This window comes from Curtobacterium sp. MCBA15_013, from assembly GCF_001865095.1.
Classification (GTDB): Bacteria; Actinomycetota; Actinomycetes; order Actinomycetales; family Microbacteriaceae; genus Curtobacterium.
In genome coordinates, this window is record NZ_MJGQ01000004.1 from 172,487 (window position 1) to 286,675 (window position 114,189).

Genomic DNA, 114,189 nt, shown 5'->3' on the forward strand with positions numbered 1-114,189 from the left:
CCGCGCCTCCCGTCCGTCTGCGGTCACGACCACCGCGTCAGGCGGGTGTGCCGGCCCGCTCGCCCTCTCCGGTCCACGACCGGGTGCCGCCGTCGTGCACGGCGAGTCGGGTCCGGTGGCCGGCCGCCGTGCCGCGTGCCCGCGCGATCGCGTCTGCGGCGGACACGAGCGTGAGGTGCGACAGCGCCTGCGGGGTGTTCCCGATGTGGTGGCCGGTCGCGACGTCGATCTCCTCGGAGAGCATGCCGACGTCGTTCGCGTACCCGACGAGCACGTCCATCAGCCGCTCGGCGTCCTCGACGCGCCCGGACGCGGCGTACTGCTCGACGAGCCAGAAGGAGCACGCGAGGAACGGGTGCTCGCTGCCGGAGAGCCCGTCGAAGCCGGACGAGGTGCGGTACCGGAGCACGAGGCCGTCGTCGCCGGTCCGGAGGTCCTGCTCGATCGCGGCGACGGTCCCGGTCATCCGCGGGTCACCGGGCTTCACGTAGCCGATCTGCGGCAGGACGAGCAGGCTCGCGTCGACCTCGTCGGTGTCGTAGTGCTGGCGGTAGCTGCCGCGCTCGGCGTTCCACCCGTGCTCCTCGATCTCGGCGCGCACCTCGGCGCGGAGGGTCCGCCAGCGGTCGACCGGGCCCTCGAGGCCGAACTCCTCGACGGCTGCGACGCCGCGGTCGAACGCGGCCCAGATCATCGCGCGCGAGTGCGTGAAGTGCCGACGGGGCCCGCGCATCTCCCAGATGCCGTTGTCGGGCTCCTGCCAGTGCTCCTCGACGTACCCGAGCAGGGCGCGCTGGAGTGCCCACGAGTCGGCGTTCTCCTCGACGCCGAGCTCGCGGGCGTCGTGGAGCGCGGCGAGGACCTCGCCGAAGACGTCCCCCTGGTACTGCGTGTAGGCGCCGTTGCCGATCCGGACCGGCGTGGAGCCCGCGTACCCGGGCAGGTTCGGCAGTTCGCGTTCGGGGAGCTCGCGCTCCCCGGCGATGCCGTACATGATCTGCACGTCGGCGGGGTCGCCGGCGATCGCGCGGAGGAGCCAGCCGCGCCAGTGCATCGCCTCGTCGCGGTACCCGTGCGCGATGAGGGACGCGAGGGCGAGCGAGGCGTCGCGGAGCCAGACGTAGCGGTAGTCCCAGTTGCGTTCGCCGCCGGGGTCCTCCGGCAGGCTGGTCGTCGCGGCCGCCACGACACCGCCGGTCTCGGCGTGGGTCATCGCACGGAGCAGGAGGAGCGACCGGCGGGCCGCCTCGGCGTACCGGCCCTCGGTCCGGGCGGTGGCCATCCAGTCCCGCCACCAGCGCACGGTGCGGTGCAGGGCCTCGTCGACGTCGAGGGGCTCCGGCGGCTCGCGGTGCGACGGGTACCAGGTGAGGACGGTGTCGAGCACGTCGCCGTCGTGCACGGTGGTGGTGGCGGTGTGCCGGTGGTCGTCGGCGCGGAAGCGGACGCCGCGGACGATCACGGACCCGGGTCCCGCCGTGGCCAGCAGTGCGGGGTCCTCGTCGCCGCCGATCTGCCGGACCCAGGGGAGTGCGAGGGCGTAGTCGAACCGGATGCGCAGCGTCTGTCGGAGCTCCACGCTGCCGCGGAGCCCCCGCACCCGCCGGACGATCGTCGCCCGGTGCGCACCGATCGGCATGAACTCGGTGACCTCGACCACGCCGGTGCTCGTCGTCCACACGGTCGCGAGCACGAGCGTGTCGTGGTCGTACCGGCGGGTGGCGGTCGCGTCCGGGTCCGTGGGGCGGAGGGTCCAGTGCCCGTGGTCCTCGGTGCCGAGGATCGAGGCGAAGGTCGACGGGCTGTCGAAGCGGGGCAGGCACGCCCAGTCGACGGTGCCGTCGCGCCCGACGAGCGCGGCGGTGTAGGTGTCGCCGATCAGCGCGTGGTCCTCGATGCGGTTGGTCGGTGTGTCAGCCGGGCTCATGGGCCGATCCAACCACCACCGACTCGGGAGGCCGGGGTGGTTGCTGAGGGATGGCTCAGGCCGGATCGTCCGGGTCGGCGCGGGTGATGCCGACCCGTGCCAGCTCGGACCACATGCCGGCGCCGTCCGGGGCGTAGACCCAGGGCGCCGAGGACTCGCGCGAGCGTTCCTGGGCGCGGGACCGCCCACCGGCGAGGACGGCCTCGCTCGTGGAGAGCTGGCGGATGGCGACGCCCGCGACGTTCTCGGGGTGCGCCCGGGCGAACTCGCCGTAGAGCGACTCGTCGTGCTGCCCGTCGTCGCCGACGAGGAGCCACTGCACGTGCGGGAAGTCCTGGGCGAGTCGTTCGAGGTTCTGCTGCTTGTGGAGTTGGCCGCTGCGGAAGAACCGGTCGTGCGTGGGACCCCAGTCGGTGAGCAGCAGGGTGCCGGAGGGGTAGAGGTTCCGGCTGAGGAAGCGCTGCAGCGTCGGCGCGACGTTCCAGGCGCCGGTGGAGAGGTAGACCGTCGGGGCACCGGGGTGCTGCGCGAGGACGCGTTCGTACAGCACCGACATGCCCGGGACGGGCCGGCGCCCGTGCTCCGTGAGCACGAAGGAGTTCCAGGCCGCGAGCATCGGGCGGGGGAGCGAGGTCACCATGACGGTGTCGTCGATGTCCGACAGCAGCCCGAAGCGCGTGTCCGGGTGCACGATGAAGACGTCGGCCTCGACGTCGCGCATGCCCCCGGCGGACAGCTTGATGGTGCGCCAGCCCGGCTCGAGGTCGATCGGCACGATGGTGTCGACCACGCCGCCGCGGTCGGACTGCACCACGTGCGAGGTCCCGCCGGCGGTGATCGTGACCTCGGCGTCGTCGACCGCGACGCTCGTGAAGCTCCGCCAGCCGCGCACACCGTAGAAGGAGGCGTCGGATGCGAGACCCCGACGCGTGAGGAGGACCCGGCAGAGGACGCGGACCCACCCGGGTGCGCCGTAGCCGGTGTACGGGATGACGGTCGGCACCAGCCCCCGGCGGCGCGCCCGGTGCTCGCGGAACTCCTGGACGGCGTCCTCGATGCGGGCCGCCCGGTGGAGGATCGGCTCGGCCAACGACGGCTCGTGGGGCGTCGGGTCGGGCATCGCCCCATCATTCCACGTCCGACCTGGCACACGTACGACCTCACACGTGTACTGGGAGAGTCGCAGCGATATTCCAGCCGGTCTCTGCGACAGTTGTGACCGTCACACCCACATGAGTCGCGCTGTCGGCGCAAGAGGAGAACACGTGCTCGTCACCGAGGTATCGAACGCACTGCCGGGGGGATCATCACTGCTCAGGAACGAGCCGGTCCAAGCCCGCAGTTCGGCGCGCCTCGCCGGCCTCCTCGACGCCGCGGCCGCGGTGATCGACGAGATCGGGTTCGAGCGCCTGACCACCGCGATGGTGGCCGAGCGGGCGGGGGCGTCCATCGGCACCGTCTACCGCTACTTCCCGGACCGCATCGCCGTGGTCGAGGCACTCGCGATCCGGAGCACCCAGCGCCTGGCCGAGCGGTTCATCACCGCCCTCGACACCAGCGAGGCGACGACCTGGCAGGCCGCCTGCGACGCGCTCATCGACGTCACCGCCGAGATGTACCGCACCGAGCCGGGGTTCCGGGCGATCCGCTTCGGCGACGCGGCGGACACCGGCACGGGCGACGCCGAGGACCGGATGGCGGCACTGGGGAGCGCCGTCGCCCACATCATGCACGAGCGGTTCGGCGTGCCGACGGGGGAGCGCATCGAGCGGACCTGGGTGGTCCTCGCCGAGTCGTCGCACGCCGTCCTCGCGCGGGCGCACCGTGACCCGGCGAACCCCGAGACCGCACTGATCGAGGAGTACCGGGCGATGAGTCGCGGGCACCTCGAAGCGGTGATCGCGGCCTCCTGACACGCCGAGCGGCAATCCGACGACGCCCGTCCTCCGAACAGGAGAGACGGGCGTCGTCGCGTCCGGACACTGCGCACGTGCTGTCCGGGACGCGACACACGCCGTCACGGCTGAACGGGTGTCACACCCGACGGGTACTCTCACTCGGAGTCGGGCTACCTCCGAACAGAAGGGCACCCATGATCGAGTTCCGCTCGGTGCGCAAGACCTACCCGGACGGCACCAACGCGGTCGACGACTTCAGCCTCGTCATCCCCTCGAGGACCACGACGGTCTTCGTCGGGTCGAGCGGCTGCGGCAAGACCACGCTGCTCCGGATGATCAACCGCATGGTCGACCCCAGCGCAGGTGCCGTCGAGATCGACGGGGAGGACGTCGCGGGCGTCGACCCGGTCAAGCTCCGTCGCAGCATCGGCTACGTGATGCAGAACGCCGGGCTGCTGCCGCACCGCAAGGTCGTCGACAACATCGCCACGGTGCCGCTGCTGACGGGGGTCCCGAAGGCCGACGCGCGCCAGCGTGCCCTCGAACTCATGGACACGGTCGGGCTCGACCGTGCCTTCGCGAACCGGTACCCCTCGCAGCTCTCCGGCGGACAGCAGCAGCGCGTCGGCGTCGCCCGCGGACTCGCGGTCGACCCGAACATCCTGCTCATGGACGAGCCCTTCGGTGCCGTCGACCCGCTCGTGCGGAACGACCTGCAGGACGAGCTCATCAGGCTGCAGCGCGAGCTCGGCAAGACCGTGGTGTTCGTCACGCACGACATCGACGAGGCCTTCAAGCTCGGCGACCAGGTCGTCATCCTCAAGAAGGGCGGCGAGATCGCCCAGCTCGGCACCCCCGCCGAGATCCTCGCCGAGCCCGCCGACGACTTCGTCGCGAACTTCATCGGCGCCGGTCGCGGCCGCCGTGCGCTCCGCGTCGAGCAGACGCCGACGGGGCCGATCGTCGTCGACGGTGAAGGACGTGCCGCCGGTGTGCTCACCGGTCCGGTGCAGGTCGTGGACGCGGCCGAGGCAGTGCCCCAGGAGCAGCGGGGCGACGCGTGAACTGGGTCCTCGGCAACACGGACACGATCAGCGACAACCTGATCGCGCACGTCTGGCTGGCGATCCCGCCGATCGTCATCAGCTTCCTGCTGTCCGTCCCGATCGGACTGCTCGTCTCGCGCCTGCGGAAGCGCAACGGCGTGGCCCGGGGGACAGCCTCGACGATCGTCGTCGTCGCGAGCCTCTTCTACACGATCCCGGCGCTGCCCCTCTTCCTGGTGCTGCCCGCGATCATCGGCACGAGCACCCTCGACCCGGTGAACGTCGTGATCGCGATGACCATCTTCGGCGTGGCCCTGATGGCCCGGTCCGCCGCCGACGCCATCGACGCGGTCGACCAGGACGTCGTGGGGGCGTCCGAGGCGCTCGGGTACTCGCCCGCACAGCGGTTCTTCAAGGTGGAGCTGCCGCTCGCCGGTCCGGTCCTCCTCGCGGGCATCCGGGTGGTGTCGGTGTCCACGATCAGCCTCATCACGGTCGGTGCGCTCATCGGCGTGCCGAACCTCGGGTTCCTGCTCACCGACGGCCTCAAGCGCGGCATCAGCGCCGAGATCCTCACCGGCATCGTCCTGACCATCGTGCTCGCGCTCGTGTTCGACGCGCTGCTCGTGGCCGCGGGTCGGCTCGCGATGCCGTGGACACGGGGGAGCGGCCGCAACGCCCGTGCCGTCCGACGCCGCGCCGCTGACGACGTCCGAGCGAACGAGGTCTCCGCGTGAACCTCTTCGCCCAGGGCATCGCCTGGATCTTCGACCCGGCGAACAACGTCGGGTCCGACGCCGTCGGAATCCGACTCTGGGAGCACGTGTGGATCACGTTGCTCACGGTCGCCATCGCCGTCGCGATCGCCGTGCCGGTCGGCCTGCTGATCGGGCACACCGGCAAGGGACGCTCGATCGCAGTGGGCGTCTCCGGCGGCATCCGTGCGCTGCCGACCCTCGGCGTGCTGACGCTGCTCGCACTCTCGATCGGCCTCGGACTCGGGGCCCCGCTCATCGCACTCGTCATCCTCGCGATCCCGTCGGTGCTCGCCGGCGCGTACTCCGGCGTCGAGGCGATCGACCGCGTCGTGATCGACGCCGCCAAGGCGCAGGGCATGACCGGGTGGCAGATCCTCGGCAAGGTCGAGATCCCGCTCGCCCTGCCGCTCATCGTCGGCGGCATCCGTGCCGCCGTGCTGCAGGTCGTCGCCACCGCGACCCTCGTCGGCTACATCAACGCCGGCGGACTCGGCGGCTACGCCTTCTCCGGCATCGCCAACTCGGACTACGCGGAGGTGCTCGGCGGTTCCCTCCTGGTGATCGCCCTCGCCATCGCGTTCGAGATCGTCTTCGCCGCGCTGCAGCGGCTCGCCGTCCCCGCGGGTGTCTCCGCCGGGTCGGCGCGTCTGTCGCGTCGGAGCACCCGCAGCTCAGCACCACGAGCATCAACCCCTGTGGAAGGAACCCACCCGTGATCACAGCAACGACCCGGCGTCTCGCCGCGACGATCGCCGTCGCGTCCGCGGCCGCCATCGCCCTCGCGGGCTGCTCGTCGAGCGACCCGCTCTCCTCCGGCTCCGGCGGTGGGGACTCCAAGACCATCGTCGTCGGCTCGCAGGCGTACCCGTCGAACGAGATCATCGCCGAGCTCTACGCGCAGGAGCTCGAGCACGAGGGCTTCACCGTCACCAAGAAGCTCAACATCGGTCAGCGCAAGGCGTACTGGCCCGAGGTCGCGAAGGGGAGCATCAACGTCTTCCCGGAGTACAACGGCAACCTGCTCAACTACCTCCTGCAGGAGGACGGCAAGTCCACCACGACCGAGACGACGACGGACGGCATCAACACCGCACTGAAGTCGGCACTGCCGTCGGACGTCAAGGCGCTGCCGTCGGCCGACGCCTCGGACGCCGACACCTACACGGTGACCCAGGCGACGGCGGACAAGTACGGCTTGAAGTCGATCGCCGACCTCTCGAAGATCGGCGGGACGATCTCGATCGCCGCCAACCCGGAGTTCGCCACCGCCGCCTACGGTCCGAAGGGCCTCAAGGAGAAGTACGGCATCACCGGCGAGGTCAACCAGCAGAACGACTCCGGTGGCCCGCTCACGATCAAGGCGATCCAGGACGGTGACTCGCAGGTCGCGGACATCTACTCCGCCAGCGCCTCGATCAAGACCGAGAAGCTCGTCACGCTCGAGGACCCGGAGCACCTCGTGCCGGCGAACAACGTGACCCCGATCGTGTCGAAGGACCTCGACTCGAAGGCCGCGGACGCCATCGAGAAGGTGAACAAGCTCCTCACGACCGACGCGCTCATCGAGCTCAACCGTCAGAACTCGGTGGACCAGAAGTCGGCGGCCTCGGTCGCCAAGGCGTTCCTGCAGGACAACGACCTGCTGTAGCACTCAGTCAGCACAAAACGACAGGTGTCGGGCAACTGCCCGGCACCTGTCGTCGTTCCGAGATCTGGTACCCGCACCGTTGTTCCGCGCGGTTGTGCCGTGCAATCCCGCTGCACATCCGTGCACTGAGGGTTCTACAACTTGTCGAACCATGTGGCCGCGAGGTAACGTGTTCGTGTCCCAACGGTTGTGACAGCAGAAGTTCCCCTCCACAGGAAGCAACTGACGTGCACCAACAGCGCGCGGCGAACCGGCTCGGAAACGCCGCATGAACGACATCCTCGATCCGCTCCTCCTGTCGCGGTGGCAGTTCGGTCTGACGACGATCTACCACTTCCTCTTCGTCCCGTTGACGATCGGCATGGCCGTCGTCGTGGCCGTGTTCCAGACGGCCTGGTACCGGACGGGGCGCGCGCACTACCTCCAGCTGACCCGGTTCTTCGGGCGCATCTTCCTCATCAACTTCGCGATGGGCGTCGTGACGGGGATCGTGCAGGAGTTCCAGTTCGGCATGAACTGGTCGAACTACTCCCGGTTCGTCGGTGACGTGTTCGGCGCCCCGCTCGCGCTCGAGGGCATCCTCGCGTTCTTCTTCGAGGCGGCGTTCATCGGCATCTGGATCTTCGGGTGGGACCGCCTGCCGAAGGGCCTGCACCTCGCGAGCATCTGGTGCGTCAGCGCCGGCACGATCATGTCGGCGTACTTCATCATCGCCGCGAACGCGTTCATGCAGCACCCGGTCGGCTTCTCCATGAACGAGGCCAAGGGGCGTGCGGAGCTCACGGACATCTGGGCCGTGCTCGGCAACAAGGTCGCGCTGGCCGCCTTCCCGCACACTCTGTTCGCGTGCTTCATGGTCGCCGCCGCGGTGATCATCTCTGTCGCCGCGTACCACCTGGCGCGCAACCAGAACCTCGAGACGATGATGCCGGCGCTGAAGTTCGGCATGTGGACGATGCTGGCCGCGGGGGCGCTCACGGTGCTCACCGGCGACCAGCTCGGCCTCACGATGGTCGACACCCAGCCGATGAAGATGGCCGCTGCCGAGGCGCTGTACAACACCGCCACCGGCAAGGACGCCTCGTTCTCGATCTTCACGCTCGGCACCCCGGACGGCGTGCACGAGCTGTTCTCGATCCGTGTGCCGTACCTGCTCTCGTTCCTGTCGACGCACACCTTCAACGGCACGGTCGAGGGCATCAACGACCTCCAGGCGCAGTACTCGCAGGTCTACGGCCCCGGCGACTACAAGCCGATCATCTGGGTGACCTACTGGTCGTTCCGCTGGATGATCGCGCTCGGTGTCGGCGCGGTGCTGGTCTCGCTCGTCGGGCTCTGGCTGACCCGCAAGGGCCGGTTCCCGACCCAGCGGTGGGTCTGGCGCATCGCCACCTGGACCGTCCCGCTGCCGATGGCCGCGATGATCGTCGGCTGGATCTTCACCGAGATGGGCCGCCAGCCGTGGCTCGTGTTCGGGTTGCTCAAGACGAGTGACGGCGTCTCGCCGAACGTCACCGGGGTCGAGGTCCTCATCTCGCTCATCGTCTTCACGCTCATCTACGGCTCCCTGGCGGTGGTCGAGTTCCGGCTCATCAAGAAGGTCGCGCAAGAGGGCCCCGCCGCCCCGGCGGAGGTCGACGAGGAGACCGGCGAGGTCAAGCACGAAGTGACGGTCTACTGATGGATCTCCCCGTTCTCTGGTTCGCGATCGTCGGCGTCTTCTTCGTCGGCTACTTCGTCCTCGACGGCTTCGACTTCGGTGTCGGCATGTCCCTGCCGTTCCTCGGCAAGGACGACACCGACCGTCGGGTCCTGATCAACACGATCGGCCCGGTGTGGGACCTCAACGAGACCTGGGTCATCGTCGCGGGCGCCTGCCTGTTCGCGGCGTTCCCCGAGTGGTACGCCACGATGTTCTCCGGGTTCTACCTGGCGCTCCTGCTCATCCTCGCGGCGCTCATCGCCCGCGGCGTCTCGTTCGAGTACCGGCACCAGAACAAGCACCTCGAGTGGAAGCGCCGGTTCGACCTCATGATCATCGTCGGCAGCGCGGTGCCGTCGTTCCTCTGGGGCGTCGCGTTCGGCAACGTGGTCCGGGGCATCCCGATGGACGCCGGCCACAACTACACCGGCACGGTGTTCGACCTGCTCAACCCCTTCGCGCTGCTCACCGGCGTGGCGACGCTGCTGGTGTTCTTCACGCACGGCGTCGTCTTCGTCGCGCTGAAGACCGAGGGTGAGATCCGTGCGCGTGCGAAGCGCCTCGCGACCCGGGCGGGCGTGCTGACGATCGTCGTCGGCGCAGCGTTCCTGGTCTGGATGGCCTTCGTGCGGTCCACCCCGACGTCGATCGTCCTGTCGGTCGTCGCCGCGCTCGCCCTGGTCCTCGCGGTGCTCTGCAACGCCTGGGGCAAGGAGGGCCGGGCGTTCACGCTCATGGCGGTCACCATCGCCGCGATCGTCCTGGCGATGTTCACGGCGATCTTCCCGGACGTCATGCCCGCGACGAACGACCCGGCGAACAGCCTGAACGTCTACAACGCCTCGAGCGGCTCGTACACGCTCACGGTGATGAGCTGGGTGGCATTGATCTTCGTGCCCCTCGTGTTCGCCTACCAGGCGTGGACCTACTGGATCTTCCGCAAGCGCGTGTCCCGGGCCCACGTGACCCAGGCCGCGCACTAGGCGGCGACGGTGAAGCCGCTCGACCCGCGCCTGCTGCGGCTGTCGCGGACGGCCCGTGGCTTCATCGTCGCGGCCGCCGGCACCGGTGTCCTCCGCACGCTCGCGACCATCGCGATCGCGTGGGGGATCGCCGCGGCGGTGACCCTCGGCGTGGACGCCGTCCGTGACGGCAGCGTCCCGGACGCGTTCACCCCGGCGCTCGCGCTCCTCGGCGCGGCGTTCGTCGTCCGGGCCGTGGCCGCCTGGGCCACCGACGACCTCGCCGCACGTGCGGCGGCGAAGGTGAAGAGCGAGCTGCGCGCGACCGTCCTGGCCCGGGCGGCCGAGCGCGGACCGTCGTGGCTCGCCGAGCGCTCGAGTGCGGCCTTCGCGACCACGCTCGGCCCCGGGCTGGACGCCCTCGACACCTACTTCGGCCGGTACCTGCCGCAGCTGGCCCTCACCGCGATCGCCACGCCGATGCTCGTCGTCGCGATCGGGCTCGGCGACCTGACCAGCGGCCTGATCGTGCTCTGCGCCCTGCCGGTGATCCCGGTGTTCATGATCCTCATCGGCCTCGCGACGCAGGCGCTCCAGCGGAAGCAGTCGGACGCGCTCGCGAAGCTCGGCGGTGCCTTCACCGAGGCGGTCGAGGGGCTGGCGACGCTCAAGGTCTTCGGCCGTGCGCGGCGCCAGGTCCGACGCATCGGCACCGTCACCGACGAGTACCGCCGTGGCACCGTCGGGGTCCTGCGGCTGTCGTTCGTGAGCGGGTTCGCGCTCGAGCTCGCCGCGAGCCTGTCCGTCGCGCTCGTCGCGGTGTCGATCGGCATCCGACTCGTCGACGGCTCGCTCGGGCTCGGCGCCGCGATGTTCGTGCTCGTCCTCGCTCCGGAGGCCTTCGCCCCGATCCGCCAGGTCGGCGCCGACTTCCACGCGGCACAGGACGGCGTCGAGGCCTCGACCGCCGTGCTCGATGTCCTCGACGACACCACGGCGCCCGCGGCACGTCCCGGAGCCGTCCCCGCCGCCGACCACCTGGTGCTGGACCGACTCACCGTGCGCCGTCCCGACGTCGTGATCGGTCCGCTCGACCTCCGCGCCGGACCGGGCACGGTCGTCGTCCTGGCCGGCCCGAGCGGCTCCGGCAAGTCCAGTCTCATCGCCGCGGTCCGCGGTGCCCTGCCCCACGACGGCACGGTGACCGTGCCGGGCCCCGACGGCAGCACGGTCGCCGAGCGCACGACCTGGGCCGACCAGCGCCCACGACTCGTCCGCGGCACGATCGCCGAGAACGTCGCGCTCAGCGCGACCCCCGACGAGCCAGCGGTCCGCACCGCCCTGGGCGAGGCGGGGCTGGGACTCGACCCGCGCCTCCAGGTCGGTTCCGGCGGCAGCGGCCTGTCCGGCGGCCAGGCGCAGCGCGTCGCGGTGGCGCGCGCCCTGTACCGCGCAAGGCGGACGGGGACGCAGCTCGTGCTGCTCGACGAGCCGACTTCCGCGCTGGACGCCGACGCCGAGGCGCACGTCGTCCGCACGCTCCGCCGCCTCGCCGACGACGGGGCCGTCGTCGTGGTCGCGAGCCACCGGCCCGCGGTCGTCGCGACGGCGGACGTCCGCGTCGACGTGCGGCCGGACGGCGCGGTCGCGGTCACCCGTGTCGACGGGCGACCTGGTGGCGCGGTCGCGGTCACCAGCACGGACGGGGTGCGGGCATGACCCGGGAGGCGCGAGGGGCCCACGACGCCGGTTCCGGTCCGACGCGCCAGCGGCGGGGCGGCCGTGCCGGCGGGGACGCCTCCGTCCTGCGGCTCGCGATGCCGCACGGGGCCGGTTGGGCCAAGGCGGTCACGGCCGGTGCGCTCAGTGCGGTCTGCGCCGTGGCGCTCCTCGCCGCGAGCGGGTACCTCATCACGCGTGCGGCCGAGCACCCGCCGATCCTCTACCTGACGCTCGTGATGGTGGGTGTCCGCGCGTTCGCGCTCGGCCGTGCGGCGCTCCGGTACGTGGACCGCCTCGCCGGACACGACGCCTCGTTCCGGCAGCTCGCGGTCGTGCGCACCGAGATGTACCGCCGACTGTCGTCGATCGCTCCGGCGGGACTCGGCTCCACCGGTCGCGGCGACCTCCTCACGCGGCTCGTCACCGACACCGACCGGCTGCAGGACCTGCCCATCCGCGTCGTCGGTCCGCTCGTGTCCGCCGGCGTGGCCGCGCTGCTCTCCGTCGTCGCGGTCGCGTTCGTGTCGGTGCCAGCGGCGCTCGTGCTGCTCGTCGCCCTCGCCGTGGCCGCGCTGCTCGGGTCGGTCGTCACCCTCTCGATCGCACGGCGCTCCGACGAGCAGACGGCCGCGGAACGCGGGCACGTCGCCGACCTCGTGCTCGACACGGTGCGGACGCTCGACGTCTTCGCCGCATACGGCACGCTCGACGAACGGCTCGACCACATCGCCCGGCTCGACGCCCGGGTGACCGCGGCCGTGCGGCGCCGGGGGACGATCGAGTCACTCGTCGGGGCCCTGGTCGGTCTCGTCGGCGGTGGCGCGGTCATCGGGATCCTGGCCGTCGGCGCCCCCGCGGTCGTCACCGGCGCGCTCGACGGACCGCTCTGGGCCCTCGCCGTGTTCGTGCCGCTCGCCCTGTTCGAGGTCGTCGGCGGGGTCCCGCTCGCGGTGCTGACGCTGCGCCGGGTCCGAGCCGCGGCCGACCGGGTGGAGCGGGTCGTCCCGGCGGAGGTGCCGGCCGGCATCGTCCCGGAGCCGGACGCGGACGCCGATCCCGCTTCGCTCGTGGTCGACGGGCCCGTCGCCGTCTCGCTGCGCGACGTGACGGTGCGCTGGCCCGGTGCCGCGGCGGCCGCCGTCGACCGGGTGTCGATGGACCTCCGACCCGGCGAGGTCGTCGTGCTCGAGGGACCGAGCGGCGCGGGCAAGTCGACGCTCGTGGACGCGCTCGTCCGGTTCGTCGACCACGAGGGCTCGTACACGCTCGACGGGGTCGAGGCGAAGGACATGCACCCCGACGCCGTCCGCGCCCGCGTCGGGCTGATCGAGCAGGACCCGTTCGTGTTCGACCAGTCCGTGCGGCAGAACCTGCTGTTCGCCCGCGACACCGCGACCGACGAGGACCTGCTCGCCGTGCTCGACCGGGTCGGGCTCGGGTCGTGGGTGCAGCGACGCGGTGGACTCGACGCGGGCGTGGGGGAGCGCGGTGCCCTGGTGTCCGGCGGGCAGGCGCACCGGCTCGCGCTCGCCCGGGCGCTCCTGCACGCGTTCCCGGTGCTCGTGCTTGACGAGCCCACGGCCGACATCGACCCCGACCTCGGCGACACCGTGCTGCGCGACCTCGTCGGGGCCGCGCGGCAGGACGGCAGGACGGTCGTCGTCGTGTCGCACGTGCCGGTGGCGGCGGACCTCGTCGACCGGACGCTGCGGATGCGCGACGGGCGGCTCGCGGCGGTGTGAGCCGAGCACCTGCCGGTGGTGGGTCGACTCCGGTGCGGTGATCCGTTCCTCCAGGCTTATATCCTTGATGACCGGAGCGCGTCCGACGGACGTGATCCGTGCCTCCAGACTGAATGAGAGTTCCGTGACCACCGAGCCGTACCCCGAGGACCCGAACGCCTACGACTTCCGTCGTCTGCAGGAGAAGTGGCAGCCGCGCTGGGAGGAGCTCGGGCTCTTCACGACCGACCTCGACGACACGCGTCCGCGGAAGTACATCCTCGAGATGTTCCCGTACCCGTCCGGCGACCTGCACATGGGGCACGCCGAGAACTGGGCGCTCGGCGACTTCGTGGCGCGGTACTGGCGGCAGCAGGGCTTCAACGTGCTGCACCCGATCGGCTGGGACTCGTTCGGGCTGCCGGCCGAGAACGCGGCGATCAAGCGCGGGGTCGACCCGAAGGACTGGACCTACGCGAACATCGAGCAGCAGAAGGCGTCGTTCAAGCGCTACGCGCCGTCGTTCGACTGGACCACCGAGATCCACACCTCGGACCCCGAGTACTACAAGTGGAACCAGTGGCTGTTCCTGAAGATGTACGAGAAGGGGCTGGCCTACCGCAAGGACAGCTGGGTCAACTGGGACCCGGTGGACCAGACCGTCCTCGCGAACGAGCAGGTGCTGCCGGACGGCACCTCGGACCGATCCGGTGCCGTCGTCGTCAAGAAGAAGCTGACGCAGTGGTACTTCAAGATCACCGAGTACGCGGACCGGCTGCTCGACGACCTCAACCAGCTCGAGGGCCGGTGGCCGGCGAAGGTCATCGCGCAGCAGCGGAACTGGATCGGGCGCTCGGTCGGTGCGGACGTCGACTTCGTGATCGAAGGCCGCGACGAGCCCGTCACGGTGTTCACCACGCGTCCGGACACGATCCACGGGGTGACGTTCCTCGTGGTGGCGCCGGACTCGGACCTGGCTGCTGCACTGGTGGCTGACGGATCCGTGTCGGACGACGTCCGGGCTGCGTTCGACGCGTACCTCGTCGCCACGCAGAAGACGTCGGAGATCGACCGGCAGAACGCCGACCGTCCGAAGACCGGTGTGCCGCTCGGTCGCTTCGCGATCCATCCACTGACGGGGGAGCGCCTGCCGATCTGGGCCGCCGACTACGTGCTGGCCGACTACGGCCACGGTGCGGTCATGGCGGTCCCGGCGCACGACCAGCGCGACCTCGACTTCGCGCGGGCGTTCGACCTGCCGGTGAAGGTCGTCGTCGACACGAACGCCGCGGTGACCGGGGCGATCCCGGTGATCCCCGAGGGTGCCTCGCTCGAGGACCTGCCCGCGCTCGACCCGGTGTCGACGGGTGAGGCCCTGACCGGCACCGGTCGGATGATCAACTCCGGCCCGCTCGACGGCATGTCCAAGCAGCACGCGATCACCGCGGCGATCTCCCTGCTCGAGGAGCGCGGCACCGGACGTGCCGCCAAGACCTACCGTCTTCGCGACTGGCTCATCTCGCGCCAGCGCTTCTGGGGCACCCCGATCCCGATCATCCACGGTGCCGACGGCACCGAGCACCCGGTGCCGATGGACCAGCTGCCCGTCCGGCTGCCCGACACCGAGGGGCTCGACCTCAAGCCGAAGGGCACCTCGCCGCTCGGTGGCGCGACCGACTGGGTGAACGTGCCGAACCCGGTGGACGGCACCCCCGCGCTCCGCGACACCGACACGATGGACACCTTCGTCGACTCGTCGTGGTACTTCCTGCGCTTCCTGGCGGCGAACGACGACACGCAGGCGTTCGACCCCGCCGTCGCACGCAAGTGGGCCCCGGTCGACCAGTACATCGGCGGCATCGAGCACGCGATCCTGCACCTGCTGTACGCGCGCTTCGTGACCAAGGTGCTGTTCGACCTCGGCTACCTCGACTTCACCGAGCCGTTCTCGGCGCTGCTCAACCAGGGCATGGTGCTGTCCGGCGGCTCGAAGATGTCGAAGTCGAAGGGCGGCGTCTCGCTCGGCGACGAGCTCGACGCGAACGGTGTCGACGCGATCCGCCTGGTGATGGGCTTCGCCGGGCCTCCAGAGGACGACATCAACTGGGAGGACGTCTCCCCGTCCGCCTCGGCCCGCTTCCTCGCCCGTGCCTACCGGCTGGCGCTCGACGTCACGTCGTCGCCGGACGTCGTGTGGGCGGACGGCGACCGCGCCCTGCGGCAGGTCACGCACCGGTTCCTGGCCGATGCGCCGGGAATGATGGAGTCGTTCAAGTTCAACGTCGTGATCGCCCGGCTCATGGACCTGGTGAACGTCACCCGCAAGGCGATCGACAACGGTCCGGGCGCGGCTGACCCCGCCGTCCGCGAGGCCGTCGAGACCATCGCGCTCGGCCTGAGCGTCTTCGCGCCGTACACCGGCGAGGAGATGTGGGAGAAGCTGGGCTACGAGGCCACCGTCGCCACGTACGGCTGGCGGAAGGCCGACCCGACGCTGCTCGTGCAGGAGTCGCTGACCGCGGTCGTGCAGGTCAACGGCAAGGTGCGGGACTCGTTCGAGGTGTCGAAGTCGATCGAGCCGTCGGAGCTCGAGGCGCTCGCTCGGGCGTCGGCGAACGTCCAGCGGTACATCGGGGACCGCGAGATCGTGAAGGTGATCGTGCGGGCGCCGAAGCTCGTGAACATCGCGATCAAGGGGTAGCGCGCCGTTCGTCCTCCACAGGTTGGGCGGGCGGACGGTCGTCCACCGATCGTCGTTGCGGGGTCCGGCCGGGTGGTCGGGCTCCGTAGCGTGCGGGCATGTCGTCTGGTGATGGTGGAGCCACGGGGCCGTCCGGCGGGGCTGGGGCGGTGTCGGCGGGTGGGTCTGCGCGGTCGTGGGCCGCTGGGCTGGCGTTGTCGCCGCGGACGGCGGTCCTGCTGGCAGGCCTCGTCGTCCTGGTCGCCGGGGTCGTGGTGGCGGTCGGGTCGTGGTCGGGTACGTCATCGTCGGCGGGCGGTGGGGGCGACGGTCAGCTGTCGGTGGCGGGTGCTCCGTCAGCGGTGCCGTCCCGTTCTCCGGCAGGGGGTCCTCCGTCCTCGTCAGCCGCCCCGCTCGTGGTCGTGCACGTCGTCGGGGCGGTGGCACGTCCGGGCATCGTGACCCTGCCCGGGGGCAGCCGTGTGTCCGACGCGGTCGAGCGGGCCGGGAGTGCTCGTGACGACGCGGACCTGGCTCGACTGAACCTCGCGCGGGTGCTGGTGGACGGCGAGCGGTTGTACGTGCCGAAGGTGGGGGAGACGGACATCCCGGCAGCGCTCGACGGCTCGAGCGGTTCGGTCGGTGGGGGCGGTGCCGGGTCGGATGGTGCCGGTGGTGGTGCCGGGTCTGCCGTCGATACCGTCGTCGACCTCAACACGGCCGACCAGACCCTGCTCGAGACCCTGCCCGGGATCGGGCCGTCGCTCGCCGGCCGGATCCTCGCGTGGCGCGACGAGCACGGACGGTTCGCCGCCGTCGAGGACCTGCTCGACGTCAGCGGCATCGGTGACGCCCGGTTCGCGGAGCTCCGCGACCGCGTGCGGGTCTGATCGGGGCCGGCGGTGGCGGTCGACCTCGCTCCCGGCGTGCGTGACCTGCGAGTGGCCGGTCCGGCGTCGGCCGCGTGGGTCTGCGCGGCGGTGCTGGTCGGGTTGCCCGGCAGCGCGGGGTGGTTCGTCCTCGCGGGCGCGGCCGTCGCGTGTGGCGGCATCGCATGGCTGGTGGTGGGGTGTCCGCGGCGGGCTCTCGGCGTCGTGGGGCTCGTGGTGGCGTCGGCCGCGTTCTGCACCACGGTGGCGGTCGCCGTGGTGGTCGGCGACGACCGGCGGAGCCCTGCCGTCCTCGACGGTGTCCGGACGGCCGCCGTCGAGGTCGTGCTCGACCGGGACCTCGCGCCGGGTGCCCGGTCGGTCGTCGGGACCCTGGTGGCTGCGGAGGACGTCGACGGGCTGCGTGTGCCGGTTCGGGTCGTCCCCGCAGCGCAGGGCGCGCCCGAGGCCGTCGCTGCGGGGAGTCGGGTGCACGGGGTGGCGACGCTCCAATCGGACGAGCCGGGGAACACGACGTCGTTCGTGGCGTTCCTGCGCGGCGGGGTCCGGACCGAGCCGCCGACGGGACTCCTCGCGGCCACCGATCGGGCGCGCCGAGCGTTCGTGTCCGCGAGCGCGACCCTGCCGGAACCCGGAGCCTCGTTGTTGCGCGGTCTGGCGATCGGCGACCGGAGCGGACTCGACCCCGCGACCGAGGCCGCGATGGAGACCTCGGCGCTCACCCACCTGACCGCCGTGTCCGGCGCGAACTGCGCGGTGATCGTGGGACTCGTGGTCGTGCTGGGGCGGGTCGTCGGCCTCCCGCGAGCGGGTCGGGCGGTGGTGGCGATCGCGCTCCTGCTGGCGTTCGTCGCACTGGTCCGTCCGGACCCCTCGATCGTGCGGGCGACGGTGATGGCGGTGGTCGTGCTCGTGGTGCACCTCGCGGGACGTCCGGTGCGAGGGGTCCCGCTGATCGCCCTCGCCGTGGTCGGGATGCTCGTCGTCGACCCCTGGTACGCCCGGTCGTTCGCGTTCGCCCTGTCGGTGCTCGCGACGAGTGGGATCGTGGTCCTCGGTCCGCCGCTGACGGCGCTGTTCGCACGACGGGTGTGGACGCCGGTGGCGGCAGCGCTCGCGATCCCCGTCGCGGCGCAGCTCGCCTGCTGGCCGGTCACCATCCCGTTGTCGGCCACGTTCCCGACCTACGCTGTCCCGGCGAACCTGCTGACCGAGCCGCTCGCGCCCGTCGTCACGGTGATCGGGCTCGCCGCGTGCCTGACCGCGCCGCTGTGGCCGTGGGGCGGTTCGGTGCTCGCCGCGGTGGCGTGGGCGCCCGCCAGCGCGATCGGAGGCATCGCGCACGGAGCGGCTGCGCTCCCGTACGCCGCCGCGCCCTGGCCAGCCGGCGTGCTCGGGGTGGTCGGCGCCGCCGTCGTGAGCGCCTCGGTCGCGGTGGCGGTCCTCGCGCCCCGAGCGGTCCGCTTCCGCCTGCTCCTCGCCGCGTGCACGGTCGCAGCGGTCGGGATCGTGTCCGTCGCCGTGCCGCGACTCGTCGTGCGCGCGGGGCTGCCGGGCGACTGGGCCGTCGCCGCGTGCGACGTGGGACAGGGTGACGCGGTGCTCGTCCGCGGCGGGAGCGGCACCGCACTGGTCGACGTCGGCGACGATCCGGAGCGACTCAGCGCGTGCCTGGACCTCCTCGGCGTCGACCGGGTCGACCTGCTCGTGCTGACGCACTTCGACCGGGACCACGTCGGCGCGGTCGCGTCGGTCGCGGACCGTGTGACGACCGCGCTCGTCGGGCCGACGGGTCGGGCTGAGGACGAGCGCGTCCTCCGGTCGCTCGTCGATGCGGGCATCGACGTCCGGACGGCCGACGACACGACGTCGGGCACGCTCGGGCCGCTCCGGTGGCGGGTGCTGTGGCCGCGGTCGGGTGCGCGGGACGCCGGCAACGACGCGAGTCTGGTCCTCCGCACGGAACCCGGGCCGGGCTGCACGTCGTGTGTCGCCGGGCTGTTCCTCGGAGACCTGGGGGAGACCGCGCAGCGCCGGCTCCGCGGTGTCCTGGCGTCCCGGGCCGACACCGGAACGCAGGCCCGGCCCGGGACCACGATCGAGGTCGTGAAGGTCGCGCACCACGGTTCGGCCGACCAGGACCCGGTGCTCTACCGCGAGACCGCGGCCGCGGTGGGGCTCATCGGCGTCGGTGCGGACAACACGTACGGCCACCCGACCCGCTCGGCGCTGGACGTGCTCGAGGCCGCGGGCACCCGTGCGTACCGGACCGACCAGCAGGGGACCGTGGTCGTCGGACGGGACGGACCCGACGCCCTCCGGGTGTGGACGGAGCGTTCGGCGTCAGCGGTCGCCCGTAGGATCGAGGCATGGCCGCCAAGAAGCCCGTCCGCGCCGCAGCGAAGATCGACCAGGTGCCCTGGTCGGGCATCCGCCCTGCGCCGGTGGTGCTCGTCACGGGGCCCGAGACCTTCCTCGCCGAGCGAGCGAGCAGCGTCCTGCGTGACCTGCTCCTGGGCGAGGACCCCGCGCTCGAGGTGCACGACCTCGAAGCCGACCAGTACGCTCCCGGCCTCCTCGCCACCCTCGCGAGTCCGTCCCTGTTCGGCGAGCCCCGGTTGGTCCGGGTCACCAACGTCGAGAAGTGCACCGACGCGTTCATCACCGAGACGATCTCGTACCTCGGTGCCCCGGCGGACGACGTCACGCTCGTGCTGCGCCACGGCGGGGGAGTGCGCGGCAAGAAGCTGCTCGACACGATCCGCAGCGGTGTCGGCGGGGGCGTCGAGGTGCAGTGCGACGAGCTCAAGCGCGAGACCGACCGGATCGACTTCGTCACGGCGGAGTTCCGCGCTGCCCGACGCAAGATCGCGCCCTCGGCGGTTCGCACCCTCGTCGCGGCGTTCGCGGACGACCTGGCCGAGCTCGCGGCCGCGTGCCGACAGCTCCTCGCGGACGAAGCCGCCGAGATCACGGACAAGGTCGTCGACAAGTACTACGGCGGTCGCGTCGAGACGAACGCGTTCAAGGTCGCCGACATCGCACTCGCCGGCCGTTCGGCTCCGGCGATCGTCGAGTTGCGGCACGCGCTCTCGACGGGCGAGGCTCCGGTGCCGATCGTGGCGGCGTTCGCGTCGAAGATCCGCACGATGGCGAAGGTCAGTGCCTTCCGCGGGCCGAGCGGTCAGGCCGCCTCGGCACTCGGCATGGCGCCGTGGCAGGTGCAGCGGGCGCAGCGTGACGTCGCGGGGTGGAGCGAGTCCGGGCTCGCGAACGCGCTCATCAGCATCGCCGAGGCCGACACCGCGGTGAAGGGTGGCTCGCGCGATGCGCACTACGCGCTCGAGGTCATGGTCCGCACCATCGCCCGGCGCGGCGAGGCGCGCTGAGGCGAGCCGAGCCTCCTGAACTGCGCACGCGACGCGAGTCGGACGGCACCGCACACGCGTTGCGACGTTCTGCGTGTCGATCGACGCGCAGCATGTCGAACCGCGCGTGTCACGCCGCCAGGCGCCGGCGCCGCCCGCCCCGCCCCGCGCCGCGCGCCCCGCGCCGCGCGCCCCGCGCACGCAGACAGGCCCCGCACCGAACGGTGCGGGGCCTGTTTGACCAGAAGGGTCAGTGCGTCAGAGCGACGCGACCTTCTTCGCGATGGCCGACTTGCGGTTCGCGGCCTGGTTCTTGTGGATGACGCCCTTGCTCACGGCCTTGTCGAGCTTCTTCGACGCGAGGGTCAGGGCCGCGACGGCCTTGTCCTTGTCGCCGGCGACGACGGCTTCGTTCGTGTGACGGATGACCGTCTTGAGCTCCGAACGGTAGGCCTTGTTGCGCTCCTGGGCCTTGAGGTTGGTCTTGATGCGCTTCATCTGCGACTTGATGTTCGCCATGCGTGTTGCTCCTTGATCGTCTCTACGGGTGGTCGCGACCGCTGGGTAGAGGGGCCCTTGGTCGCATCGCGTTCCACCCGTGGGCGGGGAACGCGGAAGCCAGCCACCAACATTACCAGGCCGGAGCGTCTGGACCAAAGCACCGAAACGCCGAAACCGTGCCGCAACAACCGTTCGCTACCGTGACGAGCATGCCATCGCTCGCGCCCCGCATCGAGACCGTCCCCGCCTCCGGCATCCGCCGGGTGTTCGAGCAAGCCGCCCGCATGCAGGCCGAGCAGACGGACCAGGCGACCGGCACGGACATCGCGATGCTCGTCATCGGCGAGCCCGACGTGCCCGTCGCGGCGCACATCGGCGAGGCCGCCCGGCGCGCCTGGACCGAGGACCGCACCGACTACACCCCGAACGGCGGCATCGCCCCGCTGCGGGAGGCCATCCGCGACAAGCTCCGCCGCGAGAACCGGGTCGAGGTAGACGTCGAGCAGATCTGGATGACGATCGGCGCGACGCAGGCGCTCTTCCAGGCGATGACCCTCGTGCTGAGCCCCGGCGACGAGGTCCTCGTGCCGGACCCCGGCTACACGACCTTCACGATGAACGCCCACATCATCGGAGCCACCCCGGTGCCGTACCGGCTCGAGCCGCAGCACGGGTTCGAGCCGGACCTGCAGGCCCTCGAGGCGAGCATCACCGAGCGGACCCGCGCCCTCGTCGTGAACTCGCCCTCGAACCCGCTCGGCTCGGTGTTCGGCGAGCAGACCCTCCGCGACCTGCTCGCCCTGGCGAAGCGGCACGACCTCTGGGTGATCAGCGACGAGGTCTACGAGTACTTCACCTACGGCACGCGCCACGTCAGCCTGGCGAGCCTCGACGAGGACGACCGCGTCTTCACCGCCTTCTCGCTGAGCAAGACCTACGCGATGACGGGCGTCCGTGTCGGGTACCTCGTCACGCCGAAGGGACTCGGCCCGACGATGCGGACGACCCAGGAGGCGATGATCAGCTGCGTCGCCGAACCCGACCAGTGGGCGGCCCTCGCGGCGATCGTGGGGGACCACTCCGCCGTGCAGGACGCCCGCGAGCACTACCGCGCCAACCTCGGCGTCGCGAAGGAGGTGCTCGACGCCGCCGGCATCCACTACCTCGACCCGCGCGGCGCCTTCTACCTGTGGATCGACATGTCCCACGCCTCGCAGGGCGACGTCGCGGAGTGGGCGCTCGGGTTCCTCCAGCGGGAGCGGGTCGCCGTGGCGCCGGGGAGCGCGTTCGGGCGGACCGGCGAGGGCTGGATCCGCGTCTGCCTCGCGGCGACGCCGGCGGACCTGCGCCGCGGACTGGGTGCGCTGCCGGCGCCGGAGCACGCCGTCGTCTGACGGGACGTGCGCGCCGCCGCCGCGCGGACGTGGGACAATCGTTCGACCGTCCGACCCACCCCGAGGAACCGTGAGCCCACAAGCATCCGCGCCGCTCGAGCCCGCCTCGACCCCGGCCGACGCGATCCGCAACTTCTGCATCATCGCGCACATCGACCACGGCAAGTCCACGCTGGCCGACCGCATGCTGCAGATCACCGGCATCGTCGAGGACCGCGCCATGCGTGCGCAGTACCTCGACCGCATGGACATCGAGCGCGAGCGCGGCATCACGATCAAGTCCCAGGCGGTGCGCATGCCGTGGGAGCTCGACGGGCAGACGTACGCCCTCAACATGATCGACACGCCCGGTCACGTGGACTTCTCGTACGAGGTGTCCCGGTCGCTCGCGGCGTGCGAGGGAGCGATCCTCCTGGTCGACGCGGCGCAGGGCATCGAGGCCCAGACGCTCGCCAACCTCTACCTGGCGCTCGAGAACGACCTCGAGATCATCCCGGTCCTGAACAAGATCGACCTGCCGGCGGCCGAGCCGGAGAAGTACGCGGCCGAGCTCGCGCAGCTCATCGGCGGCTCGCCCGACGACGTCCTGCGCGTGTCCGGCAAGACCGGCGTGGGCGTGGCCGAACTGCTCGACCGGGTCGTCGGCTCCGTGCCGGCCCCCGTGGGCGACGTGGACGCTCCGCCCCGCGCGATGATCTTCGACTCGGTCTACGACAGCTACCGCGGCGTCGTGACGTACGTGCGGATGGTGGACGGCACGATCCACCCGCGCGAGAAGGTCCAGATGATGTCGACCAAGTCGACGCACGAGATCCTCGAGATCGGCGTGTCCGCGCCCGAGCCGAAGCCGACGAAGGGCCTCTCCGTCGGCGAGGTCGGTTACCTCATCACCGGGGTGAAGGACGTCCGCCAGTCGAAGGTCGGCGACACGGTCACCACGGCACAGAAGCCCGCGACCGAGGCGCTGGCCGGGTACACCGACCCGAAGCCGATGGTGTTCTCGGGCCTGTACCCGATCGACGGCTCGGACTACCCGGACCTCCGCGAGGCGCTCGACAAGCTCAAGCTGTCCGACGCCGCCCTCGTGTACGAGCCGGAGACGTCGGTGGCGCTCGGCTTCGGCTTCCGCTGTGGCTTCCTCGGCCTGCTCCACCTCGAGATCATCACCGAGCGCCTCAGCCGCGAGTTCGGGCTCGACCTCATCACCACGGCCCCGAGCGTGATCTACGAGGTCACGAACGAGGACAACACCGTGACCGAGGTCACGAACCCGTCCGAGTTCCCGGGCGGCCGCATCGTCGAGGTCCGCGAGCCGATGGTCCGTGCGGCCATCCTCGCGCCGAAGGACTACGTGGGCGCGATCATGGAGCTGTGCCAGTCGCGCCGCGGATCGCTGCTCGGCATGGAGTACCTCGGCGAGGACCGCGTCGAGATCCGGTACGAGATGCCCCTCGGTGAGATCGTCTTCGACTTCTTCGACCAGCTGAAGAGCAAGACCCAGGGCTACGCGTCGCTCGACTACGAGCCCACGGGTGACCAGGCGGCCGACCTCGTGAAGGTCGACATCCTGCTCCAGGGCGAGCAGGTCGACGCGTTCAGCGCGATCGTGCACCGCGACAAGGCGTACGCCTACGGCACGCTGATGACCGAGCGTCTGCGCAAGCTCATCCCGCGCCAGCAGTTCGAGGTCCCGATCCAGGCCGCCATCGGCGCCCGGATCATCGCCCGCGAGAGCATCCGGGCGATGCGCAAGGACGTCCTCGCGAAGTGCTACGGCGGTGACATCACCCGCAAGCGCAAGCTCCTCGAGAAGCAGAAGGAGGGCAAGAAGCGCATGAAGATGGTGGGTCGCGTCGAGGTCCCGCAGGAAGCCTTCATCGCGGCGCTCTCCGGCGACGTCGAAGAGAAGAAGAAGTAGCGGAGCGCGTCAGACGCGGCGGGCGCGAGCCCGCAACGCTGCCAGGCCCAGTGCCGGGAGGCTCGCCGCGGCCAGTCCTGCGAGTGCGGTCCGCAGGATGACGAGTCCGGCAGCCGTGTCGTAGTCGGCCTGCGCCGCCGCGGCGAACCCGGCCACCACCGACCCGACCACCATCGCCAGCGTGCAGAACCCGAGCACGTAGGGCAGCCGGCGTGCCGAGTGTCGGCGCACCGCGAGCACGAGCGTCACCCCGAACAGGAGCACACCCGCTCCGGCGCTGCACGCCCCGAACGCGGCGATGGCGTTCGCGGTGTCGAACACGTCGACGTCCCCCGGCGGCGTCGTGACGTACCGGGAGGGAGCGCCGAGGCCGGCCGTCGCCCACTCGACCGCGGCCCGTGCCGTCGCCGCCAGCCCGAACGCCGCGAGCGTCAGGACGGCGAACGCGGCCGTCGTGCGGTCGACGGACCGCGCGCGAGCGAGGGGGGAGCGGGGCACGCACCCACGATAGGGGCGTGTCGGACGCGTGTCGGGCCTCCAGTTCGGGGCGCGCGGAAAGCGGACCGCCGGTTGCGCACCCGAGGGCGACTCGGTTCGATCCGGGGGACGAGTCCCCAGTACAGTGGGCCGCATGAGTACCCGCGGGAGCTACCGGACCGCCCTGACGTACGGAGCCGTGGGTGCGACCCAGGCGCCGGACCTCATGACGTACCCGCCGGAGGGATTCGCCCCGTCCGAGTCGCGCTCCCGGATCGGCCACGGCGACCAGCGCTTCGAGACCGCGGTGACCCAGGCCCTGACCTGGCAGATCCAGGAGCGCAGCGGGATCCGCGTGCACGTCGAGGAACAGCCCGACGACGACGAGGTCCGCTACAACCCGGTGACCTTCGACGAGGACGGCGTGCCGATCGCCCCGGCCTCGATCGGGACGCCGCGGGTGGAGAAGTTCGCTCCGGACGGCACGCCGCTCGTGACGGCGGGGACGAGCGCGACGCTGACGATGCACGCGTTCGGCCAGACGGTGCAGGCGCCGGTCCGGGTCGTCTCGATCATCGACGAGACCGACCGCAAGGGCTTCGCGTACGGCACGCTCGAGGGGCACCCGCTCTCGGGCGAAGAGTCCTTCGTCGTCGAACGGACCCCGGACGGCTCGGTGTGGTTGCAGATCCGGCAGTTCTCGCAGCCGTCGAGCCGGAAGTGGCAGTTCGTGGCCCCGTTGCTCCGCCGCCAGCAGCGCGTGATGGCGCAGAAGTACCTCGAAGCGCTCCGCGGCGACTAGGTCCGCTCGGCTAGGAGCCCTCGCCGACCGGGCGGAGCGGCGGCAGCGCCGCGATGGCGTCCTCGATGAGCGATGCGTCGTCGACGCAGTTCCGGGCGATCGTCACGGCACCCGTGGCGCGGAGCGCGTCGACGTCGAACACCCCGGTCGCCACCGCGAGGAACGGGATCCCGACGGCCTCGGCTGCCTCGCCGTCGCGCGGGGTGTCCCCGACGATGACGGCCCGGGTGCCCGCGAGGGCCTCGGCAGCACGCGCGGTCACCCCGCTGCGCTCGACCTCGGCATCCCCGAAGTACGAGTGCTCCCAGTCGAAGGCGTCCACGTCGAACCCGGCGCCCTGCAGCTTCACGCGGGCGCGGTAGGGGGAGTTGCCGGTCAGCAGGCCGTTGCGCCAGCCGAGCTCGGCGAACCGTCGGACGAGGGCGATCGCTCCCGGAGCCGGGCTCCGGTGGTCGCCGGACACGTGCCGTTCCTCGGTCAGGTCGTGCAGGTGGCGGCTCACGGTGGGGATGAGCGAGTCGTCCAGGTCGTGGGCCCGGACGTGCTCGGCGATGAGCCCCGCGTCGGTGCGGCCGTGCTGGTGCCCGACGCGGAGGACGAGGCCGCGACCCACCGCCCGCTCGAGCGCGAGGTGGTAGAGGTTGCCCGGCGAGGAGGCGTTCATCACGAGGGTGCCGTCGATGTCCCACAGCACCGTGGTGGGGACGGGGTGGTGCTCCATGTCTCCATCATGACGGACAATGGAGTCCATGCCGAGTGCTCTCCCGATCGCCGATCCCGCACCAGCGGACGGGCTGCTCTCGCCCGCGGCCGGAGCCGGTGACGTCCCGTTCGGCGTGTACGTGCACGTGCCGTTCTGCCGCGTGCGGTGCGGGTACTGCGACTTCAACACCTACACGGCGTCCGAGCTGCGCGGGGTCCGGCGGGACGACTACGCCGGCCACGCCGTGCAGGAGATCCGTTTCGCGGCGGACGTCCTCGACCGCTCCGGCGTCCCGCGGCGACCGGTGTCGACGGTGTTCTTCGGCGGGGGCACGCCGACGATGCTGCCGGCGTCCGACCTCGTGATGATCCTGCGGGCGATCGACGAGACCTGGGGCATCCTGCCCGGGGCCGAGGTCACGACCGAGGCGAACCCGGACTCCGTCGACGAGTCGTCCCTGGCGACGCTGCGCGCCGGTGGGTTCACCCGGGTGAGCTACGGCATGCAGTCCGCGGTGCCGCACGTGCTCGCGACGCTCGACCGGACGCACGACCCCGAGCGCGTGCCGCTCGTCGTGGACGCCGCGAAGCAGCAGGGGCTCGACGTCTCGCTCGACCTCATCTACTCGACGCCGGGCGAGTCCCTCGACGACTGGCGCACCTCGCTGGACGCGGCCCTGGCGTGTGCGCCCGATCACGTCTCGGCGTACTCGCTCATCGTCGAGGACGGCACCGCGATGGGCCGGATGGTCGCACGCGGCGAGCTGCCGGCGCCGGACGACGACCTCGCGGCGGACATGTACGAGCTGGCCGACCAGGTCCTCGGCGACGCCGGGTACTCCTGGTACGAGGTCTCGAACTGGTCCCGCGGCGACCACCACGCGAGCCGGCACAACCTGTCCTACTGGAAGGGCCACGACTGGTGGGGCGTCGGCCCGGGCGCGCACTCCGCGGTCGCCGGCACCCGCTGGTGGAACGTGAAGCACCCGGCCGCGTACGCGAACCGGGTGCTGCAGGGCGAGTCGCCCGCGGCCGGCCGCGAGACCCTCGACGACGAGACCCGGTACGTCGAGCGCGTGCTGCTCGCCGCGCGGGTCCGCGGTGAGCTGGCGACGAACGAGCTGGGCCAGGAGGCACGGGGCCGCGTCGCCGGCCTCATCGCACGTGGTCTCGTGGACGGGTCGGCCGCGGTGCGGGGACGGATCGAGTTGACCCTGCGGGGTCGCCTGCTCGCGGACACGGTGGTCCGCGAGCTGCTCGACTGAGCTACTGCTTGATGAACTCGATCGAGAGCGGGTAGCGGTAGAACTGCCCGCGGTTGGCGGCGACGGCGGCCATGATCCCGAAGATGATCGTCAGGATCCCGATCACCGGCAGGAGCACCGCGCCGATCAGCACGATGGTCAAGAGGCCCGCGGCGACGTAGGCGATCGCCATCGTGATGTGGAAGTTCAGCGCCACGCGCGTGTGCTCGCGGATGAAGCCGCCGCGATCGCGCAGGACGAGGTAGGCCACGAGCGGCGCGACGAAGTTGAAGAAGATCCCGCCGATGTGCGTGAGCGTTGCCCAGAGGCGCTGGTCCTCGGGCGACATCGGCTGGGGCGGCTGGTACCCGCCCGGGAACTGGGGGCCACCGGGCTGCTGTCCGTAGGTCATGGCGGAAGCGTACTGGCAGGCGTGTGGAGAAGTCCCGGTCCGTCGGTGGTCGGGCGTAGGATCAGCAGTCGACACGTCCGAGTGCCAGATCGAGTGGAAGGGGTCCGGGTGGTCAGCGAACGCAGCCTCGAGGTCCTCAAGGCCATCGTGCGGGACTACGTCGCGTCACGCGAGCCGGTCGGTTCGAAGACGATCGTCGAGCGGCACGCCTTCGGGGTCAGCGCCGCCACCATCCGGAACGACATGGCCCAGCTCGAGGACGAGCAGCTCATCGCGGCACCGCACACCTCGTCCGGTCGCGTCCCCACCGACAAGGGGTACCGCGTCTTCGTCGACCACCTCGCCGGCGCGCGGCCGCTGTCCAGCGCCCAGCGGCACGCGATCGAGACGTTCCTCGGGGCGCCGAACGACCTCGACGAGGTCCTCGGCCGCACGGTCCGGCTGCTCAGCCAACTCACGAACCAGGTCGCCCTCGTGCAGTACCCCTCGATGGTGCGCGCGCGTGTCCAGCACATCGAGCTCGTCCGCCTCGGCGACAACCGCCTGATGGTCGTGCTCATCACCGACACCGCCCGGGTCGAGCAGCGCGTCGTCGAGACCGACGTGGCGCTCGACGAGGGCTCGCTCACCGAACTCCGCACGGTGGTGAACGGCGCCAGCGTCGGGCTGCTGCTGCAGGACGTCTCGACGGCGCTCCGCGCGGTGCCGCAGCAGATCCGCCCCGACGCCCAACCGCTCGCCGGGGTCGTCGTCGCGACCCTCATCGAGCAGGTCGCCGCCAACCGGCAGGACCGCCTGGTGATGGCCGGTGCGGCGAACCTCGCCAAGAGCGAGCAGGACTTCTCGGGCGGGCTCTTCCCCGTGCTCGAGGCGATCGAGGAACAGGTGACCCTGCTCCGCCTGTTCGGTGAGATGCAGATCGACGACGGCGTCGCGGCTCGCATCGGCGTCGAGAACGCCGAGTACGGGCTCGACGCGACGAGCATCGTCGCCGGCGGGTACCTGGCCGGCGGCGAACTCGCCCGGCTCGGCGTGCTCGGGCCGACCCGGATGGACTACGGCACGAACATGGCCGCCGTGCGCGCCGTCGCACGGTACCTGTCCAAACTCCTGGGTGAACATTGACCAGGTGCCCACGCGCCTGAGCGAGCCGGTCCCGACGGGGCGACCCGCGCCTCCAGGCCCACCGACGACCACCAGAACCGCGGCGACCGCCGCACCCGACCGACCGAACCGAACCGACTGAGGGATACGTGGCAGACCACTACGACGTCCTCGGCGTCCAGAAGGACGCCTCCGATGCCGACATCAAGAAGGCGTACCGCCGTCTGGCGCGCGAACTGCACCCGGACGTGAACCCGAGCCCCGACGCGGCCGAGCGCTTCAAGGACGTGACGCACGCGTACGACGTGCTGAGCGATCCCGAGCAGCGCCGCCGGTACGACGCCGGGCCCCAGGCCGACAGCCCCTTCGGTGGCGGAGCCGGCGGGTTCAGCGACATCTTCGACGCGTTCTTCGGTGGCGGTGGCGCCGGCGGTCGTGGCAACGGCCCGCGCAGCCGTGCCGAGCGCGGACAGGACGCCCTGCTCCGCATCGACGTCGACCTCGACGAGGTCGTCTTCGGTACCCACAAGGACGTCGAGGTCGACACCGCGGTGCTGTGCGAGACGTGCGGCGGTTCCTGCTGCGCGCCGGGCACGAGCCCGCAGACGTGCGACATCTGCGGCGGCACCGGCCACATCCAGCGCCAGGTCCGCTCGCTCCTCGGCAACGTCGTGACGAGCGCGCCCTGCGGCACCTGCCGCGGGTACGGCACCGTCATCCCGAACCCGTGCCCGACGTGCCAGGGCCAGGGACGCGTCCGCGCCCGCCGCACGGTGCCGGTCGACGTCCCCGCCGGGGTCGACTCCGGGCTCCGCCTGCAGATGCCCGGCCAGGGCGAGGTCGGTCCGGCCGGTGGCCCCTCCGGTGACCTCTACCTCGAGATCCGGGTGCGCCACCACGACGTGTTCAGCCGCGACGGGGACGACCTGCTCGCCACGCTCGAGGTCGCGATGACCGACGCCGTGCTCGGGACGACCACGACGATCGACGGGCTCGACGGCCCGGTCGAGCTCGAGGTCCGTCCGGGTGTGCAGAGCGCCGACGTCCTCGTGATCAAGGACCGCGGCATCACGAAGCTCCGGGGCAACGGTCGCGGCGACCTCCGGGTCGGTGTGCAGGTCGTGACGCCGACGAAGCTCTCGCACAAGGAACGGCAGCTCGTCGAGCAGCTCGCGAAGTCGCACAAGGCCGCGAAGCCGCAGCTCGCCCGCTTCCAGCAGGGCATGTTCGGCAAGCTCCGCGACCGGTTCTTCAACTTCTGATGGCATCGCTCTACCTCGTCGGGTCGCTCGACGGCGTCACGGTCGGCGACACCGTCCCGCTCGACGGGGCGGAGGGACGCCACGCCGTCACGGTCGCCCGGGTCCGGGTGGGGGAGACGCTGCGCCTGTCCGACGGTCGTGGCACCGTCGTGACCGGGGCCGTGACCGCGCTCGGGCGGGACACGCTCTCGTTGGCGGTGTCCACGGTCGCCGTCGACGACGCACCCACACCGACGCTCACGCTCGTGCAGGCGCTCGCGAAGGGCGGCCGCGACGAGATGGCGGTGCAGGCGGCGACCGAGATCGGTGTCGACCGGATCGTGCCGTGGTCGGCGGCCCGCAGCGTCTCCCGCTGGGACGGCGCGAAGGTCGAGAAGGGCCGCGCACGCTGGACGGCGATCGCGCACGAGGCGTCGAAGCAGGCGATCCGTTCCCGGGTGCCCGTCGTCGACGCGCCGGTGACGACCGGGCAGCTCGCGGCTCCGGCTCCCGGTGCGGCCGACGGTGCTCGCGCCGTCCTCGTGCTGGACCCGGTCGGCGACGTCCGGCTCTCCGAGTGGGAACCGCCGAGCGACGTTGCCGAGATCGTGCTCGTCGTCGGACCCGAGGGCGGCATCGACGGCTCCGAGTTCGACCGGCTGGTGGCCGCCGGCGCCGTCCGGGTCCGCCTCGGCGACACGGTCCTCCGGACGTCCACCGCCGGCCCGGCCGCGCTCGCGGTCCTCCAGACGCGGCTCGGTCGCTGGTAGCGCCCGGATCGGGAAGGCGTGGCGTCGGTACCGCGTTCTACGATGGAGCCATGAGCACCAGCACGCCCAGCATCTTCTCCCGGATCATCGCGCGCGAGATCCCGGCGACCGTCGTCGCCGAGGACGACCGCGTGATCGCCATCGAGGACATCGCGCCGAAGGCACCCGTCCACGTGCTCGTCATCCCCAAGACCGAGCAGTACCGGAACGTCACCGAGCTCGCAGCCGGTGACCCGGACCTCCTCGCCCACCTGGTCGCCACCGCGCAGTGCATCGCCGACGAGCGCGCCGGCGGCCAGTACCGACTCGTCTTCAACACCGGCGAAGCCGCCGGTCAGACCGTGTTCCACGTGCACGCGCACGTACTCGCAGGTGAACTGCAGGAAGGCACCCTTGCCGGCTAACGAACCAGCACCCACCCCGGCCGACCCGACGGACGTGTCGGCCTCGATCCAGGTCGACGGCATCGCCATGGTGCAGCTGCTCGGCCCCCAGGACCGACTGCTCAAGACCGTCGAACGCCAGTACCCGGGCGTCCGCGTGCTCGTGCGTGGCAACGAGGTCACGCTGACCGGGCCCGAACGCGACGTCGCGCGCGCGCACGCCCTCGTCGACGAGCTCGTCGGCATGGTGAAGCGCGGGCAGGACATCGGGCCGTCCGACATCCCCGTCTCCGCGAAGCTCCTCGACGAGGACCGCAAGCCGTCCGACACCTTCGGCACGCCGATCGTGTCGAGCCGCGGAAAGTCCGTGCGGCCGAAGACCGACGGGCAGCGGGCCTACGTCGACGCCATCGACGAGCACACGATCACGTTCGGCATCGGCCCCGCCGGTACCGGCAAGACGTACCTGGCGATGGCGAAGGCCGTCCAGGCGCTGCAGCGACGCGAGGTCACCCGGATCATCCTGACGCGCCCCGCGGTCGAGGCCGGCGAGCGGCTCGGCTTCCTGCCGGGCACCCTCACCGACAAGATCGACCCGTACCTGCGCCCGCTCTACGACGCGCTCAACGAGATGATGGACCCCGAGCTGGTCCCGAAGCTCCTGGCCGCCGGCACGGTCGAGGTGGCCCCGCTGGCGTACATGCGCGGACGCACGCTGAACGACTCGTTCGTGGTCCTCGACGAGGCGCAGAACACGACGCCCGAGCAGATGAAGATGTTCCTGACGCGGCTCGGGTTCGGCTCGAAGATGGTCGTCACGGGTGACATCACCCAGGTCGACCTGCCGGGCAACCTGTCCGGGCTCCGGCTCGTCACGCGCATCCTCGGCGAGGTCGACGACATCCACTTCGCTCGCCTCGGCAGCGAGGACGTCGTCCGCCACACGCTCGTCGGACGGATCGTGGACGCCTACACCGTCTACGACGAGGAACGCCTCGCCGAGCAGTCCGGGTACCGCCCGGGCGGCCGGGGCAGCGCCGCCACGCCGAACCCCGCCGGTACGAACCGCGCCGAGCGACGGGGGCGTCCGCCGCAGGACCGCCAGCGCTCCCCGTACCCCCAGAACGACTCCCGAGGAGGGAACCGGTGAGCATCGAGCTCAACAACGAGTCCGGCGTCGAGGTCGACGAGGCAGCCATCCAGCGCCTCGCCGCCTTCGCGCTCGACGCGCTCCACGTCCACGCCGATGCGGAGCTCGCGATCGTGCTCGTCGACGAGGGCGCGATGGAGCAGCTGCACGTCCGGTGGATGGACGAACCCGGGCCGACCGACGTCCTGAGCTTCCCGATGGACGAACTCCGTCCGGGCACCGAGGACGACCCGACGCCCGCCGGGCTGCTCGGCGACATCGTGCTCTGCCCGCAGGTGGCCGAGGAACAGGCGAAGACCGCCGGGCACTCGAGCACCGACGAGATGCTCCTGCTGACCTGCCACGGCATCCTGCACCTGCTCGGGTTCGACCACGCCGAGCCGGACGAGAAGGCGGAGATGTTCGGGCTGCAGGGCGAGATCCTCACGGCCTTCGCCGCCCAGCGCCGCGGGCGGTGAGCTGATGCTGCTCGTCGTCGGCCTGCTGGCGGTGGCGTTCGTGCTGGTCGTCGTCGGTGGCCTGCTCGCCGCGTCCGACGCCGCGCTCTCCGTCCTCTCCCGCGCCGACCTCGACGAGATCGCGCGGGAGAGCAAGCACCGTCGCGCCATCGAGGCGGTCGGCGACGACGTCGGGGCGCACGTCAACGCGCTCAACTTCTTCCGGGTGCTCGCCGAGACCGCCGCCGCCGTGCTCGTCACGATCGCGCTCGTGATGGTCTTCGACACGTGGTGGGTCGCGCTCATCGTGGCCGCCGCGATCATGACCGCGGTGTCGTTCGTCCTCGTCGGGTCCAGCCCGCGCAGCGTCGGTCGCGCGCACGCCGAACGGCTCATCGCGACCACGGGCGGGCTCGTCCGGGCCGTGCGCATCGTGCTCGGTCCGCTCGCCGGCCTGCTCGTGGCGATCGGCGACCGCGTCACGCCCGGGCGCGGGGGCAGCGCGTCGACGGTGTCGAGCGAGGAGCAGCTGCTGTCGCTCGTCGACGAGGCCACCGAGAGCAACGTCCTCGAGCAGGACGACCGCGAGCTCATCCACTCGGTCTTCGAGTTCAGCGACACCCTCGTGCGCGAGGTGATGGTGCCGCGCACCGACATGCTCACCGTCGACGGGTCGGACACCCTCGCGAGCGGCATGGAGCAGTTCCTCGCCGCGGGTGTCTCCCGCATGCCCGTCACCGGCAAGGGCAGCGACGACGTGCTCGGGGTCCTCTACCTGCGCGACGTCGCCCGGGCCCTGTACGAGCGCCCGGGGTCCGGTACGAAGCGGGTCACGACGCTCCTCCGCCCGGCGGAGTTCGTGCCGGAGTCGAAGGCCGCCGACGACACCCTGCGCCACATGCAGGTCGCGAAGAACCACCTCGTGCTCGTCGTCGACGAGTACGGCGGCGTCGCCGGGCTCGTCACGATGGAAGACCTCATCGAGGAGCTCGTCGGCGACATCTCGGACGAGTACGACCGCGCCGTGGTCGACCGGGTCGAGGTCGAGCCGGGCGTCTGGCGGATCTCCGCCCGACTGCCGATCGACGACCTCGGCGACCTGTTCGGCATCGAGCTCGAGGACGACGACGTCGACACCGCCGGCGGGCTGCTCACCAAGGAGCTCGGCCACCTGGCGATCAGCGGCGACAGCGTCACCGTGTCCGGCGTCGTGCTCACGGCCGACCGGGTCGAGGGCAAGCGCCGCCACCTCATCACCGTGCTCGCCGAGCGCACGCCCGGACTCGCGGACGTCGAGGACGCCTTCGACGACGCAGCATCCACCACGACGGGAACCACGCACGCATGACCGACACCACGCCAGCCACCGCCGGACCGACCGAGCCGTACCGTGCCGGGTTCGTCTCGTTCGTGGGGCGCCCGAACGTCGGGAAGTCCACGCTGACGAACGCGCTCGTCGGCCAGAAGGTCGCGATCACCTCGTCGAAGCCGCAGACCACCCGCCGCGCCATCCGCGGGATCGTGCACCGACCGAACGGCCAGGTCATCATCGTCGACACCCCCGGCGTGCACCGACCGCGCACCCTGCTCGGCGAGCGGCTGAACGACCTCGTGCAGTCCACCCTCGGGGACGTCGACGTCATCGGGCTCTGCGTCCCGGCGAACGAGCCGATCGGCCCCGGCGACCGGTTCATCAACGACACGCTGGACCAGTACCCGCGTGCGAAGAAGGTCGCCATCGTCACGAAGATCGACCGGGCCGCCAAGGACAAGGTCGGGGAGCAACTGCTCGCGGTGTCGAAGCTGCGCGAGTGGGACGCCATCGTGCCGACCTCGGGCACGAGGGGACTGCAGCTCGAGGACCTGCTCGGCGTGATCACGTCGCTGCTGCCCGAGTCGCCCCAGCTCTACGACGACGCCGCGGTGACCGAGGAGACCGACGAGGAGCGGATCGGCGAACTCATCCGCGAAGCCGCGCTCGAGGGCGTGCGCGACGAGCTGCCGCACTCGCTCGCCGTCGTGATCGAGGACGTCGTCGAGCCCGACGAAGACGACGAACCGGACGGCCCGCTGCGCATCTTCGCGAACCTCTTCGTCGAGCGGGACAGCCAGAAGGCGATCGTCATCGGCCGCAAGGGGGAGCGCCTCAAGGACGTCGGGTCGCGAGCCCGTACCGAGATCGAGGCGCTGCTCGGCGGCCGGCACGTGTACCTCAACATCCGGGTGAAGGTCGCGAAGGAGTGGCAGCGCGACCCGAAGCAGCTCGGGCGACTGGGCTTCTGACCCGACCGTCTGCTGACGTCAACCTGGAGGCGGACGCGCACCGCGCCTCCTGGACGTACCGTGGTGTGGTGTTCCGTCCCATGCTGCGTGCGCAGGTGATCACCGACGTCGTGATCGCGGTCCTGCTCGGCGCGCTCGTGCTCGTCGTGACCGCACGGGGGCTGGACTCGCCGTTCGCGCTGCTGACGGTCCTCGGCATGACGGCCGCGCTGGCGCTCCGGCGCCTGTCGCCGGGCCTCGCGCTCGGTGTGGCGTGGGTGTTCGCCGTCCTCGAGATGGTCACCCTGCAGATGCCCGACCTGTCGAACGCGTTGATCGCGGGGGTGGTGTACTCGACGAGCCGCTACGGCAGCCGGCGCGTCCGGCTGGCGGGCCTGGTGTCGTCGATCGTCGGCCCCGTGACGGCGGCCGTCTACCTCGGTCTCGACGACTACCGGCAGCGGCAGGGCATCGTGACGGCGACGACGCCCGAGCAGGAGTCGCTCAAGGTCGCGATCGCGTACTTCGCGATCGTGCTGCTGCTGCTCCTCCTGCCGTGGCTCGCCGGTCTCGTGCTCCGCACCCGGCGGTCGGCGAGCATGAGCCGAGAGGCCCAGCTCCTCGCCGAGCGCGACGCCGCACGGGCCGATCGAGCCGTCGCCGTGGAGCAGGAACGCGTCCGGATCGCCCGGGACATGCACGACATCGTCGCGCACTCGCTGGCGGTCGTGATCGCGCAGGCGGACGGCGCCCGGTACGCGTTGAAGGCAGATCCGGCCATCGCCGACGAGGCGCTCGGGACGATCTCGAGCACCGCCCGCCGTGCCCTCGGCGACGTGCGCGAACTGCTCGGTGCGCTGCGGCACGAGCAGGGCACCGCACCGACCCCGGAGATCGACGACATCGACCGGCTGATCGGTGAGATGCGTGGCGTCGGGCTCGACGTGCGGGTCGAGCGCGAGGGCGATTCGTCTGGACTGCCGACCACGACGCAGCTCGCCGTCTACCGGATCGTCCAGGAGAGCCTGACGAACGCGTGGAAGCACGGTGAGCCGAACACCCCGGTGCGCGCGAGCCTCACGTACCGGCCGGACACCGTCGAGATCACGGTCGTCAACCGGCGCGCCGACGACGGCACGCGCGGGCCCGGTACCGGACACGGGCTGGTCGGCATGCGCGAACGTGCCACCATGACCGGGGGCACGATGACCGCGGGACCGCGGGGCGACGACTTCGCGGTCGCGGTCCGGATGCCGTCCGTCCCCGCGAGCGGCCAGATGCCGCGCGGGCTCGTCCCGACCACACCCTCGACCCTCCAGGAGCGCACCGGCCGATGAACGACACCCCGATCCGCGTCGCGCTCGTCGACGACCAGGCCCTGTTCCGCACCGGCATCCGGATGCTCATCGACTCGCAGGCCGACCTGCAGTTCGTCGGCGAGGCCGGCGACGGTGCCGAGGGCGTGGAGCTCGTGCGGCGCGGGCGTCCCGACGTCGTGCTCATGGACGTCCGCATGCCGGTGATGGACGGCATCACGGCCACCGCCCGCATCGTCGAGGACAGCGGGACCGACGGCGCGAAGGTGCTCGTGCTCACCACGTTCGACTTCGACGAGGCAGCGGCGAAGGCGATCCGAGCCGGCGCGAGCGGGTTCGTGCTGAAGGACGCCGACCCGGAGTTCCTGCTCGCGGCGATCCGCACGGTGCACGCCGGGACCGCCGTGTTCGCGGCGTCGGCGACCCGTGAGCTCCTCCGCCGTTACGAGGACACGAGCGAGCAGGCGGCCTCGGTGCCGGCCGCGTTCGCCGACCTGACGCCGCGCGAACGGGAGATCTTCGACCTGGCGGCGCGGGGCTTCAGCAACAGCGAGATCGCGCAGCACGAGTACGTGAGCGAGGCGACGGTGAAGACGCACATCTCGCGCGTCCTCACGAAGCTCGAGCTGCGGGACCGGGTGCGGCTCGTGGTGTTCGCGCACGAGCACGGTCTGGTCGCGAAGGCCGACTGACCGCGGCTGCGCGCTGCGGCTGCGCGCTGCGCGCTGACGGTCCGTCATCCGTCAGGATGACTTCTCCCCAGGCAGTGGAGCCGAGCGGACGATCCACAGGAGCCGCTGGGCCGACGCGGGGCGTGCCTCCTGGCCGTCATCGTGGAGTCATGACCACGAGCAGCAGACCGATCATCCGTCTCGACCGCGTTTCGAAGTTCTACGGCGATGCTGTGCGGCGGGTGACGGCGTTGGACGATGTGAGCGTCGACATCGGCGCGGGGGAGTTCACGGCGGTGATGGGTCCGTCGGGTTCGGGGAAGTCGACGTTGATGCACGTCGCGGCGGGGCTCGACCAGGTGTCGTCGGGTCGGATCTGGATCGACGGGGTGGACGTCACGGGGTTGGGTGACAAGGAGTTGACGGAGTTGCGGCGTCGTCGGTTGGGGTTCGTGTTCCAGTCGTTCAACCTGGTGCCGACGTTGGATGTGGGGGAGAACATCCGGTTGCCGTTCCTGTTGGGTGGGCACAAGGTGACTCGTGAGGAGTCGGCGTGGATCGACCGGTTGGTGGAGATGCTGGGGTTGGGGGATCGGTTGTCGCATCGTCCGCACCAGTTGTCGGGTGGGCAGCAGCAGCGGGTGGCGATCGCGCGGGCGTTGGCGTCGCGGCCGGCGGTGGTGGTCGCGGACGAGCCGACCGGGGCGTTGGATTCGCGGACGGGTCGTGATGTGTTGCAGATCTTGCGAGGTGCGGTGTCGGAGTGGGGGCAGAGCGTGGTGATGGTGACGCATGATCCGGTGGCTGCGGCGAATGCTGATCGGATCCTGTTCCTGGCGGATGGTCGAGTGGTGGGGGATCGTCCGGCGATGGATGCCGCGGCGATCTCGACCACGATGCTCGGGATGGAGACCGCAGCGTGAACGGCGTCCGCGCGTTCGCCCCGACCGTCCTCGTCGCGGCGCTCGGCACCACCTTCGGGTCGGCACTGGTCATCGCGCCGGGGATCGTCACCGAGGCCCTGGCGGCCTCCGGTCTCTCCGAGCTCGGCCCGGTGAAGGCGATCCTGTCGGTCGTCGGGTGGCTCTTCCTCGGCATCGCCCTCTACGTCGGTGCGATCGTCACGGCGAACACCTGCGCCACGCTCATCGCCGGGCAGACCCGCATCATCGCGCTGCAGCGGCTCGTCGGGGCGACCGGCGCCTCGTTGCGCGCACGGATCACCCGGACCGGCCTCGTCGTCGGGGTCCTCGGCGGTCTGATCGGGGCGGTCGTCGGCACGGGGCTCAGTGCGCTCTTCGTCGTCGTGCTGCGGGGCAACGGGTTCCTGCCGGACACCGCGTACACGATCGTGCCGTGGGAGCTCGTGCTCCCGGTCGTGGCGGTCGTCCTCGCGACCTGGGGTGCGTTCGCGGCCGGTTCGCGGCGGGTGCTCACCGTGACGCCGCTCGAGGCGCTCTCGTCGAGCGTCGAACCGAGTCACGACGACGTCCGCTCCGGGACCGCCCGGAAGATCTGGGCGATCGTGCTCATGGCTGCGGGCGGCCTGCTCCTGCTCGTCGGGCTGCTCGCCAGCGCGCTCTCGCCCATCGCGGCCCTGCCGGCAGCGCTCGGGGGCTTCGTCTCCTTCGCCGGGGTTGCCGTCGGTGCGACGATCGTGATGCCGCCCGTGCTGCAGCTCATCGGACGCATCGGGGCCCGTGACCCCGTCGTCCTGCTCGCCGGCCGCAACGCCGTGCGCGCACCCGGCCGGTCCGCACGGGCGACCATCGGGCTCGTCATCGGCGTCACCCTGCTCGTCACGTTCGCCGTGGCGCTCGGCATCATGCAGCACGTGCTCGGTGCCCAGCTGCAGGCCATGGATCAGGGGCAGATGACGAAGGAGATGCTCGAGGGGCAGCGTGACTTCTTCGTCCAGCTGAACGCCGTGGTGAGCGTCATCGTCGGGTTCTCCGCCGTGATCGCCGCGGTGGGGGTCGTGAACGCGCTCGCCCTCGGGGTGCTGCAGCGCCGGCGGGAGCTCGGGCTGCTGCGGGTGCTCGGGCTGACCGGGGCGCAGGTCCGACGGATGATCGTCACCGAGGCCGTCCAGATGGTCGTCGCAGCCGTCGTCACCGGGCTCGTGCTCGGCACCTTCTACGGGTGGGTCGGTGGGCAGACGTTGCTCGGTTCGCTCGGCTTCGCGACGACGCCGGTGCTGCCGCCGTTGACGGTGGGGATCGTGGTCGTGGGGGCGTTGGTCCTCGCGGTGGTCGCGACGATCGCGCCGGTGCGGCGTGCGATGCGCGTTCCACCGACGGAGGCGCTGGCGGTCGACTGAGACTGCTGATCGCTCCTGATCACCCCATCGGATGACGCGGCGTGGGTCCGATATTGAAATACTGGACGCATGGACATGCAATCGATCATCCGTCTTGACCGCGTTTCGAAGCACTACGGCGATGCCGTGCGGCGGGTGAGGGCGTTGGACGATGTGAGTGTCGACATCGGTGCGGGGGAGTTCACGGCGGTGATGGGGCCGTCGGGTTCGGGGAAGTCGACGTTGATGCACGTCGCGGCGGGGCTCGACCAGGTGTCGTCGGGTCGGATCTGGATCGACGGGGTGGACGTCACGGGGTTGGGTGACAAGGAGTTGACGGAGTTGCGGCGTCGTCGGTTGGGGTTCGTGTTCCAGTCGTTCAACCTGGTCCCGACGTTGGACGTGGCGGAGAACATCCGGTTGCCGTTCCTGTTGGGTGGGCACAAGGTGACTCGTGAGGAGTCGGCGTGGATCGATCGTCTCGTCGAGATGCTGGGGTTGGGGGATCGGTTGTCGCATCGTCCGCACCAGTTGTCGGGTGGGCAGCAGCAGCGGGTGGCGATCGCGCGGGCGTTGGCGTCGCGGCCGGCGGTGGTGGTCGCGGACGAGCCGACGGGGGCGTTGGATTCGCGGACGGGTCGTGATGTGTTGCAGATCTTGCGGGGTGCGGTGTCGGAGTGGGGGCAGAGCGTGGTGATGGTGACGCATGATCCGGTGGCTGCGGCGAATGCTGATCGGATCCTGTTCCTGGCGGATGGTCGTGTGGTGGGGGATCGTCCGGCGATGGATGCCGCGGCGATCTCGACCACGATGCTCGGCATGGAGACCGCAGCGTGAACGGGCAGCACCGTGCGCGCCGCTCCCGGCGATGGTCCGTCCCGACACGAGCGCTCGCGGACAACGGCGGTTCGGTCGTCGTCGCCGTCCTCGCTGGCACCTTCGGTGGAGTGGTCGTCGCGGCTGCTGAGCTCGCAGGGCGGATCCTCGACGCGGGAGCGCGCACCGGCCAGAGCGGCACCGTCGCAGTCCTCCTCCCGCTGGCGGCGTGGGTCTTCTTCGGCGTCGCACTCTCCGTCGCGTCGGTCGTCACGGTGAACACATGCGGGACCGCGATGGCAGGTCGGACCCGGGTGCTCGCGCTCGAACGACTGCTCGGCGGGTCGGCGTCGCTGCTCCGCCGACGGCTGACCCGTGCCGGCGCGGTCGTCGGGATCATCGGGGCGTTGGCCGGGGTGCTCCTCGCGCTCGCGCTGGCGAACGTGGGGGTCGTCGTGGCGGGGTCGACCGGCATCGTCGAGGACTCGAGTCCGCTGGTGCCCCTGCAGTCCCTGGTCGTGTGGGTGACGGTCGCGGGCGCCGTGGTCATCGCGTTCCGGATCGGGTCCCGTCGGGTGCTCTCGCTCGCGCCCCTCCAGGCGCTGGGGTCGACGGTCGAGTCCGAGGTCTCAGCGCGCACGAATCCGTGGCGCACGGCGGTCGCGGTGGTCCTCTTCCTCGGGGGCTGGATCGGTGTCGCCGGCTCGATCGTCCTCGGAGCGACGTCGTACCTCGCCGTGCTGCTCGCCGTCGCGGCGGGGGCGGTCTCGTTCGCCGGTCTGGTGCTCGGGTCGCCGGTCGTCCTGCCGCCCGTCCTCCGACTCGTGGCCGCGGTCGGCCGGTTCCCGATGGCGATGCTCGCGGGCCGCAACGCCCTGCGGTCGCCGGCGCGCGCCTCCCGGGCCGCCGTCGGGCTCCTCATCGCGGTCACCCTCGTCGTGACGTTCTCGGTCGGGCTCGCCACCTACGAGGCCATGCTCGTCCGACAGGTCGACGGCGACCCGGTCTACTACCGCGGCATCCATGATCAGTTCGTCGCGCTCTCGACGATGTTCACCGTGCTGATCGGTGGTGCCGGCGTGATCGCGGCGGCAGGTGTGGTGAACGTTTCGTCGATGACCGTCGCACAACGCAGGCAGGAGTTCGGACTGCTTCGGACGCTCGGTGCGACCCGGCGTCAGGTGGCCGTGATGGTCACGGTCGAGACGGTGGTCATGGTGACGGTGGCGCTGGTCCTCGGCGTGCTCCTCGGTGTCGGCTACGGCTGGGCCGGCGCGTACTCGATCCTCGGGACGACGCAGGGAGCAGCGCTGATCGCGCCCGTCTTCCCGCTGTCGGCCGTCGCGGTGGTCGTGATCGGGACGCTCGCGGTCGCGCTCTGGTCGGTGCTCGGTCCGGTGCGGCGTGCGATGCGGGTGCCGCCGACGGAGGCGCTGGCGGTCGACTGAGACGCCGCTCGCGGTCGCTCGGGTCGCACGGGTCGCACGTTCGGTCGCTCGGGCCGGCCGAGGTCGCACGTTCGGTCGCTCGGGCCGGCCGAGGTCGCACGTTCGGTCGTTCGGGTCGGCCGAGGTCGCACGAAGTGTCGCTCGCGGTGCCTGCGGGCGACGGTTCGTGCGACCTCGACGCCCCGGCCGCGGCACGTCGTGCGACCTCGGACCCCGGGCCCCGGGTCGTGCGACCTCGGCGCCCCGCGACGGCTCGCTCTGTCACACGGACCGCCGCCGGTGCTACCGTGGACTCGATGTACTCGGCGCTCCTCCTCCTTCGCTGCCGCGACGAGGCCTGACACAACGGCCCACCTCGTCGCGGAGTCCGTCGTGGCCTGACCCACACCTGACGACGAAAGCGACGAAACGATGCAGAACACCCAGCGCCCCTCCGGGATGCCGATCCACAAGTACGTCCCGTTCCACGACCAGATCCGTGTCGACCTCCCGGACCGCACCTGGCCGACGAAGCGCATCGACGAGGCACCGCGGTGGTGCGCGGTCGACCTGCGCGACGGCAACCAGGCCCTGATCGACCCGATGGACTCCGAGCGCAAGCGCGCCATGTTCGACCTGCTCGTCCGCATGGGCTACAAGGAGATCGAGGTCGGGTTCCCGAGCGCCTCGCAGACCGACTTCGACTTCGTCCGCTCGCTCATCGACGAGGGCGCGATCCCCGACGACGTCACGATCCAGGTGCTGACTCAGGCGCGCGAGCACCTCATCAACCGCACGTACGAGGCGATCGACGGCGCGAAGCAGGCCATCGTGCACCTGTACAACTCGACGTCGATCGTCCAGCGCGAGGTCGTGTTCCGCACCGACGTGCAGGGCGTCGTCGACATCGCGGTGTCCGGTGCGAAGCTGTGCCGTGCGGCCGAGGCGACCCTGCAGCACGACACGAAGGTGTTCTACGAGTACTCGCCCGAGTCGTACACCGGCACCGAGCTCGAGGTCGCGGTCCAGATCTGCAACGCCGTGCTCGAGGTCTTCGAGCCGACGCCCGACCGCAAGGTGATCATCAACCTGCCGGCGACCGTCGAGATGGCGACGCCGAACGTCTACGCCGACTCGATCGAGTGGATGTCCCGCAACCTGGCCCACCGCGAGGACGTCATCCTCTCCCTGCACCCCCACAACGACCGTGGCACCGCCGTCGCGGCCGCGGAGCTCGGGTACATGGCCGGCGCTGACCGCATCGAGGGCTGCCTGTTCGGCAACGGTGAGCGCACCGGCAACGTCGACTTGGTCGCACTCGGCATGAACCTGTTCACGCAGGGGATCGACCCCGAGATCGACTTCTCGGACATCGACCAGATCAAGCGCACGGTCGAGTACTGCAACCAGCTGCCGGTGCCGGAGCGCCAGCCGTGGGCGGGCGACCTCGTCTACACGGCGTTCAGCGGCTCGCACCAGGACGCCATCAACAAGGGCTTCGAGGCCATGAAGGCCAAGGCCGCGGCCGCCGGCAAGGACATCGACGAGATCGCGTGGGCGGTGCCGTACCTGCCCGTCGACCCGAAGGACATCGGTCGCTCGTACGAGGCCGTGATCCGCGTCAACTCCCAGTCCGGCAAGGGCGGCGTCGCCTACCTGCTCAAGACGGACCACTCGATCGACCTGCCCCGCAAGCTGCAGATCGAGTTCTCCGGGGTCGTGCAGCAGCGCACCGACGCCGAGGGCGGCGAGTTCTCGTCCGAGCGCATCTGGGACCTCTTCCGCGACGAGTACCTGCCCGCGGCCGACGAGTCCGACAAGTGGGGCCGCTACGAGATCACGAAGACGGCGACGTCGAGCGACTTCGACGGCACGACGAAGCTCTCGGTCGCCCTGCGCGTCGACGACGGCTCGATCACGTCCGACGCCGTCGGGACGGGCCCGATCGACGCATTCCTCACGGTGATGCGGGACCAGGGCGTCGACGTGACGCTCTACGACTACTCGGAGCACACGATGAGCGCCTCGGGTGACGCGCAGGCCGCGTCCTACGTCGAGCTCGACGTCGACGGTGTCCGGCTGTGGGGCGTCGGGATCGACGCCGACATCGCCACAGCGTCGCTCAAGGCGATCGTCTCGGCGGTCAACCGCGCGGTGCGCGCGGGGGCTGCGTCCGGCGCGTCGGAGCTGGTCTCGGCGTAACGCGTTCCGTCCAGGAGGCGCGGTGCGGGTCCGTCCCGCACCGCGCCTCCTGTGCGTGGTCGCGCTGGTGCGTGCGTGCGCGCCGCGTGCGGGACGTTTCTGTCCCGCTCGGCGGTGGCGAGCGGCGCCTTCCGCCCGCTCGGCGGACGTGAGCGGCGTGTCGCGCCCGCTCGACGCCCGCACGCCCGCCCGCCCGCCCGATCGCACGCCGCGAACGCTCGTGCGCCGCGAGCAGCGCGGCGCGGAGCGTCGGTGGCGCGGGGGATACTGGACCAATGCCGCTGTACCGGGACGAGTGCGTCGTGTTGCGTACCCACAAGCTCGGTGAAGCCGACCGCATCGTCACGATGCTGAGCCGGCAGCACGGCAAGATCCGGGCGGTGGCGAAGGGCGTCCGGCGGACCGCGTCGAAGTTCGGGTCCCGGCTCGAGCCGTTCATGGTCGTCGACGCCCAGTTCTACGAGGGCCGCTCGCTCGACATCGTCACGCAGGCCGAGTCGCTCGGTTCGTACGGCGCGCAGATCGTCGCCGACTACGGGGCCTACACCGCCGCCAGCGCGATGGTCGAGACCGCCGACCGCCTGAGCGAGGCGGACGCCGGACTGCAGCAGTACCTGCTCCTCGTCGGGGCGCTCCGGTCGCTGGCGCGCGGCGAGCACGTGACGAGTGCGACGCTCGACTCGTACCTGTTGCGCGCGATGAGCATCGCGGGGTGGGCGCCGTCGTTCCGCGACTGCGCGGTCACCGGCGAGCCCGGGCCGCACTCGGCGTTCGTCGTGCAGCTCGGCGGCGTGGTGGCGGACCACGCGGCGCCTCCGGGGACACCGCGGCTCGACCCGGACACCCTGCAGCTCCTGGGCTCCCTGCTCGCCGGCGACTGGAGCACGGTGGACGCGTCGGACGAGCGCACACGCTCCCGGGCGTCCGGCGTGGTGGCGGCGTACGCCCAGTGGCACCTGGAACGATCGCTCCGGTCGCTGCCGCACGTCGACCGCACCGAGCACCCGTCCCCGGTCCATCCGACACCGGGTGGTGTGCCCGCCGCGGTTGCCGCGACCCCGGCACCCACGCTGCCGGAGCCCCCGGACCCGTCCGGCAACGCGACCGGCAACGCAACCGACCACGCGCCCGGCAACACGCCCGGCAACGCGTCCGACCACGCGCCCGACCAGCCGTCCGACCACGGAGGAACCCCTGCATGAGCCCTCGCCGGTACGCCGAGTCCGAGCCGCTGAAGCCCGTCGACTGGACGGGTGAGCACCCTCCGGCGATCCCGCTGCAGTTCGTCCCCGAGCACGTCGCGATCGTGATGGACGGCAACGGCCGCTGGGCGAACCAGCGCGGCCTCACCCGGGTCGAGGGGCACCGCGCGGGCGAGGCGTCGCTCCTCGACGTGGTCGCCGGCGCCGTGCAGATCGGCGTCAAGCACGTCTCGGCGTACGCGTTCTCGACCGAGAACTGGAAGCGCTCACCCGACGAGGTCCGCTTCCTGATGGGCTTCAACCGCGAGGTCCTGCACCGCCGCCGCGACCAACTGAACGCGTGGGGGGTCCGGATCCGGTGGGCGGGACGTCGGCCGCGGCTCTGGCGCAGCGTGATCGACGAGCTGCAGACCGCCGAGCGCATGACCGCCGACAACGACGTCTGCACGCTGACGATGTGCGTCAACTACGGCGGTCGGAACGAGATCGTCGACGCGGTGCGGGGCATGGCCGAGGACGTCGTGGCCGGGCGCCTCAAGCCGAGCCAGGTCACCGAGAAGGCCCTCGCGAAGCGGCTGTACGTGCCGGAGCTGCCGGACGTCGACCTCTTCCTGCGGAGCTCGGGGGAGCAGCGGACGTCCAACTTCATGCTGTGGCAGTCGGCGTACGCCGAGATGGTGTTCCTCGACCGGCTGTGGCCGGACTTCCGTCGCACCGACCTGTGGGGAGCGATCGAGCAGTACGCGCGCCGCGATCGACGGTTCGGCGGGGCGGTGGACGCACCGACGGCCTGACAGGAGGCGCGGGGCGGCGCCGACCCGCGCCTCCCGTCCGACGGTTCCCGGCTCGACCGAGCGCCCGCCTCCGGCTCAGCCGAGCAGGTGCGCCGCGCCGCGGACCGCGTCGAGCGCGGCGCGGACGCTCGGCACCCGGTCCGCGCCCCGTGCCACCACCACCTCGACGCGCCGCGCGAGCTCGTCGCTCGCCGGCGTGACCGAGACGCCGGGCGGCACCACGGTGGTCGTGAGCGCGAGGCGGGGGAGCAGGGCCACACCGAGGCCCGCCGCGACCAACCCGACGACCGCCGCGGCGTTGTCCGTCTCGAGGACGACGTCCGGGGTGAAGCCGGAGGCGGCGCACGACGCGAGCAGGTGCCCTCGGCAGCGCGGGCACCCGCCGATCCAGCGCGCCTCGCGGAAGGCGGCGAGGTCCGCGACTGAGTCGGCACCGTGCGCGGACCCGCTCAGTGCCGGGGCAGGCGTCACGAGGGCGAGCGGGTCGCGACCGAGCACCCCGGTCGTGAGCGTCGGGTCGGCGCCGACGTCGTCGCCCTGCAACGCGTGCGAGAACGTCAGCGCCACGTCCACCTCGCCGCGGCGGAGGAGCTCGACGGCCTCCGGCGGTTCGGCCTCGACGTACGAGGTCACCACCCCCGGGCTCGTGGCCGACATCGCGGCGAGCACCGGCGGCACGAGGGTCGACGACGCGCTCGGGAACCCGGCGATCCGCACCCGTCCGCGGGCGAGGCCGCCGACGGCGTCGAGGTCCTCCTGCGCTGCCGCGAGGGCCGCCTGCACGGCGAGGGCGTGGTCGGCGAGGACCCGTCCCGACTCGGTGAGCGTGACGCCGCGCGCTCCGCGGAGCACGAGCTCGTGGCCCGTCCGGCGTTCGGCGCGGGCGAGCAGCTGGCTCACCGCGGGCTGGCTGTACCCGAGGGCGGCGGCCGCGCGGCTGATCGAGCCGGCGTCACGGACGGCACGCAGCACGCGGAGGAGTTGGGGATCGAGGTCGTCCACAACGTCATGTTATGGGGGATCGAAGAAGCCTGCCCTGGTGTGATGGGCGACCCCGCGCCACCGTGGAGGCATGGACTCCTTCGTCGACGGCTCCGGCTACCTGGCGGCCTGCACCGCCGGACTCCCCACGCGCGGCACGCTCGCCGCCATGCGCGCCGACCTCGACGAGTGGGAGCACGCCGCGTCCACGCCGGTCGCGTACGGCGCGCTCGTCGAGGAGGGCCGCTCGCTCTTCGCGCGGATCGTCGGCGTCGACCATGCACGGGTCGCCACGGGGTCGCAGACCTCCGCCATGGTCGCGGTCGTCGCCGCTGCGCTGCCGGACGGCGCCGAGGTGGTCGTCCCCGACGGCGACTTCAGTTCGCTCGTGTTCCCGTTCCTCGCCCAGGCGCACCGCGGGGTCCGGGTCCGGAGCGTCCCGCTCGCCTCCCTCGCCGACGCGGTGCGGCCCGGGACGTCCCTCGTCGCCTGGTCCGCGGTGCAGTCGTCGAGCGGCGTCGTCACCGATCCGGAGCCGGTGCTCGAGGCGGCTCGGACCGTCGGCGCGCTCACGCTGTGCGACCTCACGCAGGCCGCCGGCGTGCTCCCGGTGGACGCGGCCCGGTTCGACGTGACGGTCACGCACGCGTACAAGTGGCTGTGCGCGCCGCGCGGGGTCGCCTTCTCGACGTTCTCGGACGCCGCGCTCGAACGGCTCCGCCCCGTGCAGGCCGGGTGGTACGCGGGCGCCGACGTGTGGGCGTCCTGCTACGGCCCAGCGATGCGGCTCGCCGACGATGCGCGTCGGTTCGACGTCTCGCCGGCGTGGCAGGCATGGCCGGGCGCGGTGGCTGCGCTCCGGCACGTCGCCGCGCTCGATGCGACGTCGTCCTGGAGGCACGCCACGCGTCTCACGGACCGGCTCGCCGACACGGTCGGGTCACCTCGGAGCGGTCAGGCGATCACGACGTTCGCGGACGCCGAGGGCGCGGCCCTCCGGGCCCTCGCGGCAGCCGGGATCACCGCGAGCGGGCGGGCCGGTCGGCTCCGGCTGGCGTTCCACCTCTGGAACGACGAGGACGACGTGACGCGCGTGGCGGACGCGCTGGGCGCGGTGGACGGCTTCAGACCGGAGGGGTGAGGCGCGTTCTCCACAGGGACCGCGCCTCCCGTCCGCCGAGGCCCGTGGGGCCGGTACGCTTGCCCGGTACGTTTCCGAACCGGGCACCCAGCTCGGCGACCTCTGGAGCATCCCGTGGCACAGTCCTCCCGTCTCGACAGCGTCATCGCCCTGGCCAAGGGCCGTGGCTTCGTCTTCCAGTCGGGGGAGATCTACGGCGGATCGCGCTCCGCATGGGACTACGGGCCCCTCGGCGTCGAGCTGAAGGAGAACATCAAGCGGCAGTGGTGGCAGCGGTTCGTCCGCGGCCGCGGTGACATGGTCGGCCTCGACTCGGCCGTGATCCTGCCGCGCAAGGTGTGGGAGGCGTCCGGGCACGTCGCGACGTTCACCGACCCGCTCGTCGAGTGCCTGCACTGCCACCACCGGTTCCGCGAAGACCACCTCATCGAGGCGTTCGTGGCGAAGAAGGACCGGCAGCCCGAGGGCGGCATGGCCGAGATCGCGTGCCCGAACTGCGGTACCCGCGGGCAGTGGACCGAGCCGCGCGAGTTCTCCGGCATGCTCAAGACCTACCTCGGCCCGGTCGAGTCGGAAGAGGGCCTGAACTTCCTCCGCCCCGAGACCGCGCAGGGCATCTTCGTGGACTTCGCGCAGGTCGTGACGACCAGCCGCATGAAGCCCCCGTTCGGCATCGGCCAGGTCGGCAAGGCCTTCCGCAACGAGATCACGCCCGGCAACTTCATCTTCCGGACGCGCGAGTTCGAGCAGATGGAGATCGAGTACTTCGTCCCGCCGGCCTCCGCACAGGAGCACTACGAGCAGTGGATCGCCGACTCGGTCGCGTTCTTCACCGACCTCGGCATCGACCCGGAGAACCTGCGGCGCTTCGACGTCCCGGACGGGGAACGCGCGCACTACTCCGACGCCACCGCCGACATCGAGTACCGCTTCGGGTTCGCGGGCACGGAGTGGGGCGAGCTCATGGGCGTCGCGAACCGCACGGACTTCGACCTGAACAACCACATCGAGTCCTCCGGCAAGGACCTCCGGTACTTCGACCAGGCCGCGAACGAGAAGTACGTGCCGTACGTCATCGAGCCGTCGTTCGGTCTCACCCGCGCGCTCATGGCGTTCCTGCTCGACGCCTACCACGAGGACGAGGCGCCGAACGCGAAGGGCGGCGTCGACAAGCGCACGGTCCTGCGGCTCGACCCGCGGCTCGCTCCGGTCAAGGCCGCCGTCCTGCCGCTGTCCCGCAACGAGCAGCTGTCGCCGGTGGCGCGCGGCCTCGCGGACGACCTGCGCAAGTACTGGAACGTGGACTTCGACGACGCGGGGGCGATCGGCCGTCGCTACCGTCGCCACGACGAGATCGGCACGCCGTTCTGCATCACGGTGGACTTCGACACGCTCGAGGACAAGGCCGTGACGGTGCGCGAGCGCGACACGATGTCGCAGGAGCGGGTGGCGCTCGACCAGCTGCAGGGGTACCTCGCGGCGCGGTTGCTCGGCGCGTAGGCGCGGCGCGGCCGGCGCGGCGTCGCGCGGCGGCGGCGCTGCCGGGTCGAACCACGGATCCGACATCGAACCGGGCCTTGGCCGTGGTTCGGTGTCGGATTCGTGGTTCGACGGAGTGACAGCGGGCGCGGGCCGGGGCAGCGCGGGAATGCGGCTGCGGCGGCCCCGGTTGCGACCAGCATGAACGACTCTGTGAAGGTCGATGTCTGGTCGGACATCGCCTGCCCCTGGTGCTACATCGGCAAGCGGAAGTTCGAGGCCGGCGTCGCCGCCTTCGCCTCGACCCCGAACGGCGCCCCGGTCGAGGTCGAGTACCACTCCTTCGAGCTCAGCCCCGACACCCCCGTCGACTTCGAGGGCACCGAGGCCGAGTTCCTCTCCGGCCACAAGGGCATGCCCGTCGAGCAGGCGCAGCAGATGCTCGACCAGGTCTCCGGCATCGCCGCGAGCGTGGGCCTCGACTACGACTTCGAGTCGATGCACCACACCAACACGGTGAAGGCACACCAGGTCATTCACCTGGCGAAGGAGCAGGGCAAGCAGCTCGAGATGGTCGAGCGCCTCTTCGCCGCCTACTTCGAGCGCGGTGAGCACGTCGGTCAGGACGAGTCGCTGGCGTCCCTCGCGGCCGAGGTCGGTCTCGACCCGGACGAGGTCCGCGCCACGCTCCGCGACGACTCGCAGCTCGCGGCCGTCCGCGCCGACCAGGCGCAGGCGCAGTCGTACGGCATCAACGGCGTCCCGTTCTTCGTCATCGACGGCAAGTACGGCGTCTCCGGCGCGCAGGACCCGGCTGCGTTCGAGCAGGTGCTGACGCAGGTCGTCGCCCTCCGCGGGACGACCCCGTCGGACGTCGCCGAGGCCGAGCAGCGGTCCGCCGAGGACGCGGCAGCAGACGCGGAGGCGACCCGATGACGGACGTCCGCGTCGACGGCTCGGCCGAGCCGCGCCTCCAGTCCGACGGCCAGGAGGCGCGACCCGCCCTGCTCACGCTCGTCACGCCCGGCGGTGCGCCGGTGTGCGAGGGCGACTCGTGCTTCGTGCCCGGCGCCGAGGGCGTCTGGACCGAGGTCCCCGACTGAGCGGGTGCTAGCGGACGGGTTCCTCGTCGGTGATGTCGGCGACCGTCGCGTCGTACGCCGCGACCAGGTCGTCGGCGTCGACGAAGGCGCTCGCGCCGTGCCGACCGGCGCCGAGGGCGACCCGGCGTCCGACGATCCGCTCGTCGGCGTAGACCGGCAGGTCGCCGGTCGCGCCGATGGGCGTGATGGTGCCGCGTTCGTAGCCCGAGGCCTCGAGCGCGGTGGCGGCGTCGGGCATCGAGAGCTTGTTGACGCCGACGACGGTGCGGAGCTTCTTCCAGGCGATGGCACGGCCACCGGGCACGAGGGCGAGCAGGAAGCCGCCGTCGTGCCGCTTCACGACGAGGGTCTTCACGATGTCGCCGGGCTCGATGCCGAGCAGTGCGGCTGCCCCGTGCAGGGAGTCCGCGGCGGGTCGCTCGACCACGTCGACCCGGAGCCGTCGGGCCCGTGCGTCGGCGTCGAACCTGGTGATGGCGTCGGTCGTCATGTGGAGAACGCTACCGGCGTGCACCGACGTGGGAAGATGGGAGACGTATGACGATCACTGACGCACCCGGGACGGCGACCCGTCCGGCGAAGCCCCTGCGCATCGGCCCCATCGAGGTCGACGTGCCGGTCGTGCTCGCGCCGATGGCGGGCATCACGAACATGGCCTACCGCCGGCTCTGCCGCGAGTACGGCGCCGGCTTGTACGTGTGCGAGATGATCACCTCGCGCGCGCTCGTCGAACGGACCCCCGTGTCGATGCAGCTCATCCAGCACCACGAGTCCGAGACCCCGCGGTCGATCCAGCTGTACGGCGTCGAGCCGAACACGGTGGCCGAGGCGGCGACGATCCTCGTGGGCGAGGACCGCGCCGACCACATCGACCTCAACTTCGGGTGCCCCGTGCCGAAGGTCACGCGCAAGGGCGGGGGAGCGGCCCTGCCCTGGAAGCTCGACCTCTTCAAGGAACTCGTCACGAAGACGGTCCGCGCCGCCGGGGACGTGCCCGTCACCGTGAAGATGCGCAAGGGCATCGACGGCGACCACCTCACGTACCTCGACGCCGCCCGCATCGCGCGGGACGCCGGCGTCGCGGCCGTCTCCCTGCACGCCCGCACCGCCAACGAGCACTACTCGGGCCACGCGGACTGGTCGGCGATCGCGACGCTGAAGGAGACCATCACCGACATCCCGGTGCTCGGCAACGGCGACATCTGGTCCGCTGCCGACGCGCTCCGCATGGTCGACGAGACCGGGGCGGACGGCGTCGTCGTCGGGCGCGGGTGTCTCGGCCGGCCGTGGCTGTTCGGCGACCTCGCGGCGGCGTTCCGCGGCGAGGGGCTGCGCTACATGCCGTCCCTCGGCGAGGTGGCGGTGGCGTTCAAGCGGCACGCCGAACTGCTCGTCGAGTTCTTCGGCAGCGAGGAGCACGGCTGCCGCGACGTCCGGAAGCACGTCGCCTGGTACTTCAAGGGGTACCCGATCGGCGGCGACGTCCGGTCCGGGCTCGCGATGGCGTCCAGCCTGCAGGAGATCGACGACCTGCTCGGGCAGCTCGACCACGACGCTCCGTACCCCGGTGCCGACGCCGAGGGGCCCCGAGGTCGTGCGGGCCACCCGAAGCGCACCGCCCTGCCCGACCGCTGGCTCGAGTCGCGCGACGTCGACAGCGAGTTCCGCAAGGTCCTCGCCGCCGCCGAGCTGCACCACAGCGGCGGATGAGCGCCACGAGTTCGTACGGGCCGGCCGACGCCGAACGCTGGCTGCCCGAGACCCACGGCAACCGTCGGTCCGACTTCGCCCGTGACCGCGCCCGGCTCCTGCACTCGAGCGCGCTCCGACGGCTCGCCGCGAAGACCCAGGTGCTCAGTCCGACGACCGGGCTCGACTTCGCCCGGAACCGCCTGACGCACTCGCTCGAGGTCGCCCAGGTCGGCCGCGAGCTCGCCGACTCGCTCGGCCTCGACCCCGACGTCGTGGACACCGCCTGCCTCGCGCACGACATCGGGCACCCGCCGTTCGGCCACAACGGCGAGACGGCCGTGAACGCGTGGGCGGCGGGCATCGGCGGGTTCGAGGGGAACGCGCAGACGCTGCGGCTCCTCACCCGGCTCGAGCCGAAGGTGTACGGCGCCGAGCCCGAGGACCACCGTCCGTACGGGCTCAACCTCACGCGGGCATCGCTCGACGCCAGCTGCAAGTACCCGTGGCCGGCAGCCCAGGGCGTGTCCGAGGCGTCGTCCGGCCGCACCAAGTTCGGCTTCTACGACGACGACCACGACGCGTTCGAGTGGCTCCGTGCCGGTGCTCCCCGTCGGCAGCGCTGCATCGAGGCGCAGGTCATGGACCTCTCGGACGACATCGCGTACTCGGTGCACGACTTCGAGGACGCCGTCGTCGCGGGCTTCATCGACGTCGCTGCACTGGGCGACCGCGTCGGCGAGAACGACATCGTGTCGGCCATGCACGCCTGGGTCGGCTCGGACCTCAGCCGCGACGAGCTGCTCGAGGCGTTCGACCGGCTCCGCTCGTTGCCGCTGTGGATGACCTCCTACGACGGGTCGCGACGAGACCTGGCGCGGCTGAAGAACCTCACCTCGCAGCTGATCGGTCGGTTCGCGCGGACGGCGACCGCGGCGACGCGGGAGTCCTACGCCTCGGGCTCCCTCGTGCGCTTCGCGGCGTCGGTCGTGACCCCGCCCGAGATCATCGGAGAGATCGCCGTGCTGAAGGGCATCGTCGCGGCGTTCGTCATGACGCAGGGCGATCGACAGCCGGTGTACGAGGACCAGCGGCGCATCCTGACCGAGCTCCTCGACGCCCTGGCGGCGAGCGGCAGCGCCGACCTCGAGCCGGGCTTCGCGGCGGACTGGCGTGCTGCGTCCGACGACGCCGGGCGGTTGCGGGCCGTGGTCGACCAGGTGGCGAGCCTGACCGACCAGGGCGCGCTGGCGTGGCACAAGCGGCTCGTGGTCGGGGACCGCGAGACGGTGCACATCCCGGTCTGACGGTCGGGCCCGGGTCACGTGCGCTTCGCCCTGGCCGCGACCCGCGGCGGGGCGGCGCCGGCGGGGCGGGGCCGAGCCGCGCCTCCTGGCCGTTGTCCACAGGTCTCGTGACGGTCGGCCGACGTCGGTCGCACGAACTAGGATCGAGGGGTGGCTGGGAGGATCGCGCGGAACGACATCGACGAGGTCCGCTCGCGTGTCAACATCGCCGACGTCGTCGGCGACTACGTGACCCTGAAGTCCGCCGGGGTGGGCTCGTTGAAGGGCCTCTGCCCCTTCCACGACGAACGCTCCCCGTCGTTCCACGTCCGTCCCCAGGTCGGGCGGTACCACTGCTTCGGCTGCGGCGAGGACGGCGACGTCTTCGACTTCGTCATCAAGCAGGACCACACGACCTTCCAGGAAGCCGTCGAGCGGATGGCCGCGAAGATCGGCTTCACGCTCCACTACGAAGAGGGCGACGGCCCCCGCACCGACTACAACGCCCGCGCGCGGCTCATCGCCGCGAACGAGGCGGCGCAGCAGTTCTACACCGCGCAGCTCACGACGGCGGCGGCCGAGCCGGCCCGGCAGTTCCTCGGTGAGCGCGGGTTCGACCCCGCGGCGGCACAGCACTTCGGCGTCGGCTTCGCCCCGAAGTCGTACGACGCACTGCGGGACCACCTGCGCGGTCGTGGGTTCTCGCTCGAGGAGATCGTCTCCGCCGGACTCGTCAGCCAGGGCGACCGGTCGCCGTACGACCGGTTCCGCGGGCGCCTCATGTGGCCGATCCGCGACGTCACCGGGGCGACGATCGGCTTCGGTGCGCGGCGGCTGCTCGAGGACGACAAGGGCCCCAAGTACCTCAACACGCCCGAGACCCCGATCTACCACAAGAGCCAGGTGCTCTACGGGCTCGACCTCGCCCGGCGCGACATCTCGAAGCAGAAGCAGGTCGTGATCGTCGAGGGGTACACCGACGTCATGGCGTGCCACCTCGCCGGCATCACCACCGCGGTCGCCACCTGCGGCACGTCGTTCGGCGTCGACCACATCAAGGTGCTCCGGCCGATGCTCGGCGACTCGGCCAGCCGCGACCTCTCGCAGCTCGGCAACATCGTCTTCACGTTCGACCCGGACGAGGCCGGGCAGCGCGCTGCCTCGCGGGCGTTCGCGGAAGAGAGCCGCTTCGCGTCGCAGACCTACGTCGCGGTCGCGCCGGGCGGGCTCGACCCGTGCGACCTCCGGCTGGCGCGGGGCGACGCCGCGGTCACGCGCCTCATCGAGACGAAGCGCCCGATGTTCGAGTTCATCATCCGTCGCCGGCTCGCCGCGCACGACATCGAGACGGCCGAGGGGCGCGTCGCCGGCCTCCGCGACGCCGCACCGGTCGTCGCGGGCATCCGCGACCGGACGCTCGCGACGGCGTACACGCGCGAGACCGCCAAGTGGCTCGGCCTCGACATCCCCGAGGTGCGTCGCGCGGTCGAGAACGCCCGGCAGCGCGCGGGCGCGTCGACGACCGACCACCGCTCAGGAGGCGCGGCTCCAGCCACGCACGCCGGCTCCGGTGGCGAGGCGGTCGCCGTCCCGGACGAGCCCGTGGCCGGGCTCCGACTCCTGCCGAGCGACCCGATCACCCGCATGGAGCGCGATGCCGTGATGGCGATGGTGCAGCAACCCGGGCACGTCGGAGCGCCGCTCCTCGGGTTGGCGGCGGCCGCGACCTTCTCGGCGCCGATGCTGTCCGTCGTGCGGGACGCCGTCGTGGCGAACGTCGACGCGATCGGCGCGGGGGACTGGCTCGAACGGTTGCTGCAGGACGTGCCGGGGCCGTTCCGTGGCCTCGTGCAGGAGCTCGCGCTCGCACCGATCCCGGCCCGCACCGACGAGGACCTGGCCATCTACGCGCGGAGCATCGTCGTCGCGTTGGTGGAGCGGGACCTGCTCGCGCGGAAGGCATCGCTGCTCGGGCAGTTGCAGCGGGCGGACCCGACGGAGCAGGCCGATCGGCGGGCGGAGATCCAGCGGCAGCTCGTGGACATCGACGCGCAGCGGATGCGGTTGCGCGCGGACGCCGAGGCGGCGGCGAACCCGTAGGCGGGTCGCGGCGCCCACCTGGCTGCCGTGCGGTCGGACGCCCGTGGTCGCCCGCGGTCGCCCGCGCGGGGTCGTTCGCCTGGGGTCGCCCGCGCGGGGTCGTTCGCCGAGGTCGCACGACGCGCCGCGTGCGTGTCGCCGAGGTCGCACGAACGGCCGTTCGGTAGCGCTCGGAGCGGCACTTCGTGCGACCTCGGCCCAGGGGCCAGCCACGCGCACGGGGTGGACCCGCGTGCGGTGGACGTGACCGGAGCTCCACCGGTGGATGCGGTGCGGACTGGCGCCGCGCCTCCAGGGTGCCGAGGTCGCACGACGCGCCGCCGGGCCGCCGCCGAGGTCCCACGAACGGCCGGCCGGGCTGCTCGGGGGCGGCACTTCGTGCGACCTCGGCGCTGTCGGCCGGGCGCCCTGGCGGCCCGCCGGGATGCCGAGCGGGCGGGACGCGCCGCGCGCGGCTCGGCGAGCGGGCGGAACATGCCGCATGCCGGGCGTGAGGGGTCCGTCTTTCGCCCGCTCGCGACCCGGCGAACCCGGCGAGCCGCCGAACCGGCGAGCCGCCGAGCCGGCGAACCACGCCGAACCCGCCGAACCGCCGCCGGCGACCTCGAGCGGGCGGAATGCGCCGGATGCCGTGCGCGAGCGGTGCGGACATCGCCCGCTCGCGCGCCGGGGCGCCCGGGGCCGCCGAGGCCGGCAGAGCCCCGCGTTGCACCGCGCAACAATCCTGCGCGACGCGCCGCACGGACACGCACGGATGATGCATCACGCGACGCGACCGTGCATTACAGCGGTGTAAACAAATCTCCCTCGGTTCGTGCAGTTCCGTGACAGGGTGATAGCAATGAGCGTTCCTGGCCGGGCACACAGTCGATCCACCTCCGGCCCAGGACCCTTGCATTCATCACCAAGAGAGGCATCGGACATGGCATCCGTGACCAAGTGGGGCAAGCGCGGCATCGCGCTCGGCGCCGGAGTGGCAGCGACGGCGCTGGTGCTCAGCGGCTGCGCGAGCAGCAGCGTGAGCGACACCGCCCTGAACGGCATCAGCATCGGGACGACCGACAAGATCACGTCGCTCGACCCGGCGGGCTCGTACGACAACGGCTCGTTCGCCGTGCAGAACCAGGTCTTCCCGTTCCTGATGAACACGCCGGTGGGCAGCCCCGACGTCAAGCCGGACATCGCGACCAAGGGCGAGTTCACGAACGACACCACGTACACGGTGACGCTCAAGAAGGGCCTGAAGTTCGCGAACGGGAACGACCTCACGTCGAGTGACGTGAAGTTCTCGTTCGAGCGCGAGCTGAAGATCAACAACGAGAACGGCCCGCAGTCCCTGCTCGCCAACCTCAAGAGCATCGACACGCCGGACGACACGACGGTCGTGTTCAACCTCGACCACGCCGACCAGACCTGGCCGCAGGTGCTCTCCAGCCCCGCCGGCCCGATCGTCGACGAGCAGGTCTTCTCGGCCGACAAGCTCACGCCGGCTGCGGACATCGTCAAGGGCAAGGCATTCGCCGGGCAGTACTCGATCAGCTCCTACAAGGAGAACGACACGATCCAGTACAAGGCGAACAAGAACTACGACGGCCTCCTGGGCAAGCCGAAGACCGACGAGGTCACGGCGAGCTACTACACCAAGGAGACCGACCTCAAGCTCGCCGTGCAGAAGGGCGACGTCGACGTCGCCTACCGCTCGCTGACGCCGACCGACATCGCCGACCTCCGCAAGGACGACAAGGTGAAGGTCACCGACGGCCCCGGCGGTGAGATCCGCTACCTGGTCTTCAACTTCAACACGCAGCCGTTCGGCGCGAAGCAGTCGGACGCCGACGAGACGAAGGCCCTGGCCGTGCGCCAGGCCGTGGCGGACGTCGTCGACCGCGAGAAGCTCGCCAAGGACGTCTACAACGACACCTACTCGCCGCTCTACTCGATGGTGCCGGACGGCCTCACCGGTGCCGCGAAACCCTTCGAGGAGCTCTACGGCGACGGCGACGGCGGCGCGGACGTCGACAAGGCGAAGGAGACCCTGTCGAAGGCGGGCGTCACCGGCAAGGTGCAGCTCGACATCCAGTACGCACCGGACCACTACGGTTCGACGTCGGACGACGAGTACGCCGAGCTCAAGACCCAGCTCGAGAACTCCGGCCTGTTCACCGTGAACATCCAGTCGACGGTCTACACGACCTACGCACAGGAGCGCACGAAGGACGCCTACCCGGTGTACCAGCTCGGCTGGTTCCCGGACTTCTCGGACGCCGACAACTACCTGTCGCCGTTCTTCACGAAGGACAACTTCGTGCAGAACCACTACGACGACCCGACGATCCAGCAGCTCATCTCCGACGAGCAGCAGGAGTCCGACAAGGACAAGCGCGCCGACCTCATCGAGCAGGCGCAGGAGCGTGAGGCGACGCAGATCTCGACGCTGCCGCTGCTGCAGGGCAAGTCGGTCGCCGTCGCGGCCAAGGACGTCAAGGGCCTGACCCTCGACTCCTCGTACAAGTTCCGGTACGCGACCCTCTCCAAGTAAGACCGGTTCCGGCCCACGGGGGCGTTCCCACGAGGAGCGCCCCCGTGACCGCGTCCCCAACGGCACCGAAAGGCACCCGTCCCCGTGACCCTCAGCACCCCAGAGGCGAGCTCGGAACTGGCCACCGACCCCACCAAGCCCGAGGCACAGCGCAGTGCCAAGAGCAGCGGCGGCGGACTCGGCCGGTACGTCCTCGTCCGGTTCCTCCTCATCTTCCCGACCGTCTTCATCCTGGTGACGCTCGTGTTCTTCCTGATGCGCGTCATCGGGAACCCGATCACCGCATCGGTCGGCGGCCGACTCACGCCGTCCCAGCTGCAGGAACGCCTGCACGCCGCGGGCTACGACCGCCCGGTCTTCGTCCAGTACATCGAGTACCTCGGCAACATCGTCCGCGGCGACTTCGGCACGACGGCCACCGACAACCGGCCGATCACCGAGATCATCGTCACGTACGGCGGCGCGACCGCCGAGCTCGTCTTCTACGCGCTCATCGTCGCGCTGCTGCTCGGCATCCCGCTCGGCATGCTCGCCGCGTACATGCGCGACAAGTGGCCGGACGTCCTGTTCCGCGCGCTCGCGATCCTCACCTACGCGACGCCGGTGTTCTTCGGCGGCCTGCTGCTCAAGCTCGTCTTCTCGGTGTGGCTCGGCTGGCTCCCGCTCGGCGACCGCGCGTCCACGCGGGTGTCGCTCGTCCTCGACGACATCCAGGGCGCGACGGGCATCTACCTCATCGACGCCCTGCGCACCGGCAACGCCCAGATCATCGGGGACGTGCTGGCGCACGCCGTCCTGCCGGCACTGACCCTGGGGCTCCTCACCGCTGGCATCTTCCTGCGCCTGGTGCGCGCGAACATGATCGGGACGCTCGGTTCCGAGTACGTCGACGCGGCCCGCTCGCGCGGCGTTCGGGAGGCTCGGCTCGTCCGCACGCACGCGTTCCGTCCCGCCCTCGTGCCGATCATCACGGTGATGGGACTCCAGATCGCCATGCTCCTGGGCGGTTCCGTCCTCACCGAGACCACCTTCGGGTGGCGCGGGCTCGGCTTCGAGCTCAACCAGTACCTGTCGGCCCGCGACTTCGTCGCGGTCCAGGGCATCGTCGCGATGCTCGCGGTGATCGTCGCGGTGACGAACTTCATCGTGGACGTCGTCGCGGCCCTCATCGACCCGAGAGTGAGGTTCTAGAGATGGCTGACACCTCCCTCGTCGACCGCCACGAGCCGCTCTGGAAGCGGCTGCCCGTCGTGCTGCAGCTCCGCCGGAGCACGGGCTGGCAGCGCGCCATGCTCATCACCGGCGTGGTCATCTGCGCGCTGTACCTCCTCGTCGCGATCGCCGCGCCGCTCATCGCCCCGTACGGCTTCGGCCAGCTGCAGGGCGCCGACGGGCAGAGCTTCCCGCGCACCGGTGCACCGAGCGCCACGCACATCTGGGGCACGACCGTCGGCGGCTTCGACGTCTTCAGCCGCGTCGTCTACGGCGCCCGGACCGCGGTGCTCGTGGTCATCGTGGCCGTCGTCGTGTCGATCATCATCGGCGTCCTGCTCGGCATGGTCTCCGGTTACATCGGCGGCTGGCTCGACCGGATCCTCGTCGTCGTGGCGGACGCGATCTACGCGTTCCCCTCGCTGCTCCTCGCCATCGTGGTGTCGATCGTCATCTCGGGCGGCAACTCGAGCTACTCGGGCGGCATCATCGCCGCGGCGATCTCGATCACGGTCGTGTACGTCCCGCAGTACTTCCGGGTCGTCCGCGCCGAGGCCGTGCGGCTCAAGAACGAGGCGTTCGTCGAGTCCGCGCGGGTGATGGGCACGAACCCGTGGCGCATCATGACCCGGCACGTCCTCCGGAACTCGACGCGATCCCTCCCGCTGATCCTCACGCTGAACGCGAGCGACGCGATCCTGACGCTCGCGGGCCTCGGGTTCCTGGGCTTCGGCATCGGCCCGACCAGCGGCGCGGAGTGGGGCTACGACCTCAGCCGCGCGCTGTCCGACGTCGCGAGCGGCGTCTGGTGGACCGGCGTCTTCCCGGGTGTCGCGATCGTGGTGCTCGTCCTCGGCGTGACGTTCATCGGCGAGAGCCTCAACGACATCTCCGACCCGCGCCTGCGTGCGCGACGCCGGCTCAAGCAGCTGGTGTCCCGCAAGCAGACGGCCAGCACGGAAGGGGCGACCGCATGACGGACGCGACCAACCAGTCCCGCGCCTCCACGCGCCTCCAGGCCGGCGACACCACGACGGAACCGGTCGTCGTCGTCGACGACCTGACCGTCACCTTCGCGACCGACGGCGGTGCCGTCGACGCGGTCAAGGGCGTCAGCATCGACGTCCGCCCCGGCGAGGTCCTCGCCCTCGTCGGCGAGTCCGGCTCGGGCAAGTCCGTCACGGCGCGGAGCATCCTGCGCCTCATGCCGGAGACGGCGACGCTCGGCGGTGCGGTGTTCCTCGACGGCGCGGACGTCGTGACCGTCGGCGCGCAGAAGCTCCGGAGCCTGCGTGGCACCGCCGGCGCGATGGTGTTCCAGGAGCCCTCCACGGCGCTGAACCCGGTCTTCACGGTCGGGTGGCAGATCGCCGAGGGGCTCCGGGCCCACGGCGGCGTCTCCGCGAAGGAGGCCCGCGCGAAGGCGATCGACTACCTCCGGCGCGTCGGCATCCCCGATCCCGAGACCCGGGTCGACCACTACCCGCACCAGTTCTCCGGCGGTCAGAAGCAGCGCGTCGTCATCGCGAGCGCGCTCGCCCTCGAACCGTCGGTGATCATCGCCGACGAACCGACCACCGCCCTCGACGTGACGGTCCAGGCGGAGATCCTCGACCTGCTCCGCCGGTGCCGCGACGAGTTCGGCGCGGCGATCGTCATCATCACGCACAACATGGGCGTCGTCGCCGACCTGGCGGACCGCGTCGCCGTGATGTACCAGGGCGAGGTCGTCGAGGAGGCCCCGGTCGCCGAGCTGTTCGCGGCGCCGCAGGCCGACTACACGAAGCGCCTGCTCGCCGCCGTGCCGCGGCTCGAGGCCTCCACCGGGGTCGCCCGCCGTGCGGCGATCAGTGACGACGTCGAGCCGCTCGTCCGCGCACGCGGGCTCGAGATCGAGTACCCGGGCCGGCTCGGGTCGCACGCGTTCAAGGCGGTCAAGGGCGTCGACCTCGACATCCGTCCCGGCGAGGTCCTCGGCCTCGTGGGGGAGTCCGGCTCCGGCAAGACGACCATCGGCCGCGCGATCGCCGGTCTGACGAAGATCACCGGCGGCTCGCTCGAGGTGCTCGGAACCGAGATGCTCGGGTACCGCGAACGCGACTTCAAGCGGCACCGCAAGGACATCGGGTTCGTCTTCCAGGACCCGGCGACCTCGTTCAACCCGCTGCTCACGATCTCGGAGTGCGTCGCCGAACCGCTCGTCGTGCACGGCGAGGTGTCGAGCCCGCGTGCCGCCCGGAAGCGTGTCGGCGAGCTGCTCGAGGCCGTGCAGCTCCCGGCGGCCTACGGCGACCGGTACCCGCACGAGCTGTCCGGCGGCCAGCGGCAGCGTGCGTCGCTCGCGCGGTCGCTCGCGCTCCGGCCGAAGCTCCTCATCGCCGACGAACCGACGAGTGCGCTCGACGTGTCCGTCCAGGCGCGCGTGCTCGAGCTGTTCCTCGAGCTGCAGCAGGACCTCGGGTTCGCATCGCTGTTCATCAGCCACGACCTCGCCGTGGTCGGCGCGCTCTCCGACCGGATCGCCGTGCTCTACCGCGGCGACCTGGTCGAGACGGGCACCACGGCCGAGGTCCTCGGCTCGCCGCAGCACCCGTACACGCAGCGTCTCCTGGCGTCACTCCCGGTGCCGGATCCGGCGGAACAGGCGGAGCGACGGCGTACGCTTGTGGAACTGGAGAACGCCGGGTCCTGACCCGACGCGACCACTCCCGGAGGCGCGGCTGACGTCGACGACGCACGCCGCGCCTCCTGGGCGGTCACCTCCACCGCAACACGCACGACGGTCGGTGCAGCCCGGTCCGTCGCGAACCGCCGCCAGGGGGCGGCGTGGAAGGGGACCCATGATCGCGGTCAACGGACCGGCGGTCGTCGCGGACGACGTGTCGATCGAGTACCGGAGCGGACGGGGGACGGATGCGATCCGGGCCGTCGACGGCGTGAGCCTCACGGTCCGTCAGGGGGAGATCCTGGCCGTGCTCGGCGAGTCCGGGTCCGGCAAGTCGACGTTCGCCGCGGCGATCGCCGGCCAGCTCGGCACCACCGGCGAGGGCGACGGCGCCCACCGTCGGCACATCGTCGGGGGCGAACTCACGGTGCTCGGGCAGAAGACGCGCGGGCTCCGACCGACGTCCCGCAAGCTCGAGCGGCTCAGCGGTCGCATCGGCTACCTGCCGCAGGACGGCGCAGACCGGCTCAGCCCGGACCTCACCGTCGGCGAGGCCATCGCGGAACCGATCTACGCACGTGACCGCCGGTTCGACCGCAAGGAGGCCGGCCTCATCGTCGCCCGCCTGGTCGACGCGGTGCACCTGCCGCTCGGGGTGATGCGGCTCAACACGTGGGAGCTCTCGAGCGGGCAGCGGCAGCGCGTCGCCCTCGCGAAGGCGCTCGTGCTCGAGCCCCAGCTGCTCGTCGCCGACGAACCCGCCCGCGGCGTCGACGTGCTCGTGCGGCAGTCGGTGCTCGAGGCGCTGGCGACCCTGCAGCGGAACCGGCAGTTCTCGGCGGTCGTGGTGTCGAGCGACCTGCGCGAGGCCCGGGCACTGGCCGACCGGGTGGCGATCATGGCCGAGAGCCGGCTCGTCGGCCTCGGCACCTTCGACGAGGTCCTCGACAACCCCGTCGACCCCTACGTCAAGACGCTCGCGTCGACGGCGGCCCGTCCGGTGAAGCGTCGGCAGCCGGCGTCTGCCGCACCCCGTCGGTCCTCGGCGCCGCGTCGGCCGGTCGCCGCCGGCACCGGTCCGCGCGCGGAGCGGCAGGAGAACGCATGAGCGCGGGTACGTCTTCGTCGTCGGGCGCGCGCGGGCACCGGGCCGTGGTGACCGACGCGGGTGCCGAGCTGCCGGTCGCCCCGCCGACCGCCGGACCGATCGCGATCCTGCCCGCCGGGGACGGCACCGCCCTCCACGAGGACGCCGTCGCCGCAGCCGGTGGGACCGTCGCTCCGCTCGGGGCGGACACCGCCGGACTCGTCTGGCTCGACCCTCGCGATCCCGCGGGGCTCGCCGAGGCGCTCGACGCCGCACCGTCCATCGGCTGGGTCCAGCTGCCGTTCGCCGGCGTCGACGCCTTCGCCTCGCTCATCGCCGAGCACGGCGACCGGGTGCTCTTCACCTCGGCCAAGGGTGCGTACGCCGAACCCGTCGCCGAGCACGCCCTCGCGCTGACGCTCGGGACGCTGCGGGTGCTGCAGAAGCGTGCCCGAGCGCGGTCGTGGGCGACCGAGCCCGAGGGCGTCTCGCTCTACGGCCGGAACGTGGTCGTCATCGGCGCCGGTGGCATCGCGCTGGAGTACATCCGCCTGCTCGCGCCGTTCGAGGTCTCGGTCACCGTTGTGCGCCGGTCGTCCTCGCCGGTTCCCGGGGCGGACCGGACCGTCACGACCGACCAGCTCGACGACGTCCTGCCCGATGCCGACGTGGTCATGATCGCCGCGGCGATGACCTCGGGGACCGCGAAGCTCTTCGGGCCCGCGCAGTTCGCGATCATGAAGCCGTCGGCACGGCTCGTGAACATCGCCCGCGGGGGACTGGTCGACACCGCCGCGCTCGTGGACGCCCTGCGCAGCGGTGCGATCGCGGCGGCCGGACTCGACGTCACCGACCCGGAGCCGTTGCCGGACGGACACCCGCTCTGGGACGAGCCGGGCGCGATCATCACGCCGCACCAGGCCGACACGCCGGAGATGGTGGCGCCGCTGCTGGCCGAGCGCGTGCGGGTGAACACCGTGGCGTTCCTCGGCGCGGCAGGCGAGGGCTTCGTCGGCGTGGTGGACCCGGTCGCGGGGTACTGAGCGCGGCACGCCCGGGATGCGTGGCGGATGCGCGGGGTCGCTCCCGGGTGCTGCTATGCTGTTACCCGTTGTTCGCACGACATTCGCCAGCGGACAGTGATCCTCGATAGCTCAATTGGCAGAGCAGCCGGCTGTTAACCGGCAGGTTGTTGGTTCGAGTCCAACTCGGGGAGCAGCACGGCCCTCACCTTCGGGTGGGGGCCTTTTGCGTGGCGTCGGAGCTCGCAGCGGACGCATGGCCGGAAGCTGTTAGCGTTCACAGGTGATCACCGTGCGCCGAGCCCTCGCCGCGGGCGTCGTCGCGGCCGCGGCGATCGGCCTCGTGGGGTGCACGACCGGCGCGGAGTCCGAGCCGGGCGACTCGCTCGACACCACCGCAACCTCGGGCGTCGCGGTGTCGGGCACGGCACCGATCGTCTTCGCGTTCGTCTGCGACGTGGGGACATCGGACCGCTCCGAGACGTACACGACCTACTCCGCCGTGTGGGACGACGAGCGCACCGACTGCCGGGCGCAGCGGATCACCGGCACCGAGATGTCGACGCAGCAGCGCTCCGCGGTCGACGCCGCCGAGGGGGACGCCACGCTCGAGGAACTCGCGACCACCTGCGCGGTGCGGGGGACCGGGCCGTGGGCGGCCTCCGTCGACTCGTCGGCCGAGGCGCACGTCGCGGCAGGTCTGCTCGAGTACTGCCCGGGGCATCCGGAGACCGAGCACCTGCGGGACGCGATCGCTGCCTGGCGGGGGTGAGCCGCGCCTCCCGGGCCCTCGCCTTGCGTCCCCGCTGACCGGGCCCGAGCCGACGCGGTCCGCCGCCGTCAGCCCTCGGGGTGGTCGCGCCCCGGCAGCCAGGACTTGCCCGGGCCGCCCCAGCTGTTCTTCCTGATGGCCTTCGCGACCTGCTTGCCGTACGGGTGCACGAGCCGGTCCGCGTAGAGGTACCCGTCGAGGTGGTCGTACTCGTGCTGGAAGATGCGGGCGAGCCAGCCGTGGGCCTCGACCTCGAACGGCGTGCCGTGCTCGTCGACGGCACGGAGCAGCGCGCCCTCGGAGCGGCGGAGCGGGAACCGTTCGCCCGGGACCGAGAGGCAGCCCTCGGACTCCTCGTCCTCGTCGAGCTCCTCCACAGCCTCGGGAACGGCGGGGGTCGTCCACAGGACGGGGTTCACCGCGACGCCGCGGTGCAGGACCTCGTCATCATCGGTCCATGAGTACACGAACAGCCGCTTGCCGACGCCGACCTGCGGGCCGGCCAGTCCGACCCCGGGTGCGAGGTCCATCGTCTCGAACATGTCGGCGACCAGCGATCGCAGGTCGTCGTCGAAGTCGGTGACCTCGGCTGCACGCTCGTGCAGGACGGGTTCGCCGGTGATGCGGATCGGGAGAACGGCCATTCACCCAGGTTATCCGGCGGGGAACGGTAGCCTCGACGCGTGACGACGGACCTCCAGCTGCCCGACGCGGTGAACCTCACGCCGTTCCAGGCGCTCATGATCCCCGTCGCGCTCATCGGGGCGGTCTTCCTCTCACTGGGGGCGCAGTTCCAGAGCCGCGGGGTGCAGCGGGTGGAAGCGCGGCTCGGTCGGCAGTCGAAGGGCCTCAGCGTCCGGCACGTCGTCGGGCTGGTCTCGAGCGGCTACTGGGTGCTCGGCACGCTCATGCTCGGCATCGCCGTGGTCCTGCAGCTGGTGAGCATCACGTACGCGCCGCTCATCGTCGTGCAGCCGCTCGGCGCCGTGGCCCTCGTGATCACGACCTGGTTCTCGTCGCGGTCCTCCGGGGTCCCGCTCGGCCGTCGGGCACGGCGAGCCGTCTGGACGTGCATCGTCGGCGTCGGCATCTTCGTCGGCATCGCGGCCTTCGTCGGGCACGAGAGCGCGATCACGAGCCGACAGCTCGTCACCGTGCTCGTGATCCTGGCCGTGGTGCTTGTGCTCGTGCTCGTGTCGTTCCGCCTCGTCGCGAAGCACAAGAACGCGCTGTACTACATCGTCGGCGCCGGCGTCCTCTACGGGTTCGTCGCGACGCTGGCCAAGGTCGTGCTCAACCGGTTCGTGAACGGCACGTTCGACTGGCTGACCGTGCTCGCGATCGTCGGGGTGGTCGTCGCCGCCTCGCTGGGCGGGTACTTCGTGCAGAACGCGTACTCGAGCGGGTCGGCCGACCTCGTCATCGCCGGGCTGACGGTCATCGACCCGATCGTCGCCGTCGGCATCGGGGTGATCGTCCTCGGCGAGGCCGCCGGCGCCCCGGTCTTCGCCGTCTTCGGCTTCGTCGTCGCCGCAGCGATCGCGATCACCGGGGTGTTCCTCCTCGCCAAGCATCACCCGCAGACCCGCTCCTGAGCCGTCGTCCCGTGGGGTGACGGAGTCCACCGCGAGGCGGACGCGCTGCCCGAGCGGCGTGCGGTAGCGTCGTCGAACGACCAGCAATCGCCCACGAGAGGACGACGCCAGCCGTGTCAGACGACGCCACCACCGCCACCGCCGGACCGACGGGTGCGACGGGCGGTCGACGACCGCTGCGCGTCCTCATCGCAGCGGACACCTTCGCACCCGACGTCAACGGAGCCGCGACCTTCGCCGAGCAGCTCGCCGTCGGCCTGGCCGAGCGCGGGCACGAGGTCCAGATCGTCGCCCCGGCGGCGAGCCGCCACTACGGCACCTTCGACGAGGAGCTCCACGGCGTGACCCTCGTCGTGCACCGCCTGAAGTCCTACAAGTGGCCGCTGCACGCGTGGCTGCGCTTCGTGTGGCCGTGGAGCGTGAAGAAGTGGACCGCCCCGATCCTCGACGCGTTCCAGCCCGACGTCCTGCACATCCAGTCGCACGTCGTCGTCGGCCGGGGCATGGTGCCCGAGGCGCACGCGCGCGGCATCCGGGTGATCGCCACGAACCACTTCATGCCCGAGAACCTCCTCGAGTACACGCCGTTCGGCAAGCGCACGGTGCCGATCGCGGTGAAGATCGCCTGGAACGACGCCGCCAAGACCTACCGGCTCGCCGACGCGATCACGACCCCGACGAACCTCGCCGCCGACTACCTGCGCCGGGCCATCGCCGGGCAGCGGGTCCTGGCGATCTCGTGCGGGATCGACGCCACCCGGTACGTCGCACGCGAGGGGCGGCCTGCCAACAACGACATCGTCTTCGTCGGTCGGGTCGCACCCGAGAAGAACCTCGACGTCCTCGTGAAGGCCCTCGCGCTGCTGCCGTCCGAGCTCGGAGCCACGCTGACGATCGTCGGCGACGGCGAGATGATCCCCAAGCTCCGGCAGCAGGCGAAGGAGCTCGGGCTCGAGGACCGCGTCCGGTTCCTCGGCTTCGTCTCGGACGAGGTCAAGCAGCAGGCGCTCACCAACTCGACCGTGTTCGCGATGCCCTCCACCGCCGAGCTGCAGAGCATCGCCTCGCTCGAGGGCATGGCCTCCGGCCTCCCCGTCGTCGCGGCGGACTCGATGGCGCTCCCGCACCTCATCGACGGCAACGGGTACCTCTTCACCCCCGGCGACGAGCACGACCTCGCGGCGAAGCTCACGGCGGTGCTGACCGCGTCGGACGAGGACTACGTCACGATGCGCGACCGCAGCCTGGCGATGATCGAGGCACACGACATCAACCGCACGCTCTCGACGTTCGAGTCGCTGTATCGTGGGGAACCGGTGGCCTGACGGTCCCCGGCACGGGGCGGTAGCCAAGCTGGTCAAGGCAGTCGGCTCATAACCGAACGATTCGCGGGTTCAAGTCCCGCCCGCCCTACATGTCAAAAGCCGACGCGGGTTCGAGCAACAGCAAGCGACCGCACCCGCCCCGCGTGCACCTCCCGAGGAAGCGCGACGCGCAGCAGCAACAGGACGACCACAGCCCGACGCCCAACGTGACGTTCGAGGTGACCCGTGGTGGCACCGGCGTGCGCGTGAACGCCTTCCGGATCGGCTTCATGGGTGCGCTCGGCGTGCTCGTCGCCGTCGTCGCGGGGGCGATCGTCAACGAGCTCTCCACCGTGCTCGTCTACGTCGGCGTCGCGCTGTTCCTGGCGCTCGGCATCGACCCGCTGGTGTCCTTCCTCGAACGGTTCGTGCCGCGCTGGGTGGCCATCACCGTCGTGGTCGTCGGGGTCCTCGCCGCGTTCGCCGGGGTGGTGTTCGCGGTCGTGCCGATCCTCGTGCAGCAGGCGACGAACCTCATCCAGAACTTCCCCGACATCGTGCAGGACATCTCGAGGCAGGAGTGGGTGCAGAACCTCTCCGACCAGTTGTCCGGGTCGTTCGACATCGACCACGCGCTGCAGTCCGTGCAGTCCTTCGTCGAGAACCCCGGCAACCTGCTGAGCCTCGGCGGCGGGATCCTCGCGGTCGGCAGCGGGATCCTGACCGGTCTCACGGGCGCCGTCATCGTCATCATCCTGATGCTCTACTTCCTCGCGTCGATGCGCGGCATGAAGTCGATGACCTACCGCTTCGTCCCGGCGTCCCGTCGCGAGAACTTCATCGACGTCAGCGAGCAGATCACCCAGGCGGTCGGTCGCTACGTCGTCGGGCAGATCTCCCAGGCGCTCATCAACGGCATCCTCAGCCTGGTGTTCTTGCTCATCATCGGTGCTCCGCTGCCCGTGCTGCTGGCCTCGTTCGCCTTCCTCGGGTCGCTCATCCCGCTCGTGGGGACGCTCGCGTCAGCAATCGTCATCTCGCTGCTGTGCCTGTTCGCCTCGCCCGCGACGGCCCTCGCCGCCGCGATCTACTACCTCGTGTACATGCAGGTCGAGGCGTACGTGATCTCGCCGCGGATCATGTCGCGTGCCGTGCAGGTCCCCGGCGCCCTCGTCGTCATCGCAGCGGTCGCGGGCGGGACCATCGGCGGGGTGCTCGGCGCACTCGTGGCCCTGCCGGTCGCCGCGTCGGTGATCATCATCGTCCAGAAGGTCATCTACCCCCGCCAAGAGCAGTCGTGACCGCCTTCGACGAGCACCGAGCCGACCGTGACCGCTGGGCGACCAGCCCTCGGGGTCCGCTCGCGCTCGTGAACGCCCAGCGTGTCGACCACGCCCAGCCCGTGTGGCCGGTCCCGGGGCAGTGGACACCGGCACCCGGCGGCCTCACGGTCACCGCCGACGCGGGTGACGGGGTGGTCGTCGACGGCGACCCGGTGGACGGCACCGTGCTCGTCGCCGGCGACGAGGCGGTCGTCCCGTCGGTGGTCGCCTTCCCGGACGGCCTCGCCGGCACCGTCTCCCGCGGCACGCTGCGCGTGTGGGACCCGGCGTCCGACGCGATCGCCCGCTTCGCACGCATCGCCCGGTTCGACCACTCCGCCGCGTGGGTCACGTCCGGCAGGTACACGCCGGGTGTCCCAGGAGGCGCGGCGAGCGTCGTCGACGCAGCCGGCGATCCGCTCGAGGTCGCCGGACACGTCGAGACCACCCTGGGCGGATCGGCCGTCCGGTTGGTGGCGGTCCGCTCCGCGGCCTTCCGAGGCGCCGCACGACTGCAGCTCATCGTGCAAGACGCCACGAGCGCCCTGCCCGAGGACGATCCCGGCAGCACCTACTCGATGGGCCGGTTCCTGTACCTCGACGACCCCGGTGTCGCTGCCGACGTCGAGCTGGACTGGAACCTCCTCGTCCTACCACCGTGCGCGTTCTCGTACCAGTTCGCCTGCCCGATCCCGCCCGCCGAGAACCGGATCCCGGTGCCGGTCACCGCGGGGGAGCGGCACCCGCTCGACGCGTCGGGGCACGTCTTCCACTGACTCTGTCGCGGTGCCTGGTGTTCCCAGCGCGCAGCCTGCATAATGGGCGTGTCCGCAAGGACATCACAATCGGATATCGATGGTTCCGAAACGAGAACCTCCAGTTCAGGTCGATGGGGAAGTCGCACCTGACGAATCGGAGGAATCGTGAACGGAACGACCACCGGGGTGCTCTACGTGCACTCCTCACCACGCGCGCTCTGCCCGCACGTCGAATGGGCGGCAGGTCGCGCCATGAGCCGTGCCGTGAACTTCTCGTGGCTCGACCAGCCCGCACAGGACGGCGCGCGTCGGACCGAGTTCACCTGGACCGGTTCCGTCGGTACGGGTGCGGCGATCGCCTCGGCCCTGCGCGGCTGGGAGCACCTCCGGTACGAGGTCACCGAGGAACCCGCCTCCGAGTCGGACGGCGGCCGCTGGATGCACACGCCCGACCTCGGGGTGTTCTACGCGCAGACCGACGTCACCGGCAACATGGTCGTCCCCGAGGACCGAGTCCGCTACGCGATGGAGGTGGCGGGGAGCAACGCCCTCGAACTCCACCGCGAGCTCCGACTCGCCCTGGGTCAGGCGTGGGACGACGAACTCGAACCGTTCCGCCACGCCGCCGAGGGCAACCCGGTCGTCTGGCTGCACCGCGTCGGCTGAGTCGCGCCCGATCCTCCGTCACGGACGCCGCCCCTCGGGGCGGCGTTCGTGCGTCCGGCCGCGGGTCGCGCCCTCCGACGTGACGTAGCCGCTGCCGGGGCGGCCGGCGCCGCTTCGCGAAAGCGACGGTCTGCCGCCCCGTTGCGGCGGCAGACCGTCGCTTCGGCGGCAGCGACGTGGGGGCGAGCCGCCAGACTGTCGCTTTCGCGGCGGTGGACCGGACCAGGGACGGACGGAGGCCCGCCCCGACGACGCGGGACGGGCCTCCAGGACCGACGGACGGACCCAACGGACACGGCGGGCGGACCCGACAGACCGGACTCAGACGCTCCGGAACGCGACCACGGCGTTGTGCCCACCGAACCCGAACGAGTTGCTCACCGCGAGCAGATCGCCCTGCGGGAGCTCGCGCGGCGCCGTGGCGACGTCCATCACGATCTCCGGGTCCTGCTGGGTGAGGTTGATCGTCGGCGGCGCGACGCGGTTGTGCAGCGCGAGGGCCGTGAACGCGGCCTCGATCGCACCGGCACCACCGAGGAGGTGCCCCGTCGACGCCTTCGTGGCGGACACCACGACGTTGTCGAGGTGGTCGCCGAACACGCGGCGCATGGCGTGGTACTCGGCGACGTCGCCCACCGGGGTCGAGGTGGCGTGCGCGTTGACGTGGACGACGTCCTCGCGCGCGGCACCGGCGTGCTCGAGCGCCTGCAGGACGGCACGGGCGGCAGCACTGCCCTCGGGGTCCGGCGCGGTGATGTGGAACGCGTCCGAGGTGATGCCGGCGCCGGCGACCTCGGCGTAGATCGTCGCGCCGCGGGCCTCGGCGTGCTCCTTGGTCTCGAGGATGAGCGCCGCGGCGCCGTCCGCGAGCACGAAGCCGTCGCGCGTGACGTCGTACGGACGCGATGCGGTCTGGGGGGAGTCGTTGCGGCGGGAGAGCGCCTGCATCGACGCGAACGCCGCGAGGGGCAGCGGGTGCAGGGCGGCCTCGGCGCCGCCGGTGATGACGATGTCGGCCTCGCCGGTGGCGACGTGGCGGTAGGCCTCGGCGAGGGACTCGGTCGAGGACGCGCACGCCGAGAGGTAGGTACGGGCGCCGCCGCGGGCGCCGAACTCCATCTCGATGGCGGCGGCCGGGCCGTTCGCCATGAGCATCGGGACCGTCATCGGCAGGACGCGACGGGGGCCCTTCTCACGCAGGGTGTCCCACGCGTCGAGCAGGGTGTTGACGCCGCCGATGCCGGTGGCCCAGTCGACGATGAGGCGCTCGGGGACGACGGTCTCGGCGTCGATGCCGGCGTCGGCCCAGGCCTCGCGCGCGGCGACGAGCGACAGCTGCGACGAGGGGTCGAGGCGCTTCGACTCGGGGCGGGTGAGCTGGTCGGTGAGGAACCGGCGCGCCTGGCCGGCGAACTCGACGGGGAGCTCGAGCTCGGCGTAGCGCGGGTCCTCGATGCGGGTGATGCCGGACGTGCCGGCGAGCAGCGCGTCCCACGTGTCCGGGGCGGTCGCGGCGAGGGGCGTGATCGCACCGATCCCGGTGACGACGACGGTCTTGTTGGTCATGGAACGACGTGTTCTTTCGTGAGGACGTCCGACCGCTCGTGGCGGTGCCGGACGGAGCCGGGGCGGCCCGACGAACGCCGGACCGGGGCGGCCCGACGAACGCCGGACCTGTGTGGACCGACGAGGGTCGGTCCGGTGGACGAGATGAGCGCCGCGGCCCGCGGTCGGTCCGCCGGGGCCGCGGCGCTCAGGAAGCTCGCGTCAGGCCTGGGCCTTGACGATGTAGTCGACGGCGTCGCCGACGGTCTTGAGGTTCTTGACCTCTTCGTCGGGGATCTTGACGTCGAACTTCTCTTCGGCGTTGACGACGATGGTCATCATCGAGATCGAGTCGATGTCGAGGTCGTCGGTGAACGACTTGTCGGCCGCGACGGTGTCGGTCGCGATGCCGGTCTCGTCGTTGATCAGCTCGGCCAGGCCGGCGAGGACTTCTTCGTTGGACAGGGCCATGGGGATTCTCCTTGAGGGGGTGTCGTTTGACCGTGGACCAGCCTAGGGCACGCAGCGGTCGCGTGCCCGGAGGCTCGTCGGAGGGTGGCCGCGCGGGTGCGTGGCCGGGATGGGCTAGGGGAGGACGACGACCTGGGCGCCGAAGACGAGGCCGGCGCCGAAGCCGATCTGCAGGGCGAGGCCGCCGGAGAGCTCGGGGTTCTCCTCGAGCAGGCGGTGCGTGGCGAGCGGGATGCTCGCGGCGGAGGTGTTGCCGGTGGTGGTGATGTCGCGCGCGATCACGACGGACTCGGGCAGGCCGAGCTGCTTGGCGAACTCGTCGATGATGCGGATGTTCGCCTGGTGCGGCACGAACGCGGCGAGGTCGGACGGCTGGATGCCGGCGGACTCGAGCGCCTCGCGGGCGACCTTGACCATCTCCCAGACGGCCCAGCGGAACACGGTCTGACCGGCCTGCCGTATCGTCGGCCGCGCGGCCCCCGCTTCCCACTCGTTGTAGGTCGAGGTCATGCCGATCGCGTCCCACTTCGACCCGTCGGAGCCCCAGATCGTCGGGGCGATCCCGGGGAAGTCGCTCGGGCCGACGATCGCCGCTCCGGCACCGTCGCCGAGCAGGAACGAGATCGAGCGGTCGGTCGGGTCGACGATGTCGCTGAGCTTCTCGGCACCGACGACCAGCACGTGGTCGGCGATGCCGGACTTCACGAACGAGTCCGCCTGGGCGATGCCGTACGCGTACCCGGCGCACGCGGCGCTGATGTCGTAGGCCGCGGCGGGGGCGGCACCGATGCGCTCGGCGAGGAGCGACGCCATCGACGGCGTGGCGACGGTGTGGGTCACGGTGCTCACGAGCACGACGCCGATCTGGTCCGGCGTCAGGCCGGCCTTGGCGATCGCGTCGAGCGCGGCGGCCTCGGCGAGGTCGACCGCCTCGACGTCCTTGCCGGCGCGCATGCGGGTGACGATGCCGGTGCGCTGGCGGATCCACTCGTCGGAGGAGTCGATCGGCCCGACGAGGTCGTCGTTCGGCACGGCGTTCTCACCGCGGGCGGCGCCGAAGGCGAGGATGCGGGTGAACTCGTGGCCGCGGCGCTGCTGCAGCAGCGGACGGGAGGCGCGGGTCGGCTCCGTCCCCTCGGTCGCGGTGGTCGGGATGGGGGCGTCGGTCATGCGGTTGCGTCTGCTTCCTGGCCCGCGCTCTGCAGCAGGTCGATCGCTGCGGGCAGGTCGTCGGGGGTCTTGATCGCGACGGTCGGCGTCCCGCGCAGACCGCGCTTCGCCAGGCCGACGAGGGCACCGGCGGGTGCGAGTTCGATGATGCCCGTGACACCGGCGGCCGCGAAGGACTCCATCACGGCGTCCCAGTGCACGGGGCTCTGGATCTGCTGGACCATGAGGTCGACGAATCGACGACCGTCGTCGACACGGGAACCGTCGGCGTTCGTCCAGATCGGCAGCGACGGGTCCTGCACGGTCGCGGCGGCGGCGACCGGGGCGACACGCTCGACGGCGGACGCCATGTACCGGGTGTGGAACGCACCGGCCACGGCGAGGGGGATCACGCGGGCCTTCGCGGGCGGGTCGGCGGCGAGGGCGGCGATCGCGTCGGCGGGACCGGCGACGACGGTCTGACCGCCGCCGTTGTGGTTCGCGGGGACGAGGCCGTTCGCCTCGAGCGCGGCGGCGACGGCATCGGCGTCCCCACCGAGGACGGCGGCCATCGACGTGGGCTCGAGCGCGGCGGCGTCCGCCATCGCCCGGCCGCGTTCGGCGACGAGGGCGACGGCGTCGGTCGGCTCGAGGATCCCGGCGACCCCGGCGGCGGTGAACTCGCCGACCGAATGGCCGGCGACCCCGCCCACGAGGGCACGGCGGCCGTCGGCGAGCAGGGCGTCGGCCGTGATGAGACCGGCGGCGACGATGAGCGGCTGCGCGAGCGCCGTGTCCTTGATGGTCTCGGCGTCGGACTCGGTGCCGTGGGCGGCGAGGTCGACGCCGATGGCCTCGGACCACGCCCCCACGCGGTCACGGACGGTGGCGTCCTCGAGCCAGGGGGCGAGGAAGCCGGGGGTCTGGGAGCCCTGTCCGGGCGCGACGACGACGATCACCGGACAATCCTGCCCGTCGGCCCGCGCCGCACCCGTGTGGGCTTCCCACAGCGATGACCGCTCGACATTGTGCATTTCCTAGCGACGATGCGGCATACGACGTCGCTCACCGGCGGTGCGGGATGCGACGCCGACCGGCGGTCGACTCGGACATGGCGCCGAGGATGAGCGCCGACTGCACGATGAGGGCGTCCCGCGCGTGCGTGGCGTCCCACCCGATGATGTCCGCCACGCGGCGGAGCCGGTAGCGCACCGTGTTCGGGTGCACGAACAGCTCGCGCGCCGTGGCCTCGAGCGACCGGCCGGTGTCGAGGTAGCACCAGAGCGTCTGCAGGAGCTCCGTCGACTGGTCCTTGAGCGGCACGTAGATGCGCTGCACGAGGGCGGACCGGGCGAGCGGGTCGCCGGCGAGGGCCCGCTCCGGGAGCAGGTCGTCGGCCAGGGCCGGACGAGGAGCCCCGCGCCAGGCCCGCGCGACCGCGAAGCCGGCGAGGGCGCCCTTCGCGCTGGTGGACGCGTCGACCACGCCGGGCACCTCGTTGCCGAGCACGAGGTGTCCCTCGCCGAACGAGGGCTCGAGCGCCTGGGCGATGGCGGTGAAGGACACCGGTTCCTCGCCCTCGGGGACGTCGTCGCGCGGCGTGGCACGGCCGATCACCACGACGAGGCGGGAGCCCTGCACGCCGATGAGCACGTCGGCGTCCATGTGCCGGGCCGTGCGACGGATCTGGTCGACCTCGAGCTGCTTCGGCGCGTTGCCGACCAGGACCGCGACCTCGCCGTGACCGTGCCAGCCGAGGGCCGCGATGCGCGACGGGAGTTCGTCGTCGTACTCGCCCGACAGGATGGAGTCGACCACGAGGGCCTCGAGCCGGGCGTCCCACAGCCCACGGGCCTCGGCCGCGCGAGCGTAGACGTCGGCGGCCGCGAAGGCGATGTCCCGCGAGTACTTGAGGATCGCCTCCTGCAGCATCTCGTCGTCCTTGGCGCGTTCCTCGACCACGGTGACGACCACGCGGATGAGCTGGAGCGTCTGCTGCAGGCTCACCGAGCGCAGGAGTTCCCGCGGCGCGGAGCCGAAGACGTCCGCCGCGGCGATCCACGGGGTCGACGCGGTGCCCTCGAGCCAGCTGATGAACGAGGTGATGCCCGCCTGGGCCACGAGCCCCACGGCGGAGCGTCGGCCCGGAGGCATCTCGCTGTACCAGGGGAGGGTGTCCTCGAGCCGCTTGATGGTGGCGGTGGAGAGTTCCCCGGACACCTGACGGAGCCAGGAGAGCGCCCGCTCGCGCGCGCTCTCCTGGCTCTCGGAGTCCGGTCGGACCGACGTCACCGGCAGATCAGCTCTCGCCGCCCGCGCTGCCCGTGGTGCCGGCGGTCACGTCGTGCAGGCGGTACTTGTCGATCGCCTGCTGGACGAGCGCGCCGTCGACCTTGCCCTGCTTCGCGAGCTGCTGCAGCGTCCGCACGACGACCGAGGGGCCGTCGATGTGGAAGAAGCGGCGCGCTGCCGGACGGGTGTCCGAGAAGCCGAAGCCGTCGGCGCCGAGGGTGGCGTAGTCGGTCGGGACGAACGGGCGGATCTGCTCCTGCACGGCGTGCATGAAGTCGCTCACCGCGACGACCGGGCCCTCGGTGCCGAGCAGCCGCTCGGTCACGTACGGGGTCCGCGGCGCCTCGTTGGGGTTGAGGAAGGCGTGCTGCTCCGCGTCGAGACCGTCGCGGTACAGCTCACCCCAGCTCGTGACGCTCCAGACGTCCGCCGACACGCCCCAGTCCTCGGCGAGGAGCTGCTGCGCCTCGAGGATCCACGGGACGGCGACACCCGACGCGAGCAGCTGGGCCTTCGGGCCGTCGTGCTCGCTGCGGTTGAGCAGGTACATGCCCTTGACGATGCCGTCGACGTCGATGCCCTCGGGCTCGGCCGGCTGGACGATCGGCTCGTTGTAGACCGTCAGGTAGTACATGACGTTCGGGTCGGCGTGCTTGGCGCTGCCGTCCTCGTTCGTGCCGTACATCCGGTCGAGGCCGGCCTGGACGATGTGCCCGATCTCGTAGCCGTACGCGGGGTCGTAGGACACCACGGCCGGGTTCGTCGTCGCGAGGAGCAGCGAGTGGCCGTCGGCGTGCTGCAGCCCCTCGCCCGTGAGCGTCGTGCGACCGGCGGTGGCGCCGATCATGAAGCCACGGGTCATCTGGTCGCCGGCGGCCCAGATGGCGTCGCCGGTGCGCTGGAACCCGAACATCGAGTAGAAGACGTAGACCGGGATGAGCGGCTCGCCCTGCGTCGAGTACGAGGTGCCGACCGCGGTGAACGCCGCGAGGGCGCCCGCCTCGTTGATGCCGACGTGGATGATCTGCCCCTGCGGGCTCTCCTTGTAGGCGAGGAGGAGCTCACGGTCGACCGACGTGTAGTGCTGGCCGTTCGGGTTGTAGATCTTCGCCGTCGGGAAGTACGCGTCCATGCCGAACGTGCGTGCCTCGTCGGGGATGATCGGTACCACGCGGTCGCCGAAGTCGGGGGAGCGGAGCAGGTCCTTCAGCAGTCGGGCGAACGCCATGGTGGTGGCGATCTCCTGCTTGCCGGAGCCCTTCTTGACGACCTGGTACTTCGAGTCCTCGGGGAGGGTGATCGACGTGTACTTGGTGCGACGCTCCGGCACGTACCCGCCGAGCTCACGCCGGCGCTCGTGCATGTACTGGATCGCCTCGTCGTCGTTCCCGGGGTGGTAGTACGGCGGCGTGTAGGGGTTCTCCTCGAGCTGTGCGTCCGTGATCGGGATGCGCATCTCGTCGCGGAACTGCTTGAGGTTGTCGAGCGTGAGCTTCTTCATCTGGTGCGTCGCGTTGCGCCCCTCGAAGCTCGGGCCGAGGCCGTAGCCCTTGACCGTCTTCGCGAGGATGACGGTCGGCTGGCCCTTGTGCTCGGTCGCGGCCTTGAACGCGGCGTAGACCTTGCGGTAGTCGTGCCCACCGCGCTTGAGGTTCCAGATCTGGTCGTCCGTGTAGTCCTTGACCAGCTCGAGCGCCTTCGGATCGCGCCCGAAGAAGTTCTCGCGGACGTACGCGCCGTTCTCGGCCTTGTACGTCTGGTAGTCGCCGTCCGGCGTCTGGTTCATCAGGTTGAGGAGCGCGCCCTCGGTGTCGCGGGCGAGCAGGTCGTCCCACTCGCGGCCCCAGACGACCTTGATGACGTTCCAGCCCGCACCGCGGAAGAACGCCTCGAGCTCCTGGATGATCTTGCCGTTGCCGCGGACCGGACCGTCGAGACGCTGCAGGTTGCAGTTGATCACGAAGTTCAGGTTGTCGAGGCCGTCGTTCGCGGCGACCTGGAGCTGTCCACGCGACTCGACCTCGTCCATCTCGCCGTCGCCGAGGAACGCCCAGACCTGCTGGTCGGAGGCGTCCTTGATGCCGCGGTTGGAGAGGTACTTCGCCTGCTGCGCCTGGTAGATCGCGTTGATCGGGCCGATGCCCATCGACACGGTCGGGAACTGCCAGAAGTGCGGCATGAGGCGCGGGTGCGGGTAGGACGAGAGTCCGCCGCCGGCGTGGGACTTCTCCTGACGGAAGCCGTCGAGCTGGTCCTCGCCGAGGCGCCCTTCCATGTAGGCGCGGGCGTACATGCCGGGGGACGCGTGCCCCTGGAAGAACACCTGGTCGCCGCCGGACGGGTGGTCCTGCGCGCGGAAGAAGTGGTTGTAGCCGACCTCGTACATGGCGGCGCTCGACGCGTAGGTCGAGATGTGGCCGCCGACCGCGATCCCGGGGCGCTGCGCGCGGTGCACGGTGATCGCGGCGTTCCACCGGATCCACCGGCGGTAGCGGCGCTCGAGCTCCTCGTCGCCCGGGAACTCGGGCTCGTTCTCCGGCGCGATGGTGTTCACGTAGTCCGTGGTCGGGACCATCGGCACACCGAGGTGCAGTTCCTTGGACCGCTTGAGCAGGCTCAGCATGATCTCGCGGCCACGCTGGTGGCCGTGGGTCTGCACCAGCCCGTCGAGGGACTCACGCCATTCGGCGGTCTCCTCCGGGTCCTGGTCGCTGCTGCCGTGGCTGTACGGGTCCTGGTCGTTCACCGTCACCCTTGACCTCGTTCGTTCTCGTGGTGGTGGACATGGCGGGCCACCGGTTGGTCGGGTCACGACCGGATGGGGCCCCGACCACTCTAGGCCCCCGCACCGACCCAGAGGCTGATGGTGACGTGTGGGTGGACAGGTGCTTGCATTCGGGTGACGTCGGCGTACGATTGCCGATCGTGCACACGCGACCCGTGCGTGCGCGAGGACACCGGGCACACCCCACGCCCGAGGAAGAAGCAACGCACTGATGGCACTGGAGATCGGCTCGCTCGCGCCGGACTTCGAACTCCCGAACCAGTTCGGGGAGCACGTCCGCCTCAGCGACTTCCGTGGCGTCCGCCCGGTCGCGCTGGTCTTCTTCCCGCTCGCGTTCTCGTCGACCTGCACGAACGAGCTCTGCGCCCTCCAGGACAACATCGCGATGTTCCAGGACCAGCGCGTCGAGCTCGTCGGCATCTCGGTCGACTCGAAGGCGACGCTCCGATCGTTCGCCGAATCGAACGGCTACGACTTCGAGCTCCTCGCGGACTTCTGGCCGCACGGCGCCGTCTCGAAGGAGTACGGCGTCTTCCTCGAGCACAAGGGCTTCGCCACCCGCGCGACCTTCGTGATCGACGTGCAGGGTCGCATCAAGGCCTCGATCATCTCCGAGCCGGGCGTCGCCCGTGACGTGACGGAGTACAAGGCCGCGCTCGACCGCCTGGCGGCCTGCGCCGCACCAGTCCCCGTCGGCTAGCGTTCCGAACACCTCCTGAGGCGACGCGAGACGCGTCGCAGACTGGAGGCACGGTGCACGCCGTCGACGACCGCCCACCCGCGCGGGTGGTCACCGCCGAGCCGTACGCGCCGTTCCCGGTCACCGCCGACGCCGACCGGTGGGGCCTGCAGCGCACCGTCGTCCCGACCGACGTCGGCCCGGTCGTCGTGCACCACCGACCCGGCCCCGTCGCGCTGCTCCTGCTGCACGGGGTCGCCGGGTCGTGGACCACGTGGACCCCGCTCCTGGCGGCGGCGGACGGCATCGACGACCGCGGCCTCGTGCTCGTCGACCTGCCGGGCTGGGGCGCGTCACCCGCACCGGTCGAGCCGCTCGGGGTCGACCGGGCGGCGTCGGTGCTGACCACGGTGCTCGACGCCCTCGCGGTGCCGGACGTCGACGTCGTCGGGCACTCGATGGGCGCCTTCGTCGGCATGCACCTGGCCGTCGCGGCACCCGGACGCGTGCGCTCCGTCGCGCTCGTCTCCGGCACGACCGTGGCGACCGCCGGAGCGTCCCGGCACCCCGTGCGCGGGCTCCTGACGCTCCCCGCGTTCACGCTGCTGCGGGCAGGCCTCGCGATCACCGGGGAGACGGCACGGCCGCTCCTGCGCGGACTCCGGGCGATCGGCCTCCTGCCAGTCCTCGCCGCTCCCGTCTTCTCGCACGTGCGCCGGCTCGACCCGAGCGTGCTCGAGGCGTTCGTCGACGAGCTCCGTCCGGCCGGCTTCACCGGAGCCGCTCGCGCCGCGGCCGCCTACGACCTGGACCGCTGGCGCGGCGCGACGTGCCCGGTCACGGCGATCGCCGGGCGGGACGACGTGTTCGCCCGGGTGTCCGACCTCGCGGCGCTCCGGGGCCTCCTGCCCGACGTCCGGACGGTGCTGCTCGACGACTGCGGGCACTTCGCCCACGTCGAGCACCCGACCGCGGTGGCGCGCACGCTCGACCTCGTCCGGTCCGCACGTCCGTCGTAGGCTCCGGGGGTGCACCCGCCCATCGACCCCCACGACCACGGCTGGCTCGACCGTCCCGACGGCGCCCGGATCCACTGGGAGGTGTCCGGCAACCCGACCGGCCGCCCGGCGCTGTACCTGCACGGCGGCCCGGGATCCGGTCTCGGCGCCGGGGGCTACCGGCAGCGGTTCGACCCCGAGGTGTACCGGATCATCGGGCTCGACCAGCGCGGGTGCGGGCGGAGCACCCCGTGGGCGATCGACGACCTCGGATCGCTCGACCGCAACACGACGGCGGCCCTGATCGAGGACGGCGAGGCGCTGCGGCGACACCTCAGCGTCGAGCGCTGGCTGCTGCACGGTGTCTCGTGGGGCAGCACCCTCGCGCTCGCCTACGCCCTCGAGCACCCCGAGCGCGTCACCGAGGTCGTGCTCGTCGCGGTGACCACCGGTTCCCGTCGCGAGGTCGACTGGATCACCGAGGGAGTCGGGGCGGTGTTCCCGGAGGCCTGGGCGCGGTTCACCGCCGACGTCCCGGCGGGCGTGCGGCCGGTCGAGCACCACGCCCGACTGCTGCGCTCGTCCGACCCCGCCGTCCGGGACGCCGCAGCCGACAGCTGGGACACGTGGGAGTCGACCCACGTCTCGCTCGACCCGGCGTGGAGCCCGGGGCAGCTGCACACCGATCCCCGGGACCGGCGCAACTTCGCCACGCTGGTCACCCACTACTGGGCGAACGACTGCTTCCTCGGGCCGGACGAGGTCCTCCGGCGCGCCGGCGAGCTCGCCGGGATCCCCGGCGTGCTCGTCCACGGGCGACGGGACGTCAGCGGGCCGGTCATCACGCCGTGGCTGCTGCACCGGGCGTGGCCGGGCAGCCGCCTCGAGGTCGTCGAGGACGAGGGACACGGCGGCCCCACCGAGGTCGCGATCGCGCAGCGCGCCATCGACGGGTTCGCCCGCGGGTCAGGCGTGCACGGGGAACGTCGCCGCGACGCGTGACCGCACCTCGGTGAGCACGGCCTGCCGCATCACCGGGGAGAACAGCGAGTGGTCGCCGTCCGGCACCCGCACGAGTTCCACCCTGCCGGTCCGGCCCCGGGTGCCCCACCGCCGGAGGGCACGCGGACCACCGAGCCGCTCGAACAGCTCGACGTCCACGGGCGACGCGATGAGCACGACGTCGGTGCCGTGCTCGACGAGCGGACGGACGTGTCCGACGACCCCGCCGACCCGGTCGCGACGGGCGACCCGGTCGCGCACCCGCTCGGGTACGACGGCGTTCCACCAGCGACGGAGCACGAGACGCAGCGGCGACGGTTCGTCGATCGCGCGGAGGGCATCGGCGTACGCGCCCACCGCGGCCGGCTGGCGGCGGTAGTCGTTCGGGCTGATCTCGAGGACCATGCGCGGTGCGGCGTCCGCAGAGCGCCCCGCGAGCCACGCGCCGGCACACATGCCGACGAGCACGAGCCGTCGGGAGTCCACGGCCAGGGCGTCGACCACCGCCTGCTGGTCGTCGATCCACTCCTGCGCGAACATCGCGGACCGCTCGTCCTCGTGGACCGCGGAGCTCTCACCGGTGCCGCTGCGGTCGACCCGGACCACCCGGGCACCGTCGCGGGCGAGGGTCCGTGCGAGGGCGACCTGGTAGTCGGACGCGCCGACGTGGTGCTCGGCGGCGCCGTTGTGCAGCACGACGACCGGGGCGTCCTCGTGCTGGCCGGAGGCGACGGTCTCGATGGCGAAGAGCCGTTCCGGGCCCATCCGGACGATGCGCTCCGACGTGCGGGCGTCCACGTCGAGGACCTCGTCGAGTGCCGGCGGCAGGACCGGCAGGGCCACCGTCGGCGCCCACGCGTCCGTCCACGCCACGACGGTGTCGACGGCGGAACCCGGGATCCGGGCGACCATGCTCGTGCCGTCGAGGAGCTCGGCGCTCCCGGTGACCTCGGTCGTCGACACGTCGCCGAGCGCTGCGGGGGCGCTGCTGCCCGGGCGCACGAGGGCGATGGTCGGGCCGGTGCGCGCCCGGTAGGTGAGCGCGCCGAGGGCCGCCGCTTCGGTGGGGTCGACGTCCATGCCGACGAGGCTCTCGACGCCGTCGACCACGCGGTCGGCGCCGATCGTGATCGTCGCCAGTGCTCGCTGCTTCCGGAGCCAGGCGCGGCCGGAGGCGGGCGCGTCCCAGAGGACCAGGCCGTCCGTGTCGGAGGCCGCGGCGGCGGCGATCGGCGCGGCGGAGGCCAGGCCGACGTACGCGATCCGCTCGACCCCGGCACCACGCAGCACCGCTGCGGCGCGACGTGCCGACCGGACCTGCGCGTCGGGATCGCCGTCGGGTGCGGAGTCCCCACGTCCGGACGGGTCGTACCGCACCGAGGCCACGCCACGCGCCTCCAGTCGGTCCGCCAGCAGGCGGAGGGTCCGGTACGCGATGACGCCCTCCTGCCCGAGCGGCGGACAGATCACGACGCCGGCGCGCGCCGCGACGGGGAGCTGCACGGCGACGCGGAGGGCCGGGCGACCCGTCCAGCCGTGGTGGGTGCTCACAGGGCCAGGGCCGCGCGGACCGGAGCCGGCCACGCGTCGGGGTCGGTGCCGTGGGCGGCGAAGAGGGCGATCGTGATGCGCTCCAGGCCGAACGCGACGCAGGCGCTGTGCGCGACCTCGCCGTCGGCCGTGCGGATGCCGAACGAGGTGCCGAAGTGGTCCTCGTGCAGGTTCGCCGAGCCGATCGCGGTCGCCGGGTGCTCCGGGCCGTAGACGGGCGTGACGAACTCGAACTTGAGCGCCTGCTCGACCTGGTTCCGGGCGAGCATCTGCCCGACGCGTCCGAAGAACGGGTCGTTCGCGGGGACGACGTCGATCTCGAGGCCGAACGACTCGAGCAGCGCGCGCATGACCGGGATGCGGTCGTCGCGGTGGTGCTGGGCCGAGGCGGGCGTGCCGATGTGCACGAACTCGTGCATGTGGAACGCCTGCAGCCGCATCGGGTCGAGCGAGGGCTCGCGCCGGAACGAGTCGCCGACGATGTCGAAGGTGCGGCCGTCCTGCGGGACGCGGCCACCGACGAGCCCGTAGACCGGGTGGCAGACCGCCGGGGTCAGCATCAGGTCGGCCGGCTCGAGGAAGCCCTCCCACCGCTCTCCGCGCTCGCGGGCGGCGAGCAGGGCTCGGTGCGTGCGGTCGTCACCGGTGAAGCCGGAGATCGACGCGGCGAGGTCCGGGAAGGACGCGATGTAGTCGGTGCGCTCGAACGCCGCGAGCGGCTCCACGGGCGGGAAGCGCAGCACCTCGGCGTCGAGGTCCTGCTGGCTGGCCACGGCCGCGGTGTCGACCGCTGTGTACACGCGCTCGAACACTCCGGTGCGGCCGTAGAGCCCCGGCGACCCGAGGTCGATGAGCACGCCGTCGGCGAGCAGCCGTGCACGCAGCGCGGCGCGGGCGGCGTCGAGGTCGGACGCGGGTGCGGACTGCGTCGTGGTCGTCGGTTCGGTGATGGTCACAGGATGGCTCCGGTCATGAGTGCCAGTGCGGCGTCGTTCTGCAGGAGACGGTCGTTGCTCACCATCACGGCGGCACCGTGCGCGTCTCGGAGGTGCCGGGCGATGCTGAGCTCCCCGGTGGCGGCGAACCCGGCGATGCCGACGATCCGCAGCGCCTGGGTGACGAGGTCGGTGACCCGCTCGGAGGAGCCGATCTTCAGCGCGTTCGCGGCCAGCGCGTACGCCGTCGACTCGAGCACCTCGGGGTCGTCGGCCACCTGGTCGAACCGGGCCGCGGCGTGCCGGACGGCGTCGGCCATGGTCTGCAGGTCGACCAGGAGCTCGGCGAGCCGAAGTGCTCCCGGAGGGGTCTGCCCGACGGCGGCACGCGCCTGCTTGCGGACGGCCCGACGGGCACGGTCCGCAGCATCCGCCGCGATGCCGAGCCACACCGACGCCCAGAGCACGTGCGACACGGGGAGGACGGTGCGGGCGGAGATCGTCGCGTAGTCGTCGCGGAGGACGCGGTCTTCGTGCGTCTCGGTGTCGAGCAGCCAGCCGTTGCTGCACGTGCCGCGGAGCCCGAGCGTGTCCCAGGTCGAGGTCTGCGTGAGCGTGGTCTCCGCCGGCAGCGCGATGACGAGCCGCTGGTCGGACGCCGGCGCGTCGAGGTCGCGCCGGGCAGTGACGAGGATCGCGTCGGCCTCGGTCGCGTACGAGATGACCGGGGCGTCCTTGCGGAGCCGGATGCGTCCGGCCTGGTCGGGCTCGATCGCGCAGGTGCTCCGACGGGCGTCGCCGCCGATGCCGCGCTCGGTGGTCGACGACGCGACGAGGGCGCCGTCCCGCACGGCCTCGATCATCGCGGTGACGCCGAGGGCCACGCCGCCGTGCCGCCAGAGCGCCATGGCCTGGCCGTGGTGCATCGCGAACACCATCGCCGTCGCGGCGCACGCACGTCCGAGTTCGGTCGCGATGACGGAGAGCTCGGCGAGGGTGGCTCCCTCGCCGCCGTGCTCCACCGGGACCGCCGCGGCGAGGAGACCGTGCTCCTTCATCGCGGCGATCGCCTCGCGCGGGGGACGGGCGTCACGGTCGACCTCGTCGGCGTACCGGGCGGCGATGTCGACCACGAGGGCGGTGCGCTCGGCGAACCGGTCGACGGCGGAGACGGTCGTCCCGGCGCTCGCCGGACGCTCCTCGGTGATCACGCCGCCGTCTCCGCTGCCGTGGCGATGGACTCGATGGTGGCGAAGGTCGACCGGTGCAGCGCGGCGTCGGGGAACTCCACGTCGAGTTCGTTCTCGACCGCGAGCATCACGTTCACGGTGGCGTGCGAGGTCAGCCCGAGGGCGTAGAGGTCGGCGATCGACGCCACGTCCATGGCGTCGACGACGAGCCGTCCGTGGTCGGCGAGGGCTCGCCGGACGGCCAGTTCGGTCGTCGGGGCGACGAGTGCGACGGCGGTCGCTGCGGAGGTCGGGTCCTGGTGCATGCTGGCAACGATAAGGAGGACGGCGGCCCGGAAAGCCGCCGTGCGGGTGCGTGAAACCGCACGCGCCGCGCCGGACCTGAGTGCCCTGACAGGGAGCGACCCAGGGGGCTGCGTCAGCGCTCGGAGAGGGCGACGGCGGTGGCGATCGCCAGTCCCCGTTCGTGGGACAGCGAGACCGCGATCGACGTGCAGCCGACCGCCTCGGCGAGCTCCGCCGCACGACCGGTCAGCTCGACGACGGGGGCGCCGACGGTGTCGAGCACGACGGCGACGTCGGTCAGCGGGACGGCGTCCGAACGCTCCGGCCGGAGCAGTTTCAGCACGGCCTCCTTGCCGGCGAAGCGGGCGGCGAGGCGCTCCGGGTCGTCCCCGGCGTCGGCGCGCTCCTGCCGGGTGAAGACCCGGGCGAGGTAGCGCTCGCCGTGCGCGGTGATCCCGGCGATCACGTCCTCGACCGCGGCGAGGTCGGTGCCGGTCCGGATCGTGGCCATGGGCCGAGCGTACGCGGGCTCGGGGAGCACTGCATTCCCCGGACGGCATGGGCGTCACCGGGCGTTCGTATGATCGACCGCAGAGACCACCGAGGGGGAACCGATGGCATCACCGTGGACGGGCATCATCGAGGACGCGCGGCACTACCCGTCGCCGCACAACTCGCAACCGATCGTCGTGCGGGTCGAGGACGACCGCACCGCGACCGTGTTCTACGACCTGCGCAGGGGGTTGCCGGCCGAGTCGTTCGGCATCCCGTTCGGCCACGTCTGCGCCGGGGTGTTCCTGGCCGGGCTCGACGTGGTCGCCCGGGCGCACGGGTTCACGGTGCAGGAACGGCTGGACCACGCCGAGATGGACTTCGGGCGGCTGGACGCCGGCGCCGGTTCCGGCGCGGCCGACGACCACCTGCACCGACTGGGCACGGTCGCGTTGCGTCCGCGAGCCGCCACGGCGGACGACCGGGAGGCGCTGGCCCGCTTCCTCGCACGGCGCACCTCGCGCAGGCCCTACGACGCGACCCTGGTGGACGAGTCCGCGATCCGGGCTGCGGCCGCAATCGCGTCGGCGGCCGGCCAGCGCTTCCGCACCACCGCCGACCGGGCCACCGTCGACGAGATCGTCCGGGTCAACCAGGAGACCCTGTTCGACGACCTGCAGCACGACGCCGTGCACGACGAGATCCTGCACTGGCTGCGGTTCTCGAAACGGCAGGCGGCGGAGTCCGGTGACGGGCTGTCGGCGGAGACGATGCTCATGCCCGGACCGGTGCTGCGGTTCGCGATGGAGCACCGCGGGCTCTGGGAGGCACCCGGCGTCGGCGGGGTCTTCAAGCGCGTGTACCTGTCGACGATGCGCGGCGTCCGGCAGCTCGGGTGGCTCGAGGGACCGTTCTCGTCGCCGGCGGACTACGTCGAGGCCGGACGCACCTTCATGCGGATCTGGCTCGAGCTCACGGCACGGGGCGTCGCCCTGCACCCGTTCGGCACCGTGATCACGAACCCCCGGTCGCACGCCGCGTTCGTCGAGCGCGCCGGCGTCGACGAGTCCGACGGTCGGATGGCCTGGATGCTCTTCCGCTTCGGCCACAGCGCACCGCCACCGCTGGCGCACCGCCGACCCGCGGCGGCGATGACGATCGGGGGTGCCCGGTGAAGCGCGCGGCGGTGTTCTCGGTGGTCTGGGTCGTCGAGACGGTCGTGGCGCTGTTCATGCCGCGCGTCGGCACGCACAAGCTCCTGCTCACGCCGGGCATCGAGCCGCTCCGCTGGACCCTCGGACGCTGGCGTGCGTGGCGGACGGCCGAGCGGGCTGCGAAGCGGGTGCCCGCGTACGGGGCGTTCCTGGCGGAGGCGGGGCGTGCCTCCCGTCTGGACACCCGCGGCGGCATCGCCGCAGCGATCTCGGGGCTGCCCGAGATGGACAAGGAGTCGTACGTCAAGCGGTGGAGCATCCCCGAGCGCTGCGTCGACGGTCGGCTGCCCCGGCGCGGGGTCGTCGTCGACGAGTCGAGCGGGTCGAGCGGCACGCCGACGAGCTGGGTGCGCGGCCCCGACGAACGGCAGGCGACCCGCCAACTGCTGCAGCTCGGGTTCTCGCGGACCGCGAAGGACCTGCCGAAGCAGCCGTTCGTGCTCAACGCGTTCTCGCTCGGCGCCTGGGCCACCGGCATGAACGTGACGGCGTCGCTCACCGAGTCGTCGATGATCAAGTCGATCGGGCCGGACCGCGACAAGATCGTGCAGACGATGCGCGAGTTCGGCACCGACTTCACGTACATCATCTGCAGCTACCCGCCGTTCCTGAAGGCACTGTTCGAGGACGACCGGCTCGACTGGAGCGAGTACACGATCGTCGCGGCGTTCGGCGGCGAGGGCATCAGCGAGAACATGCGCGCGCACATCGAGCAGTACGCGCAGGCCGTGCTCGGGTCGTACGGGGCGAGCGACCTCGAGATCAACCTCGGCATCGAGACGCCGTTCAGCGTGCAGCTGCGTCGGGCGATCGCGGCGTCGCCGGAGCTCTCCGCCGCACTGACGAAGCAGGCCGAGTACGGCGTGCTGCCGATGGTGTTCCAGTTCAACCCCTTCGGGTACCTCATCGAGACGAACGAGCTCGGGGAGCTCGTCGTGACGATCACCCGGTCCGAGAACATCAGCCCCCGCATCCGGTACAACATCCACGACCGCGGGCACGTGGTGCGGATGCGCTCGCTGCGCCGGACCCTGCGCGAGCACGGCTTCGACGACCTCGCCGACGCCGCCGAGCTCGACCTGCCGCTGCTGTTCCACTACGGGCGGTCCGACCTGTCCGTCGACTACAACGGGGCGGTCGTCGCGCCGGACGTCGTGCGCGACGTGGTCTACGGCGACCCGGCGCTGCTCGAGGCCGTCGAGAACCACCGGCTGATCAGCTACGAGGACGACCGGGGCGACCGGCAGCTGCACATCGCGTTCCAGCTCGCGTCCGGCGCATCGGGGTTCGACGCCGACGGTGCTCGAGGCGCGGTGGTCGCCGAGCTGCGGCGGTTGAACAGGGACTTCTCGAACGCGATCCGGACGGCGCCGCCGGGCACGCTGCCGACCGTGGCGTTCTACCCGTACCGCACCGGACCCTTCCGCGAGGACGGCCGCAAGCTCAAGAACGAGTACGTGTGGCAGCTGCCGGCCGGTTCGGTGGACGAGTGGGACCTCGACCTGGCGTGGACCGCCCCGAAGGAGGCCTGACGTGCCGCGGGACCGTCGGGCGTGGCTGGAGCGGCTGCGGGGCGGCCGGTTCGTCGACCCCGTGCCGCTCCGTGTGGCGAGCCTCGTCGCGGTGGCGGTCGGGACCGCCGCGTGCGTCGCGTTCCACACCGAACCGACGATCAGCGCGATCGCGGCCTCCGTCATCATCACGGGCGTGGTGGTGGTCGTGCCGAACCTGTGGTTCCCGTACGCCGACCGCGCGACGGTGCGGCGGGTGCACGAGGTCGGTGGGCGCCCCGTCCGGCTCTGGTTGCCGGTGCGACGATGGGCATCCGGACAGCGCGCCGTCGGCGTGCCGGCGTCATTGCCGGTGGTGTGGACGGTCGACGACGCGGGCCTGCACGGGTGGGCGCCCGAGGAACCGGAGCCGGTGTCGACCGTGCGGTGGTCGGATGTGACGTCGATCGACGTGGGCGAGTACCGGCCGCCGTGGTACCCGACGTTCACGATGTCGTGCCTTCGCCTCGAGACCGTCCACGGGCCGGTCCGACTGCGTGCTCGGTACGGCCTCGGGAGCGTCGGCGGCGGCTCGGACCGGCACGACCGCGAGCTGGTTCGCGCGCTCCGGGCCGTGCACCCTCCGGAGCCGCGACCGGTCCCGCGGGGGAGCGCGCTCGGTCTGCCGGGCGACTGAGGGCGCGGGGCGGCGTCGCCTGACGCGGCGTCGCCGGGCGTGTCGCGGTGCGGGTCAGCGGTACTGCGGCGGCCAGTCGAAGGGTGGCGGCAGGTGCGGGACCTCGCCGATCGTCGTGACGTCGAGCACGACCTCGCGGCGGTTCGTCAGCGCGATGGAGCGCGGGTCGCCGATGAACCTGCGGCCGTCGACCCACACCGTCAGCTCGCCACGGAGCCCGCCGACGTGCGCGGGGCCGAGCGAGACGCCCCACTCGTCGAAGAACTGCCCGAGCGTGAAGGTCTGCCGGGTGGGGGACTCGACGTGCAGGATGCCCGAGGTGTCGTGCGTGTGCAGCTGCGCGGCGAACCGTCGGGTGTCCGAGTGCCCGACGTTCGCCGGCACCGTCACGGGGACGTCGCCGTCGAGGATCGTCAGGTGGGTGTGGACGTGCTCGGCGAGTCGCTCGCCCCAGACGTTGCGCAGTCCGGCGTCGTCCGCGTGCTCGGCGAGGGCCGTCGGCGCGGGCCACGGGGGAGCGGACCGCGAGGTGCCGTCCGCCGGTGCCGTCCCGCCCGCGATGAGCGCCAGGACCGTGAGGGCCGCGAGCGCTGCGCCGACGGCCGACGGCTTCACCACCGGTCGTGCACGGCGGCGCGGAACCACTCGTCGTACAGCTCGCGGACGGTCTCGTCGAGGCCCGGCACCTCGGGCAGCGAGCCCGCACCGGCGTTCGACCGGGCCTGCTCCGGGTTGCGTGCGCCCGGGATCGCCGCGGTCACGCCGTCCTGGGCGATGATCCACGCGAGCGCCGCCTGCGGGACCGAGACACCATCGGGCAGCGATGCCGCGAAGGCCTGGGCAGCGCGCACCCCGTCCTCGAAGTCGACGCCGCTGAAGGTCTCGCCCTGGTCGAACGCCTCGCCGTGGCGGTTGTAGTTGCGGTGGTCGCCCTCGGCGAAGGACGTGTCCGCCGTGTACTTGCCGGACAGCAACCCCGATGCCAGCGGGACGCGCGCGAGGATGCCGACCCGCGCCTCCTGGGCCGCCGGCAGCACACGGTCGAGCGGCTTGAGACGGAACGCGTTGAGGATGATCTGGACGCTGGCGACGCCGGGGCGGGCGATCGCGGTGAGGGCCTGGTCGGCGGTCTCGACGCTGACGCCGTAGGCGGCGACCGAGCCGTCGGCGACGAGCGCGTCGAGGGCGTCGTACACGGCGTCGTCGGCGACGACCTCGGTCGGCGGGCAGTGCAGCTGGACGAGGTCGAGGGTGTCCTGCCGCAGGTTCCGGCGCGAGCGGTCGACCCACTCGCGGAAGTTCGCGGCGACGTAGTTGGACGGGACCTGGTCGGCCCGACGGCCCATCTTCGTCGTGATCGTCAGCGGGACGTCGGGGTTGGCCGCCCGCCACGCGCCGATCAGCTGCTCGCTCCGGCCGTCGCCGTAGACGTCGGCGGTGTCGAACAGCGTGACGCCGGACTCGACGGACGCGTCCATCACGGCGTTCGCGTCGGCGTCGGAGACCGGGCCCCAGTCACCGCCGAACTGCCAGGTGCCGAGGCCGACGACGGACACGGGGCGGCCGGTACGGCCGAGGGTGCGACTCTGCATGACGGCGAGCGTACTCAGGACGGTGCCGGGCGGGATCAGGTGGGGGTGGCGACGCCGCGGCCGAGCAGCCGTTTGGCGGCCCGGGCGCGGGGGATCACCCAGAGTGCGCTCCACAGGCCGAGGCCGATCCAGAGCAGGATCAGCATCGTCGTGATGACCGGCCCGTGCTGGTCCCGCATCGACCAGGTCATCAGGATCCAGATCGTCGAGAGGACGATCTTGCCCCAGCCGGCGACCTCGCGCTCGGCCTGGGCCTGCACGAGGGGGATCCACTCGGCGGCCGGCACGGTCGGGGGCACCTCGCCGTCGAGCACCCAGTTGCGGACGACGACGCTCCGGTCGTACCCGCCCTCGGCGCGCCAGGAGCGGAGCTGCAGGACGACGGCGATGGCGATGCCCACCGCTGCCGCCGGGACGCCGAGGCCGACGAGGAGCGCCGGGGTCGGTTCCGTCCACGACGACGCCACGAGGACGACGAGCACGACGGCGAAGGCGGCACCGGTCGCACCGGCACCGAGCAGCCGCAGGCGGCCGGCCTCGTCGAGGACTCCGACTCCGTTCACGCAGACGACGCTACCCGGCGACGACCGGGATCTCCCGGGGCGGTCCCTGTGCATCGACCCGTGGCGTCGGCGGGGCGCTGGCGGCGGCGCGCTGGCGGCGTCAAACCACGGATCCGACATCGAACCGGGACCAGGCGGTTGTTCGATGTCGGATTCGTGGTTCGACGGGGAGCGCGGTGCCCGGGGACGCGGGTCACGGGTCGCGCGGGACGCGCCCGGGGACGCGGGTCGCGCGGGACGCGGGACGCGGCGCGAGCCTCAGCCCTGTGCGAGCAACCAGCACATGCCGGCCGCGGCGAACGCCATCGCCCAGCTCACCAGGCTGCCGATGAGGAAGTACTCGGCCTGGTACCCGGTCGTCTCGCGGCGGATCTCCGGGAAACGGACGATGCCCTTGGCCGCGATCAGTGCCGCGATCACGGGGAAGGCCCCGACCAGCGAGAACCCGGCGAGCAGCAGGCGCTCGATCGGGCCGATCATGCGCCCGCCCTGCAGCAGGACCGTGCCCGCGCCGGCGTCGTCGTCGCCCGCGGGCTGGGCGTCGCGGGGATCCCGTCGGGGTCGTCGAGCGAACAGCCGTCGACCTCGGCCGTCCTCGACCGCACGCCCGACGGTGTCGGGGGAGAGCCCCGGCGGGAGGGCCTGGGCGACGACGACGTTGGCCGAGTCGACCAGGAACAGCGCTGCTCCGACGCCGCCGACGATCGCGGCGAGCGGGACGGCGGCGACGAACGCCGGCGCGGAACCACGCTGCCACTCGACGACGAAGCCCGACGGATCGACGGACGGGACCGTCAGCAGCAGCACCGCGAGCGCGACCGCCAGCAGGACCGACGGCCACGAGCCCGAACGGCGCCACCAGACCCGTCGCGGCGTCGTCGAGGGTCGGGCGTCGGTCGGCCGCACCGGCGTCGTCGTGGCGATCCACAGGGCGGCGAGCACGATCGCGGTGGCCACCGCCCCGACGGGGAGGCCGAGGCCCGGCACGGCGACGACGGCCACCCCGATCCACAGCAGCAGGACCACGATCACGGTCAGGACGCGGCGTGGTGCGGCGTCGGTGCCGGTCCGGGTGCGCACGACGTCGGCCGTCCCGATGATGGCGAGGAGGACCCCGGCGAGCATCAGCGGCCCCCGTCCCCGAGGACCCGCAGGCCCTCGACCAGTGCGGCGACGCCCGACTTCTGCACGGACTGGGAGACCGCCGACGGGGTGATGCCCTCGTCAGCAGCGATCTGCGCCTGGGTCCGGCCCTGCACCAGCCCGAGGGCGATCCGCCGTGCACGAGGGGTCAGGCGCGCGACGATGTGGTCACGGCTCAGGAAGTAGGCGTTCACGAGTCGCTCCGTCGGTCCGTGGCGGTCCTCGGCGTCGTGGTACCAGGCCCGGAGGAACGCGGTCCGGCCGTCCTCGCGCCGGTGTGTCTCGTTGATGGCGTCGCGTGCGGACCACCACCCGGGCCCGTCCTGCAGGGGACCGACCGCACCCGCGCCGATCGTCCGCACCGTGCCGCGCCCGATCCCGAACCGGATCTGCACGGTCGGCGGGAGGGCGAGGATCGCGGCCGTGGTCGCGACGAGCGCGTCGGTCAGCGTGGCGTAGATCACCTGGAACTCGTCGCCGACGGTGGCGCGCAGCGGATCGACCGCCTCGACCGCTGGGGTACCGTCGAAGGCGCGCTCGACGTCGCGCTGGGCCGCTGCGCGGTCGTCGAGGGTGCGGGAGTCGACGAGGTCGACGATCACCGCGATCACGGGGTCGGAGTGCACGTGTTAAGGATACGACTTCACATCGCCGAAAGTAAGCCTGTGGCTGAACATCGGGCCGGGTGTCCGACGCCGTAGACTCGACGTGAGGGCCTTTAGCTCAGCTGGTAGAGCGCCACGTTTACACCGTGGATGTCGTCGGTTCGATCCCGGCAGGGCCCACCGTTCCCGGCGTGGTGCGCGTCGCACGCGGACCCGCGATCTTCGCCGTCTGCTCGGCGACGAGTCCGCGCATCCGAGTGGCCTGGTCGTCGTCGAGGTCGTTCCAGGCGGTGTCGATCCGGTCGGCGACGTCGTCGTACACCCGTTGTACCTCGACGCGGGCGCGGTCGACGTCCAGGCCGGACTGATCGGCGAGCTTCGACCAGTGGTCGAGTGTCAGCTCCTGCGTGTACTGCGCGCCACCGATGCGCATCGCGAGCTGCTCGTCGTACCCGGGCCAGAGGCGCGTGGGCAGGGCGTCGTAGAGCGGCGCGAGTTCCACCCCCGCCGGTCGGAGCAGGACCGAGTAGTTCTTCGCGTGCGCGTCAGCGTTGCCGATCGCGGCGTTGAACGCGGCCTGCCGGAGGAAGTCGTGCGCGGCCGTGCCCGACGCATCGTGCTGCAGCAGGAGCTGGAGGATCGGCTTCGCTCCGATGCGGTACTTGTCGGCACCGGACCTGCCGAGTGCCTGTGCGAGGTCCTCCATGTGGAGTCGCGCGGCGAAGCCGGACGGTTGCAGTGCCCGGTCGAAGCGCTCAACGAGGTACGCCTGCTCGCCGACCACGTCGAGCACGTCGGCTCGCGGGGCGACGATGCCGATGTCCGCTGCCAGGCGCTCGGCCGCGACCTCTGCCTGCTCGGCTCCCCGGTTGGCGGAGAACGCCGGCTTGATGATGTGCGTCGACGGGACCGACGCGTTCGGCCAGAACCAGGTACCGGCGACGTTCGCGAGCGCGAACTTCGGCTGCGTACCGGCGAGAGAGAACCGGGCCGGGTCGCTCCGCTCCCACCAGCGATCCGGATCGTCGTGCAGGCTGCTGATCCGGAACGCGATCGCGTCGTCGTCGGCCAGCAGCAGCGCGGTGGCCGCCGGCTGCGGCAACTCCGGTGCGGGGAGGAGCACCAGCCCGCCGGCGACGTCGCCGCCGACCTCTTCGAGGAGGTCGAACGTGCTCGTCGAGCGGGCTCCGGTGACGCGGCGCATCCAGTCGCGGGCTTCGGGCCGATCGGGCAGGAGGTTGTCGAGGAACCGGCCCGGTGCCCGGTCGGAGATCCTGCCGTCCCGGGGCAGGGACAGCGACACGGGTGTGTCCGGGGCGGCATCGTCGTAGCGGAGCGTGATCCGGCCGCTCCCGTCGACGGCGAACTCGCCGACGTAGCGCCCTTCGAGCCAGGCGTGCAGCACCCGGTTCACGCGGAGTCCCGGACGGCTCCGGTGGGCAACGCCAGGGGGCGCACGTCGAGCGCGTTCATGACCCGGAGGACGGTGAGCATGGTGTCGACCGGTCGTCCGGCCTCGACGGCGGCGACGTCACCGGGTGTCGTGCCGGCACGGTCGGCCAGTTGTGCGCGGCTGAGGCCGTGGATCGCCCGTTCGTCGGCGACGACCCGCGCCAGGCGCTCGGGCGAGTTGAGGTACCGCCGCTGTGGTCGAGCGAGACGCTCGGCGACGACGTCGTCCTGGTGTTCCAGTGCGGCCCGGACCAGGAGTTCTCCGAGCGTGAAGCCCGTCGGGAGGTCCGCTCCGCGGAACCACGCACGGATGAGCGCTGCCGGTCGGTCGGAGGCGCGGAGCCGGCCGAGGTACGCGGCGATGCGTCGGCGGTCGGACCCGGTCACCTCACGGACGGTCTGGTCGCTCAGTGCACGGAGGAACAGGCGCCGCGTGCGCTCGCTCATCGGTCGGGTGCTGACGGCCGGCGTCGTGGCGACGCCCTCGTCGAGGACCCACGCGCGTCCGACCCGTCGTGCCGGGAGACGGCCCTGCTGCGCGAGCGCGCGAGCGCGGCGCGGCGAGATGCCGTGCTGCGCCGCGTACTCGGAGATGGTGGTCACGGGTGCGAATCTACGCCGTGCGGAACAGGAAGTGCAATCGATGACGCATGCCGATCCCGGCAGGGCCCACCGAGCTGCAGACGCGACCGCCTGCGGGACGGGAGGCGCGGCGCGGCCCCGCACCGCGCCTCCCGTCCGCCACCTGGTGACGGTTCCCGCTCAGGAGACCTGACCGGCGCGCGCGCCGGCCCACAGGTCGACGTCCGCGATCCCGACGGAGTGCTCGTCGATGGTGCGGAGCTCCTCGTCGGTGAACGACGTGTTCGCCAGGGCGGCGACGTTGTCCTCGACCTGGGACACGCGCGAGGCGCCGATGACGAGCGACGTCACCCGCTCGTCGCGGAGCGCCCAGGCCAGCGCGAGCTGCGCGAGGGATTGGCCACGTGCGGCGGCGACGTCGTTCAGGGCACGGAGGTGGGCGACAACCTCCGGTGTGATGCTCGACGCGTCGAGGGACTTGCCGGCGGCGGCGCGGGAGTCCTCCGGGACGCCGTCGAGGTACTTGCCGGTCAGGAGCCCCTGGGCGAGCGCGGTGAAGCCGATGACGCCGAAGCCGAGTTCGCTCGCGGCGTCGAGCAGCCCCTCGGTCTCGATCCAGCGGTTCAGCATCGAGTACGAGGGCTGGTGGATGAGCAGGGGCGTGCCGAGGTCGCGCAGGATCGCAGCGGCCTGGCGGCTGCGCTCGGCGTCGTACGACGAGATGCCCACGTAGAGCGCCTTGCCCTGCTGGACCGCGGTGTGCAGGGCACCCATCGTCTCCTCGAGCGGGGTGGACGCGTCGAGGCGGTGCGAGTAGAAGACGTCCACGTAGTCGAGACCCGTGCGCTGCAGCGACTGGTCGAGGGAGGCGAGGACGTACTTGCGGGAGCCGCCGCCCTGGCCGTAGGGACCGGGCCACATGTCCCAGCCGGCCTTCGTCGACACGATCATCTCGTCGCGGTACGGCCGGAAGTCCTCACGCATGAGGCGCCCGAAGTTGACCTCGGCGGCACCGTAGGGCGGCCCGTAGTTGTTGGCGAGGTCGTGGTGGGTGATGCCGAGGTCGAAGGCGCGGCGGCTCACGGCACGCTGCGTCTCGAAGGCGACGTCGTCGCCGAAGTTGTGCCAGTAGCCGAGCGAGAGCAGCGGCAGGTCGAGGCCGGAGTTCCCGGTACGGCGGTAGGGCATCGTGTCGTAGCGGTCGCTGCTGGCGGTGTAGGTCATGCCGTCCATCGTGGCAGGACGCGCGGCCCCGTCGTTCAGGACGCGGTGATCACGTTCGGCGCGAAGCGGCACCAGTAGTCGGTGATGGGGCCGTCGGACTCGCGGATGCCGACGCCGAACGACTCGCCGTCCACCACCCAGGAGCCGAGGACCGGGTGGTTGTGGCCGCGTGACCCGGGGAAGTCCGGCAGCTCGTGGTACTGCTGCCACACCCGTTCGCCGCCGGTGCCGGCGCGGCGGTACTCCGAGCCGTTCGTCGTCACCGAGCCGTCCGCGCGGTGCACGGCGATGCCGTCGCCCTCGCGCCCGAACACCGGCTTCACGACGAAGTCCGTCATGCCGTTCGGGCCGTCGGCGAACGCCGGCAGCAGGTTCTCGTGGCCAGGGAACAGCCGCCAGAGCGCGACCAGCAGCAGCTTGTTCGACAGGAACATCTTCCACGCGGGCTCGTACCACCGGCCGAGGCGGCCGCGGTCACTGACGAGGAACGCGCCGAACTCCTGGTCGCCCTCGGCGCGGTCGTCGCCGGAGACGAGGTCCTCCCACGGGTAGAGCTTGAACAGGTTCCGGATGACCGGGTACTGCGTGCCGTCCTCGTCGCCGGGCAGCGTGAAGACGCTCCGCGACGAGCCGACGGGCTCGGCGTTGCCCACGAACTGCCGGGCGACCGCGTGCCACCCGATGTCCTTCATCTCGATGCCGGTGTGCTCCCACCCGGCCTCGCCGGCGAGGTCCCGCATGTACGCGACGGTGTTCCAGTCCTCGCCGGCGGTGTCGAGGTCGGAGTGGGCGACGAAGAGCCGGCCGCCCTCCTCGGCGCGGAGCGATGCGTGGAGCAGGGTGCGCCAGCGGGCGACCATCGCCTCGTGGATGCCGTTCCACTGGTCGGTGTCGGCGGGGAGCGTCCCGTCGGCGATGCGGTCCTGCAGCCAGTGCCACTGCGTCACCGAGGCCTCGATGAGCCCGGTGGGGGTGTCGCCGTTGTACTCGAGCATCTTCGCGGGGCAGCCGTCGCCCGCGTACGCGAGGTCGAAGCGGGCGTACACGTCCGGTTCGCCCTGCTCGAGCGACCACGCTGCGAGGTCGAAGCCCTCGCGGGTGAGCCCGAGGGTGCCGAGTTCGCCGGAGGCGAGGTACCGGGCGGCCTCGAGGCACATGCGGTGCAGCTCCTCGGTCTGCCGTTCGAGCGCCTCGACCTCGGGCAGCGTGAACACGTACGCCGCGCCGTCGTTCCAGTACTCGACCGCGGTGCCGTCCTCGCGCACCGAGCGTGAGTAGATGAGGCCGGTCTGCTGGATCCGTCGCTGCCAGTCCGGGCGCTCGGTGAACTCGACGCGCTCCATCAGCCGCCGAACCCGCCGTGCTCGCCGGACCCGCCGAAGCCGCCCTTCGTCACCGAGCTGCCGCGGGACGAGATGCCCGACTCCGCGGTCTTGCCCGACGGGAGGCTGGCGGTGCCGCCCGACACGGCGTCGCCGACGGCGGGGACCTTCGTCGCGCGGCTGCCGCTGAGCGGGAGGTAGTACCAGCCGGCGTGCCCGCCGTGGTTGTTGCAGTCGTCGTCCGGCAGGCGCTTCTGCGTCGAGTTGTCGCGGCAGATCTTCGCGTAGTCGCTGTCGACCCCGGACCCCTCCCCGCAGCCGGTCAACGACGCGGCGAGGGCTGCGACGACCCCGATCGAGACGACACGGGACGCGCGACGACGAACACTCACGAACGGGAACAGTACCGGGGCGGGCGGCACCGTTCCGGCTCGACACCGCCTTCGCAGCGCGACCTGTCCGTTCGCTCAGCTCCCGCGACACCGTGTCCGCCATGCTCGGGGCATGGAGTGGTGGTCGGTCGTCGTCGCGATCGTGGGCGGGTTCGTGATCGTGTGGGGCGTCGTGGTGATCGCCCTGGTGGTCGCCGCGCGTCGATCTGGTGACGGCCTCCGGCTGGTCGAGGCGCTCCGGCTCGTCCCCGACGTCGTGCGGCTGGTCCGGCGGCTCGTCGCCGACCCGACGGTGCCGCGGGGTGTGCGCATCGCCCTGGTCGCACTCCTCGGGTACCTGCTCCTGCCGATCGACCTCGTGCCGGACTTCGTGCCGGTCATCGGGTACCTCGACGACGCGATCGTCGTCGCGCTCGTGCTCCGGTTCGTCACGCGGCGGGCGGGTGCGGCGGCGGTGGACCGGCACTGGCCGGGCACGCCGGAAGGGTTGCGTGCCGTGCGCGCCGCGGTGGGGCTGTCGGGGTCGTGACCAGGCCGAGACCCGGCCGGGAACGGGCCCGGGGCCCGGGGCGTGCGCGTGGGAACGCGCGCTGGCGTGGGCGTGGGCGTGGGCGTGGTCCTTCGCGCAGCGCGCGCGACGGTGGTCCGATCGACCCCGTCAGTCCGACGCGGGAGCGAGTTCCTGCGCCTGTGCTGCCGGGACGCCGAGGACGAGGAGGCTGGTGGTGACCGCGGCCCGCAGATCGAGTGCATCGGCGGCACCCGCTGCATCGGCGGCACCCGCTGCACCGCCGGCATCCGCTGCACCGCCGGCATCCGCTCCGTCGCCGGCATCCGGCGCGTCCGGTGCCGTCGGGCGGCTGTCGTCGGCGATGGCGAAGACGGTCGCGGAGGCGATCTGCCCCAGGGCGATCGCCGGGAGGTGCCGCCCGAAGACCCCGTCGTCCTGACCCCGCTGGACGAGCACGGCGAGACGCCGGTCCACCGCCCCGAGCAGGGCGTGGATCTCGTCGCCCTGCTGCCCGCGACGGAGCGCCAACAGCACCCGGTACCGGTGAGCGAGCGGCCAGAGGTCGGTGACGAACTGCGCCCACGCGGCGTCGGCGGGCGATCCGTCGACGTCGGCGCGCTCGAGGATGGTGCCGATCTCCGCTCCCGCTCGCTCGGCCAGCGTGCGGACGAGGTCGGTGCGGGCAGGGAAGTGCCCGTAGACGGTGCGGCGGACCACTCCGGCGGCCTGTGCGATCTCGCCCATACCGGCATCCGGTCGCCGGCCGAGGAGTTCGCGGGCGACGTCGAGGATCCGGTTCCGTGTCTCGTCCATCGCGAGGTCGCGTGCGGATCCGGAAGCCATGCACCGATCATTGCACACTGCTGTGCAATGGGTTACGGTTCCGGTGTTCGTTGCACAACCGTGTGCAACGAACTGCCGCACACCCATCGTGAGGACCGCAGACCATGACCGCATCCACCGCCGTCCGCCCGTTCCGCGTCGACGTCCCGCAGGCGGACGTGGACGACCTCCGCGCCCGTCTGGCCAGGACCCGGTGGCCCGACCCGGAGACCGTGCCGGACTGGTCGCAGGGCGTCCGGTCGGAGAACCTGCGGGCCCTCGTGCACCACTGGCTGCACGACCACGATCCCGTGCGGTTCCAGGAGCGGCTGAACCGGTCCCCGCAGTTCCGTACCGAGATCGACGGACTCGACATCCACTTCCTGCACGTCCGGTCCGCCGAACCCGGAGCGATGCCGCTCCTCCTCAGCCACGGCTGGCCGGGCTCGGTCCTGGACTTCGTCGACCTCATCGGTCCGCTGACCGACCCGGCCGCGCACGGTGGTGACCCTGCGGACGCCTTCGACGTGGTCGTGCCGTCGCTGCCCGGGTTCGGGTTCTCCGGCAAGCCGACGACCACGGGGTGGGACGCCGATCGCACGGCCACGGCGTGGGCCGAGCTGATGCGGCGACTCGGGTACACCCGGTGGGTGGCACACGGCGGGGACTGGGGATCCGTGGTGACGACCGCACTCGCGGCGGCGCGCCCGGAGGGGCTGGCGGGCATCCACCTGAACACCCCGTACGCCGTCCCCGACACGATCCCGGACGAGCGCACGCCCGAGGAGCAGCATGCGGTCGACTCCCTCGCGCGCTACGCGGGACCGCTCGGCGGGTCGAACCACCTGCAGGGCACGAAGCCGCAGACACCGGGGTTCGCCCTCGCGGACTCGCCGGTGGGGCAAGCAGCGTGGATCTACGAGAAGTTCCAGTCGAAGACGGACAACAAGGGCCTCGCCGAGCAGGCCATCGACGTCGACGACATCCTCGACACGATATCGCTGTACTGGTTCACGAACTCCGCCGCGTCCTCCGCCCGGATCTACTGGGAGAACCGCCGCGCCACGATGGCGGGCCCGGTGCTGCACCTCCCCGTCGCCGTGACGGTGTTCCCGCGGGACATCCCGCTCCTGCCGCGCACGTGGATCGAGGCCGCCTACCCGGACCTCGTCCACTACGGCGAGGCACCGCGCGGGGGGCACTTCGCGGCACTCGAGCAGCCCGTGGTCCTCGTCGACGAGCTCCGCAGCGGCTTGCGCGGGCTGCGTCGCTGAGGACGGATCGGCCCCGACCGGGTCGGATCAGACGGTCCGGCGCGTCGCGACCGCGGCCCCCACGACCGCGGTCGCGGACGACCGGACTCCCCACACACCGCTCAGCATGCTCCGGTCGCCCCGCGGGTGCATCCTCCGGAGGGATGAAAAGCTGATGGCCACTCAGCGAGCGCTGCGGCTCTCGACCCACACCGGGTCGGACTGGAGGCACGGTTCAGGCCCGCACCGCGCCTCCAGGCCGTCACCCGGTCGCGTTCACCGCCCCAGCTGCGCGCGCAGGTAGGGCGCGGTCCGACTCGTGGCGGACGCCGCGACCGCGGCCGGCGTACCGGCGGCGACCACCTGCCCGCCCGCGTCCCCACCGGCGGGACCCATGTCGATGACGTGGTCGGCCGCCGCGACGACGTCCATGCTGTGCTCGACGACCACGACCGTGTTGCCGGCGTCCGTGAGCCGCGACAGCTGCTCGGACAGCAGCTCGACGTCGGCGGGGTGGAGGCCGGTGGTCGGCTCGTCGAGCAGGTAGAGCGTGTGGCCGGACCGGGCGCGCTGCAGTTCGGTGGCGAGCTTGATGCGCTGCGCTTCGCCGCCGGACAGCTCCGGGGCGGGCTGGCCGAGTCGGAGGTAGCCGAGACCGACCTGGCGCAGCGTCTCGAGCCCACGCGCCGCGGCCGGGAGGCCGGCGAGGAACGGTGCCGCCTCGTCGACGGTCATGCCGAGCACGTCGGCGATGCTCGCGCCGTCCCACCGGACCTCGAGCGTTTCGGCGTTGTACCGGGCACCGTGGCACTCCGGGCACGGCGCCCAGCTGCCGGGCAGGAACAGCAGCTCGACGGAGACGGACCCCTCGCCCTGGCACACCTCGCACCGGCCGCCCGCGACGTTGAACGAGAACCGTCCGGCGCCCCAGCCGCGCTCCCGTGCGGCATCGGTGGCGGCGAAGGCCTGGCGGACGGCGTCGAACAGGCCCGTGTAGGTGGCGAGGTTCGACCGGGGCGTGCGGCCGATCGGCTTCTGGTCGACCTGGACGACCCGGGTCACGAGCGGGTGCGAGGCGCCCTCGGTGGCCAGGACGCCACCGACGAGCGAGGACTTCCCCGAGCCGCTCACCCCCGTGACCGCGGTGAGGACCCCGAGCGGGACGTCGACGTCGAGACCGTGCAGGTTGTGCAGCGTCACGTCGCGGAGCGCCAGGGTGGCGACCGGCTCCCGCGGTGTGCGGGCGGCAGGTGGGCCGGCCGGGTGGAGGAACCGCCGCGTCACCGACCCCTCGACGTGCTGGAGGCCGTCGACGGGACCGCTGTACAGGACGGTGCCGCCACCGGAGCCCGCGCCCGGCCCGACGTCGACGATCCAGTCGGCGCGGCGGACGATGCTCATGTCGTGCTCGACCACGAAGACGCTGTTGCCGCCGGCGCGCAGGTCGTCGAGCACCTGCACGAGGGACTCGGCGTCGGCGGGGTGCAGACCGGCGCTCGGCTCGTCGAGGACGTACACGACACCGAACAACCCGGAGCGGAGCTGCGTCGCGATCCGGAGCCGCTGCGTCTCACCGGGGGAGAGCGTCGGCGTCGACCTGTCGAGCGCGAGGTACCCGAGCCCGAGGCCGAGCAGGACGTCGAGGCGCGTGACGAGGTCACCCGCGATCGCCACGGCCACCTCGGTGTGCTCGCCCGAGGACGCACGGGACGTCGCCGCCGAGGCGTCCGTGATCGCGGCGATCGGCCGGAGCACGTCGGCGAGCGCCGTGATCGGCAGCGCGTTGAGGTCGGCGATGCTGTGCCCGCCGACCGTCACGGCGAGGGCCGCCCGGGTGAGCCCGGTGCCGCCGCACAGGCCGCACGGCCCGGACTCGACGTACTGCAGGGCCTTGGCGCGCTGGGTCTCGCTCTGGGAGTCCGCGAGGGTGTGCAGCACGAACTGCCGGGCGCTCCAGAACCGACCGCGGTAGGGCTTGGCGACCCGGTCGCGCTTCGGGTGCACTTCGACCACCGGCTGCTCCTCGGTGAAGAGCAGCCAGTCGCGGTCGGCGCGGGGGAGGTCCCGCCACGGCCGGTCGATGTCGTAGCCGAGCACCGCCGTCACGTCGCGGAGGTTCTTGCCCTGCCAGGCACCGGGCCACGCGGTGATCGCGCCGTCGCGGATGCTGAGCGAGTCGTCGTGGACCGTGGACGCCTCGGTGACCTCGTGCGCGGTGCCGAGTCCGTGGCAGCGGGGACAGGCCCCGGCGGCGGTGTTCGGCGAGAACGAGTCGGACTCGAGCCGGTCGGCTCCCGGCGGGTAGGTGCCGGCGCGGGAGAAGAGCATGCGCATCGAGTTCGACAGGGTCGTCAGCGTGCCCACGGTGGAGCGGGCACTCGGGGCACCGCGGCGCTGCTGCAGGGCGACGGCCGGGGGGAGTCCCGTGATCGACTCCACGTGCGGGGTGGACCCCTGCGCGATGAGTCGCCGGGCGTACGGGGCGACGGACTCGAGGAACCGGCGCTGCGCCTCGGCGAACACGGTGCCGAACGCGAGGCTCGACTTGCCGGAGCCGGAGACGCCGGTGAAGGCGACGATGCGGTCGCGGGGGATGTCGACGTCCACGTCCTGCAGGTTGTGCTCGCGGGCGCCGCGGACGCGGATGAACTCGTCGGGGCGGGGGTCGGGCATCCTCACGATGCTAGGCGGAGGCGGCTGGGTGCTCGGGTGCCGGTGGTGGGCGGGGACCGTCCGGTGCTTTGGCGGGCGGGGACCGGCCGGTGCTGGTCGTGTGCCGGGAGCGTCCGGTGCTGGTGGTGGGCGGACACCGCCGGACGTCATCCCGACCGGCGTCGGTCCGCCGCCGCCAGTGCCCGGCGCATCCGCTCCGCGTCGCCGACCGCCCACCCGCCGGAACTCGCCAGCGGCAACTCCGTCATGTGCCGACGCAGGTGCTCCGGGTAGTCCCGCACGACCCGGTCGGGGTCGTCCCGCACCGTGGCGTACAGCGCGGGGCCGTCCGCGTAGAACAGGTCGGCGACGACCAGCCGGCCGTCCGAGCCGCGCATCACGTTCGCCGGGTTGTCGTCGAGCGGACCCCACCACGGCTGCTCCCGGGCGCCCCGCGCGTGCACGGCGTCGATGTGCCCGGCGAGCGCCGCTACGTCCGGCTCCCGTGCACGGATCGACCGGTGGAAGGCCGCCCCTTCGGCCGTGGACACCGGCGCGAGGTACTCCATCACCGTGAGGTCGGACCCGCCCTCGAGCACGCGGTGGTCGACCAGCACGGGGACCTGACGGGTGTGCGCCGCCACACGGTAGAGCATCGCCGAGTACGGCCCGGCGGGGTCGAACGGGCTGACCCGCGCCGCGAGCCGACCGGAGGGGGAACGGAACGCGCACGCCCAGTCCCCGGTGCCGCACGGCGTCCACCCGAGGCCCTCGAGTGTCCGGACCACCTCGGTCCACGGCATCTCGGCGCTGAGGTGCTCGTCGTACGCGTCGTCGCTGTCCACCGCCCCATCCTGCACGACCCGCCCACGGGCTTCCGCACGCGCCGACGGTCTGGGACGATCAACGCGACACGGACGACGGCGCCCGTGCACCATCCGCGAGGAGTCCACCATGACCGTCCGACTCAACCCGTACATCGGCCTCCGCGACCAGGCCCGTGACGCGCTCGACTTCTACCACGGCGTCTTCGGCGGCGAACTCACCGTCAACACCTTCGGCGAGGCCGGCATGGCTCAGGACCCCGCCGACGCCGACAAGGTCATGCACGGCCAGCTCGAGGGCGAGAACGGCCTGCTGCTGATGGCCTCCGACGCACCGACCGGCATGGAGGGCCCCGACGTCAGCAACATCTCGGTGTCCCTGAGCGGTGACGACGAAGCAGCCCTCACGCGCTACTGGAACGGGCTCGCCGACGGGGCGAAGACGATCATCGAACCCCTCACGAAGGCCCCGTGGGGCGACACGTTCGGCATGGTCACCGACCGTTTCGGCGTGACCTGGCTCGTCAACATCAGCGGCGCGGCGGGCTGATCGCGTCCGCCGGGGTGCTCGCCGGGACCGGCCACCGGGGGACCCAGCACCGGACGCGTGCGGCGTAGCGCCGGAAGTCGTCGCCGAACCGGTGGTCGAGGTCGGCCTCCTCGAGCGGGCGGACGACGCAGTTCCAGACGATCGACCCGGCGAGCGCGTACACGACCACCATCCACGAGGTGAGCAGGAGCCCGACGGCGACGCCCTGGGCGATGCCGGCGAGCGCCATCGGATTGCGCACCGAGCGGTACGGACCGGCGATCACGAGCCGGTTCGGCATCGCGGACGGCAGCGGGGTCCCGGCGCCCTGCGTCGACATCGCCGCTGCGGACGCGATGCCGAGCGCACTCGCGGCGACGACTGCGACGGCTCCGGTGACGACAGCGGTGGTCACGACGCCGTCGGGCAGCGTCGGGTGGAGCCGCCAGCGGTGCTCGGCGGCGGCGATGGCGAGCGGCAGCACCCCGAGGAAGAGCCCCCAGAAGACGGTGATCTGCAGGACGGTGCCGAGGACGTGGCGGCGGCGAGCGTCGGGGTCGGCGGTCCGGAACCGCAGCGGGCCGGTCGTCAGCCACTCGGTCGGGACCCGGCCGAGCACGACGAGCGCCAGGGCGAGGGCGGACCCGACGGTCGCGCCGATCATCACGAGCACACCGGCACCGGCCTCGGTCGTCGCGGTGGCCCAGACGGCCAGGGCGGCCAGGACCAGCGCGGTCCACCCGGTCGTGACCACCGCGGCGGCGCGACTGCCGGCCGCTGCGAGCGCCGATGCCACGACGAAGAGCGGGACGTCGAACACCGCGACGACGACGGGGTCGAGCGAGCCGAGGGTCGCCGACCGGACCCCGGGGAGGGTGCACACCGCGATCCACCAGAGGGCCCCCGCGACCGACTGGACCGCGAAGTACCGTCGGCCCCAGGACATGCGAGCACGGTAGCAGTGCGGGATCCCGGCAGCGGACACCGCAAGAATCGCGCAACGCCCCGGTCCCCGCGTTGTCGACCGTGCTCGAGCCGACCTACCGTTCCGGCTGTGTGCGAGGACGCACACGTCCCCCTGCGAGACCTGGAGGCGGCATGTCCGCACGCACCGCATCTCCGTCCACGTTCGGCTCACGGCTGCGCGACGACGTCGTCCACGCCCGCGAGTACACGCTGTTCACGCTGCTGCTCGGTTCGCCGTTCCTGACACGTGCGGTGCGCCGGTTGATCGCGTCCGCCGCGGGCGCCGAACTCGCGTCGAGCCCCGGTCCGCTGTTCTCACTGACGGGGGACCCGAAGAACCTCGTGGTCGGCCGGGGCGTGTACTTCAACCGGAACGTCACGGTCGAGGCCGTCGCGCCGGTCCGGATCGGCGACCACACCGCGATCGGGATGCAGGTGCTCGTGATGACGAGCCACCACGAGATCGGCGACGACGGGGCGTGGAGCGAGACCGCCTCGGGCCGGTCGGTCGACATCGGCGAGCGGGTCTGGATCGGTGGGCGTGCCGTCGTGCTGCCCGGGACGGTCATCGAGGACGACGTGGTGGTCGCGGCCGGGGCGGTCGTCCGGGGGCGGCTCACGTCCCACGGCGTCTACGCCGGGGTGCCGGCGCGGCGGATCCGCGAACTCGGCGTCCCGGGCGCCGCCCCTGCCCCCGCACCTGCGGCCGCCGCTGCGGCGACGCCCGCGGTCCCGGCCGCAGGCGTCGCTCCGGCGGTCAGTCCTGCCGGTTGATCTGGCCCAGCCAGCGCCCGAACGACGGCTTGCGCTCGTCGTGCAGGACGGACACCGTCGTCGCCGGCGTGCAGCTCCGCTGGACGTCGACGGCCGTGCTCTCGTGGAGGTCGTGGCTCATGGTGTGCTCCTTCGCGTTCGGTGGTGGATGAGACACCCGGGACGCGCGTTCCATTCCCGGGTGCGTGCAGCCCGTGGGCCGTGCCGGGTCAGGGCGTCACCATGCCGCCGTTCACGTTGAGGGTCTCCCCGGCGACGTAGCTCGACTCGTGCGAGGCGAGGAACACGTAGGCGGGCGCGAGTTCGGCCGGCTGCGCGGCGCGGCCCATCGGCGACTCGCTCGACCCGAACTCGGGCAGCGACTCCGGGTCGACGCCGCCGCTCGGCTGCAGGACGGTCCAGGTGGGTCCGGGAGCCACGATGTTCACCCGGATCCCACGCTCGACGAGTGCCTGCGACAGCCCCTTCGAGAGGTTGTTGATCGCGCCCTTCGACGCCGCGTAGTCGAGCCGGTCCGGAGCGGGCTTGTACGCCTCCATCGACGCCGTCGTGGTGATCGTCGACCCCGGCTGCAGGTGGGGGAGCGCAGCGCGGACCAGGCGGAACAGCCCGAACACGTTGACGTCGAACGTCGCCTCGAACTGCTCGTCGGTGAGGTCCTCGACCTCGGGCTGCCAACGCTGCTTGCCGGCCACGCTCACGAGCGCGTCGAGGCCGCCGAGTCCCGCGACGGCCTGCTCGACCAGCGTGGTCGCGTAGGACCGGTCCCGCAGGTCACCTGGTACCGCGACGGCCGTCCGGCCCGCGGCGCGGATCTGCTCGATGACGTGGTCCGCGTCGGACTGCTCCTCCGGGAGGTACGCGAGCGCGACGTCGGCACCCTCGCGTGCGAACGCGATGGCGACGGCGCCACCGATACCGGAGTCCGCGCCGGTGATCAGCGCCTTCCGACCGGTGAGCCGGCCGGTTCCCCGGTAGGTCTCCTCACCGAGGTCCGGTACCGGCCGCATGCGGCTCTGGAGGCCCGGCTCGGCTTGCGTCTGCGGCTCCGGCTGGACGTCGGGGTAGCGGGTACGCGGGTCGGCTGGCTCGTACTGGTCGCGGGGCATGGTGCGGGTCCTCTCATCGGTTCCCTCCCACAGAACCGGACGGCATCTGGACCGCCGCCCAGGAGTGCGGTGACCGGTCAGTGCCGCGCGCGACGGCGGGGTGCGACACCGTCGCTCTTGTCGGTCGCGTGGAACGCCTCGACGAGCTGCGCGACGAGGTCCGGCTGCTCGACGACGAGGCCGTGCGTCGCCCTCGGGACCACTGCGAGTTCGCCGTCCGGCAGTGCCTCGAGCATCTGGGCGAGGTGGTCGAGCCGCACCTCGTCGTCGTCCCCGCACAGGATGAGGACCGGGACGTCGAGGCCGCGGAGCTGCGTCACCGTGACCGCGGGTTCCGCCGTGTGCAGCACCCGCGACTTGGCGGTGACGACCTCCCAGTGCTCCGGAGGGTCGGGGGACACCTCGGCGTAGGCGTCCGCCATGAACCGAGGCGGCACCCGACGAGGTGCACGGGGCCGGCGCCGAGGGACCGCACGGTGCCGGCGAGTTCCTCGGCCACGTCCGCGAAGTGCCACGGGCCGTCGACGTCGGGAGTGCGACCGTGCCCGGCTCGGTCGACGAGCACGACACGGGCGCCACCGAACGCCTCGGCCAGCGCCGACATCGACCGGGAATCGGTGCCACCGGGGTGGAGCAGCACGATCGGGGTGCCCGGACCACCCGGGTCGGAGGTCCAGGGTTCGGTCATGCCGGAGTCTCCCACGTCGAGGACCCGGGCGTACGGTGTGCGCCATGCCGAACCAACTCAAGAAGCCGGACATGTACGAGGAGCTCCGCAAGGAGGGCAACTCGAAGGAGAAGGCCGCCCGCATCAGCAACGCCGCCGCGGCTCGGGGCGAGCACGCCGTGGCGAAGAAGGGCGGCGAGTCCGGGTCGTACGACGACTGGACCGTGGCGGACCTCAAGCGACGCGCGAAGGAGCTCGGCATCACCGGGTACTCGTCGAAGCGGAAGGCCGAGCTCGTCGAGGCGCTCCGGGAGCACTGACGGCATCTGGCACCATGGAGTCGTGAACGAGACGGGCATGCCGCGCTTCCGACGGATCTGGTCGACGGTGCAGGTGGGCGTGCTCGCCGTGGCCGTCGTGTTCTGCGTCGTGATGCTCGTGATCGGCCAGGGCAAGCTCGACCGCGTGTACGCCGTGGCCGCGGTGTTCTTCGGCCTCGCCCTCATCGGGCACAGCACGTACCTGTGGCTCGTCGCGCGGAACGGCCGCGGCCGCCCCTGAGCCTCAGGCGTTCGCGAAGACGCGCACCCAGTCCACCGTCATCTGCTGCGGGAAGCGCGTCGACGCGTCGGGCGACCCGGGCCACGAGCCGCCGACGGCCACGTTGAGGACGACGAAGAACGGCTTGTCGAACACCCACGGGTCCGCCCCGACGTCGGCACGGGTCAGCGTCCGGTACGCCGTGCCGTCGACCGACCACGTGATCGAGTCCGGACGCCAGTCGACGCCGAACACGTGGAAGTCGTCGGCGAACGGAGCCCCCGTGGGGTTCGTGGACGCCGCCGAGATGCCCTGCGCGCCGGAGTACCCCGGGCCGTGCACCGTGCCGTGGACCACGGTCGGTTCGTACCCGACGTTCTCCATCACGTCGATCTCGCCGCAGGCCGGCCACCCGACCGACCCGATGTCCGCGCCGAGCATCCAGAACGCGGGCCAGATCCCCTGCCCCCGGGGGATCCGGATGCGCGCCTCGATCCGGCCGTACTGCGCCGTCGAGGTGCCCTCGGTCTTCAGTCGTGCCGAGGTGAACGAACCGTCGGCCTCACGCCGGGCGGTGATCACGAGGTTGCCGGCACCGTCGAGCGCCGCGTTCCGCCGGGAGTCCGTGTAGGTCTGCAGTTCCCCGTTGCCCCACCCGCCCGCGCCGAGGTCGTACCGCCAGACGGCGCTGTTCGGTGCACTGCCGGCTGGCCCGTCGAACTCGTCCGCGGCGAGCAGGGTGCCCGCTGCCGCCACGGCCGGTGTGGAGCGGCTCGCGATGCTCGTGCCGACGATCGCGGCGGTGGTCCCGGCGATGCCGGCGGTCATGAACCGGCGACGGTCGATGCGGTCGTCCACGTCGTCCTCCTCGGGTGTGCGCGTGGGTGGTCAGGGTCGGTAGGCGATGCAGAGCACCGTGACGTCGTCGGGGTGCTCGCCGCGGTGGGCGAGCTCGGTGATCCCGTCGACGAGCTGCTGGGGGTGCGAGCGTTCGGCGACCCAGGCCTCGAAGCGGTCGAGCGCGTCGAGGTCCCCGCCGAAGAGGTCGAGCACCCCGTCGCTGACGCTCACGACGACGTCGCCGGGCTCGAGGTCGGTCGTCTCGCTCGACCACGAGGTCCCGACGCCGATCGGCAGGTGCCCGGACCGCAGCGACCGGACCGCGCCGTCGGCACGCCGGAGGAGGCTCAACCCGTGGCCGGCGTCGACCCAGCGGGCGTGGCCGTCGCGGTCGATCCGCACGTGGAAGCACGTCGTGAACTGTGCACTCTCGACGTCGGACGTCCCGGTCGCCAGGCCGGCGGCCGCTCGACGGACCGCCGTGGCCGCGTCCGGTTCGTCGACGGTGCTGCGCACGAGGGACCGGACCGCGGCGGCGATCATGCCGGCGCCGACGCCCTTGCCCATCACGTCGCCGAGCGTGAAGGCCGCGCCGTCCGGTGTCGGGAACCAGTCGTAGAAGTCGCCGCCGACGGTCCGTGCCGGGATGCACACCCCGAGTGCGTGGAGTTCCGGTGGGAGTCCCTCCGTGGACGCGGGCAGCAGGGACTGCTGGACGAGGGCGGCCCGGTCGATCTCACCCTCGGCCACGCGACGACGACGCTGTGCGGTGCTGAGCCGGACGTCCGCCTGCCGGGCGAGCTCGTTGGTCACGGCCGCCGTCGCGCCGTACACGACGACCGCGAAGGCGAGCCGGACGAGTTCGCTCGGACGCGGTTCGGTGGGTTCCAGCACGTACGGCAACAGCAGCGTGGCGCAGGTCCCGAGCAGCGGGTACAGCACGTGGCGCCGACCCGGGCTCGCCGCCATCCAGATCACCGGCAGGACGACGACGGCGAGGAACACCGAACGGGTGTCGCCCGTGCCGTACCGGAGCAGCCCGATCGCGATGAAGTCGATCGCCGGGACGACCAGCTCGGCGCGGGCGGCGCCCGGCCAGCGCGCCATCACAGCCGCCACCAGCAGCCCGCCGAGGGCGAGTGCCACGCCGGTCCACATCCGCGGCGCGTCGGTGACCGGGAGCCAGGGGGTGAGTGTGCTGGTCACCGCGGCAGCCACCACGAGGGCAGCGACGACGGACTGCTTCGCCAGGGGCGCCCACGAGGCGCGGAGCCCGACGAGCGCGATGGGCCCGGTGTCCTCCCGTGCGGTCACGGTCCAGGTCCTGGGGGTCGCGGTCGAGCCGGCCGTGCTGGTCATCGGGTCGAGTCAAGCCGCTCCGGCCCGGCGGGGCAAGCCCGTGCCCGGGTCACCCGAACCGGACGGCGAGCGGCACGAGCAGCCCCGCGACCCAGACGAGCACCATGACGAGGGCGCCGATCGCGATGAACCGTCGGCGGCGTCGGAGCCTCGGACTCGGTTCGTCGCCCCACATCTGCGCGCGGACGAGGACCCGGTTCGCCTGCTCGACGACCTTGCGCACCTCGGGATCGTCGAGTTCCAGCACGCCGTCGCGGGCGTGCTGGGCGATGACGGTCGCCTCGTCGACGGTGAGGTCGTCCTTGCGCATGCGCCCATCGTGGCAGGCGGCCCGCGTCAGCGCACCCCGTCGCGCGTCACGGCCACCCGGAGCGGCAGGCCCGCGGCGAGTGCCGCGACTCGCGGATCGCGCAGGGGACGCCCTCCGACCGTCGGCAGGTCGAGGTAGCCACGGCTGACCGTGTGCCGGAGCGCACCGGTGGGCACGGGTCCGTCGCCGGTGCGCATGCGCCACGCCTGCGGTCGGCGACGCAGGAGGTCGGCGTCGGAGGCGGTGTCGGGGTCGGCGACGAGGCGCGCCCAGACCTCGTCCTCGGTGCTCCGGGCGAGGTCGGTCGGCGACAGCGCACCGCGGTCGAGCAGCCGCCCGACGAGGTCGCGGAGCACGGTCACGGGCACGAGGTTCGCCGCGGAGCGCTGCGCGAGTGCCTCGCGGACGGCCAGGTCGGCCAGCTCGAGGGCGTCGTCCGGATCCGCGTCGACCGTCCCGCCGACGAGCCGCAGGCGACCGAGCAGGACGTGCGGCGGCGTCTGCGTCCGTCCGTGCGCCTGGCCGCTCCGGAGGAACGAGTCCAGGTGGTCGAGCTTCAGTCCGTTCGGGACCGACGTCAGCACCGACGGCACGCGGCCTTCGTCGACCGCGATGACCTGGTCGGCGTCGATGCCCGGGACCTCGTCCGCGAGGTGCCGGATCGCGGTTCGTCCGAGGGAGTGGTGCTCGAGGCCGCCCAGACCCTCCAACGTGTGGCTGAACGGCAGGTGCCCGACGTCGTGCAGGAGTGCGGTCGTGCGGGCGAGGTGGTCGTCCGGAGCGAAGGCGGTGACGAGCGCGAGCACCCCGAGGGAGTGTTCGAGCCGCGAGTACGACTGGGTCGTCGTGAGCGCGGCACCGCCGGCGTGGGCGACGAACGCGAGCCGTCGCACCGTCCACGTCTCGAGCAGTCGTCGTTCGAGCGGGGTGAGCCGCACCTCCACCCGCCAGAGCGGATCGAACCAGACCCCGTCGATCCCGAGCGTGTCCACCGCGTCCCCGTGCACCGTTCCCCCTCGTCGCCTGCCCCTCGACGCTACCGGACCCGCCGTGCAGCACGTGCCCTGTGCGGGGACGGAGCCGCGACCGCGTACCAAGGACCCATGGCACATCGGTTCCGCGGGAAGATCGTCGTCGTCACCGGAGCATCGAGCGGGATCGGCAGGGCCGCCGCGCACGAGTTCGCACGGCAGGGCGCGACGCTCGTGCTGGCCGCCCGCAGCCACGACTCGCTCGAAGCCGCCGCCGCCGAGTGCCGGGCGCTCGGGGCCGAGGCAGTCGCGATCCCCACGGACGTCGCCGACGAGCACGCCGTCCGCGACCTCGTCGCGACCACCACGACCCGCTTCGGACGGATCGACGTCTTCGTGGGGAACGCCGCACTGTTCGTCTACGGCCTCTTCGAGCAGACCCCGACCGAGGCCTTCAAGCGCGTCGTCGACACGAACCTGTACGGCCACCTGCACGCGATCACCGCCCTGCTCCCGCACTGGAAGCAGCGGGGCGAGGGCACCTACGTCCTCGTCGGCTCGATCCAGTCGCTGCTGTCCGCGCCGTACCAGTCCGCCTACGTGACGAGCAAGCACGCGGCCCTCGGCCTGGTCGACGTCCTCGGCGACGAGTTCGCCGGCACGGGCATCCGCTTCGCCGCGCTCCTGCCGTCGACCATCGACACGCCGATCTACCAGAACGGCGCCAACTACACCGGCAAGACCTCGCACCCGCTGCCGCCGACGGTGTCCGTCGAGCGTGCCGGCCGCGCGGTCGTCCGGACGGCACTGCACCCCAAGCGCTACCGGTTCGTCGGCCGGATCCAGGCGTCGCTCGTGCCGCTGCAGTACGTCTTCCCCGGGCTGTTCCACAAGATCACCAAGCCGATGGTGCAGACGTTCGCGCTCCGCGGCACGGGAGCACCGACCGACGGCAACCTCTGGACCCCGGCCGACGCCGGCAACGCGACGAACGGCGGCTGGGTCGCGAAGCGTCGCCGCGTGACCCGGCCGCTGGCCTGGGCGGGCGCGGCTGCGGTCGTGGGCGCCGTGCTGCTCGGGCGCTCCCGCCGGTGACCGGAGCGGCCGCGTCCGACCGCTAACCTGCTGCTCGCGAGCGTGTCGGGTGCTCGTGGATCGGGGGACCGCATGGCCGACGCAGGACCGGCGACACGGGTCGACGTCGACACCGAGGACGCTGCCCGGGCACGTGCACGGTCGCACCGCGCGGGCTCGAAGGCAGGCAGCGGACCCTGGACCACCGTGCTCGTCACCGCGTGGATCGTGCTCGTCGTCGCCTTCGTCGCGATCTCGGTGTTCGAGAACGCCTTCCGGTACCGGGCGGTCGGCGCCTCGTTCCTCATCGCATCGGCGTGGACACTCCCGCCGCTGCTCGTCCTGCACGGCATCCACGCCGCCGTCGTCCGTCCCGGCGGGCCGCGCGCCCGCCGTCGTGACGCCCCCTTCGACCGTGCCGCCGCACGCGTGGTCGCCGAATCGCGTGCGGCGGGGTTCCCGGACCTCGACGTCGCCGCCCTGGTCCGGATGCTCCGATCGGCGGACAACGGCCCCGACCCGGGCACCGGCGAGCGTGGGATGCCCGACTGGCCGCTCCTCCGCTGGGAACTGCCGCTCGCGCCGCCACAGCCCGGTCGGTTCGTCGTCGCCGAGCGCAGGAGCGGACCCGAGCGCGGGAGCGGACCGGAACGCACCGTGCTGACGCTGGTCGAGCCGCGGGCCGAGACCCCCGTTCCCCGGACCGCCCCGTCGGTGGCGGAGCACCTCGGCACGATCGTGCTCGGGGCGTACCGACCGGACGCGCCGGCC

Annotated in this window: 105 protein-coding genes, 3 tRNA genes and 4 pseudogenes (1 of these 112 running past the window's edge); 71 read left to right on the forward strand and 41 right to left on the reverse strand. The window is 71.8% G+C overall.

The annotated features are described in order from the left end of the window. Window positions 1-37 precede the first annotated feature (37 nt). Together BIV01_RS02870 and BIV01_RS02875 are read right to left on the reverse strand one after the other, a co-directional pair. Window positions 38-1,927: a glycoside hydrolase family 15 protein gene (locus BIV01_RS02870; protein ID WP_071294808.1), complete on the reverse strand. Its 1,890-nt coding sequence runs from the start codon at window positions 1,925-1,927 to the stop codon at window positions 38-40. A gap of 55 nt (window positions 1,928-1,982) precedes the next feature. Further along, window positions 1,983-3,047, reverse strand: coding sequence for an App1 family protein (locus tag BIV01_RS02875; RefSeq protein WP_071294809.1), 1,065 nt, complete (start codon window positions 3,045-3,047; stop codon window positions 1,983-1,985). Between the two features lie 112 nt (window positions 3,048-3,159). Between BIV01_RS02875 and BIV01_RS02880 the strand changes: the two genes are divergently transcribed. From BIV01_RS02880 to holA, 13 genes and pseudogenes are all read left to right on the forward strand, one after another. After that, window positions 3,160-3,840: a TetR/AcrR family transcriptional regulator gene (locus BIV01_RS02880; RefSeq protein ID WP_070418670.1), complete on the forward strand. Its 681-nt coding sequence runs from the start codon at window positions 3,160-3,162 to the stop codon at window positions 3,838-3,840. 179 nt (window positions 3,841-4,019) lie between these two features. Then, the gene (locus BIV01_RS02885; protein ID WP_070418671.1) at window positions 4,020-4,889 is read left to right on the forward strand and encodes an ABC transporter ATP-binding protein; all 870 of its coding nucleotides are present in this window, start codon (window positions 4,020-4,022) and stop codon (window positions 4,887-4,889) included. Beyond that, window positions 4,886-5,608, forward strand: a complete 723-nt coding sequence (locus BIV01_RS02890; protein ID WP_071301874.1) for an ABC transporter permease — start codon at window positions 4,886-4,888, stop codon at window positions 5,606-5,608. The genes BIV01_RS02885 and BIV01_RS02890 overlap by 4 nt, the downstream gene beginning before the upstream one ends. After that, window positions 5,605-6,345 (forward strand): ABC transporter permease, encoded by a 741-nt coding sequence (locus BIV01_RS02895; RefSeq protein WP_071301875.1) that lies wholly within the window; start codon window positions 5,605-5,607, stop codon window positions 6,343-6,345. The genes BIV01_RS02890 and BIV01_RS02895 overlap by 4 nt, the downstream gene beginning before the upstream one ends. Next, a complete protein-coding gene (locus tag BIV01_RS02900; RefSeq protein WP_070418674.1) occupies window positions 6,342-7,277 on the forward strand; it encodes an ABC transporter substrate-binding protein in 936 nt (311 codons plus the stop codon). Before BIV01_RS02895 ends, BIV01_RS02900 begins: the two co-directional genes overlap by 4 nt. Before the next feature lie 268 nt (window positions 7,278-7,545). Further along, on the forward strand, window positions 7,546-8,958 hold the full coding sequence (locus BIV01_RS02905) for a cytochrome ubiquinol oxidase subunit I (protein ID WP_070418675.1): 1,413 nt from the start codon (window positions 7,546-7,548) through the stop codon (window positions 8,956-8,958). After that, the gene (gene cydB / locus BIV01_RS02910) at window positions 8,958-9,962 is read left to right on the forward strand and encodes a cytochrome d ubiquinol oxidase subunit II (RefSeq protein WP_071301876.1); all 1,005 of its coding nucleotides are present in this window, start codon (window positions 8,958-8,960) and stop codon (window positions 9,960-9,962) included. The genes BIV01_RS02905 and cydB overlap by 1 nt, the downstream gene beginning before the upstream one ends. 9 nt (window positions 9,963-9,971) lie before the next feature. After that, a complete protein-coding gene (cydD, locus tag BIV01_RS02915; protein WP_071301877.1) occupies window positions 9,972-11,660 on the forward strand; it encodes a thiol reductant ABC exporter subunit CydD in 1,689 nt (562 codons plus the stop codon). Further along, a complete protein-coding gene (gene cydC, locus BIV01_RS02920; protein ID WP_083413730.1) occupies window positions 11,657-13,405 on the forward strand; it encodes a thiol reductant ABC exporter subunit CydC in 1,749 nt (582 codons plus the stop codon). The genes cydD and cydC overlap by 4 nt, the downstream gene beginning before the upstream one ends. A gap of 67 nt (window positions 13,406-13,472) precedes the next feature. After that, entirely contained in the window at window positions 13,473-16,085 is a 2,613-nt protein-coding gene (leuS, locus tag BIV01_RS02925) for a leucine--tRNA ligase (RefSeq protein WP_402736829.1), read from the forward strand. Between the two features lie 401 nt (window positions 16,086-16,486). Further along, window positions 16,487-16,954: a ComEA family DNA-binding protein gene (locus BIV01_RS20160; protein ID WP_254791766.1), complete on the forward strand. Its 468-nt coding sequence runs from the start codon at window positions 16,487-16,489 to the stop codon at window positions 16,952-16,954. A 603-nt stretch (window positions 16,955-17,557) separates the two neighbouring features. After that, window positions 17,558-18,946, forward strand: a pseudogene (locus BIV01_RS20405) (ComEC/Rec2 family competence protein); the annotation flags it as partial. A 377-nt stretch (window positions 18,947-19,323) separates the two neighbouring features. Beyond that, on the forward strand, window positions 19,324-20,343 hold the full coding sequence (holA, locus tag BIV01_RS02940) for a DNA polymerase III subunit delta (protein ID WP_071301880.1): 1,020 nt from the start codon (window positions 19,324-19,326) through the stop codon (window positions 20,341-20,343). A gap of 237 nt (window positions 20,344-20,580) precedes the next feature. Here the strand turns inward: holA and rpsT are convergent, their stop codons facing one another. Next, entirely contained in the window at window positions 20,581-20,841 is a 261-nt protein-coding gene (gene rpsT, locus BIV01_RS02945; RefSeq protein ID WP_070418682.1) for a 30S ribosomal protein S20, read from the reverse strand. Between the two features lie 191 nt (window positions 20,842-21,032). On the opposite strand from rpsT, the gene BIV01_RS02950 reads away from it, so the two are divergent. Together BIV01_RS02950 and lepA are read left to right on the forward strand one after the other, a co-directional pair. Beyond that, the gene (locus BIV01_RS02950) at window positions 21,033-22,217 is read left to right on the forward strand and encodes a pyridoxal phosphate-dependent aminotransferase (protein ID WP_071301977.1); all 1,185 of its coding nucleotides are present in this window, start codon (window positions 21,033-21,035) and stop codon (window positions 22,215-22,217) included. Between the two features lie 70 nt (window positions 22,218-22,287). Beyond that, window positions 22,288-24,135 carry a translation elongation factor 4 gene (gene lepA, locus BIV01_RS02955; RefSeq protein ID WP_071294816.1) on the forward strand — a complete coding sequence of 616 codons (1,848 nt, stop codon included), beginning with the start codon at window positions 22,288-22,290 and terminating at the stop codon, window positions 24,133-24,135. A gap of 9 nt (window positions 24,136-24,144) precedes the next feature. On the opposite strand, the gene BIV01_RS02960 is transcribed toward lepA, so the two are convergent. Continuing rightward, window positions 24,145-24,633 carry a hypothetical protein gene (locus BIV01_RS02960; RefSeq protein ID WP_071294817.1) on the reverse strand — a complete coding sequence of 163 codons (489 nt, stop codon included), beginning with the start codon at window positions 24,631-24,633 and terminating at the stop codon, window positions 24,145-24,147. A 133-nt stretch (window positions 24,634-24,766) separates the two neighbouring features. Between BIV01_RS02960 and BIV01_RS02965 the strand changes: the two genes are divergently transcribed. Next, window positions 24,767-25,414: a DUF1990 family protein gene (locus tag BIV01_RS02965; RefSeq protein WP_070418685.1), complete on the forward strand. Its 648-nt coding sequence runs from the start codon at window positions 24,767-24,769 to the stop codon at window positions 25,412-25,414. Between the two features lie 10 nt (window positions 25,415-25,424). Here the strand turns inward: BIV01_RS02965 and BIV01_RS02970 are convergent, their stop codons facing one another. Beyond that, entirely contained in the window at window positions 25,425-26,135 is a 711-nt protein-coding gene (locus BIV01_RS02970; RefSeq protein ID WP_071301881.1) for an HAD family hydrolase, read from the reverse strand. 28 nt (window positions 26,136-26,163) lie between these two features. Here BIV01_RS02970 and hemW point away from each other — a divergent pair, with 28 nt between their 5' ends. Further along, window positions 26,164-27,381 carry a radical SAM family heme chaperone HemW gene (gene hemW, locus BIV01_RS02975; RefSeq protein WP_071301978.1) on the forward strand — a complete coding sequence of 406 codons (1,218 nt, stop codon included), beginning with the start codon at window positions 26,164-26,166 and terminating at the stop codon, window positions 27,379-27,381. 1 nt (window position 27,382) lies between these two features. Here the strand turns inward: hemW and BIV01_RS02980 are convergent, their stop codons facing one another. After that, a complete protein-coding gene (locus BIV01_RS02980; RefSeq protein WP_070418687.1) occupies window positions 27,383-27,772 on the reverse strand; it encodes a DUF4870 domain-containing protein in 390 nt (129 codons plus the stop codon). 108 nt (window positions 27,773-27,880) lie between these two features. On the opposite strand from BIV01_RS02980, the gene hrcA reads away from it, so the two are divergent. The 17 genes and pseudogenes from hrcA to BIV01_RS03065 all read left to right on the forward strand — a co-directional run bounded on the left by hrcA (window position 27,881) and on the right by BIV01_RS03065 (window position 45,846). Next, on the forward strand, window positions 27,881-28,897 hold the full coding sequence (gene hrcA / locus BIV01_RS02985) for a heat-inducible transcriptional repressor HrcA (RefSeq protein WP_071301979.1): 1,017 nt from the start codon (window positions 27,881-27,883) through the stop codon (window positions 28,895-28,897). 128 nt (window positions 28,898-29,025) lie between these two features. Next, window positions 29,026-30,138 carry a molecular chaperone DnaJ gene (gene dnaJ / locus BIV01_RS02990; protein ID WP_071301882.1) on the forward strand — a complete coding sequence of 371 codons (1,113 nt, stop codon included), beginning with the start codon at window positions 29,026-29,028 and terminating at the stop codon, window positions 30,136-30,138. Then, window positions 30,138-30,887, forward strand: a complete 750-nt coding sequence (locus BIV01_RS02995) for a 16S rRNA (uracil(1498)-N(3))-methyltransferase (protein ID WP_071301883.1) — start codon at window positions 30,138-30,140, stop codon at window positions 30,885-30,887. Before dnaJ ends, BIV01_RS02995 begins: the two co-directional genes overlap by 1 nt. A gap of 50 nt (window positions 30,888-30,937) precedes the next feature. Continuing rightward, the gene (locus tag BIV01_RS03000) at window positions 30,938-31,291 is read left to right on the forward strand and encodes a histidine triad nucleotide-binding protein (protein WP_071301884.1); all 354 of its coding nucleotides are present in this window, start codon (window positions 30,938-30,940) and stop codon (window positions 31,289-31,291) included. Further along, the gene (locus BIV01_RS03005; RefSeq protein WP_071301885.1) at window positions 31,281-32,420 is read left to right on the forward strand and encodes a PhoH family protein; all 1,140 of its coding nucleotides are present in this window, start codon (window positions 31,281-31,283) and stop codon (window positions 32,418-32,420) included. Before BIV01_RS03000 ends, BIV01_RS03005 begins: the two co-directional genes overlap by 11 nt. Further along, window positions 32,417-32,878, forward strand: coding sequence for an rRNA maturation RNase YbeY (ybeY, locus tag BIV01_RS03010; RefSeq protein WP_070418693.1), 462 nt, complete (start codon window positions 32,417-32,419; stop codon window positions 32,876-32,878). Before BIV01_RS03005 ends, ybeY begins: the two co-directional genes overlap by 4 nt. A gap of 4 nt (window positions 32,879-32,882) precedes the next feature. After that, window positions 32,883-34,205, forward strand: coding sequence for a hemolysin family protein (locus BIV01_RS03015; protein ID WP_070418694.1), 1,323 nt, complete (start codon window positions 32,883-32,885; stop codon window positions 34,203-34,205). Further along, a complete protein-coding gene (era, locus tag BIV01_RS03020) occupies window positions 34,202-35,140 on the forward strand; it encodes a GTPase Era (RefSeq protein ID WP_070418695.1) in 939 nt (312 codons plus the stop codon). Before BIV01_RS03015 ends, era begins: the two co-directional genes overlap by 4 nt. A gap of 68 nt (window positions 35,141-35,208) precedes the next feature. Then, window positions 35,209-36,456 (forward strand): sensor histidine kinase, encoded by a 1,248-nt coding sequence (locus BIV01_RS03025; RefSeq protein ID WP_139199188.1) that lies wholly within the window; start codon window positions 35,209-35,211, stop codon window positions 36,454-36,456. Then, window positions 36,453-37,127, forward strand: coding sequence for a response regulator (locus BIV01_RS03030; protein WP_071294824.1), 675 nt, complete (start codon window positions 36,453-36,455; stop codon window positions 37,125-37,127). The genes BIV01_RS03025 and BIV01_RS03030 overlap by 4 nt, the downstream gene beginning before the upstream one ends. Before the next feature lie 149 nt (window positions 37,128-37,276). Beyond that, entirely contained in the window at window positions 37,277-38,029 is a 753-nt protein-coding gene (locus tag BIV01_RS03035; RefSeq protein WP_071301887.1) for an ABC transporter ATP-binding protein, read from the forward strand. Then, window positions 38,026-39,426: an ABC transporter permease gene (locus tag BIV01_RS03040; RefSeq protein ID WP_071301888.1), complete on the forward strand. Its 1,401-nt coding sequence runs from the start codon at window positions 38,026-38,028 to the stop codon at window positions 39,424-39,426. The genes BIV01_RS03035 and BIV01_RS03040 overlap by 4 nt, the downstream gene beginning before the upstream one ends. A 69-nt stretch (window positions 39,427-39,495) precedes the next feature. Then, window positions 39,496-40,242, forward strand: a complete 747-nt coding sequence (locus BIV01_RS03045; protein ID WP_139199189.1) for an ABC transporter ATP-binding protein — start codon at window positions 39,496-39,498, stop codon at window positions 40,240-40,242. Continuing rightward, on the forward strand, window positions 40,239-41,669 hold the full coding sequence (locus BIV01_RS03050; protein WP_083413732.1) for an FtsX-like permease family protein: 1,431 nt from the start codon (window positions 40,239-40,241) through the stop codon (window positions 41,667-41,669). Before BIV01_RS03045 ends, BIV01_RS03050 begins: the two co-directional genes overlap by 4 nt. A gap of 411 nt (window positions 41,670-42,080) precedes the next feature. Beyond that, window positions 42,081-43,850 carry a 2-isopropylmalate synthase gene (leuA, locus tag BIV01_RS03055; RefSeq protein WP_071301889.1) on the forward strand — a complete coding sequence of 590 codons (1,770 nt, stop codon included), beginning with the start codon at window positions 42,081-42,083 and terminating at the stop codon, window positions 43,848-43,850. 275 nt (window positions 43,851-44,125) lie between these two features. Next, a pseudogene (recO, locus tag BIV01_RS03060) lies at window positions 44,126-44,848 on the forward strand (DNA repair protein RecO); the annotation flags it as partial. Between the two features lie 200 nt (window positions 44,849-45,048). Then, on the forward strand, window positions 45,049-45,846 hold the full coding sequence (locus tag BIV01_RS03065; RefSeq protein WP_071301890.1) for an isoprenyl transferase: 798 nt from the start codon (window positions 45,049-45,051) through the stop codon (window positions 45,844-45,846). Between the two features lie 75 nt (window positions 45,847-45,921). On the opposite strand, the gene BIV01_RS03070 is transcribed toward BIV01_RS03065, so the two are convergent. Continuing rightward, a complete protein-coding gene (locus BIV01_RS03070; protein WP_071301891.1) occupies window positions 45,922-46,848 on the reverse strand; it encodes a LysR family transcriptional regulator in 927 nt (308 codons plus the stop codon). Between the two features lie 70 nt (window positions 46,849-46,918). Here BIV01_RS03070 and BIV01_RS03075 point away from each other — a divergent pair, with 70 nt between their 5' ends. The 4 genes from BIV01_RS03075 (at window position 46,919) to BIV01_RS19630 (ending at window position 50,550) form a co-directional block, all read left to right on the forward strand. Beyond that, on the forward strand, window positions 46,919-47,968 hold the full coding sequence (locus BIV01_RS03075; RefSeq protein ID WP_071301892.1) for an aminotransferase class V-fold PLP-dependent enzyme: 1,050 nt from the start codon (window positions 46,919-46,921) through the stop codon (window positions 47,966-47,968). Between the two features lie 114 nt (window positions 47,969-48,082). Continuing rightward, window positions 48,083-49,468, forward strand: coding sequence for a glycine--tRNA ligase (locus tag BIV01_RS03080; RefSeq protein ID WP_071294830.1), 1,386 nt, complete (start codon window positions 48,083-48,085; stop codon window positions 49,466-49,468). A gap of 180 nt (window positions 49,469-49,648) precedes the next feature. Further along, window positions 49,649-50,383: a DsbA family oxidoreductase gene (locus BIV01_RS03085; protein ID WP_070418705.1), complete on the forward strand. Its 735-nt coding sequence runs from the start codon at window positions 49,649-49,651 to the stop codon at window positions 50,381-50,383. Further along, window positions 50,380-50,550: a hypothetical protein gene (locus BIV01_RS19630; protein WP_175473623.1), complete on the forward strand. Its 171-nt coding sequence runs from the start codon at window positions 50,380-50,382 to the stop codon at window positions 50,548-50,550. Before BIV01_RS03085 ends, BIV01_RS19630 begins: the two co-directional genes overlap by 4 nt. A 7-nt stretch (window positions 50,551-50,557) precedes the next feature. On the opposite strand, the gene BIV01_RS03090 is transcribed toward BIV01_RS19630, so the two are convergent. Continuing rightward, window positions 50,558-51,040, reverse strand: coding sequence for an aminoacyl-tRNA deacylase (locus BIV01_RS03090; RefSeq protein WP_071301893.1), 483 nt, complete (start codon window positions 51,038-51,040; stop codon window positions 50,558-50,560). A gap of 47 nt (window positions 51,041-51,087) precedes the next feature. Between BIV01_RS03090 and dusB the strand changes: the two genes are divergently transcribed. The 12 genes and pseudogenes from dusB (at window position 51,088) to BIV01_RS03145 (ending at window position 64,922) form a co-directional block, all read left to right on the forward strand. Continuing rightward, window positions 51,088-52,260, forward strand: a complete 1,173-nt coding sequence (gene dusB, locus BIV01_RS03095; protein WP_070418707.1) for a tRNA dihydrouridine synthase DusB — start codon at window positions 51,088-51,090, stop codon at window positions 52,258-52,260. Beyond that, a complete protein-coding gene (locus tag BIV01_RS03100; protein WP_071294833.1) occupies window positions 52,257-53,546 on the forward strand; it encodes a deoxyguanosinetriphosphate triphosphohydrolase in 1,290 nt (429 codons plus the stop codon). Before dusB ends, BIV01_RS03100 begins: the two co-directional genes overlap by 4 nt. Before the next feature lie 150 nt (window positions 53,547-53,696). Continuing rightward, window positions 53,697-55,625, forward strand: a complete 1,929-nt coding sequence (gene dnaG / locus BIV01_RS03105) for a DNA primase (protein WP_071301894.1) — start codon at window positions 53,697-53,699, stop codon at window positions 55,623-55,625. 922 nt (window positions 55,626-56,547) lie between these two features. Beyond that, window positions 56,548-58,164: an ABC transporter substrate-binding protein gene (locus BIV01_RS03110; protein WP_071301895.1), complete on the forward strand. Its 1,617-nt coding sequence runs from the start codon at window positions 56,548-56,550 to the stop codon at window positions 58,162-58,164. Window positions 58,165-58,407: 243 nt separating this feature from the next. Further along, window positions 58,408-58,506 (forward strand): annotated as a pseudogene (locus tag BIV01_RS20465) (hypothetical protein); the annotation flags it as partial. Between the two features lie 183 nt (window positions 58,507-58,689). Continuing rightward, a complete protein-coding gene (locus BIV01_RS20470; protein ID WP_441294372.1) occupies window positions 58,690-59,355 on the forward strand; it encodes an ABC transporter permease in 666 nt (221 codons plus the stop codon). A gap of 2 nt (window positions 59,356-59,357) precedes the next feature. Next, window positions 59,358-60,353: an ABC transporter permease gene (locus BIV01_RS03120; RefSeq protein WP_070418711.1), complete on the forward strand. Its 996-nt coding sequence runs from the start codon at window positions 59,358-59,360 to the stop codon at window positions 60,351-60,353. Continuing rightward, a complete protein-coding gene (locus tag BIV01_RS03125; RefSeq protein WP_254791767.1) occupies window positions 60,350-62,068 on the forward strand; it encodes an ABC transporter ATP-binding protein in 1,719 nt (572 codons plus the stop codon). Before BIV01_RS03120 ends, BIV01_RS03125 begins: the two co-directional genes overlap by 4 nt. Window positions 62,069-62,216: 148 nt before the next feature. Beyond that, on the forward strand, window positions 62,217-63,149 hold the full coding sequence (locus BIV01_RS03130) for an ATP-binding cassette domain-containing protein (protein ID WP_070418712.1): 933 nt from the start codon (window positions 62,217-62,219) through the stop codon (window positions 63,147-63,149). Beyond that, window positions 63,146-64,171, forward strand: coding sequence for a D-isomer specific 2-hydroxyacid dehydrogenase family protein (locus BIV01_RS03135; protein WP_083413733.1), 1,026 nt, complete (start codon window positions 63,146-63,148; stop codon window positions 64,169-64,171). Before BIV01_RS03130 ends, BIV01_RS03135 begins: the two co-directional genes overlap by 4 nt. A 100-nt stretch (window positions 64,172-64,271) precedes the next feature. Beyond that, window positions 64,272-64,344 (forward strand) — tRNA-Asn (locus BIV01_RS03140). An 89-nt stretch (window positions 64,345-64,433) separates the two neighbouring features. Continuing rightward, window positions 64,434-64,922: a hypothetical protein gene (locus tag BIV01_RS03145; protein ID WP_070418713.1), complete on the forward strand. Its 489-nt coding sequence runs from the start codon at window positions 64,434-64,436 to the stop codon at window positions 64,920-64,922. Between the two features lie 68 nt (window positions 64,923-64,990). Here BIV01_RS03145 and def read toward each other — a convergent pair whose 3' ends face one another. Further along, the gene (gene def / locus BIV01_RS03150) at window positions 64,991-65,566 is read right to left on the reverse strand and encodes a peptide deformylase (RefSeq protein WP_071294837.1); all 576 of its coding nucleotides are present in this window, start codon (window positions 65,564-65,566) and stop codon (window positions 64,991-64,993) included. Between the two features lie 39 nt (window positions 65,567-65,605). Here def and BIV01_RS03155 point away from each other — a divergent pair, with 39 nt between their 5' ends. The 6 genes from BIV01_RS03155 (at window position 65,606) to BIV01_RS03180 (ending at window position 70,567) form a co-directional block, all read left to right on the forward strand. Continuing rightward, entirely contained in the window at window positions 65,606-66,517 is a 912-nt protein-coding gene (locus BIV01_RS03155) for a DMT family transporter (protein ID WP_175473624.1), read from the forward strand. Between the two features lie 113 nt (window positions 66,518-66,630). After that, entirely contained in the window at window positions 66,631-67,842 is a 1,212-nt protein-coding gene (locus BIV01_RS03160) for a glycosyltransferase (protein WP_071301896.1), read from the forward strand. 13 nt (window positions 67,843-67,855) lie between these two features. Beyond that, window positions 67,856-67,930: transfer RNA gene (locus tag BIV01_RS03165), tRNA-Ile, on the forward strand. Between the two features lie 55 nt (window positions 67,931-67,985). After that, entirely contained in the window at window positions 67,986-69,122 is a 1,137-nt protein-coding gene (locus BIV01_RS03170) for an AI-2E family transporter (RefSeq protein ID WP_254791768.1), read from the forward strand. Continuing rightward, the gene (locus BIV01_RS03175; RefSeq protein WP_071301897.1) at window positions 69,119-69,919 is read left to right on the forward strand and encodes a DUF1684 domain-containing protein; all 801 of its coding nucleotides are present in this window, start codon (window positions 69,119-69,121) and stop codon (window positions 69,917-69,919) included. Before BIV01_RS03170 ends, BIV01_RS03175 begins: the two co-directional genes overlap by 4 nt. Window positions 69,920-70,066: 147 nt before the next feature. Continuing rightward, window positions 70,067-70,567 (forward strand): DUF3145 domain-containing protein, encoded by a 501-nt coding sequence (locus tag BIV01_RS03180; RefSeq protein WP_071301898.1) that lies wholly within the window; start codon window positions 70,067-70,069, stop codon window positions 70,565-70,567. Window positions 70,568-70,888: 321 nt separating this feature from the next. Here the strand turns inward: BIV01_RS03180 and BIV01_RS03185 are convergent, their stop codons facing one another. The 6 genes from BIV01_RS03185 to aceE all read right to left on the reverse strand — a co-directional run bounded on the left by BIV01_RS03185 (window position 70,889) and on the right by aceE (window position 78,776). After that, on the reverse strand, window positions 70,889-72,133 hold the full coding sequence (locus BIV01_RS03185; protein ID WP_070418717.1) for a beta-ketoacyl-[acyl-carrier-protein] synthase family protein: 1,245 nt from the start codon (window positions 72,131-72,133) through the stop codon (window positions 70,889-70,891). Between the two features lie 201 nt (window positions 72,134-72,334). Continuing rightward, window positions 72,335-72,583 carry an acyl carrier protein gene (locus BIV01_RS03190; RefSeq protein WP_022903951.1) on the reverse strand — a complete coding sequence of 83 codons (249 nt, stop codon included), beginning with the start codon at window positions 72,581-72,583 and terminating at the stop codon, window positions 72,335-72,337. Between the two features lie 114 nt (window positions 72,584-72,697). Further along, window positions 72,698-73,753 (reverse strand): beta-ketoacyl-ACP synthase III, encoded by a 1,056-nt coding sequence (locus BIV01_RS03195; RefSeq protein WP_071301899.1) that lies wholly within the window; start codon window positions 73,751-73,753, stop codon window positions 72,698-72,700. Beyond that, on the reverse strand, window positions 73,750-74,691 hold the full coding sequence (locus BIV01_RS03200; protein WP_070418719.1) for an ACP S-malonyltransferase: 942 nt from the start codon (window positions 74,689-74,691) through the stop codon (window positions 73,750-73,752). The genes BIV01_RS03195 and BIV01_RS03200 overlap by 4 nt, the downstream gene beginning before the upstream one ends. Window positions 74,692-74,797: 106 nt before the next feature. Further along, a complete protein-coding gene (locus BIV01_RS03205; protein ID WP_070418720.1) occupies window positions 74,798-76,024 on the reverse strand; it encodes a PucR family transcriptional regulator in 1,227 nt (408 codons plus the stop codon). A 7-nt stretch (window positions 76,025-76,031) separates the two neighbouring features. Then, window positions 76,032-78,776 carry a pyruvate dehydrogenase (acetyl-transferring), homodimeric type gene (gene aceE / locus BIV01_RS03210; protein ID WP_070418721.1) on the reverse strand — a complete coding sequence of 915 codons (2,745 nt, stop codon included), beginning with the start codon at window positions 78,774-78,776 and terminating at the stop codon, window positions 76,032-76,034. 244 nt (window positions 78,777-79,020) lie between these two features. On the opposite strand from aceE, the gene BIV01_RS03215 reads away from it, so the two are divergent. The 3 genes from BIV01_RS03215 to pip are packed head-to-tail and all read left to right on the forward strand — an operon-like array spanning window position 79,021 to window position 81,488. After that, complete coding sequence (locus tag BIV01_RS03215) at window positions 79,021-79,509, forward strand: peroxiredoxin (RefSeq protein WP_070418722.1); 489 nt, start codon at window positions 79,021-79,023, stop codon at window positions 79,507-79,509. Window positions 79,510-79,562: 53 nt separating this feature from the next. Next, complete coding sequence (locus tag BIV01_RS03220; protein WP_175473625.1) at window positions 79,563-80,507, forward strand: alpha/beta fold hydrolase; 945 nt, start codon at window positions 79,563-79,565, stop codon at window positions 80,505-80,507. A 9-nt stretch (window positions 80,508-80,516) separates the two neighbouring features. Next, window positions 80,517-81,488 carry a prolyl aminopeptidase gene (pip, locus tag BIV01_RS03225; protein ID WP_071301901.1) on the forward strand — a complete coding sequence of 324 codons (972 nt, stop codon included), beginning with the start codon at window positions 80,517-80,519 and terminating at the stop codon, window positions 81,486-81,488. Here pip and BIV01_RS03230 read toward each other — a convergent pair. The 5 genes from BIV01_RS03230 to BIV01_RS03250 form a co-directional block, all read right to left on the reverse strand. Continuing rightward, on the reverse strand, window positions 81,453-83,039 hold the full coding sequence (locus tag BIV01_RS03230; RefSeq protein ID WP_071301902.1) for an alpha/beta hydrolase: 1,587 nt from the start codon (window positions 83,037-83,039) through the stop codon (window positions 81,453-81,455). The two genes, pip and BIV01_RS03230, sit on opposite strands and share 36 nt — an antisense overlap. Continuing rightward, a complete protein-coding gene (locus BIV01_RS03235) occupies window positions 83,036-83,995 on the reverse strand; it encodes an amino acid--[acyl-carrier-protein] ligase (RefSeq protein ID WP_217642530.1) in 960 nt (319 codons plus the stop codon). The genes BIV01_RS03230 and BIV01_RS03235 overlap by 4 nt, the downstream gene beginning before the upstream one ends. Continuing rightward, entirely contained in the window at window positions 83,992-85,185 is a 1,194-nt protein-coding gene (locus BIV01_RS03240; protein ID WP_139199191.1) for an acyl-CoA dehydrogenase family protein, read from the reverse strand. Before BIV01_RS03240 ends, BIV01_RS03235 begins: the two co-directional genes overlap by 4 nt. Further along, on the reverse strand, window positions 85,182-85,469 hold the full coding sequence (locus BIV01_RS03245) for an acyl carrier protein (protein ID WP_071294843.1): 288 nt from the start codon (window positions 85,467-85,469) through the stop codon (window positions 85,182-85,184). Before BIV01_RS03245 ends, BIV01_RS03240 begins: the two co-directional genes overlap by 4 nt. Window positions 85,470-85,582: 113 nt before the next feature. After that, entirely contained in the window at window positions 85,583-85,960 is a 378-nt protein-coding gene (locus BIV01_RS03250) for a holo-ACP synthase (protein WP_071301988.1), read from the reverse strand. A gap of 103 nt (window positions 85,961-86,063) precedes the next feature. Between BIV01_RS03250 and BIV01_RS03255 the strand changes: the two genes are divergently transcribed. The 3 genes from BIV01_RS03255 to BIV01_RS03265 are packed head-to-tail and all read left to right on the forward strand — an operon-like array spanning window position 86,064 to window position 89,342. Continuing rightward, window positions 86,064-87,116: a hypothetical protein gene (locus BIV01_RS03255; RefSeq protein WP_071301903.1), complete on the forward strand. Its 1,053-nt coding sequence runs from the start codon at window positions 86,064-86,066 to the stop codon at window positions 87,114-87,116. Next, a complete protein-coding gene (locus tag BIV01_RS03260) occupies window positions 87,113-88,687 on the forward strand; it encodes a phenylacetate--CoA ligase family protein (RefSeq protein WP_229085320.1) in 1,575 nt (524 codons plus the stop codon). Before BIV01_RS03255 ends, BIV01_RS03260 begins: the two co-directional genes overlap by 4 nt. A gap of 1 nt (window position 88,688) precedes the next feature. Beyond that, window positions 88,689-89,342, forward strand: a complete 654-nt coding sequence (locus BIV01_RS03265; RefSeq protein WP_071301904.1) for a hypothetical protein — start codon at window positions 88,689-88,691, stop codon at window positions 89,340-89,342. 54 nt (window positions 89,343-89,396) lie between these two features. Here BIV01_RS03265 and BIV01_RS03270 read toward each other — a convergent pair whose 3' ends face one another. From BIV01_RS03270 to BIV01_RS03290, 5 genes are all read right to left on the reverse strand, one after another. Continuing rightward, entirely contained in the window at window positions 89,397-89,957 is a 561-nt protein-coding gene (locus BIV01_RS03270; protein ID WP_139199192.1) for a hypothetical protein, read from the reverse strand. After that, window positions 89,954-90,934, reverse strand: coding sequence for an aldo/keto reductase (locus tag BIV01_RS03275; protein ID WP_071301906.1), 981 nt, complete (start codon window positions 90,932-90,934; stop codon window positions 89,954-89,956). The genes BIV01_RS03270 and BIV01_RS03275 overlap by 4 nt, the downstream gene beginning before the upstream one ends. 35 nt (window positions 90,935-90,969) lie before the next feature. Next, the gene (locus BIV01_RS03280; protein WP_071301907.1) at window positions 90,970-91,497 is read right to left on the reverse strand and encodes a hypothetical protein; all 528 of its coding nucleotides are present in this window, start codon (window positions 91,495-91,497) and stop codon (window positions 90,970-90,972) included. 258 nt (window positions 91,498-91,755) lie between these two features. After that, window positions 91,756-92,622, reverse strand: a complete 867-nt coding sequence (locus BIV01_RS03285; protein ID WP_071301908.1) for a hypothetical protein — start codon at window positions 92,620-92,622, stop codon at window positions 91,756-91,758. Beyond that, window positions 92,622-93,266: a SatD family protein gene (locus BIV01_RS03290; RefSeq protein WP_071301909.1), complete on the reverse strand. Its 645-nt coding sequence runs from the start codon at window positions 93,264-93,266 to the stop codon at window positions 92,622-92,624. The genes BIV01_RS03285 and BIV01_RS03290 overlap by 1 nt, the downstream gene beginning before the upstream one ends. An 86-nt stretch (window positions 93,267-93,352) precedes the next feature. On the opposite strand from BIV01_RS03290, the gene BIV01_RS03295 reads away from it, so the two are divergent. Beyond that, window positions 93,353-93,425: transfer RNA gene (locus tag BIV01_RS03295), tRNA-Val, on the forward strand. On the opposite strand, the gene BIV01_RS20410 is transcribed toward BIV01_RS03295, so the two are convergent. From BIV01_RS20410 to BIV01_RS03320, 5 genes are all read right to left on the reverse strand, one after another. Further along, window positions 93,385-94,659 (reverse strand): HipA domain-containing protein, encoded by a 1,275-nt coding sequence (locus BIV01_RS20410; RefSeq protein ID WP_368073344.1) that lies wholly within the window; start codon window positions 94,657-94,659, stop codon window positions 93,385-93,387. The genes BIV01_RS03295 and BIV01_RS20410 overlap by 41 nt on opposite strands. Continuing rightward, on the reverse strand, window positions 94,656-95,300 hold the full coding sequence (locus BIV01_RS03305) for a helix-turn-helix domain-containing protein (protein ID WP_071301910.1): 645 nt from the start codon (window positions 95,298-95,300) through the stop codon (window positions 94,656-94,658). Before BIV01_RS03305 ends, BIV01_RS20410 begins: the two co-directional genes overlap by 4 nt. Before the next feature lie 159 nt (window positions 95,301-95,459). Next, entirely contained in the window at window positions 95,460-96,503 is a 1,044-nt protein-coding gene (mgrA, locus tag BIV01_RS03310; RefSeq protein ID WP_071301990.1) for an L-glyceraldehyde 3-phosphate reductase, read from the reverse strand. A gap of 35 nt (window positions 96,504-96,538) precedes the next feature. Then, complete coding sequence (locus tag BIV01_RS03315) at window positions 96,539-97,846, reverse strand: glutathionylspermidine synthase family protein (protein WP_071301911.1); 1,308 nt, start codon at window positions 97,844-97,846, stop codon at window positions 96,539-96,541. Then, window positions 97,846-98,217 carry a tRNA-dihydrouridine synthase gene (locus tag BIV01_RS03320; protein WP_254789616.1) on the reverse strand — a complete coding sequence of 124 codons (372 nt, stop codon included), beginning with the start codon at window positions 98,215-98,217 and terminating at the stop codon, window positions 97,846-97,848. The genes BIV01_RS03315 and BIV01_RS03320 overlap by 1 nt, the downstream gene beginning before the upstream one ends. 112 nt (window positions 98,218-98,329) lie before the next feature. On the opposite strand from BIV01_RS03320, the gene BIV01_RS03325 reads away from it, so the two are divergent. After that, entirely contained in the window at window positions 98,330-98,746 is a 417-nt protein-coding gene (locus BIV01_RS03325) for a YkvA family protein (protein ID WP_071301912.1), read from the forward strand. Window positions 98,747-98,875: 129 nt separating this feature from the next. Here BIV01_RS03325 and BIV01_RS03330 read toward each other — a convergent pair whose 3' ends face one another. Continuing rightward, window positions 98,876-99,571, reverse strand: coding sequence for a TetR/AcrR family transcriptional regulator (locus BIV01_RS03330; RefSeq protein WP_071301913.1), 696 nt, complete (start codon window positions 99,569-99,571; stop codon window positions 98,876-98,878). 104 nt (window positions 99,572-99,675) lie between these two features. Between BIV01_RS03330 and BIV01_RS03335 the strand changes: the two genes are divergently transcribed. Then, a complete protein-coding gene (locus BIV01_RS03335) occupies window positions 99,676-100,824 on the forward strand; it encodes an epoxide hydrolase family protein (protein ID WP_071301914.1) in 1,149 nt (382 codons plus the stop codon). A 255-nt stretch (window positions 100,825-101,079) separates the two neighbouring features. Here BIV01_RS03335 and BIV01_RS03340 read toward each other — a convergent pair whose 3' ends face one another. Continuing rightward, complete coding sequence (locus BIV01_RS03340) at window positions 101,080-103,476, reverse strand: ATP-binding cassette domain-containing protein (RefSeq protein ID WP_071301915.1); 2,397 nt, start codon at window positions 103,474-103,476, stop codon at window positions 101,080-101,082. A gap of 146 nt (window positions 103,477-103,622) precedes the next feature. After that, a complete protein-coding gene (locus BIV01_RS03345; protein ID WP_071301916.1) occupies window positions 103,623-104,300 on the reverse strand; it encodes a hypothetical protein in 678 nt (225 codons plus the stop codon). 109 nt (window positions 104,301-104,409) lie between these two features. Here BIV01_RS03345 and BIV01_RS03350 point away from each other — a divergent pair, with 109 nt between their 5' ends. Further along, window positions 104,410-104,829, forward strand: a complete 420-nt coding sequence (locus tag BIV01_RS03350) for a VOC family protein (protein WP_070418740.1) — start codon at window positions 104,410-104,412, stop codon at window positions 104,827-104,829. Here the strand turns inward: BIV01_RS03350 and BIV01_RS03355 are convergent. After that, window positions 104,810-105,754, reverse strand: coding sequence for a methyltransferase family protein (locus BIV01_RS03355; RefSeq protein ID WP_071301991.1), 945 nt, complete (start codon window positions 105,752-105,754; stop codon window positions 104,810-104,812). The two genes, BIV01_RS03350 and BIV01_RS03355, sit on opposite strands and share 20 nt — an antisense overlap. A 152-nt stretch (window positions 105,755-105,906) precedes the next feature. Between BIV01_RS03355 and BIV01_RS03360 the strand changes: the two genes are divergently transcribed. Beyond that, a complete protein-coding gene (locus tag BIV01_RS03360) occupies window positions 105,907-106,548 on the forward strand; it encodes an acyltransferase (RefSeq protein ID WP_071301917.1) in 642 nt (213 codons plus the stop codon). Here BIV01_RS03360 and BIV01_RS19645 read toward each other — a convergent pair. From BIV01_RS19645 to BIV01_RS20475, 3 genes and pseudogenes are all read right to left on the reverse strand, one after another. Then, window positions 106,532-106,669, reverse strand: a complete 138-nt coding sequence (locus BIV01_RS19645) for a hypothetical protein (protein ID WP_156794898.1) — start codon at window positions 106,667-106,669, stop codon at window positions 106,532-106,534. The genes BIV01_RS03360 and BIV01_RS19645 overlap by 17 nt on opposite strands. Before the next feature lie 88 nt (window positions 106,670-106,757). Next, on the reverse strand, window positions 106,758-107,657 hold the full coding sequence (locus BIV01_RS03365) for an SDR family oxidoreductase (protein WP_071301918.1): 900 nt from the start codon (window positions 107,655-107,657) through the stop codon (window positions 106,758-106,760). Between the two features lie 77 nt (window positions 107,658-107,734). Continuing rightward, a pseudogene (locus tag BIV01_RS20475) lies at window positions 107,735-108,345 on the reverse strand (alpha/beta fold hydrolase). Window positions 108,346-108,389: 44 nt separating this feature from the next. On the opposite strand from BIV01_RS20475, the gene BIV01_RS03375 reads away from it, so the two are divergent. Together BIV01_RS03375 and BIV01_RS03380 are read left to right on the forward strand one after the other, a co-directional pair. Then, window positions 108,390-108,644, forward strand: a complete 255-nt coding sequence (locus BIV01_RS03375; protein ID WP_071294860.1) for a DUF7218 family protein — start codon at window positions 108,390-108,392, stop codon at window positions 108,642-108,644. Window positions 108,645-108,666: 22 nt separating this feature from the next. Beyond that, complete coding sequence (locus BIV01_RS03380; RefSeq protein ID WP_071294861.1) at window positions 108,667-108,885, forward strand: hypothetical protein; 219 nt, start codon at window positions 108,667-108,669, stop codon at window positions 108,883-108,885. A gap of 3 nt (window positions 108,886-108,888) precedes the next feature. Here BIV01_RS03380 and BIV01_RS03385 read toward each other — a convergent pair whose 3' ends face one another. Genes BIV01_RS03385 through BIV01_RS19225 form a run of 4 tightly spaced genes read right to left on the reverse strand, consistent with a single transcriptional unit; the run spans window position 108,889 to window position 112,380 of the window. Next, entirely contained in the window at window positions 108,889-109,722 is an 834-nt protein-coding gene (locus BIV01_RS03385; RefSeq protein WP_217642531.1) for a glycoside hydrolase family 16 protein, read from the reverse strand. 30 nt (window positions 109,723-109,752) lie between these two features. After that, window positions 109,753-111,063, reverse strand: coding sequence for a PP2C family protein-serine/threonine phosphatase (locus BIV01_RS03390; RefSeq protein ID WP_071301919.1), 1,311 nt, complete (start codon window positions 111,061-111,063; stop codon window positions 109,753-109,755). A 49-nt stretch (window positions 111,064-111,112) separates the two neighbouring features. Further along, entirely contained in the window at window positions 111,113-111,373 is a 261-nt protein-coding gene (locus BIV01_RS03395) for a hypothetical protein (RefSeq protein ID WP_071301920.1), read from the reverse strand. Between the two features lie 26 nt (window positions 111,374-111,399). Next, entirely contained in the window at window positions 111,400-112,380 is a 981-nt protein-coding gene (locus tag BIV01_RS19225; protein ID WP_071301921.1) for an HD domain-containing protein, read from the reverse strand. A 96-nt stretch (window positions 112,381-112,476) separates the two neighbouring features. Here BIV01_RS19225 and BIV01_RS19230 point away from each other — a divergent pair, with 96 nt between their 5' ends. Further along, the gene (locus tag BIV01_RS19230; protein WP_071301922.1) at window positions 112,477-113,439 is read left to right on the forward strand and encodes an SDR family NAD(P)-dependent oxidoreductase; all 963 of its coding nucleotides are present in this window, start codon (window positions 112,477-112,479) and stop codon (window positions 113,437-113,439) included. A gap of 72 nt (window positions 113,440-113,511) precedes the next feature. Next, window positions 113,512-114,189: the 5' portion of a hypothetical protein gene (locus BIV01_RS03410; protein WP_071301923.1), read on the forward strand. 570 nt of this gene lie beyond the right edge of the window; only the first 678 of its 1,248 coding nucleotides appear in the window; it begins with the start codon at window positions 113,512-113,514; its stop codon lies off the right edge, out of view.

What these genes read in the sequence shown, in the direction of transcription:
- BIV01_RS02870 (WP_071294808.1), bottom strand. Translation starts at nt 1,927, where the DNA reads ATGAGCCCGGCTGACACACCGACCAACCGCATCGAGGACCACGCGCTG.
- BIV01_RS02875 (WP_071294809.1), bottom strand. Translation starts at nt 3,047, where the DNA reads ATGCCCGACCCGACGCCCCACGAGCCGTCGTTGGCCGAGCCGATCCTC.
- BIV01_RS02880 (WP_070418670.1), top strand. Translation starts at nt 3,160, where the DNA reads ATGAGTCGCGCTGTCGGCGCAAGAGGAGAACACGTGCTCGTCACCGAG.
- BIV01_RS02885 (WP_070418671.1), top strand. Translation starts at nt 4,020, where the DNA reads ATGATCGAGTTCCGCTCGGTGCGCAAGACCTACCCGGACGGCACCAAC.
- BIV01_RS02905 (WP_070418675.1), top strand. Translation starts at nt 7,546, where the DNA reads ATGAACGACATCCTCGATCCGCTCCTCCTGTCGCGGTGGCAGTTCGGT.
- cydB (WP_071301876.1), top strand. Translation starts at nt 8,958, where the DNA reads ATGGATCTCCCCGTTCTCTGGTTCGCGATCGTCGGCGTCTTCTTCGTC.
- cydC (WP_083413730.1), top strand. Translation starts at nt 11,657, where the DNA reads ATGACCCGGGAGGCGCGAGGGGCCCACGACGCCGGTTCCGGTCCGACG.
- leuS (WP_402736829.1), top strand. Translation starts at nt 13,473, where the DNA reads ATGACCGGAGCGCGTCCGACGGACGTGATCCGTGCCTCCAGACTGAAT.
- holA (WP_071301880.1), top strand. Translation starts at nt 19,324, where the DNA reads ATGGCCGCCAAGAAGCCCGTCCGCGCCGCAGCGAAGATCGACCAGGTG.
- rpsT (WP_070418682.1), bottom strand. Translation starts at nt 20,841, where the DNA reads ATGGCGAACATCAAGTCGCAGATGAAGCGCATCAAGACCAACCTCAAG.
- BIV01_RS02950 (WP_071301977.1), top strand. Translation starts at nt 21,033, where the DNA reads ATGCCATCGCTCGCGCCCCGCATCGAGACCGTCCCCGCCTCCGGCATC.
- BIV01_RS02965 (WP_070418685.1), top strand. Translation starts at nt 24,767, where the DNA reads ATGAGTACCCGCGGGAGCTACCGGACCGCCCTGACGTACGGAGCCGTG.
- BIV01_RS02970 (WP_071301881.1), bottom strand. Translation starts at nt 26,135, where the DNA reads ATGGAGCACCACCCCGTCCCCACCACGGTGCTGTGGGACATCGACGGC.
- hemW (WP_071301978.1), top strand. Translation starts at nt 26,164, where the DNA reads ATGCCGAGTGCTCTCCCGATCGCCGATCCCGCACCAGCGGACGGGCTG.
- BIV01_RS02980 (WP_070418687.1), bottom strand. Translation starts at nt 27,772, where the DNA reads ATGACCTACGGACAGCAGCCCGGTGGCCCCCAGTTCCCGGGCGGGTAC.
- BIV01_RS02995 (WP_071301883.1), top strand. Translation starts at nt 30,138, where the DNA reads ATGGCATCGCTCTACCTCGTCGGGTCGCTCGACGGCGTCACGGTCGGC.
- BIV01_RS03000 (WP_071301884.1), top strand. Translation starts at nt 30,938, where the DNA reads ATGAGCACCAGCACGCCCAGCATCTTCTCCCGGATCATCGCGCGCGAG.
- BIV01_RS03015 (WP_070418694.1), top strand. Translation starts at nt 32,883, where the DNA reads ATGCTGCTCGTCGTCGGCCTGCTGGCGGTGGCGTTCGTGCTGGTCGTC.
- era (WP_070418695.1), top strand. Translation starts at nt 34,202, where the DNA reads ATGACCGACACCACGCCAGCCACCGCCGGACCGACCGAGCCGTACCGT.
- BIV01_RS03030 (WP_071294824.1), top strand. Translation starts at nt 36,453, where the DNA reads ATGAACGACACCCCGATCCGCGTCGCGCTCGTCGACGACCAGGCCCTG.
- BIV01_RS03035 (WP_071301887.1), top strand. Translation starts at nt 37,277, where the DNA reads ATGACCACGAGCAGCAGACCGATCATCCGTCTCGACCGCGTTTCGAAG.
- BIV01_RS03045 (WP_139199189.1), top strand. Translation starts at nt 39,496, where the DNA reads ATGGACATGCAATCGATCATCCGTCTTGACCGCGTTTCGAAGCACTAC.
- leuA (WP_071301889.1), top strand. Translation starts at nt 42,081, where the DNA reads ATGCAGAACACCCAGCGCCCCTCCGGGATGCCGATCCACAAGTACGTC.
- BIV01_RS03065 (WP_071301890.1), top strand. Translation starts at nt 45,049, where the DNA reads ATGAGCCCTCGCCGGTACGCCGAGTCCGAGCCGCTGAAGCCCGTCGAC.
- BIV01_RS03075 (WP_071301892.1), top strand. Translation starts at nt 46,919, where the DNA reads ATGGACTCCTTCGTCGACGGCTCCGGCTACCTGGCGGCCTGCACCGCC.
- BIV01_RS03085 (WP_070418705.1), top strand. Translation starts at nt 49,649, where the DNA reads ATGAACGACTCTGTGAAGGTCGATGTCTGGTCGGACATCGCCTGCCCC.
- BIV01_RS19630 (WP_175473623.1), top strand. Translation starts at nt 50,380, where the DNA reads ATGACGGACGTCCGCGTCGACGGCTCGGCCGAGCCGCGCCTCCAGTCC.
- BIV01_RS03090 (WP_071301893.1), bottom strand. Translation starts at nt 51,040, where the DNA reads ATGACGACCGACGCCATCACCAGGTTCGACGCCGACGCACGGGCCCGA.
- dusB (WP_070418707.1), top strand. Translation starts at nt 51,088, where the DNA reads ATGACGATCACTGACGCACCCGGGACGGCGACCCGTCCGGCGAAGCCC.
- BIV01_RS03100 (WP_071294833.1), top strand. Translation starts at nt 52,257, where the DNA reads ATGAGCGCCACGAGTTCGTACGGGCCGGCCGACGCCGAACGCTGGCTG.
- BIV01_RS03110 (WP_071301895.1), top strand. Translation starts at nt 56,548, where the DNA reads ATGGCATCCGTGACCAAGTGGGGCAAGCGCGGCATCGCGCTCGGCGCC.
- BIV01_RS20470 (WP_441294372.1), top strand. Translation starts at nt 58,690, where the DNA reads ATGCTCGCCGCGTACATGCGCGACAAGTGGCCGGACGTCCTGTTCCGC.
- BIV01_RS03120 (WP_070418711.1), top strand. Translation starts at nt 59,358, where the DNA reads ATGGCTGACACCTCCCTCGTCGACCGCCACGAGCCGCTCTGGAAGCGG.
- BIV01_RS03125 (WP_254791767.1), top strand. Translation starts at nt 60,350, where the DNA reads ATGACGGACGCGACCAACCAGTCCCGCGCCTCCACGCGCCTCCAGGCC.
- BIV01_RS03130 (WP_070418712.1), top strand. Translation starts at nt 62,217, where the DNA reads ATGATCGCGGTCAACGGACCGGCGGTCGTCGCGGACGACGTGTCGATC.
- BIV01_RS03135 (WP_083413733.1), top strand. Translation starts at nt 63,146, where the DNA reads ATGAGCGCGGGTACGTCTTCGTCGTCGGGCGCGCGCGGGCACCGGGCC.
- def (WP_071294837.1), bottom strand. Translation starts at nt 65,566, where the DNA reads ATGGCCGTTCTCCCGATCCGCATCACCGGCGAACCCGTCCTGCACGAG.
- BIV01_RS03185 (WP_070418717.1), bottom strand. Translation starts at nt 72,133, where the DNA reads ATGACCAACAAGACCGTCGTCGTCACCGGGATCGGTGCGATCACGCCC.
- BIV01_RS03190 (WP_022903951.1), bottom strand. Translation starts at nt 72,583, where the DNA reads ATGGCCCTGTCCAACGAAGAAGTCCTCGCCGGCCTGGCCGAGCTGATC.
- BIV01_RS03195 (WP_071301899.1), bottom strand. Translation starts at nt 73,753, where the DNA reads ATGACCGACGCCCCCATCCCGACCACCGCGACCGAGGGGACGGAGCCG.
- BIV01_RS03215 (WP_070418722.1), top strand. Translation starts at nt 79,021, where the DNA reads ATGGCACTGGAGATCGGCTCGCTCGCGCCGGACTTCGAACTCCCGAAC.
- BIV01_RS03245 (WP_071294843.1), bottom strand. Translation starts at nt 85,469, where the DNA reads ATGCACCAGGACCCGACCTCCGCAGCGACCGCCGTCGCACTCGTCGCC.
- BIV01_RS03250 (WP_071301988.1), bottom strand. Translation starts at nt 85,960, where the DNA reads ATGGCCACGATCCGGACCGGCACCGACCTCGCCGCGGTCGAGGACGTG.
- BIV01_RS03255 (WP_071301903.1), top strand. Translation starts at nt 86,064, where the DNA reads ATGGCATCACCGTGGACGGGCATCATCGAGGACGCGCGGCACTACCCG.
- BIV01_RS03275 (WP_071301906.1), bottom strand. Translation starts at nt 90,934, where the DNA reads ATGCAGAGTCGCACCCTCGGCCGTACCGGCCGCCCCGTGTCCGTCGTC.
- BIV01_RS03285 (WP_071301908.1), bottom strand. Translation starts at nt 92,622, where the DNA reads ATGCTCGCCGGGGTCCTCCTCGCCATCATCGGGACGGCCGACGTCGTG.
- mgrA (WP_071301990.1), bottom strand. Translation starts at nt 96,503, where the DNA reads ATGACCTACACCGCCAGCAGCGACCGCTACGACACGATGCCCTACCGC.
- BIV01_RS03315 (WP_071301911.1), bottom strand. Translation starts at nt 97,846, where the DNA reads ATGGAGCGCGTCGAGTTCACCGAGCGCCCGGACTGGCAGCGACGGATC.
- BIV01_RS03325 (WP_071301912.1), top strand. Translation starts at nt 98,330, where the DNA reads ATGGAGTGGTGGTCGGTCGTCGTCGCGATCGTGGGCGGGTTCGTGATC.
- BIV01_RS03330 (WP_071301913.1), bottom strand. Translation starts at nt 99,571, where the DNA reads ATGGCTTCCGGATCCGCACGCGACCTCGCGATGGACGAGACACGGAAC.
- BIV01_RS03335 (WP_071301914.1), top strand. Translation starts at nt 99,676, where the DNA reads ATGACCGCATCCACCGCCGTCCGCCCGTTCCGCGTCGACGTCCCGCAG.
- BIV01_RS03340 (WP_071301915.1), bottom strand. Translation starts at nt 103,476, where the DNA reads ATGCCCGACCCCCGCCCCGACGAGTTCATCCGCGTCCGCGGCGCCCGC.
- BIV01_RS03350 (WP_070418740.1), top strand. Translation starts at nt 104,410, where the DNA reads ATGACCGTCCGACTCAACCCGTACATCGGCCTCCGCGACCAGGCCCGT.
- BIV01_RS03355 (WP_071301991.1), bottom strand. Translation starts at nt 105,754, where the DNA reads ATGTCCTGGGGCCGACGGTACTTCGCGGTCCAGTCGGTCGCGGGGGCC.
- BIV01_RS03360 (WP_071301917.1), top strand. Translation starts at nt 105,907, where the DNA reads ATGTCCGCACGCACCGCATCTCCGTCCACGTTCGGCTCACGGCTGCGC.
- BIV01_RS19645 (WP_156794898.1), bottom strand. Translation starts at nt 106,669, where the DNA reads ATGAGCCACGACCTCCACGAGAGCACGGCCGTCGACGTCCAGCGGAGC.
- BIV01_RS03365 (WP_071301918.1), bottom strand. Translation starts at nt 107,657, where the DNA reads ATGCCCCGCGACCAGTACGAGCCAGCCGACCCGCGTACCCGCTACCCC.
- BIV01_RS03375 (WP_071294860.1), top strand. Translation starts at nt 108,390, where the DNA reads ATGCCGAACCAACTCAAGAAGCCGGACATGTACGAGGAGCTCCGCAAG.
- BIV01_RS03390 (WP_071301919.1), bottom strand. Translation starts at nt 111,063, where the DNA reads ATGACCAGCACGGCCGGCTCGACCGCGACCCCCAGGACCTGGACCGTG.
- BIV01_RS03395 (WP_071301920.1), bottom strand. Translation starts at nt 111,373, where the DNA reads ATGCGCAAGGACGACCTCACCGTCGACGAGGCGACCGTCATCGCCCAG.
- BIV01_RS19230 (WP_071301922.1), top strand. Translation starts at nt 112,477, where the DNA reads ATGGCACATCGGTTCCGCGGGAAGATCGTCGTCGTCACCGGAGCATCG.